The sequence below is a fragment of the Kitasatospora sp. NPDC093102 genome (assembly GCF_040683915.1).
Taxonomy (GTDB): domain Bacteria; phylum Actinomycetota; class Actinomycetes; order Streptomycetales; family Streptomycetaceae; genus Kitasatospora.
On record NZ_JBFBFA010000009.1, the window covers coordinates 115,344 to 230,686 of the forward strand.

At 73.1% G+C, this 115,343-nt stretch carries 63 protein-coding genes and 1 pseudogene (2 of these 64 cut by a window edge); 51 read left to right on the forward strand and 13 right to left on the reverse strand.

From position 1 onward, the window contains the following. The 3 genes in view from AB0O11_RS15615 to AB0O11_RS15625 are tightly spaced (each overlapping or abutting the next) and all read right to left on the reverse strand, a layout consistent with a single transcriptional unit that may run on beyond the window. A protein-coding gene (locus tag AB0O11_RS15615) for a DUF6339 family protein (protein WP_363386280.1) crosses the window boundary here: on the reverse strand, positions 1-825 show its 5' portion. 78 nt of this gene lie to the left of the window's left edge; only the first 825 of its 903 coding nucleotides appear in the window; the start codon lies at positions 823-825; the stop codon falls past the left edge of the window. Further along, the gene (locus AB0O11_RS15620; RefSeq protein ID WP_363386282.1) at positions 822-1,826 is read right to left on the reverse strand and encodes a hypothetical protein; all 1,005 of its coding nucleotides are present in this window, start codon (positions 1,824-1,826) and stop codon (positions 822-824) included. The genes AB0O11_RS15615 and AB0O11_RS15620 overlap by 4 nt, the downstream gene beginning before the upstream one ends. Beyond that, positions 1,823-3,967, reverse strand: a complete 2,145-nt coding sequence (locus AB0O11_RS15625; RefSeq protein ID WP_363386284.1) for a helix-turn-helix transcriptional regulator — start codon at positions 3,965-3,967, stop codon at positions 1,823-1,825. The genes AB0O11_RS15620 and AB0O11_RS15625 overlap by 4 nt, the downstream gene beginning before the upstream one ends. A 499-nt stretch (positions 3,968-4,466) precedes the next feature. Between AB0O11_RS15625 and AB0O11_RS15630 the strand changes: the two genes are divergently transcribed. The 5 genes from AB0O11_RS15630 to AB0O11_RS15650 all read left to right on the forward strand — a co-directional run bounded on the left by AB0O11_RS15630 (position 4,467) and on the right by AB0O11_RS15650 (position 16,550). Next, the gene (locus tag AB0O11_RS15630) at positions 4,467-4,676 is read left to right on the forward strand and encodes a hypothetical protein (protein ID WP_363386286.1); all 210 of its coding nucleotides are present in this window, start codon (positions 4,467-4,469) and stop codon (positions 4,674-4,676) included. Between the two features lie 63 nt (positions 4,677-4,739). Next, positions 4,740-9,506: a DEAD/DEAH box helicase family protein gene (locus AB0O11_RS15635; protein ID WP_363386288.1), complete on the forward strand. Its 4,767-nt coding sequence runs from the start codon at positions 4,740-4,742 to the stop codon at positions 9,504-9,506. Then, positions 9,503-11,419 carry a UvrD-helicase domain-containing protein gene (locus AB0O11_RS15640; protein WP_363386290.1) on the forward strand — a complete coding sequence of 639 codons (1,917 nt, stop codon included), beginning with the start codon at positions 9,503-9,505 and terminating at the stop codon, positions 11,417-11,419. Before AB0O11_RS15635 ends, AB0O11_RS15640 begins: the two co-directional genes overlap by 4 nt. Then, entirely contained in the window at positions 11,416-14,688 is a 3,273-nt protein-coding gene (locus AB0O11_RS15645) for a helicase-related protein (RefSeq protein WP_363386292.1), read from the forward strand. The genes AB0O11_RS15640 and AB0O11_RS15645 overlap by 4 nt, the downstream gene beginning before the upstream one ends. After that, on the forward strand, positions 14,685-16,550 hold the full coding sequence (locus AB0O11_RS15650) for a DUF1998 domain-containing protein (RefSeq protein ID WP_363386294.1): 1,866 nt from the start codon (positions 14,685-14,687) through the stop codon (positions 16,548-16,550). Before AB0O11_RS15645 ends, AB0O11_RS15650 begins: the two co-directional genes overlap by 4 nt. An 80-nt stretch (positions 16,551-16,630) precedes the next feature. Here AB0O11_RS15650 and AB0O11_RS15655 read toward each other — a convergent pair whose 3' ends face one another. Next, positions 16,631-17,644 carry a DNA cytosine methyltransferase gene (locus AB0O11_RS15655; protein WP_363386296.1) on the reverse strand — a complete coding sequence of 338 codons (1,014 nt, stop codon included), beginning with the start codon at positions 17,642-17,644 and terminating at the stop codon, positions 16,631-16,633. A gap of 162 nt (positions 17,645-17,806) precedes the next feature. Next, positions 17,807-18,790 carry a helix-turn-helix transcriptional regulator gene (locus tag AB0O11_RS15660; RefSeq protein WP_363386298.1) on the reverse strand — a complete coding sequence of 328 codons (984 nt, stop codon included), beginning with the start codon at positions 18,788-18,790 and terminating at the stop codon, positions 17,807-17,809. A gap of 336 nt (positions 18,791-19,126) precedes the next feature. Here AB0O11_RS15660 and AB0O11_RS15665 point away from each other — a divergent pair, with 336 nt between their 5' ends. The 26 genes from AB0O11_RS15665 (at position 19,127) to AB0O11_RS15790 (ending at position 67,233) form a co-directional block, all read left to right on the forward strand. Next, positions 19,127-20,428 (forward strand): IS256 family transposase, encoded by a 1,302-nt coding sequence (locus AB0O11_RS15665; RefSeq protein WP_363386300.1) that lies wholly within the window; start codon positions 19,127-19,129, stop codon positions 20,426-20,428. A 185-nt stretch (positions 20,429-20,613) separates the two neighbouring features. After that, positions 20,614-20,772: a hypothetical protein gene (locus tag AB0O11_RS15670; protein WP_363386302.1), complete on the forward strand. Its 159-nt coding sequence runs from the start codon at positions 20,614-20,616 to the stop codon at positions 20,770-20,772. A gap of 69 nt (positions 20,773-20,841) precedes the next feature. Further along, on the forward strand, positions 20,842-21,054 hold the full coding sequence (locus AB0O11_RS15675; RefSeq protein ID WP_224276228.1) for an MbtH family protein: 213 nt from the start codon (positions 20,842-20,844) through the stop codon (positions 21,052-21,054). 597 nt (positions 21,055-21,651) lie between these two features. Beyond that, positions 21,652-31,515, forward strand: a complete 9,864-nt coding sequence (locus AB0O11_RS15680; protein ID WP_363386304.1) for an amino acid adenylation domain-containing protein — start codon at positions 21,652-21,654, stop codon at positions 31,513-31,515. Between the two features lie 127 nt (positions 31,516-31,642). Beyond that, complete coding sequence (locus AB0O11_RS15685) at positions 31,643-38,740, forward strand: amino acid adenylation domain-containing protein (protein WP_363386306.1); 7,098 nt, start codon at positions 31,643-31,645, stop codon at positions 38,738-38,740. A gap of 112 nt (positions 38,741-38,852) precedes the next feature. Continuing rightward, positions 38,853-39,899 (forward strand): class I SAM-dependent methyltransferase, encoded by a 1,047-nt coding sequence (locus AB0O11_RS15690; protein WP_363386308.1) that lies wholly within the window; start codon positions 38,853-38,855, stop codon positions 39,897-39,899. Next, positions 39,899-40,930: an aminotransferase class I/II-fold pyridoxal phosphate-dependent enzyme gene (locus AB0O11_RS15695; protein WP_363386310.1), complete on the forward strand. Its 1,032-nt coding sequence runs from the start codon at positions 39,899-39,901 to the stop codon at positions 40,928-40,930. The genes AB0O11_RS15690 and AB0O11_RS15695 overlap by 1 nt, the downstream gene beginning before the upstream one ends. 128 nt (positions 40,931-41,058) lie before the next feature. Next, on the forward strand, positions 41,059-42,342 hold the full coding sequence (locus AB0O11_RS15700; RefSeq protein WP_363386312.1) for an MFS transporter: 1,284 nt from the start codon (positions 41,059-41,061) through the stop codon (positions 42,340-42,342). A 132-nt stretch (positions 42,343-42,474) separates the two neighbouring features. Continuing rightward, a complete protein-coding gene (gene hppD / locus AB0O11_RS15705; protein ID WP_363386314.1) occupies positions 42,475-43,548 on the forward strand; it encodes a 4-hydroxyphenylpyruvate dioxygenase in 1,074 nt (357 codons plus the stop codon). Continuing rightward, positions 43,545-44,696, forward strand: a complete 1,152-nt coding sequence (locus AB0O11_RS15710; RefSeq protein ID WP_363386316.1) for an alpha-hydroxy acid oxidase — start codon at positions 43,545-43,547, stop codon at positions 44,694-44,696. Before hppD ends, AB0O11_RS15710 begins: the two co-directional genes overlap by 4 nt. Continuing rightward, a complete protein-coding gene (locus tag AB0O11_RS15715) occupies positions 44,693-45,991 on the forward strand; it encodes a PLP-dependent aminotransferase family protein (protein WP_363386318.1) in 1,299 nt (432 codons plus the stop codon). The genes AB0O11_RS15710 and AB0O11_RS15715 overlap by 4 nt, the downstream gene beginning before the upstream one ends. A gap of 134 nt (positions 45,992-46,125) precedes the next feature. Then, complete coding sequence (locus AB0O11_RS15720; protein WP_363386320.1) at positions 46,126-47,184, forward strand: methyltransferase; 1,059 nt, start codon at positions 46,126-46,128, stop codon at positions 47,182-47,184. A gap of 205 nt (positions 47,185-47,389) precedes the next feature. After that, complete coding sequence (locus AB0O11_RS15725; RefSeq protein WP_363386322.1) at positions 47,390-49,987, forward strand: lantibiotic dehydratase; 2,598 nt, start codon at positions 47,390-47,392, stop codon at positions 49,985-49,987. A gap of 46 nt (positions 49,988-50,033) precedes the next feature. Beyond that, complete coding sequence (locus AB0O11_RS15730; protein ID WP_363386324.1) at positions 50,034-51,392, forward strand: radical SAM protein; 1,359 nt, start codon at positions 50,034-50,036, stop codon at positions 51,390-51,392. A 1-nt stretch (position 51,393) separates the two neighbouring features. Next, a complete protein-coding gene (locus AB0O11_RS15735; protein WP_363386326.1) occupies positions 51,394-52,488 on the forward strand; it encodes an arginase family protein in 1,095 nt (364 codons plus the stop codon). Then, entirely contained in the window at positions 52,485-53,537 is a 1,053-nt protein-coding gene (locus tag AB0O11_RS15740; protein WP_363386328.1) for a hypothetical protein, read from the forward strand. The genes AB0O11_RS15735 and AB0O11_RS15740 overlap by 4 nt, the downstream gene beginning before the upstream one ends. Further along, entirely contained in the window at positions 53,537-54,481 is a 945-nt protein-coding gene (locus tag AB0O11_RS15745) for a PHP domain-containing protein (RefSeq protein WP_363386330.1), read from the forward strand. The genes AB0O11_RS15740 and AB0O11_RS15745 overlap by 1 nt, the downstream gene beginning before the upstream one ends. Continuing rightward, positions 54,478-57,129 carry a lantibiotic dehydratase gene (locus AB0O11_RS15750; protein ID WP_363386332.1) on the forward strand — a complete coding sequence of 884 codons (2,652 nt, stop codon included), beginning with the start codon at positions 54,478-54,480 and terminating at the stop codon, positions 57,127-57,129. Before AB0O11_RS15745 ends, AB0O11_RS15750 begins: the two co-directional genes overlap by 4 nt. Continuing rightward, positions 57,126-58,376, forward strand: coding sequence for an MFS transporter (locus AB0O11_RS15755; RefSeq protein ID WP_363386334.1), 1,251 nt, complete (start codon positions 57,126-57,128; stop codon positions 58,374-58,376). Before AB0O11_RS15750 ends, AB0O11_RS15755 begins: the two co-directional genes overlap by 4 nt. Then, on the forward strand, positions 58,373-59,281 hold the full coding sequence (locus AB0O11_RS15760) for an aminoglycoside phosphotransferase family protein (RefSeq protein ID WP_363386336.1): 909 nt from the start codon (positions 58,373-58,375) through the stop codon (positions 59,279-59,281). Before AB0O11_RS15755 ends, AB0O11_RS15760 begins: the two co-directional genes overlap by 4 nt. Before the next feature lie 295 nt (positions 59,282-59,576). Further along, positions 59,577-61,847, forward strand: coding sequence for a protein kinase (locus tag AB0O11_RS15765; RefSeq protein ID WP_363386338.1), 2,271 nt, complete (start codon positions 59,577-59,579; stop codon positions 61,845-61,847). After that, positions 61,844-63,130: a hypothetical protein gene (locus AB0O11_RS15770; RefSeq protein WP_363386340.1), complete on the forward strand. Its 1,287-nt coding sequence runs from the start codon at positions 61,844-61,846 to the stop codon at positions 63,128-63,130. The genes AB0O11_RS15765 and AB0O11_RS15770 overlap by 4 nt, the downstream gene beginning before the upstream one ends. Before the next feature lie 59 nt (positions 63,131-63,189). Continuing rightward, complete coding sequence (locus AB0O11_RS15775) at positions 63,190-65,085, forward strand: AAA family ATPase (RefSeq protein WP_363386342.1); 1,896 nt, start codon at positions 63,190-63,192, stop codon at positions 65,083-65,085. Beyond that, a complete protein-coding gene (locus AB0O11_RS15780; RefSeq protein ID WP_363386344.1) occupies positions 65,082-65,762 on the forward strand; it encodes a 4Fe-4S single cluster domain-containing protein in 681 nt (226 codons plus the stop codon). The genes AB0O11_RS15775 and AB0O11_RS15780 overlap by 4 nt, the downstream gene beginning before the upstream one ends. Then, positions 65,750-66,475, forward strand: a complete 726-nt coding sequence (locus tag AB0O11_RS15785; RefSeq protein ID WP_363386346.1) for an FHA domain-containing protein — start codon at positions 65,750-65,752, stop codon at positions 66,473-66,475. Before AB0O11_RS15780 ends, AB0O11_RS15785 begins: the two co-directional genes overlap by 13 nt. Next, positions 66,472-67,233 (forward strand): protein phosphatase 2C domain-containing protein, encoded by a 762-nt coding sequence (locus AB0O11_RS15790; protein WP_363386348.1) that lies wholly within the window; start codon positions 66,472-66,474, stop codon positions 67,231-67,233. The genes AB0O11_RS15785 and AB0O11_RS15790 overlap by 4 nt, the downstream gene beginning before the upstream one ends. Before the next feature lie 82 nt (positions 67,234-67,315). Here the strand turns inward: AB0O11_RS15790 and AB0O11_RS15795 are convergent, their stop codons facing one another. Next, positions 67,316-68,896, reverse strand: coding sequence for a glycosyltransferase family 39 protein (locus tag AB0O11_RS15795; protein ID WP_363386350.1), 1,581 nt, complete (start codon positions 68,894-68,896; stop codon positions 67,316-67,318). 257 nt (positions 68,897-69,153) lie between these two features. On the opposite strand from AB0O11_RS15795, the gene AB0O11_RS15800 reads away from it, so the two are divergent. The 3 genes from AB0O11_RS15800 (at position 69,154) to AB0O11_RS15810 (ending at position 73,029) form a co-directional block, all read left to right on the forward strand. Then, the gene (locus AB0O11_RS15800) at positions 69,154-70,404 is read left to right on the forward strand and encodes an MFS transporter (RefSeq protein WP_363386352.1); all 1,251 of its coding nucleotides are present in this window, start codon (positions 69,154-69,156) and stop codon (positions 70,402-70,404) included. A 23-nt stretch (positions 70,405-70,427) separates the two neighbouring features. Further along, a complete protein-coding gene (gene gntD, locus AB0O11_RS15805; RefSeq protein WP_363386354.1) occupies positions 70,428-71,456 on the forward strand; it encodes a guanitoxin biosynthesis L-enduracididine beta-hydroxylase GntD in 1,029 nt (342 codons plus the stop codon). Between the two features lie 763 nt (positions 71,457-72,219). Further along, a complete protein-coding gene (locus AB0O11_RS15810) occupies positions 72,220-73,029 on the forward strand; it encodes a winged helix-turn-helix domain-containing protein (protein WP_363386356.1) in 810 nt (269 codons plus the stop codon). On the opposite strand, the gene AB0O11_RS15815 is transcribed toward AB0O11_RS15810, so the two are convergent. Then, positions 73,019-73,660, reverse strand: a complete 642-nt coding sequence (locus AB0O11_RS15815) for an ABC transporter ATP-binding protein (protein WP_363386358.1) — start codon at positions 73,658-73,660, stop codon at positions 73,019-73,021. The two genes, AB0O11_RS15810 and AB0O11_RS15815, sit on opposite strands and share 11 nt — an antisense overlap. Positions 73,661-73,945: 285 nt before the next feature. On the opposite strand from AB0O11_RS15815, the gene AB0O11_RS15820 reads away from it, so the two are divergent. Both AB0O11_RS15820 and AB0O11_RS15825 read left to right on the forward strand, forming a co-directional pair. Further along, complete coding sequence (locus tag AB0O11_RS15820; RefSeq protein ID WP_363386360.1) at positions 73,946-75,007, forward strand: histidine kinase; 1,062 nt, start codon at positions 73,946-73,948, stop codon at positions 75,005-75,007. Further along, on the forward strand, positions 74,998-75,639 hold the full coding sequence (locus tag AB0O11_RS15825) for a response regulator transcription factor (protein WP_363386362.1): 642 nt from the start codon (positions 74,998-75,000) through the stop codon (positions 75,637-75,639). Before AB0O11_RS15820 ends, AB0O11_RS15825 begins: the two co-directional genes overlap by 10 nt. Positions 75,640-75,709: 70 nt before the next feature. On the opposite strand, the gene AB0O11_RS15830 is transcribed toward AB0O11_RS15825, so the two are convergent. The 5 genes from AB0O11_RS15830 to AB0O11_RS15850 all read right to left on the reverse strand — a co-directional run bounded on the left by AB0O11_RS15830 (position 75,710) and on the right by AB0O11_RS15850 (position 94,523). Beyond that, entirely contained in the window at positions 75,710-76,972 is a 1,263-nt protein-coding gene (locus AB0O11_RS15830; RefSeq protein ID WP_363386364.1) for a serine hydrolase domain-containing protein, read from the reverse strand. Next, positions 76,969-86,094, reverse strand: a complete 9,126-nt coding sequence (locus AB0O11_RS15835) for an amino acid adenylation domain-containing protein (protein WP_363386366.1) — start codon at positions 86,092-86,094, stop codon at positions 76,969-76,971. The genes AB0O11_RS15830 and AB0O11_RS15835 overlap by 4 nt, the downstream gene beginning before the upstream one ends. A 17-nt stretch (positions 86,095-86,111) precedes the next feature. Further along, entirely contained in the window at positions 86,112-91,013 is a 4,902-nt protein-coding gene (locus AB0O11_RS15840) for an amino acid adenylation domain-containing protein (protein ID WP_363386368.1), read from the reverse strand. Between the two features lie 190 nt (positions 91,014-91,203). Next, positions 91,204-93,795 (reverse strand): FtsX-like permease family protein, encoded by a 2,592-nt coding sequence (locus tag AB0O11_RS15845; protein WP_363386370.1) that lies wholly within the window; start codon positions 93,793-93,795, stop codon positions 91,204-91,206. After that, positions 93,789-94,523: an ABC transporter ATP-binding protein gene (locus tag AB0O11_RS15850; protein WP_363386372.1), complete on the reverse strand. Its 735-nt coding sequence runs from the start codon at positions 94,521-94,523 to the stop codon at positions 93,789-93,791. Before AB0O11_RS15850 ends, AB0O11_RS15845 begins: the two co-directional genes overlap by 7 nt. An 881-nt stretch (positions 94,524-95,404) precedes the next feature. Between AB0O11_RS15850 and AB0O11_RS15855 the strand changes: the two genes are divergently transcribed. The 8 genes from AB0O11_RS15855 to AB0O11_RS15890 all read left to right on the forward strand — a co-directional run bounded on the left by AB0O11_RS15855 (position 95,405) and on the right by AB0O11_RS15890 (position 102,681). Continuing rightward, positions 95,405-96,397, forward strand: a complete 993-nt coding sequence (locus AB0O11_RS15855) for a methyltransferase (RefSeq protein WP_363386374.1) — start codon at positions 95,405-95,407, stop codon at positions 96,395-96,397. Next, on the forward strand, positions 96,394-97,569 hold the full coding sequence (locus tag AB0O11_RS15860; RefSeq protein ID WP_363386376.1) for a tryptophan 2,3-dioxygenase family protein: 1,176 nt from the start codon (positions 96,394-96,396) through the stop codon (positions 97,567-97,569). The genes AB0O11_RS15855 and AB0O11_RS15860 overlap by 4 nt, the downstream gene beginning before the upstream one ends. A 105-nt stretch (positions 97,570-97,674) precedes the next feature. Then, a complete protein-coding gene (gene mppP, locus AB0O11_RS15865; RefSeq protein WP_363386378.1) occupies positions 97,675-98,826 on the forward strand; it encodes an enduracididine biosynthesis enzyme MppP in 1,152 nt (383 codons plus the stop codon). After that, the gene (locus AB0O11_RS15870; protein ID WP_363386379.1) at positions 98,826-100,004 is read left to right on the forward strand and encodes an aminotransferase class I/II-fold pyridoxal phosphate-dependent enzyme; all 1,179 of its coding nucleotides are present in this window, start codon (positions 98,826-98,828) and stop codon (positions 100,002-100,004) included. Before mppP ends, AB0O11_RS15870 begins: the two co-directional genes overlap by 1 nt. Continuing rightward, positions 100,001-100,798, forward strand: coding sequence for an enduracididine biosynthesis enzyme MppR (mppR, locus tag AB0O11_RS15875; RefSeq protein ID WP_363386381.1), 798 nt, complete (start codon positions 100,001-100,003; stop codon positions 100,796-100,798). The genes AB0O11_RS15870 and mppR overlap by 4 nt, the downstream gene beginning before the upstream one ends. A 25-nt stretch (positions 100,799-100,823) precedes the next feature. Continuing rightward, entirely contained in the window at positions 100,824-101,036 is a 213-nt protein-coding gene (locus AB0O11_RS15880) for an MbtH family protein (RefSeq protein WP_224273746.1), read from the forward strand. After that, on the forward strand, positions 101,036-101,917 hold the full coding sequence (locus AB0O11_RS15885; protein WP_363386383.1) for an alpha/beta hydrolase: 882 nt from the start codon (positions 101,036-101,038) through the stop codon (positions 101,915-101,917). Before AB0O11_RS15880 ends, AB0O11_RS15885 begins: the two co-directional genes overlap by 1 nt. Positions 101,918-101,943: 26 nt before the next feature. Continuing rightward, a complete protein-coding gene (locus AB0O11_RS15890) occupies positions 101,944-102,681 on the forward strand; it encodes a polyprenol monophosphomannose synthase (RefSeq protein ID WP_363386384.1) in 738 nt (245 codons plus the stop codon). A gap of 667 nt (positions 102,682-103,348) precedes the next feature. Here AB0O11_RS15890 and AB0O11_RS15895 read toward each other — a convergent pair. After that, a pseudogene (locus AB0O11_RS15895) lies at positions 103,349-103,468 on the reverse strand (YdeI/OmpD-associated family protein); the annotation flags it as partial. Between the two features lie 225 nt (positions 103,469-103,693). Between AB0O11_RS15895 and AB0O11_RS15900 the strand changes: the two are divergent. The 7 genes from AB0O11_RS15900 to AB0O11_RS15930 form a co-directional block, all read left to right on the forward strand. Then, complete coding sequence (locus tag AB0O11_RS15900) at positions 103,694-105,568, forward strand: BTAD domain-containing putative transcriptional regulator (protein WP_363386386.1); 1,875 nt, start codon at positions 103,694-103,696, stop codon at positions 105,566-105,568. A 68-nt stretch (positions 105,569-105,636) separates the two neighbouring features. Continuing rightward, positions 105,637-106,374, forward strand: coding sequence for an ABC transporter ATP-binding protein (locus tag AB0O11_RS15905; RefSeq protein ID WP_363386388.1), 738 nt, complete (start codon positions 105,637-105,639; stop codon positions 106,372-106,374). Continuing rightward, positions 106,368-108,281, forward strand: coding sequence for an ABC transporter permease (locus AB0O11_RS15910; protein ID WP_363386390.1), 1,914 nt, complete (start codon positions 106,368-106,370; stop codon positions 108,279-108,281). Before AB0O11_RS15905 ends, AB0O11_RS15910 begins: the two co-directional genes overlap by 7 nt. Before the next feature lie 335 nt (positions 108,282-108,616). Further along, positions 108,617-111,607, forward strand: coding sequence for a BTAD domain-containing putative transcriptional regulator (locus tag AB0O11_RS15915; protein WP_363386392.1), 2,991 nt, complete (start codon positions 108,617-108,619; stop codon positions 111,605-111,607). A 269-nt stretch (positions 111,608-111,876) separates the two neighbouring features. Beyond that, positions 111,877-113,484 carry a tryptophan halogenase family protein gene (locus tag AB0O11_RS15920; protein WP_363386394.1) on the forward strand — a complete coding sequence of 536 codons (1,608 nt, stop codon included), beginning with the start codon at positions 111,877-111,879 and terminating at the stop codon, positions 113,482-113,484. A 290-nt stretch (positions 113,485-113,774) separates the two neighbouring features. Further along, positions 113,775-114,011 (forward strand): ferredoxin, encoded by a 237-nt coding sequence (locus AB0O11_RS15925; protein ID WP_363386396.1) that lies wholly within the window; start codon positions 113,775-113,777, stop codon positions 114,009-114,011. Beyond that, positions 114,001-115,343, forward strand: partial view of an FAD-dependent oxidoreductase gene (locus AB0O11_RS15930; RefSeq protein WP_363386398.1) — the 5' portion only. 52 nt of this gene lie beyond the right edge of the window; the window shows 1,343 of its 1,395 coding nt (coding positions 1-1,343); it begins with the start codon at positions 114,001-114,003; its stop codon lies off the right edge, out of view. The genes AB0O11_RS15925 and AB0O11_RS15930 overlap by 11 nt, the downstream gene beginning before the upstream one ends.

The window sequence follows — 115,343 nt, forward strand, 5'->3', positions numbered from 1 at the left end:
CACCAACGTGCTCACGGACAGCTCCGGCGCGCGCTCTTCCTCGGGGCCCGTCGGAAGCGCGTTCCGTGACACCTGCCGGGCGGTCTCGGCCTCGTCGATCCAGTCGAGCAGCGGCCGGGACTCGCGCTCGGCATCGGGGGCGATCACGTCGTACATCAGTGTCGCCGCGGAGGCGTTGACGGCCCCGGCCAGGGCATTCGCCTCGCGCCCGCCGGTGACCGTGCCCTTCGCGACCAGCCGGGCGATCGCCTGGGCAGTCGGCCGGTGGTTGATCACGGACATCCGCAACGCCGTGTTGAGGATGTCCTGGTTGCCGCAGGCCGCGACCACCGGGGCGTAGTCCGGACCGTCGCGGAAGAGCTCGGCCGCCCACCACAGGCGGGAGAAGGCCTGCTTGTGGTACGGCCCGCGGAAGCGGTCGGCTGCCACCTTGGCCGGCTTGCCGTCCTTGGGTTCGGCCAGATGCCGCCAGACCACGTAGTCCGGGGCCACGCCGAGGGCCAGGTAGTTCCAGAAGCCGGGGTCGGCCGCTTCGCGGCGGGTGAGTCGGAGCGCGGCGTGGAGTCGGGGTGCCAGCCAGGCGTCCGCTTGGGTGGCCTTGAGCCCGTTGGCCCGGCAGTAGGCCATGGCGTCCTCGACCAGGTCCCGGACGGGACGCAGCTCACCGCGCCGCTCGGCGTGCGGCAGCGGTTCGGTGACCAGGTTGAGCTTGATGCTCGGCACGTTCTCGCGACCGGTGAGCAGGCCCTCGGTGACGAAGTCCGTCGCCTCGGCGCCGGGCAGCAGAGCGAGCCGCTCCGGGAGGTGATCGGGCCGGTCGGTCATGCGTCGTCCCCCTGCGTGAGGCGTTCCAGGTCGTGGATGGTGGTGGAGAGCGTCCGGGGAACGCCGGCCCGCCGGGAGGCGGCGTAGTGGATCCGGGATTGGAGTTCCCCCCACCCGGCGGCGGACGCTCCGGTGCGAGCCGTGTGGACCGCCCGCAGGGCGGCCTCCGGCTCACGGTCGGCGTACACGTCCGGAAGCATCTCCCGGAGCACCTCGCCCTGCCAGCCGTGCGGGAACACCGGGGTGCCGTCCTCCTCGACCTCCAGGTCGCCGACGGCGGAGTGGAAGACGGCCGTCCAGACCTCGGAGCACATCTGGGCGAGGAGGAGTTCCCGCACGGTCTTCTCCGGGCCACTGCCACCGTCGACGCCGATCAGGTCGCCGAGCCCGTCGAAATCCGAGTTGACCCGTACCGCCGGGATCCGGCCGGTGGTATCGACCAGCCAGGGCGAGTCCTTGTACCGCTGGAGTCGGCTCGCTCCGGACCCGAACTTGACCATCTTGACGTCCAGTTCACGGGCGAGCGAGGGGACGACCTCGATCACGTCGACGAACCACTCCAGATCGGAGGTGGCGATCACCCGGCCGGGCACAGCGTCGACGGTGGCCACCACGTGCACGGCGAGGGAGGCGCGGTCGAGGAGGTCGCAGCGGTGCAGATACAGCTCCGCCGTCCGCTCCCGGCCGTCCTCGGAGATCGCGGAGAACTCCACCGCCGTACGGGTGTTGGTGGCGCGCTCGGTGAGGACGGCAACGACCTTGACGTTCTGCCAGGGCCCCGACGGGTCCAGCGCCTTGGCCGGGAGGCCGGCGGAGAGGCGCAGCCGGGCCTCGGTCCAGTCGGGGCGCTCCTCGTCCGGTCCGAGGGCGACGACGCGCTCGACGGTGGAGAGGTACTTGGTCTCCACGTCCTCCCAGGGCTCGCCCTCGGCCTTGAGTTGGGCACTGTCGACGCGCCAGGACACATTCCCGGTGAGCCGCCGGTAGGGGTAGACTTTCACGCCTGCTCCCCCTTTCCGCTGCGAAGTTCGACGACGAGTCCGGTGAGTTGGGCCCGGACCGGGTGGCGGGAGACGTCCGTGACGCCCCGGAAGACGGCCTTGCGGCTGCCCGGGGACAGCTGCAGGGCCCCGTCCACGACTTCACAACCGCTGACGGCGACGAGGTCCTTCCACGGCGCCGCGGGCCTCGGACCGGATCGCACGTCGAACTTGGCGACCGGCGCGACCGGACGGTCGGTGTCCACGCCGGACGGCACCCGGAGGTCCACAGTGACCGACCAGGCTCCCGTCTCGTCGATCAGCGCGTCCACGTTGTCCAGCTCCGGCAACGCCGAGGCCGCCGTCTGACGCGCCCGCTTCGTGGCGCCGCCGACCTTGAGCCGGCCGGCGATCTTGGCTTCTCCGTCGTTGCGACGCTTGACCTTGGGCACGGCGACGAGGTCGCGCACGGCGTTGTTCACCGCGGTGGTCAGAGCGCTGATGCGCCAGTGAGCGGAGGGCGAGTAGGAGAGACGCAGTTCCTCCGTCTGCCCCCACTTGTTGTGCTCCGGCGGCTCGGAGGCGCGGAGGAACTCTTCGGCGGCCTCGGCGCCGAGGGCGTCCGGGCCCGCCGCACGGCCGGCGAGGAGGACAGCTTGGAAAGGGCTGGTGCCGATCGGCAGGCTGGGAACGGCACTGTCCCTGACGGTCATGCGGTTGCCCCGCATGGAAACCACCCGGCTGAAGCGGCTGTCGGCGTCAGCGGCGTCGGTGACCAGGACCACCGCCTCGTGGGGCACGCTACCGCGCGCCGGGCCGCCGTGGAGCGGCACGTCGAGTTTCACGGTGGCCCGAGCGACCTGGCCGCGGTCGGTCAGGCGGTCGACGGTGGTCCCCTCCAGGAACGCCCGCAGGGCTCGGGTACGGGAGGGCTGAGCGACGGCCGGATCCACGTGCTCCTCGTCAATGAGCACTTTGCCGTTGCTGTACGTCCGGACGGACGCCTCCAGGTGCGGCTTGTGGTCGCCGCCCCCGGTCATCGCGGCCCAGAAGTTGTTGCCGAGCGCAGCAACAAGCCGGGCGTGCATGCGACGGACGACGTCTTCCCCCTTCTCGTTGTCCTCCGTCTCGTCCTCGGGCTCGTCGGCGGGCGCCAGGCTCGCGACATCGTGGGCGCCGACGATGAGGAAGGAGGTGCCGGGAGCACCGCTTTCCCGGGTGAGGTAGAGCTTCTCGACGGTCTCCTCGTCGGCCCACCAGGAACGGGCCACGTCCGCAGACCGGGTGGTCGGGTCTGGACGCCCGAACCATGCCGGCCCGGCGAACTCCTTGCCGTCGACCTCACGCCACGGGAGATCCAATCGGCCGATGAGGCGCCGTTCGGTGCGACCCTCGTGCGGCTCCGAGAGGGTGGAGTTGATCAGTACGAGCCCGAGTTGACTGGTGGCCCACAGGGTGGCCTTGCCCAGCCCGTAGGAACCGCCGGCCCCGAGATCCCGCTTGTGGCTGTCGAGTTGACGACGGACGACTGCGGCAAAAAGGCCATCTTCGTAGTCGCCACCCGTCAGACCGGTGGCGTTGTAGTCGTCGATCCTGAGCAGCACCAAGCGCTTGCCCTGGTACATGTCGCGCAGTCCGGCTGCGATCGTGCGCGAGACCTTGCCCTGCTGGCCGTCAGCGGTCAGCGCATCGTAGTGCGGGAGCAGGTGCTCCCAGTCGACGGCCTCGCGGAACCGGGCAACGGCCTCGCCGGAGAGGTAGTGCAGCGTATAACGTACCCGTACGGGCTCCGCGGGGTCGAGGCGGGCGTCCAGGCTGTTCTGGGTGGCCTCGCGAGCGAGCACCGATACGTCGGCCTCGAAGGCGAATGCGGCGGCATTGCCGTATTCGCGGCCGCCGTCGGCGTGGGCCGGCCGGTGGTACCAGGAGACGGGCAACCCGAGCTGGGCGTCGGAGCTGCGGGTGTGGATGGTCTCCAGGTCGGTGTTGAGCAGGGCGGCGATCTCCCGGATGGTCTCGTCCCTGGGGACGGAACGGCCGACGATCCAGGCCGAGACGGCCGCCCGGGTCTTGCCCAGCTCCTGCGCCAGTTCGGTCTGTGTCTTCCCGGCGTTCTTGAGCTGGCGCGCCAGCCAGGGGCCGAAGTCCTCAGCCGCCTTCACGTCCCACCTGCTTCCGCATGGCTTGTTTCACGAGGTGAGAGGCACGCTACCGCATCACTGTTGACAGCGACACCCCCTTGTCAACTGACACTTGACAGGTGTCCAGTCCGGCGAGGGCAGACGTCGAACGCGATCGAAAAAGGGCATCCGACCACTCCTTCCATTTGCCCAAATTCCCCCGAAAACCCCGAAGAAATCCCTTCGATTCGAGGCCCGCCAGCCTCTCGCAGGCCTCTTGAACGCCGACCGAATCCATGGCAGAGTGGTCGCCACTTCCCCGGCGGACGCCGTAGAAGTGGCCCCGACCTGGGCCCGATTTGCCTTGTTTTCCCTGGGGGGAATTCATCACGGCCGCCTCCGGAATCAATTGTGGATTCCGCGGATTCTTGCGCGACCCGTTCCCCTCCTGCACCACTTCGCACCATTTCATCGTGTAAGTCCACGAATAGCGAAAGCGCAGGTTACCCCGGTGTCCCCGCAGAACTCCCCGCTCCACCGCATGCGTTCGATCGTCTCCACGTACGACCGGATCGCCCACGAGGCCCCGCAGGACCTGGGTGCCTACCTCTACCCGTACGGCATTGACCACGACATGGTCGCCACTTACCGGAATGCCATCCGCGACGCCGACGCCCGCACCCGCCGCCCGCGCCGGAACCCGGACAACTGTCAGCGAATCGTCAGGTTCACCATCCGCCACGGTCGCTGACGGCACGCCGCACATCCCGCACCGCTCTCACCCCCTCCCTCCGCACCCGAAGTGGAACCATCCGTGGCCGACCCGCAGTCCCCCGTGATCCGCACCGTCGTCGAGCAGTCCCTCCGCGTCCTGGAGACCTACGCCGTCGACCCGGGCCTGATCCCCGAACACGCCAACGGCGAACGCCGCATCACCCAGGGCGGGTACGGCGACCGGCAGCTCTTCGAGCTCGTCCAGAACGCGGCCGACGAGCTGCGCGACGAGCCCGGCGGCCGGATCCACGTCGTCCTCACCGGCACCCACCTGTACTGCGCCAACCAGGGCAACCCGGTGACACCCGAGGGCGCGGAGACCATCCTGCGCATGAGCATGTCCCGCAAGCGCGGTGGGCAGATCGGCCGCTTCGGTGTGGGGGTGAAGTCGGTCCTGGTGGTGACCGACGCGCCCGAATTCTTCAGCCGCGAGGGAAGTTTCGGCTTCGACCGGGCCTGGTCGTACGAGTCGATCCGGAACGTGCCCGGGGTGCGCGAGCGGCTCGGCGAGGAGTTCGAGGCGCCCGTGCTGCGCATGGCCCGCGAGCTGGACATGGCGGCCGAGCGCCTCAAGGACCAGGTGCTGGACGAACTGCTGGCGTGGGCCACCACGGTGGTCCGCCTCCCGCTGCTGCCCGGCGCCGCCGACCGGCTGGGCAAGGACATGCACGGCCACCAGGGCGCGGCCGGTCACGACACCCGCGAGGAATTCCCGTCCGGTTTCCACCTGTTCTCCCCGCACGTGGGCCACGTGGTCCTGGAGGACCGCCGGCCCCGCCCGATCACGCGCCGGGCGCTGCGTTCCGAGCGGGCCGGCAGCCTGCACACAATCCAGGAGGAGCGGGTCGGCAAGCCGCCGGCGACTTCGCAGTGGCGGGTCTTCACCCGCACCCACGAGCCCACCGAGGTCGCCCGGCGCGACGCCGGCGAGCTGCACGACCGACTGACCGTCGACCTGGCCTGGGCGGTACCGGCCTACAGCGCGGACGAGCGGACCGGGCTGCTCGGCGCCGCCGACGCCCGGGGACGCGGACGGTTCTGGTCGTTCTTCCCGACCAAGTACGAGATGACCCTCAGCGGCATCCTGAACGGGGCGTGGAAGACCAACGAGGACAGGCAGAACTTGCTGGACTCCTCGCCGTTCAACGTCGAGATGATCCGGACCGCCGCCGGCCTGGTGGTCGACTCGCTGCCCGAACTCGCGCCGGCGGAGGACCCCGGCGCGTACCTCCCGCTGCTGCCGGGCCGTTCCAAGGGCGTGGAGACGATCAGTTGGGCCGACCGGCTGCTCACCGAGCAGATCTGGGCCGCCGCCGCGGTGCGTCCGTCGCTGCCCGACCAGGACGGTGTCCTGCGCGTCCCCGGCGGCCTGAACATCCACCCGGACCTGGGGAAGGACAGCACCGCGGTCAACCGCTGGCTGCGGTCCTGGCACGCGTACCCCGGGCGCCCGCGCGACTGGGTGCACCCCTCGATCGAGGCCACCGACCTACGGACGGGCAAGGTCCAGCACATCCTGGCCGCGGCCCGCCGGCAGCGGGCCTCGATCGTCGAGTGGCTGGAGGCGCTGGTCTCCGACGGCACGGCGGAGGCTTCGGCGGCCGCCATCCGGATTGTCGCCGACATGATCGGTTCGAACGCCGGCTGCGCCGCGGAGGCCCGCACGGCCAGGATCGTGCTCACCGAGGAGGACGGCCTGGTCGCCCCGCGGGGAAGCGAGGTGTACCGCCGCACCGAGGAGGACGGCCTGCGGGAATCGCTGGTCTACGTGGATCGCGCCCTGTCCGACGACCCGTCGCTGCACTCCGCCCTCACCGCCCTCGGCATCCAGGAAGCCGACGTCCGGGGGCGCTTCGTGAGCGTTCTCGACCAGGGCTTCGGCTCGTACGGCCCGCAGGAGTGGAACCGGTTCTGGGAGCTCTTCCACCGGGCGGGCGCCGCTGTGGTGGGCCACGAGGTGACCAAGCGGGTGGACTCCCCGCTGGAGACGCTGATGGTGCGGACTGCGGACGGCCGCTTCCACGCCATGCGCAACTGCATGCTGCCCGGTGTCGTCGTCACCGCGGAGAGCGACCCCGCGATCGCGGTGGACATGCGCTTCCACTCCGACGACGTGGGATTCTTCCGCGAGTTGGGCCTGCGGGACCGCCCGACCGGCAAGCACAGGCCCGAGGAGGAGGCCTGGTTCGAGGAGTATCGGGTGGCCGTGCACGCGGCGTACTGCCGCACGCTGGACGACCGGGCGAGTCGACCGACCCTGGCCAGGATCAGGATCGAAGGCTCGCCCGTCGGTGGGCCGCTGCACCTGCTGCCCCGTCTCTCGGAGCCGGCACGCGCGGCCTTCCTCCGGGCGCTACCGGAAGACGCACTGGTCGAGCACTGGACCCGGCAGATCGGGGCTCAGGTCGACTCCCGCCGATCGGTGTCGTCCCCCATCCGGTGGATGCTCTCCCGACACGGCTTGGTCGAGACCTCCCAGGGTCTCAAGTCCCTCAAGGAAGCCGTGGGGCCACAGCTCGACGCCTATCGTGACGTGCTTCCGGTGGCGTCGATCAGCGGGGAGAAGGCCCGCAAGCTGGGGCTCGCCGACAGCGTCGAAAAGGTCCGTCCGAAGCAGTGGGAGCAGCTCCTGGAGAAGCTCCAGGAGAGCGAGGACGACGCCTTCGTCGGGTCCACCTACGCCCTGCTGACCCGCTTGGAGATCTCCTTCCCCGAGGACTCCCTGACCCGGTGCCGGGTCGGCGACGCCTGGGACACCCGGGCGGACAGCGAGATCGCCGTCGCAGCGAACCCGGAGGAGTACCGCTCCTTGCAGGCCGAGCGGGTGCCCGCGCTGCTGATGCCGAACCAGGAGTCCGCGGACCTCATGGTCGAACAGTGGGGCATGTTGCGCCACGACGACGTCATCACCCGGGAGACCCGACACGAGTCGAACGTGGAACCCGTTCCGCTGGTCGAGGAGTTCCCGACGCTGCGACAGAAGATGGGCGCCGCGGTCGGCACGTACTCGCTGCTGCGCTGCTCCACGTTGGAGGAGGTCCTGCGCACCCCGAGCGGCCCGAAGCCGAAGTCCCTGGAGAGCGCCCGCCAGGGCAACGTGATCAAGGTCCTGGACTCGCTGGACCGGCTGGGCACGCTCCGGGCGGTGGACCGTGAGTTGGGTCTGCGGATGGGAGAGGCCGGCTGCCGGGCACTCCTGGAGGCCCAGGCCCGCCAGGAGCAGGACGAGAAGGTGCGGTCCGCGCTCAAGGCGATCCGCGAGGCCGCGGACGTGACGACCAAGCTGGAACTGCTGATCGGCCCGGAGGCCCTGCGCGACCGGCTCCCCTCCGGGCTCATGGATGCCGAGCGCCAGGAACCGGACGGGCAGGAGCCCACCGGCCGCCGGATCGCACAGATGGCGTTCAACGCGCACGGAGACGCCGTGCTCAAGACCCACGCGCGCGACATCCAGGAGCGCTTCCCGAGCGCCCCGTCCTCCTACAGCGGGGGGCCGGCGGCGGTCTCCTTCGTCGCCGAACTCGGCCTGCCCGCGCCCTTCGCCGGCCACCGGGCCCCCACCCTCGAACAGAGCCTGACCGTGGAGGGCCCCCGGGACTTCCCGCGCCTGCACGACTACCAGGAGCGCCTCGCCCTCAACATCTTCGAGATGCTGGACCGACTGGCCCCGCAGCGGGCCATGCTCTCGCTGCCCACCGGCGCCGGCAAGACGCGCGTCACCGCCGAGGCCGTCATCCGCTGGGTCAAGCAGGCAGGCACGCTCAGGGGCCCGATCCTGTGGATCGCCCAGACCGAGGAGCTCTGTGAGCAGGCCGTGCAGAGCTGGCAGTTCGTCTGGAGCAAGGCCGGCGCGCAGGAGCGGCTGACGATCAACCGACTGTGGACCTCGAACGAGGCCGCCCCGGTCACGGACGGTCCGCAGCTCGTGGTGGCCACCGACGCCAAGCTGCGGGTGTGCCTCGACACCGACCGCTACGCCTGGTTGCGCGAGGCCGCCCTGGTGGTGGTGGACGAGGCCCACGTGGCGACCAGCCCGAGCTACACCGAGATCCTGAGCCTGCTCGGACTGACCCAGCACCGGACCGATCGGCACCTGCTCGGTCTCACCGCCACCCCGTTCCGCGGCCACAACGAGGAGGAGACCCGCCGGCTGGTCAACAGGTTCGGCGCACGTCGGCTGGACGAGGGGGTCTTCCCCTCCGACGACGCCTACGGTCACCTCCAGGAGATCGGCGTGCTGGCACGCGTCGAGCACAAGGAGCTGACCGGCGGCACCATCTTGCTGTCCCGCCAGGAGCGTGAGAGCGCCGAGCAGTTCAGCCTGCTGTCCAAGGCCGCCGAGCAGCGACTGGCGGAGGACCACGACCGCAGCCGCCGCATCGTCGAAGAGGTCGCGGCGATGGACGAGAACTGGCCCGTGCTGGTGTTCGCCACCTCCGTGGAGCACGCCAAGCTCCTGGCGGCCATGCTGATGGACCAGGAGATCTCCGCGTCCTCGGTGGACGCCACCACCTCCGACGCCGACCGTCGGGCCCGCATCCGGGACTTCCGCGACGGTCGGGTGCGGGTACTGACCAACTACGGCGTGCTCACCCAGGGCTTCGACGCCCCGGCCACCCGCGCGGTGGTCGTCGCCCGCCCCGTCTACAGCCCGAACGTGTACCAGCAGATGATCGGACGAGGCCTGCGCGGCCCGCGCAACGGCGGCAAGTCCACCTGCCTCATCCTCAACGTCCGCGACAACATCCGGAACTTCGACACCGCCCTCGCCTTCACGCAGTTCGAGCACCTGTGGAGCAACCGATGACCATCCAGCCCGAGGACGGCCCCGTCCTCACCGCCGAACAGCAGGCCGTCGTGGACCGGCCGTGGGACACCCGGCTGCTGGTCACCGCGGGGGCGGGAACGGGCAAAACCCACACCCTGGTGCGCCGTATGGACGCGCTCGTCGGACACGTCGACCCGGACGAGGCGCTGGAGGCCTCCGAGTTGCTGGTCCTCAGCTTCTCCCGCGCCGCCGTCCGGGAACTGCGTGACCGGATCGCCCGGCACGGGGAGCACGCGCGGAGGGTGCGGGTACAGACCTTCGACTCCTGGGCCTACTCCCTGCTGCTCCAGGCGTACCCGGACGAGGGGTGGTCCGCGCTCTCCTTCGACGAGCGGATCCCTGCGGCCACCGACGCGATCGAGAAGGGCGCACTGGAGTCCCTGGAGGCCGGTCCGCCGACGCACGTGATCATCGACGAGGTGCAGGACCTGGTGGGCGCCCGCCGGGAGATGGTGGAGTCGTTGCTCGACCGGCTCCAGGACTCCAGCGGGTTCACCCTGGTCGGCGACTCCGCCCAGGCGATCTACGACTTCCAGATCGAGGACCCGGAGGAGTACGCCGATCGCGCCGACCTCTTCCTCCGGTGGGTGCGGATCTCCTACGCCGACGATCTGGAGGAGCTGCGGCTGACCCGGAACTTCCGGGCCGTCACCCCCGAGGCACGCACCGCGCTCCCGCTCGGCCTCGCCGTCCAGGCCGTCGGCAGCGCCCCCGAGGGCGCGGACGCGGCCGCCGAGCGCCTTCACGGGGAGCTGCGCGAGCTGCTGCTCGACCTGCCCGACCTGGGCTCGTTCACCGACTCGTTCACGCTGGACACCCTGCGATCTTTCCCTGGTACCTGCGCGATCCTGTGCCGCGACAACCGGCAGGCGCTGGTCGTCTCGGAGTTGCTGCACGCCCAGGGGATCCGGCACGCCCTGCGTCGCCCGCTCCGGGACCGGCCGGTGCCGTACTGGGTCGCCGAGGTACTGCGCCGGACCACGGCCGCCACCCTGACCGAGGAACGACTGCGCAACCTGCTCACCGCGGTCCCGCTGCCCGAGGACACCGACCTCGACCGGGTGTGGCGATCCCTGCGGTCGGCGGCACGCGGCACCGGCCGGGGCACGCTCGACGTGGTGCGGCTGCGCCGCCTGGTGGCGGAGCGCCGGTTCCCGGACGAGCTGGCCGATCCGGAACCGGCCCGGCTCGTGGTGTCCACAGTGCACCGCTCCAAGGGCCTGGAGTTCGACCGGGTGATCGTGCTCAATCCACCGACCGTCGCCGAGCTGCGTCGGCGCACCGAGGAACCCGACGTGCCCGCCGAGGCCAGGGCCCTCTACGTGGCGATGACCCGGGCTCGGGAGGATCTGTACCGGGTCGCCCCGCCCGACACGGTGACGGTGCTCAGGCACAAGCCGACCGGACGGCTGTACCGGGGAGTCCCGAACCAGCGTCTGCAGTGGCGGCGCGACGGCATCGAAGCCCGGGCCGGGGACGTGGACGCCCTGGAACCGGCCGACGCCCAGGTCGACGCCCCCGGCGCCCAGGCGTACCTGCTGGAGCGGGTGCGGCCGGGGGACGCGGTGACGTTCCGGCTGCGCGACGCCCTCCCCATGGGCCCCGAGCAAGGCCCTCGGTACGCCCTGCTGCACGAGGGACGGGAGATCGGCGACGCCTCCGAGGCCTTCCGGAGCCAGTTGCACTCCGTTCTGAAGGTCGGCCCGAAGTGGGAGATCCGCTGGCCCCAGGAGATCTCCGGTCTGCGGATCGACTGCCTGGAGTCGGTGGCGGGCAGTCCGGCTGCCGGGGCCAACGCGGGCCTCGGTGACCACGGGGTGTGGATCGCCCCTCACATCAGCGGAATCGGACGGTTCCGGCACACCGCCGGAACCGAGGAGGAGCAGGAATGACCATCCACGCAGGGCGGCACGCCGAGCACTACCGGGTCCGTGAGGACCTGGTGTCCCGGCTCCGCCGGGAGCTGCTGGGCCCCGATGTCGACGCCTCCCCCGAGGACCGCGCCGAGGTCCTGGACCAGGACGCCCCGATCACTCGCTACCCCGTCGGGGTGCTCTACCCGCGACCGGCGAACGCCGAGGCCGGTGCTCGGCTCCTGGAGGACGTGGCCGAGCACGAGGGCCTGGACGAGGAAGCCGTGACCAGGGCGGACAGCCTCGACGAATCCGGGACGGCGGCCGAGCGCCCGGGCTCCGGCGACCGCCGCCCGGCGAGCGTCGGCCTGACCTTCGCGGTCGACCTCGCAGTCTGCCAGGAGATCGTGGTCTCGGCCCGCGCCGCCGTGTACGAGCCCGAGGACGCCGAGGGACTCAAGGTCTCGGCCCGCCGCAGCGAGGCCCGGACCACGTCCGACCAGAGGGAACGCTGGCGGCGCCTGGAGCTGGACCTGCCGGACACCACGGTCGCCGTCCGCCACCCGGGCCGCGGCGCCTCCCGCGACCTGGTCGACGGCACGGCGCGGCTGGAGGTGCATGTGCGCCGCCCGTCTCCGGAGACCGGCACGGTCACCGTCACGGTCACCCTGGTCAACATCCAGAAGGTGGGCGAACGGGAACTACAGGACGCCTTCGCCCTCTTCCAGACCGGGCTGACAGTCCGTGCCGCCAACGGGTCGAGCGCCTTCGTGGAGCGCCCGACCGCCCTGTCCGCAGTCGATGCCGAGCTGGAGACCAGCCGACTGCTGCACCGGCACGCCCCCACCTTCGCCGCCGGGCACGGGTGCGCGGCGGTCTGGGACTGGACCCCGCCTCCGGTCGGCCTCACCGACGTGGTGCGGGCGGGCGTGGCCGAGGTACGCACGGACTTCGTGCCCACCCACGAGGTGCTGCTCACCGACTCCAATCCGACGATCGACGCCGACACCCTCACCATGCTCGGCCTTGCCGAGGCCGGCGACCGCGAGGTGATCGCCGCCCTGGAGGGTCTGGCCGCGGGCTACGCGCGGTGGATCGAGCGGAAGCGGGACGAGGCCTCCGCGCTCGTGGGCACCTCGTACGAGCAGGCCGCGGCCAATCAGGTCAGCGCCTGCGGCGAAGCCCTGGAGCGGATCCGCGGGGGCATCGCACTGCTGCGCGACAAGCCCGACCTGATGTGGGCGTTCCGGCTGGCCAACCGGGCGATGGCGACCCAGCGGGCCAGGGCCGCCTGGGTCAAGGAGGGCCGGTTCGGTGAGCCGGACCCGGCCTCCGCGTGCTGGCGTCCGTTCCAGATCGCCTTCATCCTGCTGTGCCTGGCCGGGGTGGACGACCCCGAGCACCCCGACCGGGGCGTGGCCGACCTCCTGTGGTTCCCCACCGGTGGTGGCAAGACCGAGGCGTACCTGGGTCTGATCGCGCTGACCACGTTCCTGCGCCGCAAGCGCCGCGGGTCGGCCGGCGGCGGCGTCACCGTCCTGATGCGTTACACGCTACGCCTCCTGACCCTGCAGCAGTTCGAGCGTGCCGCGATCCTGATCTGCGCGATGGAGCGGATGCGCCGGGAGAACCAGGAGGAGCTCGGCCACGAGGAGATCTCCATCGGCATGTGGGTGGGCAGGTCCGCCACGCCGAACAGATTGGACGTGGCCTCCCGACAGCTCGACGCCGCCCGAGCGGGGCGGGTGCTCCAGACGGAGAACCCCGTCCAGTTGCACGCCTGCCCATGGTGCGGAACCGCGCTCGACGCCCACCACTACGCGGTGGACGAGGAGGCCGAGCGGATGGACGTGCGCTGCCCCGGCGCGGACTGCGAGTTCTCCGACGGGCTGCCCGTGCACCTGGTCGACCAGGCCGTGTACGCGGCCAGGCCCACCCTGGTGATCGCCACCGTCGACAAGTTCGCCTCGATGCCGTGGCGCGAGCAGACGGCCGCCCTCTTCAATCGCGACCGCCAGGACGCCACCCCTCCGCCGGAGTTGATCGTCCAGGACGAACTCCATCTGATCTCCGGGCCGTTGGGCACCCTGACCGGCCTGTACGAGACGGCCGTCGACGTCCTGGCCGACCGCCCCAAGGTGATCGCCTCCACCGCGACCATCCGCCGCGCCGCCGACCAGGGCAGGGCGCTGTTCTCCCGCGAGGTCCGGCAGTTCCCGCCCGCCGGCCTGGATGCTCGCGATTCCTGGTTCGCCGTGGAGACCCCCGCGAGCGAGAAGGCGTCCCGCCGCTACGTGGGCCTGTTCGCCCCGGGCACCAGCCAGTCCACCCTGCTGATCCGCACCTACGCCACTCTGCTCCACCGGGCGATGCGAGCCGACACCCCGGAGGAGGTGCGTGACGCCTACTGGACACTGGTCGGCTACTTCAACAGCCTGCGGCTGCTGTCCGCCGCGGAACTCCAGGTCCACGACGACGTCGTGGCCTACCTGGAGCACCTCGCCGAGCGCGACGGCTGCGAGCCGCGCTCCGTCGGCAACAACTCCGAGCTGACCAGCCGGGTGGACGCCAGCGACATCCCGGCACGCCTGAAGCAGATCGAGCGCAGGCTCACGGACGGTGACCCAGCGGACGTCGTGGACGTGCTCCTCGCCACGAACATGATCGCCGTCGGTGTGGACGTGGACCGGCTCGGCCTGATGGCCGTCATGGGCCAGCCGCAGACCACCGCCGAGTACATCCAGGCCACCAGCCGGGTGGGCCGCGCGCACCCCGGTCTGGTCGCGGTGATGCTCAACGCTGCACGATCCCGCGACCGTTCGCACTACGAGAACTTCCAGCACTTCCACTCCGCGCTCTACCGCGAGGTCGAGTCGACCTCGGTCACGCCCTTCTCCGCCCGTGCCCGCGACCGGGGCCTGCACGCGGTGATCGTCGCCCTGGCCCGCATCGCGATCCCCGCGGCCCGCAGGGACGAGGACGCGGGGAGGATCAACCTCTTCCGGGACGAGCTGCGGGAGACGATCCGTCCGCTGATCCTCGAACGGGTCGGGAGCGTCTCGCCGAAGGAGACCGCCGCCAAGGAGGTCGCCCACGTCGCCGCGGCCTTCGACGAGTTCGTGGACTGGTGGCACGCCGAGGCCGAGGCACACAACGGTCTGTACTACGAACCCAAGCGCGGACGCTCCGTCCCCTCGCTGCTCAAGCCCTACGACGACGCCCTGGAGGACGTCGAGGCGTGGGAGACCCTGTGGTCCCTGCGCGACGTCGACGCCGAGTCCGCCCTGTTCATGGAGGCATCCCGATGACCCCGCCCCCGTCCCGTCGCCGGCGCGGCGCCGCCGGTTCCGGCGCACCGGCCCGTAACCTGCCCCGCCGTGGGGCGGTCCGCCGGGCCCAGGCCATCACCACCTACGGCGTGGGGTCGCTGGTCGCCGTCGACCAGGAGTCCTTCATCGTCGCAGGCATCGACGGCGCCGCCGAACAGTGGCCCCTCGACGAGGCACCGGTGATCCGCGAGCCCCGCCTCGCCCGGGTGTTGGGCGTGCGGCACTTCCGCCTCCCGCCGGCCTCCGGCGACAACAGCCGGGACGGCATCCGGGTGCGCCGGTTCCCGCTCTGGCACCACTGCCCCGAGTGTCACGCGCTCGACCACGTGGGGAAGTTCAATCCCCCGCCCGGCCGCAACGAGTGCGGTGAGTGCGCCGAACCGCTGGTCCCCTCCCGTTTCGTGGTCGCCTGCGAGGACGGGCACATCTCCGACTTCCCCTACCGGGACTGGCTGCACCGACGGAAGCGCGGGGAAGGCACGACCGTCGGCTGCGACGGCCGGATGAGCCTCCGGTCGTCGGGCCGCACCTCCTCGCTCCGCTCCGTGGTGCTCTCCTGTTCCTGCGGGGTTCCCGAGGTGTCCATGGAGGGTTCCTTCCGGGCCGGCGCCCTCCAGGAACTGAACATCGGCTGCAGGGGCGAACGGCCGTGGCTGAAGGACGCCCCCAAGGATCCCTGTTCCCTGACGCCCCGAACCCTCCAGCGCGGTTCCTCCTCCGTCTGGCAGCCGGTGCTCCGCTCGGCCCTGTCGATCCCGCCATGGAGCGACACCCGGGTGAACGCCCTGGACAAGCACTGGGACAAGCTCCGCGGCTGCACCAGCCTCGTCGAGATGGAGATCCACCTCAAGCACATCTTCGACGGGATGCCTTCCCCCGTCAGTGCCCAGGAGGCCGTGGACCTGGTCGCCGCGATGGAGGCGGAGGACCACTCCGGAGAGGACGCTCCCGATCGCGACCAGGAGCAGCGCTACCGGGCCCTGCGTGACCTGGAGTACCAGCGTCTGTGTGCCGGCAACCCCGAGGAGTCCGGCTCGCACACCGAGCAGTTCGTCTGCGAGGCGCCCATCGGCGACGGGAAACCCCTGACCCGCCTCGGCCTGGTCGCCCCGATGTTGGTGAAGAAGCTCCGCGAAGTCCGCGCACTCAAGGCCTTCACGCGGGTCATCGACCCCGAGAGCTCCTCCGAGGGTCACGAAGCACCACTGTCCCTCGCCCCCACCGATTGGCTCCCCGCCATGGAGGTACACGGCGAGGGGGTGTTCCTCCGGTTCGACGAGGAGAAGGTGGACGCCTGGGCCGAACACCCCGCCGTCGCGGCCCGCGTGGCCACGATCCGGCAGCACCACCAGCGGGTCCTGACCCAGCGGGCATCCGACCCGACGAGGGTCCCGCTCTCCCCCGCCGACCCGCGCATGACCCTGCTGCACACCTTCGCACACGTGATGATCAACGAGTGGAGCCTGGATTCGGGCTACCCCGCCGCGTCGCTGCGCGAACGGATCTACGCGGGCGACGAGATGGCCGGGGTGTTGATCTACACGGCCACCAGTGACTCGGCCGGGAGTCTCGGTGGGCTGGTCGCCCAGGGTGAGATCGACCGGCTCGCCCAGGCCGTGCGCTCGGCCGTGTGCCGTGCCGAGTGGTGCTCCGCCGATCCGCTCTGCATCGAGACCGAGGTGTCCGGAACGGGCGGCACCAACCTGGCCGCCTGCCACGCCTGTGTGATGCTCCCGGAGACCAGTTGCGAGCACAACAACGGCCTGCTGGACCGGGCCTTGCTCGTCGGCACCCCGGAGGATCCGTCGATCGGTTTCCTCTCGCATCTGCTCACCCGCTGAGGGCCGGGCGGTGACACCGGGGCAGGACGACGCACACCGTGCCGTCCTGCCCCGGTGTCACCGAGTCCGCGCTGCTCGGGTCACCGGCGACTCCACGGCGCGGACACGGGCTGCCCCAACGCGGCCCGAATCGCCAGCCCGAGGGCCCGCCCCACCGGAGGCGGCGTCGCGTGGCCCACCTGACGGTAGCGGGCGGTCTTTCGGCCGGCGAAGGACCAGTCGGCGGGGAACCCCTGCAATCGTGCCGCCTGTTCCACGGTCAACGCCACCAGGCCCGTCGCATCGGGTGCGGGATCCCAGGGATGATCCGGCCCGGGGACCGCGTCGGCGACGGTACCGCCGTTCACGCGCATGCGGGCCCAGGAACGCTTCGACCCACTGGGCCCGAGGTCCGCCCCGCCCCGGTTCCAGGAACCCCCGACCAGGGTCGGCGCGACCCGGGTGGCCTGTGCCGCCCATGCGGCGGCGTGCGGCCAACCGCCCTCGGCCATCGAGGCCGCCAGTGCCTCGCCTACCGTGAGCGGCGGTTCGGCACCGCCGGCCGGAGGGACGAAGTCACGGATGGCGTCCCCCTTCAAGGCCACCAGGACCCCCTGCTTGCGGTCCTGGGGCACACCGTGTTCCATCGCGTTGACGACGAACCAGCGGTGCCGGTACCCGAGGTGTTCGAGCTCGGTCTCGACCTCCGAACGGATGGATTCGTACGCGGGCTTGGAGGCCAACTCGGAGAGGTTCTCGATGAGCAGGGCACGCGGCTGCACGCCGTGCAGGAGCATGACCGTCGCATCGAGCAGTCGGAGTTCCTCCGCGCTGTCCTCGCGCCTCACCGCGGCGCTCGCCTTCACCCGGGGCAGACCGGCTGCCAGGAGGTCCACGTCGTAGCACTCCGGGTGCTCCTCCGGAACGAAGTCGAGGAGGTCTGCTTCGAGGACGTGCCAATCGGGGCGGTTCAGCCGCAGCGTCTCGCACGCCACCGGACGGTGGTCCAGGAGCAACACGGGGTCGAAACCCGCCTGTTCGAGACCGAGCACGAGGCCACCCGCGCCGGCGCACACGGCGAGGCAGGTCAGACGGTCGAGATGGGACGTTTCCATGATCACCATTTGTGCTCGTCGGAAAACTCGGCAACGGCCGGGCCTTGAACACCGATGGCCGCATCCCCCCGATGGGAGTCGGCGGTCAGAATACGCACGGCACGATGTCCGGGCCACGCTGCTGTCACGCTCGGGCCGACGGGCCCCGGAGCACCGGGGCCGTCAGAGTTCGTCGAGGGGTTCGTCGAGGACGCCCTGGCGGGCGATGATGTAGCCGAGGTGGCCGCGGCTGCGGCTGCCGAGGAGTTCGCTGGCCTTCTGGATGTGGCTGGAGACGGTGCGGGTGCTCATGCCGAGGCGGGAGGCGATGGCCTCGTCGGTGTAGCCGTTGACCATCAGGCGCAGGACGTTCTGGCGGGTGCGGGCGGTCAGCAGCCGGGGGCGGTGGTGGCCCTGCTGGTAGGTGACGGGCTCGGCGCGTTCCCACATCAGCTCGAAGATCTTGAGCAGGTACTCGACCAGCGGCGGGAACTGGATGAGCATCGCCGCGGCCTCGCGGTCGGCGCCGGCCGGGATGAAGGCGGTGGAGCGGTCGCAGATGATCACCCGGTCGAAGACCTCGTTCAGGGTGCGCACCTGGGCGCCCTGGGCGGTGACCTGCTCGATGTAGGCCAGCGTCGGGCCGTGCGAGCGCACGGTGTGCTGGTAGAGGGTGCGTTGGCGCACGCCGCGGCCGGCCAGGGCGAGGTCGCGCGGGAGCGCGCCGGCCAGTTGCTCGGGGGCGCGGCCGCCGCCCGGCTGGGCGGTGAGCAGTTCCTCGGAGCAGTCGGCGACGGCCTTCTCCAGCGCGGGGTTGATCTCCTCGCCGGCCAGCAGCCGGATCGGCAGCTTGGCCCGCCGCATGACGTCCCGGTAGGCGTGCTCGGCGGCGGTGAAGGAGGTGTGCAGCTCGGCCAGCCGCTCCTGGTGGGCCAGCACGGCGAGTTCGAGCGGCCGGGCCAGACCGGTGGCGGCGATGTCCGGCGGGACGGGGGCCAGCCGCTCACCGGAGCCGGGCAGCGGGCGCAGCAGGCCCATCGCGAGCAGGCACTCCGGGGCCTCGCCCGTCGCCTCCCCCTCGGCCAGTGCCGTCCGGTAGAACTCGATGCCCCGGTCACAGAGCTGCGGCGTTCCCTTTTCCGCGCAGTTGTCCTGGGTTGGGCACATCTGGGCATCCTTCTGGCTTCGGCATTGCGGTTTCACGAATGCTCATACCGGCTACCGCCAGGCATCCGAACCGGCAAGATGGAAGTGACTGCCTTTCGGAAGCCGCCCCCCAGGCTCCGACAGCCGTGAGTGTACGCCCAATGGGCGCGGAAATCATCGGCTGACGGTAGTCGGACGTGCACGCAAGTGGGGGAGCCGGCGGTGACGGTCACGACAACGACGCACCCGGCAGCGGTGACCGGGGGGTTGCCGGCGCATCTCACCTGGCGTCCCGTCGGGACGTCCGGAGCGGGCGTTCGGTGAATGGAACGGCCTACAGACGGAAGGCACCCCCAGTTGCGAGCTGATTCCGACCCGGCGGCACCGTCCGCCGCCCTCGCCGGCCTGGTGGACCAGCGCCTGGTACGACAGCTGGCGGAGGCCGCCGCCGCGCAGGTCGGCTCCGGCGCGGTACGGCTGCTGGGCGACGGCGGGATCCTCCAGGCCTTCGCCAAGCAGCTGATCGAGGGCGCCCTGGAGCTCGAACTCCAGGAGCACCTGAGCGCTTCCGGCTCCGGCTCCGGTTCCGGCACCAACGGCCGTAACGGCGCCCGGGCCAGACGGCTGCTCACCGAGATCGGCCCGGTCGAGGTGCGGGTGCCCCGGGACCGTGAGGGCAGCTTCACCCCCAAGGCCGTCCTCCCCCGGGCCCGTCGGCTGCCCGGGCTCGACCGGCTGGTGATCTCGCTGACCGCGCGCGGTCTCAGCTCGGGCGAGCTGGTGGCGCACCTGGCCGAGGTGTACGGCGTGGAGCTCAGCCGGGAGACCGTCTCGGCCATCACCGACCAGGTGCTCGACGAGCTCGCCGAGCGGCGCGGGCGGCAGCTCGACCCGGTCTACCCGGTGGTCTTCGTCGACTCGGTCCGCAGCGGCCGTTCGGGCGGGCCGCTGGTGCACCTGGTGCTCGGGGTCTCCGTCGAGGGACGGCGCGAGGTGCTGGGCCTGTGGCCGGCCGCGGACGGGGAGCAGTGGCCGCAGGTGCTGGCCGGGCTCGCCGAGCGCGGGGTGCGGGAGGTCTGGGTGCTGGTCGGCGGCACCGGTGCGGCGCTGGCCGAGGCGGCGGCCGAGCAGTGGCCGCACACGGTGGTGCACGGCTCGGTGGCGCATCTGCTGCACGCGGCGCTGCGGCACGCACCGGGCGAGGACTGGGGCGCGCTCTCCCGGGCGCTGCGCGAGACCTGTACGGCGCCCACCGAGGCCGCGGCGCTGGAGCGGCTGTCCCGGGCCGAGCGGGAGTGGGGGCCGAGCCACCGTGAGGTGTTCCGGGTGTGGCGGTCGGCCTGGCCGCTGCTGGCCCCCGGCTTCCGCTTCGGCCCCGAGGCGCGGCGGCTGTTGACGGGCGGGGGCGCGCTGGAGCGGTTGCACGCCCGGCTGCGCCGGATCGAGCAGGCCGCGGGCCGGGTGCAGGACGAGCGGGCCGCACTCAAGCGCGCCTATCTGGCGACGCTCGCCCTGGAGTCGCCGGCCGGGGCGGGCCGGTCATGGGTCGAGGACTGGCCCGCCGTCCGGGAGGAGCTGCGCCGGGGCTCGTTCCGGCGCAGCGCAGTGCCCGCCTCCTCGCTGCGATGTCCCCCGCGCCTGAGGAGTTCCCACCACTGATCTGACAGCGCCAGGCGCGACTTGGATCATGTCTGTCTGCTTTTGACACGATCTGCCCAGGCTTCCGGTTCCCGCATTGCGTGTTCACGATCACAGCCAGAGCTTCCACGCACGTTTGGGCCTTCGGCAGGATGCATTTCAGAGCGAAGAGGGCAGACCGCCCTCCTCAGGAAGAGGATTTCGCGATGCCAAGCCTTGCCGTTCGCGTCCACAAGACGCTCGGGATTCTCGCCGTTCTGCTGGCCGCCCTGGTGGTCCTCCAACTCCATGCCCAGCCGCACTTGTCCACGGTTTCCAGCACCGCCCGCAACGCGCCCCTCGAAGACTCCGGCTGGGGTCCGTGAGCCGCGGCCCCGGTTGCTCCCCGCTCCTCCCCCTCCTCGCATTGCTCTGAGAACAGAGAGGAACCGACAATGGCGAACCCCTTCGAGGATGCCGAGGCCAGCTACCTCGTCCTGGTGAACGACGAGGGCCAGCACTCGCTGTGGCCGGCCTTCAGCCCGGTGCCCGCCGGCTGGCAGCAGGTGTTCGGTGCCGCCGGGCGGCAGGACTGCCTCGACTACGTCGAGCAGAACTGGCAGGACCTGCGGCCGAAGAGCCTGATCGCCCACCTGGCCGAGAGCTGACCGCCGCCACCGCACCCCGACCGTCGGACCGCTGACACCACCGCTTCCCCGCCGGCGTCCGCACCGGAAGGCCCCACCCGGGCCACGCCGCCTCGGCACCGGACCGACCCGCGGCACGGAACGCAGCAGCACCCAACCGACGCAGCACGGCAGCACCGAACCGACGCGGCAGCGGCGATCCGCCGCCCGCCCGGCCGCCGCTCACCCGGCCGCTCCCCGGTCGTCGGCACACCGCACCGCGGAGCCCGCCGACACCGCCTCACCACCCCATCGCAGCACCCCACCGCCGCGCGGCCGCATCGTCACGCCGTCGGCGCAGTCCCGTGTCCGCCATCTACGCGCGTGCATCGAACGGCACCGGCGCGCCACCACCCCCCGCACCGCCGCACCGCACCCGTGCGCCGCACGGCCGTGACACGAAGCACACCGCAGCGCCACCGCACCGCAGCGCCACCGCACCGCAGCGCAGCGCAGCGCCACCGCACCGCGAGACGACCGCAACATCGCTCCGCCGACCGCCGGGCTGACCGCCCCGAGGTCAACCCAGCAAGCCGCTCCCGCCACCGCGGGAGCCAGCCGCACGAGGGAGAGAGTCACATGTCCGGGGTCCAGCAGACGCGCAGAGCCGAGCAGCGGCCGGAAGCGGCCGAGGTCCTGTGCCGACTGTTCGCGGAGGTGCTCGGCCGGGAGTCGGTCGACCCCGCGGCGGGCTTCTACGACCTGGGCGGCGACCGGCCCGCCGCCGAGCGGCTGCTGGCCCGCGTGCACGCCGAGTTCGGCGTCCGCCTGGAGCTGCCCGTCCTGTCCGACGCCCCCACCCCGGCAGCGCTGGCCGCCCGGCTGGCCGACGGGGCCCCGGCCCGCCCCGACACCCGTCCGACCCTCACCGAGCTGGTCGACGCCCAGGTCGCCCGCACCCCGGACGCCCCCGCGCTGTACGCCGAGGGCACCACCCTCACGTACGCCGAGCTGGACGCCCGCGCCAACCGGCTGGCCCGGGTGCTGGCCGCCCGCGGCGTGGGCACCGAGGACGTCGTGGCACTGGCCCTGCCGAAGTCCCCCGAGGCGATCACCGCGATCCTCGCCGTCGCCAAGACCGGGGCCGCCTGGCTGCCCGCCGACCCGGCCTACCCGGCCGAGCGCCTGCGCCACATGCTGACCGACTCCCGCGCCGCCCTGGTGCTCACCACCGCCGAGGCCGCCGGGCAGCTGCCCGGGACCGACGCCCCCCGGCTGCTGCTCGACTCCGCCGAGCACCGGGCCGAGCTGGCCGCGCAGTCCGGGGACCGGTTCACCGCCGCCGAGCGGGTCCGGCCGGTGAGCGCCCTGAACACCGCGTACGTCATCTACACCTCCGGCTCCACCGGCGTGCCCAAGGGGGTGGCCGTCACCCACACCGGGCTGCCCAGCATGGTCGGCACCCAGGTCGCCGCCACCGGGGTCGGCCCCGGCAGCCGGGTGCTCCAGGCCTCCTCGCTCAGCTTCGACGTCTCGGTCTCCGACCTCTCCGTGGCGCTCACCACCGGCGCCGCCCTGGTGCTGCCGCGCGAGCAGAGCCAGCTGGTCGGCGAAGCGCTGGCCGCCCTGATCGACCGGTACGGCGTCACCCACGCCGACGTCGCCACCGCGATGATCTCCACCCTGCCCGACCTGCCGATGCCCTCGCTGCGCACCCTGATCGGCGGCGGCGAGGCGGTCTCCCGTGAGCTGGCCGCCCGCTGCGGCCGCGGCCGGCTGATGCTCAACAGCTACGGGCCGACCGAGGCCACCGTCATCGTCAGCATGAGCGGGCCGCTCACCGGCGCGGAGCAGCCCCCGATCGGCCGCCCCTGCCAGGACGTGCGCATCCACGTGCTGGACGAGCGGCTGCGCCCGGTCGAGCCGGGCACCGTGGGCGAGCTGTACCTCGCCGGCCCGCACCTGGCCCGCGGCTACCTGAACCGCCCGGGCCTGACCGCCGAGCGCTTCGTGGCCGACCCGTACGGCGCCCCCGGCGAGCGGATGTACCGCACCGGCGACCTCGGCAGCTACCGCCCGGACGGCCAGCTGGACTTCCTCGGCCGGGCCGACGACCAGGTGAAGATCCGCGGCTTCCGGGTGGAGCTCGGCGAGATCGAGCAGAGCCTCTCCGCCCACCCCGAGGTGCGCCAGGCCGTGGTGCTGGTCCGCGAGGACCGCCCGGGCGAGCGCCGCCTGGTCGGCTACACCGTCGGCTCCGCCGACCCGGCCGAGCTGCGGGCGTACTGCGCCGAGCGGCTGCCCGACCACATGGTGCCCACCGTCGTGGTGCTCGACCGGCTGCCACTCACGCCCAACGGCAAGGTGGACAAGCGCGCCCTGCCGGCGCCGGTGTTCGGCGCCGGCGAGGAGGACGGCCGGGCCCCCGTCGGGGAGCTGGAGCACACCCTGGTCCGGCTGTTCGGCGAGGTGCTGGGCCTGCCCCGGGTGGGCGTCACGGACTCCTTCTTCGAGCTCGGCGGCGACTCCATCGTGGCCATCCAGCTGGTCTCCCGGGCCCGGCACGCGGGCCTCCAGCTCACCCCGCGCGAGGTGTTCCTCGCCCCGACCGTCGAGGCGCTGGCGCAGATCGCCCGTCCGCTGGAGGGTCCGGTCGTCGTCGAGCCCGCCGGGGCCGGTCTCGGCGAGGTGCCCCCGACGCCCATCGTGCACTGGCTGGCCGTGCAGCACGGCACGGTCGAGAGCTTCTACCAGTCCACCCTGCTCACCCTGCCCGCCGGCACGACGCAGGAGCACCTGACCACCGCCGTCCAGGCCCTGCTCGACCACCACGACCTGCTCCGCGCCCGCACCTCCCCGCTCGCCGAGCGCCCCTGGACGCTGCACGTGCCCGAGCCCGGCACCGTCCCCGCCGACGGCGTGCTGTGCCGGGTCGAGGGCCGGGCCACCGCGGAGGCGCTGCGCGCCGAGACCGGGGCCGCCCGCGAGCGCCTGTCGCCCGAGGACGGCCGGATGGTCCAGGCCGTGCGCTTCGACGCCGGGCCCGAACTGCCCTCGCAGCTGCTGCTGGTGATCCACCACCTGGTGGTGGACGGCGTCACCTGGCGCATCGTCGAGGAGGACCTGCTCGGCGCGCTCGCCGCGCTCCGCGAGGACCGCGCCGTCGAGCTCGCGCCGGTGCCGACCTCCTTCCGCCGCTGGGCCCAGCGGCTCACCGCCGAGGCGCAGACCGACCGCCGGGCCGCCGAACTCCCGTTCTGGGAGGCCGCGTTGGCCACCCCGGACCCGCTGCTCGGCGACCGTCCGCTGGACCCGGCGCAGGACACCTACGCCACCGAGGGCCAGCTGCGGCTGGTGCTGCCCGCCGAGACCACCCGGGCACTGCTCACCAGGGTCACCGCCGCCTACCACGCCCAGGTCAACGACGTGCTGCTGACCGGGCTGGCGCTGGCCCTCGGCCACTGGCGCGGCCAGGAGACCACCGGGCCCGACGGCGCCGTGCTGGTCACCGTGGAGGGCCACGGCCGCGAGGAGATCGTCGACGGCGTCGACCTGCACCGCACCGCCGGCTGGTTCACCTCCGTCTACCCCGTCCGGCTCGCCCCCGGGGCGCTGCCCTGGTCCGAGGTCACCGCGGCCGGCGCCGGACTCGGCCGGGCCCTCGGCCGGGTGAAGGAGCAGCTGCGCGCCGTCCCGGACAACGGCATCGGCTTCGGCCTGCTGCGCCACCTCAACCCGGACACCGCCGCCGTCCTCGACGGCTACGCCGACCCGCAGATCGAGTTCAACTACCTGGGCCGCTTCGCGCCCGAGGGCGTCACCGCCGAGGACGTGCTCGCCGGGACCGAGGCGATGACCGAGGGCGCCGCGACCGGCCTCGCGCTCGGCCGGGTGCTCGGCCTGGACGCCACCACCGTGGACACCCCGCAGGGCCCGCTGCTGGTCGCCCAGTGGTCCTACGCCACCGGGCTGCTCTCCGAGGAGCGGGTGCGTGCCTTCGCCGAGGCCTGGTTCGCCGCGCTGGGCGCGCTCGCCGAGCACGCCGAGCGGCCGGACGCGGGCGGGCACACCCCCTCCGACTTCCCGCTGGTCGCCGTCACCCAGGACGAGCTGGACGGGCTCGCCGCCCACCACGCCCCCGCCCGCCTGGTGGACGTCTGGCCCACCTCGCCGCTCCAGCAGGGCATGGCCTTCCACTCGGCGTACGACGCCGACGGCGCGGACGTCTACACCTCGGTCGTGACCTTCGACGTCACCGGCCCGGTGGACGCCGACCGGCTGCGCGCCGCCGCCGAGGCGCTGCTGACCCGCCAGCCGAACCTCAGGGCCGCCTTCCACCAGCGGCACGACGGCCCGCCGGTGCAGGTCGTCCCGGACGGTGTCGACCTGCCCTTCACCGTCGTCGACCTGACCTCCCACGCCGACCCGCGGGCGGAGGCCGCGCGGATCGCCGCCGCCGAGTACGGCCGCCGCTTCGACCTCGACCGCCCGCCGCTGCTGCGCTACACCCTGCTCCGGCTCGCCACCGAGCGCCACCAGCTGATCGCCTCCGCGCACCACATCCTGCTGGACGGCTGGTCCACCCCGCTGTTCGCCGAGGAACTGTGGGACCTGTACTTCGAGCAGCCGATGGCCCCGGCGGCCCCGTACCGCGAGTACCTGCGCTGGATCACCCGGCGCGACGGCGCGGCCGCCCGCGCCGCCTGGGCCCAGGCCCTGGCCGGCGCCGACGAGCCCACCCTGCTCGCCCCCGGCCGCTCCGCCGCCACCCCGCAGCTGCCGCTGCGCCTGCACACCGGGCTCACCCCGGAGACCACCGAGGCGCTCGCCCGCACCGCCCGCCGCTACGGCGTCACCCTCAACACCCTGGTCCAGGCGGCCTGGGGCGTGCTGCTGGCCCGGCTCACCGGACGCGAGGACGTGCTGTTCGGCACCACCGTCTCCGGCCGGCCGCACGACCTGCCGGGCGTGGAGCGGATGATGGGCCTGCTCATCAACACCGTGCCGGTGCGGGTGCGCCTGGACCAGGCGGAGAGCTGGGGCCAGCTGCTGCTGCGCCTGCAACGCGAGCAGTCCGCGCTGCTGGACCACCAGCACCTCAGCCTCACCGAGATCCAGCAACTCGCCGGGATGGGCAGCCTGTTCGACACCGTCACGGTGTACGGCAACTACCCGGACCCGTCCGCCCTGGACGACGCCGACCCGAGCGGCGCCACCCACGTCACCCTGGTCGAGGACGTCGACAGCGCCCACTACCCGCTGGTGCTGGCCCTCACCCCCGGCGACGGCCTCCAGCTGCGGCTGGACCACCAGCCGGACGCCTTCACCGCCGACGAGGCCCGCGCTCTGCTGGACCGCTTCCTGGCCCTGCTCGACCGGATCGTCGCCGACCCGGCCGAACTCGTCGGCACCGTCGAGGTGTTGACCGCGGCCGAGCGCACCGAGCTGGTCACCGAGTGGAGCGGCACCAGCACCCCGCTGCCGGAGGGCTCGCTGCCCGAGCTGTTCGAGGCGCGGGTCGCCGCGACCCCGGACGCGGTCGCGCTCACCGCCGACGACGCCGAGCTGACCTACGCCCAGCTCAACGCCCGGGCCAACGGCCTGGCGCTGCGGCTGGTCGAGGCCGGGGTCGCCCGGGAGACGCCGGTCGCGCTGATGATCGACCGCTCGGCCGCCCAGGTGGTGGCGATCCTGGCCGTGCTCAAGGCCGGCGGCCTCTACGTGCCGCTGGACGACGCCCAGCCGACGGACCGGCTGCGGACCGTCCTCGCGGACGCCGGGGCCGGGCTGGTGCTGGCCGACGCCGCGCACCGCGAGCACCCCGCGCTGGACGGGCTGACGGTGCTCGCCCCGCAGGCCGAGGAGCACCCCGAGAACCTCGGACTGCCGCAGCGCGCCGACCAGTTGGTGTACGTGATGCACACCTCCGGCTCGACCGGCGTGCCCAAGGGCATCGCCATCACCCACCGCGGGGTGGTGGACCTCGCGCTCGGCGGCCAGTTCACCGGCGGCGGCCACGAGCGGCTGCCGGTGCACGCGCCCTCCGCCTTCGACGCCTCCACCTACGAGATCTGGACCCCGCTGCTCGCCGGCGGCCAGCTGGTGATCGCCCCGGCCGGCCGGCTCGGCATCGCCGAGCTGGCGGCGGTGATCGGCCACGAGCGGACCACCTCCGCCTGGATCAGCGTCGGCCTCTTCAACGTGCTGGCCGCCGAGGCCCCGGAGACCTTCACCGGGCTGCACGAGGTGTGGACGGGCGGGGACATCGCCTCGCCGGTCGCCATGCGGCGGGTGCTGGACAGCTGCCCCGGGCTGCGGCTGATCAACGTCTACGGGCCCACCGAGACGACCACCTTCGCGACGCACTTCCCGATGACCTCGGCCGCCGAGGTGCCGAACATCGTGCCGATCGGCCGCCCGCTGCCCAACAACCGGCTGTACGTGCTGGACTCCGGGCTGCGCCCGGTGCCGGCCGGCGTGCCCGGCGAGCTGTACATCGGCGGCTCCGGCCTGGCCCGCGGCTACGTCCGCCGTCCCGGCCTGACCTCCGAGCGCTTCGTGGCCTGCCCGTTCGGCGAGCCCGGCGGCCGGATGTACCGCACCGGCGACGTGGTGCGCTGGACCCCCACCGGCGAACTGGAGTTCGTCGGTCGAGCGGACGACCAGGTCAAGCTGCGCGGCTTCCGGATCGAACTCGGCGAGGTGGAGGCGGCGTTCACCGCCCACCCGGCGGTCGGCCAGGTCTGCGTGGCGGTCCGCCAGGACCAGCCGGGCGACAAGCGCCTGGTCGCGTACGTCACCGGCGAGGTGCGGGCCGACGAGCTGCGCGGCTTCGTCACCGACCGGCTGCCCGGCTACATGCTGCCGGCCGCCGTCGTCGTCCTCGACGAGCTGCCGGTGAACCCCAACGGCAAGGTGGACCGCAAGGCCCTGCCCGCGCCCGACTACAACGGCGCCGACGGCGGGCGCGAGCCTCGCAACGCCACCGAGCGGGCCCTGAGCGAGCTGTTCGCCGAGGTCCTCGGGCTCACCCGGATCAGCATCGACGACAACTTCTTCGACCGCGGCGGGCACTCGCTGCTGGCCACCAAGCTGGTCAGCCGCATCCGCGCCGGCCTCGGCGCCGAGCTGCCGATCCGCACGCTCTTCGACAACCCGACGGTGGCCCTGCTGGCCGCCGCACTGCCCGGCTCCGCGGCGGCCCGCCCGGCCCTGCGGCCGGCCCTGCGGCCGATGGGGGACCCCCCGGCCGAAGGCCGGGGGGGCGTGCCGCTCTCCTCCGCCCAGCAGCGCCTGTGGTTCATCGAGCAGTTCGAGGGCCCGAGCGCGCTCTACAACACCCCCGTCGCGGTCCGGCTCACCGGCGCCGTCGACGTCCCCGCCCTGGAGCAGGCCGTCCGGGACGTGGTGCGGCGGCACGAGGTGCTGCGCACCGTCTTCCCGACCACCGACGGACAGCCGCACCAGGTGGTCACGGAGGCCGGCGAGGCGTCCCTGCGCCAGGTGCGGGTGGCCGACGAGGCGCAGCTGCGGACCGCGCTGGTCGCGGCCGGCGAGGAGGTCTTCGACCTCGCCCACGACCTGCCGGTGCGCGCCACCCTGCTGTCGCTGCCGCACGACGAGCACGTCCTGCTGGTCCTGATGCACCACATCGCCAGCGACGGCTGGTCGGTCGCCCCGCTCTTCCGCGACCTCGCCGAGGCGTACCAGGCCCGCCGCACCGGCACCGCGCCCACCCGGGCGCCACTGCCGGTGCAGTACGCCGACTACACCCTCTGGCAGCGCGAACTGCTCGGCACCGACGAGCAGCCCAGCGCCCTGCTGGACGGGCAACTCGCCTACTGGCAGCAGGCCCTGGCCGATGCCCCGGAGGAGCTGGCGCTGCCCTACGACCGTCCGCGCCCGGCCGCACCGGGGCACCGGGGCGGTCTGGTGGAGGTCACCGTCGATGCCGAACTGCACGGCAGGCTCGGCGAGTTGGCGGCGGCGCAGAACGCCAGCCTGTTCATGGCGCTCCAGGCCGCGGTCGCCGCCCTCTACACCCGCCTCGGCGCCGGCACCGACCTGCCCCTCGGCACCCCCGTCGCCGGCCGCACCGACGAGGCCCTCGACGACCTGGTCGGCTTCTTCGTCAACACCCTGCTGCTGCGCACCGACACCAGCGGCGACCCCACCTTCCGGGAGCTGCTCGACCGGGTCCGGCGCACCGACCTGGACGCCTACGACCACCAGGACATCCCATTCGAACGCCTGGTCGAACACCTCAACCCGACCCGCACCCCCGCCCGCCACCCGCTCTTCCAGACCCTGGTGGCGCTGGAGAGCCGGGTCACGGTGCCGGCCTCGTTCGGCGACCTGGGCTGCGCGGAGCACCCCTTCGAGCTGGACGTGGCCAAGTTCGACCTGTCCTTCCGCTTCACCGAGCAGGGCCCGCAGGCGGGCCTGACGGTGGCGGTCGAGTACGCGGTCGACCTCTTCGACCACGCCACCGTGGCCGCCCTCGGCGAGCGCCTGCTGCGGGTGCTGCACGCCGCCGTGGCCACCCCGGACGCGCCGATCGGCGGCATCGAGATCCTCGGCCCGGCCGAGCGCGAGCAGCTGCTCACCGGCTGGAACGACACCGCCGCGCCCGTCCCGGACGCGACCCTGCCGGAGCTGTTCGAGGCACAGGCCGCCGCCACCCCCGACGCGCCGGCCGTGGTCTCCGAGGACGGCACCCTCAGCTACGCCGAACTGGACTCCCGGGCCGAGCACCTGGCGGCCCACCTGGCCGCCGCCGGGGTCGGCCCCGAGACGCCGGTGGTCCTGCTGATGGACCGCTGCGCCGACCTGCTGACGGCGATCCTCGCGGTCGCCAAGGCGGGCGGCAGCTACGTCCCGCTGGACGACCGGCACCCGGCCGAGCGGCTGCGCCGGATCACCGCGGAGACGGCCGCGGCGCTCGTCCTGGTCGACCCGGCGCACCGCGACCACCCGCTGGCCACCGACGCCCCCTGCCCCGTCCTGCCGCTCACCGGGGGCTGGTTCGACGGGCCGCGCGAGCGGCGCGCCCACCCGGCCGCGCCCCACCCGGAGCAGCTCGCGTACGTGATGTTCACCTCCGGCTCCACCGGGGAGCCCAAGGGCATCGCGATCAGCCACCGGGACGTGGTGCAGCTCGCCACCGACCCGTGCTGGCGGCACGACGAGGGCCTGCGGGTGCTGTTCCACGCACCGCACGCCTTCGACGCCTCGACCTACGAGATCTGGGTGCCGCTGCTCTCCGGCGGCCAGGTGGTCGTCGCACCGCAGGGCGACCTGGACGCGGCCGCCATCCGCGAGCTGGTCCGGGTCCACGCGCTCACCCACGTGCACGTCACCGCGGGCCTGTTCCGGGTCATCGCGGAGGAGGACCCGGGCATCTTCGCCGGCGTGCGCGAGGTGCTGACCGGCGGTGACGTGGTCTCCGCCCCGGCCGTGCGCCGGGTGCTGGAGGCCGTCCCGGGCATCGCGGTGCGGGCCCTGTACGGGCCGACCGAGACCACCCTGTGCGCCACCCACTACCCGATGCCCGACGCCACGGCGGTGCCGAGCACGGTGCCGATCGGGCGCCCGCTGGCCAACACCCGGCTGTACGTGCTGGACGCCGGACTGCAGCCGGTGCCGGCCGGCGTGGCGGGCGAACTGTACATCGCCGGGGCCGGCCTGGCCCGCGGCTACATCGGCCGCCCGGCACTCAGCGCCGAGCGCTTCGTCGCCTGTCCCTTCGACGAGGGCGGGCGAGGAGGAAGGATGTACCGCACCGGCGACCTCGCCCGCTGGACGGCATGGGGGTCCCCCCGGCCGGTGGGGGCACCTCCCAGCCGCCAGGCTGGGGGCGCTGGGGGAGGCGTGCTGGAGTTCCTCGGCCGGGCCGACGACCAGGTGAAGATCCGCGGCTTCCGGATCGAACTCGGCGAGGTGGAGGCCGCGTTCACCGCCCACGAGAGCGTCGGCCAGGCGCTCGCGGTGGTCCGCGAGGACCAGCCCGGCGACAAGCGCCTGGTGGTGTACGCCACCGGCAAGGCCACCGACGGCGAACTGCGCGCCTTCGTCGCGGACCGCCTCGCCGGCTACATGCTCCCGGCCGCCGTGGTCGTCCTGGACAGCCTGCCGGTCACGGCCAACGGCAAGGTCGACCGCCGCGCCCTGCCCGCGCCCGAGTACGCCGGGGCGGCCGAGGGCCGCGCCCCGCGCACCGAGCGCGAGCGGGAGCTCTGCGCCCTGTTCGCCGAGGTGCTGGGCGTGCCGACGGTCAGCATCGACGACCGGTTCTTCGACCTCGGCGGCCACTCCCTGCTCGCCACCCGGCTGGTCAGCCGCATCCGCGCCACCCTCGGCGCGGAGCTGCCGATCCGCACGCTGTTCGACGCACCCACGGTCGCCGCCCTCGCCGCCGTCCTGCCCGGGGGCGACGAGGCGCCCGCCCCGAAGAAGGCCCGCCCGGCCCTGCGGCCGATGCGCCGCCCCGGCGCCCAGGCCTGACGGGACGCGGGCCCGCCCACCGGTCCCACCGGTGGCGCGGCCCGCCCCCGCCGCACCACCGCCGCCCCTTGCCTGTCACAGCAGCCACCAGCCACAGCAGCCGTACGTCGCCAGTCGGAGGCAGACCTTGATCCCGTTGTCGTTCGCCCAGCAGCGACTCTGGTTCATCGAACAGTTCGAGGGCCCGAGCGCCCTCTACAACACTCCGTTCGCCCTGCGGCTGACCGGCGAGCTCGACGCCGCCGCCCTCGAAGGCGCGCTCGGGGACGTGGTGGACCGGCACGAGGTGCTGCGCACCGTCTTCCCCACCACCGACGGCCAGCCCCACCAGCACATCCTCACCGAGGGGCGCCCGCCGCTGCACCGGGTGCCGGTGGCCGACGAGGCCGAGCTGCACGCACTGATGCGCGAGGCCGCCGGGCAGGTCTTCGACCTGAGCTCCGACCTGCCCGTCCGGGCCTGGCTGTACGCCCTGCCGGCGAAGGACGAGCACGTCCTGCTGCTGCTCACCCACCACATCGCCAGCGACGGCTGGTCGGTCGCCCCACTCTTCCGCGACCTCGCCGAGGCCTACCGCGCCCGGCTGGCCGGCACCGAGCCGCAGTGGGAACCGCTGCCGGTGCAGTACGCCGACTACACCCTCTGGCAGCGCGAACTGCTCGGCGAGGAGGACGACCCGGAGAGCGTCGTCTCCCTGCAACTCGCCCACTGGCAGCAGGCGTTGTCCGGAATGCCGGAGGAGCTGGCGCTCCCCTACGACCGTCCGCGACCGGCCGCGGCGAGCCGCCGCGGCGGCGCCGCCGACTTCGAGATCGACGCCGAACTGCACTCCGCACTCACCGAGTTGGCCTCCAGCCGGCACGCCAGCCTGTTCATGGCACTGCAGGCCGCGGTCGCCGCCCTCTACACCCGCCTCGGCGCCGGCACCGACCTGCCGCTCGGCACCCCCGTCGCCGGCCGCACCGACGAGGCCCTCGACGACCTGGTCGGCTTCTTCGTCAACACCCTGCTGCTGCGCACCGACACCAGCGGCGACCCCACCTTCCGGGAGCTGCTCGACCGGGTCCGGCGCACCGACCTGGACGCCTACGACCACCAGGACATCCCCTTCGAACGCCTGGTCGAACACCTCAACCCGACCCGCACCCCCGCCCGCCACCCGCTCTTCCAGACCGTCGTCACCCTGAACGCGGAGCGGGACGGCGACCTCGCCTTCGGCGCCGCGGTGGGCACCCCGGTCGAGGTCGGCGAGGCCCAGGCCCAGTTCGACCTCAACTTCAACTTCGTCGAGCGGCTCGCGGCCGACGGCACCTGCCTGGGCGTCCGCGCCGCCGTCGACTACGCGGCCGACCTCTTCGACCACGCCACCGCCGTCTCCCTCGCCGAACGGCTGGTGCGCGTCCTGCGCGCCGCCGTGGCCACCCCGGACGCGCCGATCGGCGGCATCGAGATCCTCGACCCGGCCGAGCGCGAGCAGCTGCTCACCGGCTGGAACGGGCCGGCCGCGCCGGTCGCCGAGCAGAGCCTGCCCCGGCTGTTCGAGGCCCAGGCCGCCGCCACCCCCGAGGCCCTCGCCCTGGTCTCCGGTACCGAGCGGCTCGACTACGCCGAACTGAACGACCGCGCCAACCGGCTCGCCGCCCTGCTGCTGGAGCGCGGCCTGACCACCGAACAGCCGGTCGCGGTGCTGATGGAGCGCTCCGCCGGGCTGCTCACCGCCGTCCTCGCGATCGCCAAGGCGGGCGGCACCTACGTCCCGCTGGACGACCGCTACCCGCTGGACCGGCTCCAGCACATCCTCGCCGACACCCGCACCGGCCTGCTGCTCGTCGACCCGGCCCACCAGGGCCACCCGGTGCTCGCCACCGAGGACTTCGCCACCGTCGAGGTCACCGGGGCGCTGCTCGCCGAGGCCCCCGCGGCGGGCAACCCGGCCGTGCCGGTCCTGCCGGGCCAGCTGGTCTACGTGATGTACACCTCGGGCTCGACCGGGGTACCCAAGGGCGTCGCCGTCACCCACCGCAACGTGGTGGACCTGCTGGGCAACCCGCACTTCCGGGCCGGCCACCACGAGCGCGTGCTGCTGCACTCGCCCACCGCCTTCGACGCCTCCACCACCGAGATCTGGGCGCCGCTGGTCACCGGCGGGGCGATCGTGCTCGCCGAACCCGGCGAGCTGGACATCCGCCGCCTCGCCGAGACCATCACCACCCACCGGGTGACCCTCGTCCAGGCTCCGTCCGGCCTGCTGCGGCTGATGGCCGACGAGAACCCGGCCGCCTTCCGGCACGTCCGGCAGGTGTGGACCGGCGGCGACGTCGTCCCGCCGGAGTCCGTCCGCCGGCTCCACCGGGCCTGCCCGGACACCTCCGTGGTCGCGGTGTACGCGCCCACCGAGACCACCGCCATCAAGACCACCTTCACCATGAGCCCGGGCGAGCCCGTCCCCGCCGTGGTGCCGATCGGCCGCCCGCTGGCCAACACCCGGCCGTACGTGCTGGACACCGCGCTGCACCCGGTGCCGGCCGGTGTGGCCGGCGAGCTGTACATCGCCGGGGCCGGCCTGGCCCGCGGCTACGTCGGCCGCCCCGGCCTGACCTCCGAGCGCTTCGTGGCCTGCCCGTTCGGCGAGCCCGGCAGCCGGATGTACCGCACCGGCGACCTGGTCCGCTGGACGGCATGGGGGTCCCCCCGGCCGGAGGCTGGGGGAGGCGTGCTGGAGTTCCTCGGCCGGGCCGACGACCAGGTGAAGATCCGCGGCTTCCGGATCGAACTCGGCGAGGTGGAGGGCGCGTTCACCGCCCTGCCCGCCGTCGGCCAGGCCTTCGCCGTGGTCCGCGAGGACCAGCCCGGCGACAAGCGCCTGGTGGTGTACGCCACCGGCCGGGGCACTCCCGCCGAGCTGCGTGCCGCCGTCGCCGACAGCCTGCCCAGCTACATGCTCCCGGCCGCCGTGGTCGTCCTCGACGCCCTCCCGGTGACCGCCAACGGCAAGGTGGACCGCCGCGCCCTGCCCGCCCCCGACTACACCGGGGCGACCGAGGGCCGTGCCCCGCGCACCGACACCGAGCGCGCGCTCTGCGAACTCTTCACCGACGTCCTCGGGTTGGACCGGATCGGGATCGACGACAGCTTCTTCGACCTGGGCGGCCACTCGCTGCTCGCCACCAAGCTGGTCAGCCGCATCCGCACCGCGCTCGGCACCGAACTGCCCGTCCGGGCGCTGTTCGACGCCCCCAGCGTGGCCGCACTGGCCGCCGCACTGCCCACCCCGGGCGCCGCCCGTCCGGCCCTGCGGCCGGTCGAGCGGCCCGAGCGCGTCCCGCTCTCCCCCGCGCAGCAACGCCTGTGGTTCATCGACCAGTTCGAGGGTCCGAGCGCGCTCTACAACACCCCGTGCGCGGTCCGGCTCACCGGCCGGGTCGACGCCGGCGCCCTCCAGGCGGCCCTGGCGGACGTGCTCGACCGCCACGAGGTGCTGCGCACCGTCTACCCGACCACCGACGGACAGCCGCACCAGCTGCTCCTGGAGAACCCCGAACTCCCGCTGCGCACCGCGCCGGTGGCCACCGAGGAGGAGCTCCGGACGGCCCTGGCCGAGGCCGGGTCGGAGGTCTTCGACCTCGCCCGCGACCTGCCGGTGCGCGCCACCCTGCTCTCGCTGCCGCACGACGAGCACGTCCTGCTGGTCCTGATGCACCACATCGCCACCGACGGCTGGTCCGTGGTCCCGCTGCTGCGCGACCTCGCCGAGGCCTACGAGGCCCGCCGCGCCGGCACCGCCCCCGACTGGCGGCCGCTGCCGGTGCAGTACGCCGACTACACCCTCTGGCAGCACGAACTGCTCGGCACCGACGAGCAGCCCAGCGCCCTGCTGACCGACCAACTCGCCTACTGGCAGCGCACCCTGGCCGACCTCCCGGAGGAGCTGACGCTCCCCTTCGACCGCCACCGCACCGCCGCCCCGAGCCGCCGCGGCGCCGCGGTGGAACTCCGGATGGACGCCGGACTCCACGCCTCCCTGGTCGAGTTGGCGCAGCAGAGCCGGTCCAGCGTGTTCATGGTGATGCAGGCCGCACTGGCCACCACGCTGGGCCGGATCGGCGCGGGCACCGACCTGCCGATCGGCACCGTGGTGGCCGGCCGCACCGACGAGGCGCTGGAGGACCTGGTCGGCTTCTTCGTCAACACCCTGGTGCTGCGCACCGACACGTCCGGCGACCCGAGCTTCCGGGAGCTCGTGGAGCGCGTCCGGGTCGCCACCCTGGACGCCTTCGAGCACCAGGACGTGCCCTTCGAGCGGCTGGTCGAGCTGCTCAACCCGGTGCGCTCGACCGCCCGCCACCCGCTCTGCCAGGTGATGCTGACCTCCGGCGGCGACGCCGGGGAGATCAGCCTCGGCGGCCTGCCCGGCCGGGTCGAGCAACTGGACTCGGACCTCGCCAAGTTCGACCTGACCTTCGCCTTCAGCGAGAGCTTCGACGCGGCCGGGGCGCCCGCCGGACTGGGCCTGACGGTGGAGTACGCCGTCGACCTGTTCGACCGGGCCACCGCCGAGGCGACGGCCGCCCGCTTCGAGCGCGCCCTGCGCGCGGTGCTGGCCGATCCGGACCAGCGGGTGGGCCGGGTCGAGGTGCTGGCGCCCCAGGAGCGGGAGCAGCTGCTCACCGGCTGGAACGACACCCGGGAGGACCTCCCGCTCGGCACCTTCCCGGCGCTCTTCGAGGCGCAGGCCGCCGCCCGCCCGGACGCCGTCGCACTCTCCTTCGACGCCGTGCAGGTCACCTACCGCGAGCTGAACGAGCGCGCCAACCGCTTCGCCCGGCTGCTGATCGAGCACGGTGCGGGCCCCGAGCGGTTCGTCGCGATCGCCCTGGAACGCTCGATCGACCTGATCGTCGCCCAGCTCGCCGTGCTCAAGGCCGGCGCGGTCTTCCAGCCGCTGGACCCGCGCTACCCGGCCGACCGGATCGCCTACATGCTGGACGACGCCGAGCCCGCGCTGGTCCTCACCAGCAAGGCGCTGGCCGACGGCCTGCTCGCCGACAGCACCGTCCCGCGGCTGCTGATCGAGGACCTGGACGCCTCCGGCCACCCGGCGCACGACCTCACCGACACCGCGATCACCCCGCACTCGGCCGCGTACGTCATCTACACCTCGGGCTCCACCGGCCGCCCCAAGGGCGTGGTGGTGACCCACACCGGCCTCGCCGCCATGGTGGAGGGCCAGCGCCGGGGCCTGGCCGTCACCCCGGACAGCCGGGTGCTGCTGTTCGCCTCGCCGTCCTTCGACGCGGCCGTCTGGGAGCTGGGCATGGCGCTGCTCACGGGCGCCCGGGCCGTCCTCGGCGACGCCGACCGGCTGCTGCCCGGCCCCGCGCTGACCGAGCTGATCGCCGAACAGGGCGTCACCCACCTGACCCTGCCGCCGACCGCGCTGGCCGTCCTCGCCCCGGACGCGCTGCCGCGGGGCGCCACCCTGGTGGTGGCCGGCGAGGCCTGCCCGCCCGACCTGGTCGAGCACTGGTCGGCGCGGCTGCGGATGGTCAACGCCTACGGCCCGACCGAGTCCACCGTCTGCGCCAGCATGAGCAGTCCGCTCAGCGGCCGGACCGCCCCGCCGATGGGCCGGCCCGTGCCGGACACCCGGCTGTACGTCCTGGACGCCGCGCTCCAGCCCGTCCCGGCCGGGGTCGAGGGCGAGCTGTACATCGCGGGCGCCGGCCTGGCCCGCGGCTACCTCAACCGGCCGGGCCAGAGCGCCGAGCGCTTCGTCGCCGACCCGTACGGCGCCCCCGGCAGCCGGATGTACCGCTCGGGCGACCTGGTCCGGCGCCAGGCCGACGGCACCCTGGAGTACCTCGGCCGCACCGACCACCAGGTCAAGGTCCGCGGCTTCCGGATCGAGCCCGGTGAGATCGAGGCCGTGCTCGCCCGGCACCCGTCCCTGGCCCAGGCGTTCGTACTGGTCCGGGAGGACCGCCCGGGCGACCGCCGGCTGGTCGGCTACGCCGTCGCCCACCCGGGCCGGACGGTCGACCAGGCCGTGCTGCGGGCCCACGTCGGCGCGTCCCTGCCGGACTACATGGTGCCCTCGGCGATCGTCGCCCTGGACGCCCTGCCGCTGACCGCCAACGGCAAGGTCGACCGCAAGGCCCTGCCGGCCCCCGACACCACCTGGCTCGGCTCCGGGCGGGCGCCCGCGACGCCCCGGGAGGAGCTGCTCTGCGGTCTGTTCGCCGACCTGCTCGGGCTGGAGAAGGTCGGGGTGGACGACAACTTCTTCGAGCTGGGCGGGCACTCGCTGCTGGCCAGCCGGCTGGTCGCGGACCTGCGCGAACTGGTCGGCGAGGGCGAGCAGCTCGGCGTCCGCGCGGTGTTCGAGGCACCGACCGTCGCCCGGCTGGCCGAGCGGCTCGACCAGGGCCCGGCCGCCGAGAGCTTCCCCGTCCTGCTGCCGATCCGCACCCGCGGCTCGCGCCCGCCGCTGTTCTGCGTCCACCCGGCCGCCGGCATCAGCTGGGTCTACACCGGCCTGCTGCGCCACCTCGACGCCGAGCAGCCGATCTACGGCCTCCAGGCCCCCGGCCTGGCCGATCCGGCCGCGCAGCCGGCGTCCGTCGCGGAGCTGGCCCGGACCTACCTGGCACGGATCCGCGCCGTCCGCCCCGAGGGCCCGTACGCCCTGCTCGGCTGGTCCTTCGGCGGGGCCGTCGCCCACGCGATCGCCGCGCTGCTGCGCGAACAGGGCGAGGAGGTCCGGCTGCTGGCCCTGCTGGACGCCTACCCGGGCACCGGCGAGCCGGGGCCCGAGCAGTGGCGGGACGACCCGGCGCAGCTCGCGGTGATCCTCGACTCGCTCGGCCACCCGGCCGGGGAGATCACCGCCTGGCCGGCGGACGAGGACGGCTACGCCGCACTCGTCCGGGACGGCGAGGGCCCGCTCGCCGGTCTCAGCGGCGCCGGGGTGGCCCGGGTGGTCTCGGTCTTCCAGGCCAACGCCGAGCTGTCCCACACGCTCCCGCTGCCCGGCTACGACGGCGACGCAGTGTTCTTCACCGCCGCCAAGGAGCGGCCGGCCGACGCCCCCGACCCGGAGAGCTGGCGCCCGCACCTGGGCGGTCGGCTCGACGTCCACGAGGTGCCGAGCACCCACGGCGCGATGACGAGCTCCGAAGCGCTCGCCGTCATCGGCCCGGTGCTCGCCGCCCGCCTGACTCCCTGACCCGTCCGCCCTGCCGACCCACCGACTCGACACCCCTACCGACCGCAGGCGACCGACCTGCGCACACCACGCGGACCACACCCGGTCCGCCCACGGAGAAACGGACACCACCATGACCACTGCGGCCATCCCCGACACCTGGCGTGGCATCACCCCGTCGCCGATCACCTCGACCGACGCCTACAACGGCTTCATCGCCGCCAACGTGATCTTCGCGCTGGACCGGATCGGCCTGCTGGAGACGATCGGGCGCGGCGAGCCGCTCTCGGCCGCCGAGGCCACCGCCCGGGCCGGCGACACCGCCCGCACCGAGGCCGTGCTGCGCGCCGCCGCCGACTACGGCTACCTCAAGGCCGACGGCGACGCCTACCTGCCCACCGAGGCGGGCCTGGAGATCGCCGCCGCGCGCGGCTACTTCACCTGGGCCGTCGGCGGCTACCACGACGTGTTCGGCCGCGCCGGCCACCTGAGCGCCGGCACCCACCGCTACAACGAGGACGTCTTCCGCGACGAGGCGATGGTCGCCCTCGGCTCCGCCCAGTGCGACCAGTCGCTGTTCGCCGCGCAGCTGACCGACGTCCTCGACGGCATCGACTTCCGCACCATCGCCGATCTGGGCTCCGGCACCTCCGCCCGGGTGCGCCGCGTGGTCTCGCAGCGCGAGGGCAGCCGGGGCCTGGGCATCGACATCAGCCGTCCGGCCACCGACATCGCCCGCCGCGACATCGCCGAGGCCGGCATGCAGGACCGGGTCACCGCCGTCCGCGCGGACGTGCTGGGCCTGCTCGGCACCCAGATCGACAACGACGCCGAGGCCGCCGAGGTGGCCGAGGTCGACACCGTGATGAGCTTCTTCCTGCTGCACGACCTGCTGGCCGACCCGGCCACCCGCTCCTCGATCTTCACCCGGATGCGGGAGGCCTTCCCGAAGGCCCGCACCTTCGTCCTCGGCGACACCATGCTGCGCGACCCGGGCACCTCCGACGGCGCCCAGCCGGTCTTCTCGGTCGGCTTCGAGCTGGCGCACGCGATGATGGGCGTCCCGCTGCACACCAAGGCGACCTACGAGCAGCTCTTCACCGAGGCCGGCCTGCGGATCGACCGCGTCGAGGCGCTGGCCACCCCGCACTCCTGGCTCTACGTCCTCCAGGCCGACTGATGGCCGCCCCGTCGACCGCCAGATACCTGCTGGCGCAGAACGAGCACCCGTACCCTCCGCTGCCGTCGGTGCTGGCCGCGCTGGCCGAGGCCGGTGCCGATCTGCACCGCTACCCGGACTTCCGCCCGGAGCGGATCGCCGGGATCGTCGCCGCCTGGCAGGGCGTCCCGGCCGGCCAGGTCGTGGTCGGCCACGGCTCGGCGGGCGTGGCACTGGACCTCTTCCACACGGTGGTCGAGCCCGGCGACAACGTGGTGCACTCGGAGCCCTGCTTCGATGCGTACCCGCTGTTCTGCGAGATCGCCCGGGCCGAGGCCCGCCCGGTCCCGCTCGGCCCCGACGCCCGGCACGACCTGGCCGCGATGGCCGAGCGGATGGACGGGCGCACCCGGATCGTCGTGCTGTGCAACCCGCACAACCCGACCGGCACGGTCTACTCCTGGGCCGAACTGACGGAGTTCTTCCGCCGGGTGCCGTCCACCGCGCTGATCCTGCTCGACGAGGCGTACGTCGACTTCGCCCAGGACTGGCAGGCCCCGGACGTACCGGCCCGGATCGCCGAGTGGCCGAACCTGGTGGTGCTGCGCACCCTGTCCAAGTCGCACGGCATCGCCGCGCTGCGGATCGGCTACGCACTGGCGGAGGAGTCCGTGGCCCAGCGGGTGCGGGACCACCAGGTGCCGTACGCGGTGAACCGGCTCCAGGAGGCAGGCCTGCTCGCCGCCGTCGCCGCCGGGGACGAGATGGCGCGGCGGATCGCCGAGATCACCGCGGAGCGGGAACGCACCCGGGCCGAACTGCTGCGGCTCGGCTGGACGGTGGCGCCCAGCGTCACCAACTTCCTGTGGGTCGACGCCCCCGGCGACCAGCTCCCGCTGCGCGCGGAGCTGGAGCGCCTGGGCGTGGCCGTCCGCTACTACCCCGGCCAGGGCATCCGGGTCGCCATCGGCGAGAAGGACGCCAACGACGCGCTGATCGAGGGCTTCGCCGCCGTCGCACCGCTCGCCCCGGCCCACCCCGTCGCACCCTGACCGCCCGGCGCCCTGAGCACCCGGCGCCCTGAGCACCCCGCGTGCGTCAGGGCACACTCCGGGCACCCTGCACCCCCCGCACACCCCCGCACACCCCGAAGCGCCGTCGGCGCAGCGAAGGAACCGCCATGCACCCGCTGTTGGCCCGCCCGGAGTTCCGGCGCTACCTCGCCGGGCAGACCCTGTCCGTCCTCGGTGACAGCGCCCTCTCCATCGCCCTCGGCATCTGGGCCAAGGTGCTGACCGGCAGCAACTCCGCCGCCGGTCTGGTGCTGTTCTGCTTCTCCGCGCCACTGCTGCTGCTGCCGCTCGGCGGCCTGCTCGCCGACCGGGTCCGCCGCAAGCCGCTGCTGGTCGGGGTCAACCTGGCGGTGGCGGTGTCGCTGCTGCCGCTGCTGCTGGTCGACGGCCGGGACACGGTCTGGATCATCTACTGCACCGCCACGGTCTGCGGCCTGGCCGGGGCCGTCCTGGCCCCGGCGCAGAGCGCGCTGCTGCGCAGCATCCTGACGGAGCGTCAGGACTTCGGTGCGGCGGCCGGGCTGACCCAGAGCGCCCGGGCCGGCACCACCCTGGTGGCGCCGCTGCTCGGCTCGGGCCTCTACGGCTGGTTCGGCGGGCACGTGGTGGCCGTGGCCGACCTCGGCGTGCTGCTGCTGGCCGCACTGAGCTTCCTCACCCTGCGGGTGGAGGAGGTCAAGCCGGAGCCTTCGGGCCTACGGTGGCGCACCGAGGTGCTGGCGGGCTTCGTCCACCTGCGCGGTTCGGTCGGGCTACGGCCGCTGGTGGTGGCCACCGCCTCCGCCGGCTTCGTGCTGAGCCTGCTCCAGCCGGTGCTGTTCGCGCTGACCCAGCACGGGCTGCACCGCTCGCCGCAGTTCCTCGGCGTGCTGGAGACCACCGAGGCCGTCGGCGCGCTGGGCGGCTCGGTCGTCGGCGGTCTGCTGATCGGCCGGCTCGGGCCGCGCCGGACGGTCATGGCGGGGTCGGCGGTGTTCGGCCTCGGAACGGTCCTGCTGCTCACCCCGTCGCTGTACGTGGTCTCGGCCGGCCTGGTGATCGCGGGCGCGGGCATCCCGGCCGCCCTGGTCGGGCTCGCCACCGCCGCCCAGGCCTCCACCCCGCCGCAGCTGATGGGGCGTGCCCAGGCCGCCGTCAACCTCTCGCTCACCGCGCCGCAGGCACTGGCCGTCGGCGTCGGCTCCGGCCTGGTGGCCGCCCTGGACTTCCGGGTGGTGCTGGGCGTGATGGTGGTCGGCGCGCTGCTCTCGGCCACCCACCTGATCGGCAAGCCGGAGGCCCCGACGGAGCCCCCGGAGACCGAGCCCGAGAACGAGGGCGAGGGCGACGGCGACGGCGACGGCGAGGGCCCGGCCGAGCCTGAGGACACCAAGGACCTCCAGTCCACCTGACCGGCGCCGGTACGCCCGCACCACCCCGAACATCCGCACCACCCCGCACGTCCGCTCACCTGATCACCCCTCAGCACCTCCCGTCCTCCTCACGAGAGAGCTCTTGCGATGACCGACCGTTCCTCTCCCGCCGTGACCCCGATCCCCGTCGAGCTGGACCACGTCGAGTTCTACGTGGCCGACCTGGGCACCGAGACCGCCAAGCTGACCACGGAGTACGGCTTCGAGCTGCTCGTCCCGCCGACCGAGCGCGGCGAGGCCGCCGAGCGCTGCCTCTCCGCGCTGGTCGGCCAGGCCGGCATCCGGCTGCTGATCACCCAGCCGCTGGCCGCCGGACACCCGGCCACCGACTACCTGGAGCGCCACGGCGACGGCGTGGGCGCCCTCGGCCTGCGGGTACCGGACGCCGTCGACGCGTACCGCACGCTGACCGCCCGCGGCGCCGCCGCCCTGCGCGAGCCGCAGGCCGAGGACGGCTGCGTCACCGCGGTCGTCGACGCCTTCGGCGACGTGGTGCACACCCTGATCGAGCGCGGCCCCGAGGCCACGGCCGGCCGCATCCCCGGCCTGCCGGACCCGGCCCCGCTGACCGGCGAGGGCGAGGTCGGCCTGCGCTCCGTCGACCACTTCGCGGTCCTGGTCCCGTTCGGCGAACTGCGCAAGACCGAGCACCGCTACCACGAGGTCTTCGGCTTCCGGACGATCTTCGAGGAGCGGGTCGAGGTCGGCGCGCTCGGCATGGACTCGGCCGTCGTGCAGAGCGCCGACCGCAGCGTCACGCTCACCCTGATCGAGCCGCTCACCGCGGACGCGAGCGGCCAGATCGCCTCCTTCCTGGCCGGCCACGACGGCGCCGGCGTGCAGCACGTCGCCTTCGCCGCCGAGGACGCGGTGCACTCCGTCTCCACCATGGCCGAGCGCGGCGTGCCGTTCCTGCGCACCCCGCAGACCTACTACGACGCGCTGCCCGCCCGCCTGACGCCGCTGCGGCACTCCTTCGAGCAGCTGCGCGAGCTGAACCTGCTGGTCGACCAGGACCACGACGGCCAGCTGTTCCAGATCTTCACCCGCTCCCAGCACCCGCGGAACACCTACTTCTTCGAGGTGATCGAGCGCATCCGGGCCCGCAACTTCGGCAGCAACAACATCCGCGCCCTCTACGAGGCCGTGGAGCTCCAGCGCAACGCCAGCGAAGTGGCCGGATGAGCGCGTCCGTCCGCAGCGAACCCCGGACCGGCCCGGCCGACGGGCGCCCGGCACTCTGCGTCGCGGAGTACGCCGACCGGGCCCGGGCCGTGCTCGCGCCCGAGGTCTGGGAGTGGCTGGAGGGCGGCGCGGAGCGCGAGCTGACCCTCGCCGCCAACCGGACCGCCTTCGACCGGGTGGCCCTGGTGCCGCGGGTGCTGGCCGACGTCAGCACCCGGGACACCGCCGCCACCCTGGTACGCAGCCGGGCCGCCCTGCCGGTGGCGGTGGCACCCGTCGCCTACCACCGGCTGTTCCACCCCGAGGGCGAGCTGGCCTCGGCCCGTGCCTCGGCCGCCGCGGGCGTGCCGTTCACCGTCGGCACGCTCAGCAGCGTCGGCTTCGAGGAGCTGGCGAAGACCGGCGCCACGCTCTGGTTCCAGCTGTACTGGCTGCGCGACCGCGGCCGGCTGCTCGACCTGGTCAGGGCGGCCGAGGAGGCCGGCAGCGAGGCCCTGGTGGTCACCGCCGACGTGCCGTACATGGGCCGCCGGCTGCGCGACGCCAGGAACGCCTTCGCGCTGCCCGCGGACGTCCGCGCGGCGCTGCTGGAGGGCGGCGCCGCCGGTCGGGCGCACGAATCCACCACCGCCGTCTCGGCGGTGGCCGCGCACACCGCCGAGCTGCTCTCCCCCGGCGTCACCTGGGCCGACCTGGAGTGGCTGCGCGGGCAGACCGAGCTGCCGCTGGTGGTCAAGGGCGTGCTCGACCCGGCCGACGCGCAGCGGGCCGCCGGGATCGGCGCCGCGGCCGTGGTGGTCTCCAACCACGGCGGCCGCCAGCTCGACCGGGCCGTTCCCGCGGTGACGGTCCTGCCCGCCGTCGCCGAGGCGCTGGCCGGCCGGGACTGCCAGGTGCTGATGGACAGCGGGGTGCGCGGCGGCTCGGACGTGCTCACCGCGCTGGCCCTCGGCGCCTCCGGGGTACTGCTCGGACGTCCGCTGATCTGGGGCCTGGCGGCCGGCGGCGAGGCGGGCTGCACCGAGGTCCTCGACCTGCTCGCCGCCGAGCTGCGGCACGCGCTCGGCCTCGCGGGCTGCGCCGACCTGCGGGCCGCCGCCGAGCTGCGCACCACCACCCTGCCCTGCCCCACCTGGAGCACCCCGTGACCACCGTCGCCGCACCGCACGACCTGCTCCTCGCAGGCCTGCACACCTCCCTCGCCGACCCGGCGATGACCTCGATGAACCTGCTCAACGAGATCTCCATCCGCTACCCGCAGGCGGTCTCCTTCGCGGCCGGCCGCCCGGCCGAGCAGTTCTTCGAGCCGGACGCCGTCCACCGCCACCTGGACCGCTACCTCGACCACCTGCGCACCGAGCGCGGGCTGACCGAGGAGGCGGCCCGCCGGCAGGTGCTCCAGTACGGGCGGACCAAGGGGATCATCCACGACCTGATCGCCACCCACCTCTCGACGGACGAGGGCATCGAGGTGCCCGCCGAGTCGATCGTGGTGACGGTGGGCTGCCAGGAGGCGATGTTCCTGGTGCTGCGGGCGCTGCGCCGCGGCCCCGAGGACGTGGTGCTGGCCGTCTCCCCCACCTACGTGGGGCTGACCGGCGCGGCGCTGCTGGCCGACCTGCCGGTGCGCGCGGTGGCCGACGGCCCGGACGGCGTGGACCTCGCCGACCTGCGCCGCCGGCTGGCCGCCGCCCGGGCCGAGGGGCTGCGCCCGCGGGCGCTCTACCTGGTGCCGGACGTGGCCAACCCGAGCGGGGCCAGCCTGCCGCTGGAACTGCGCCGGGAGCTGCTGGAACTGGCGGCCGAGGAGGACTTCCTGCTGCTGGAGGACAACCCGTACTGCGTCTTCGCCGGCGAGGAACGGCTGCCCTCGCTCAAGGCGCTGGACACCGCGCGGCGGGTGGTCCACCTCGGCTCCTTCGCCAAGACGGCCCTGCCGGGTGCCCGGGTCGGGTACGTGGTGGCGGACCAGCTGGTGGCGGACGGGCGGGGCGCCGAAGTGCTGTTCGCCGACCTGCTCGGCATGATCAAGAGCATGACCACGGTGAACACCTCACCGATCGCCCAGGCCGTGATCGGCGGCGCGCTGCTGGAGCACGACTACAGCCTGCGGGCCGCCAACACCGAGGTGGCCGCGCTCTACCGGCGCAACCTCTCGCTGGTGCTGGAGGGTCTGGCCCGGCGCTTCCCGCCCGGCAGCGGGGTGACCTGGAACGAGCCGCGCGGCGGGTTCTTCCTGGTGCTCACGGTGCCGTGCGTGGTGGACGACGCGCTGCTCGAACGCTCGGCCTCGGAGTACGGGGTGATCTGGACGCCGATGTCGCACTTCTACCCGGGAGCGGGCGGCGAGCACCAGCTGCGGCTCTCCGTCAGCCAGGTCGACCCGGCCACCCTCGACCGGGGGCTGGACGGGCTGGCCGCGCTGCTCGCCGCGCAGTCCTGACCCGCCCGGAAGGGGCGTCCCACCCGGGGCGCCCCTTCCGGCATGCGTCCACTCCGAGGTGACGGTGCGCTTCGGCCCCGCTACGCCGGGGCAGCATCCCGGCGCAAGCACCGCAGACCCACCGAGGAGGACGCATGCCGCACGACGAGAACCAGCCCGCCGGCGACCGGTCGGCGACGGCCGCGGAGGAGGGCCTGCGCCGCTCGGCCGCCTTCCTCATCGACGAGGCGCTCGGCTTCGTCTTCCCCGCGGCCCTGCGCGCGGCCGCCGACACCGGGGTGGCCGACGCCCTCGCGGACGGCCCGGCCACCCCCGCCGAACTCGCCGCCGCCACCGGCACGGACGCCCGCAACCTGTACCGGGTGCTGCGCCTGCTCGCCACCCGGAACGTGGTGGCCGAGGACGAGCACGGCCGCTTCACGCTGACCGAGACCGGGCAGGCGCTGCGCAGCGACGTCCCGTACTCCGCGCGCAACGCGGTGCGGATGCTCACCGACCGCACCTTCTGGCTGCCGGCGGAGCGGATGGCCCACTGTCTCACCGAGGGCAGCACGGCCTTCGACTCCGTCTTCGGCATCCCGTTCTTCGACCACTTCGCCCGGGACGAGGAGACCGCCGCCGTCTTCCACGTCGGCATGGCGGCGATGTCCGACCCGGAGAACGCGGTCATCGCGGCCGCCTACGACTTCCCGCGGACCGGCACGGTGGTGGACGTCGGCGGTGGCCACGGCGGCCTGCTGCTGGAGGTGCTGCGCCGCAACCCCGGCCTGGAGGGCGTGCTCCACGACCGCGCCCACGTCCTGGCCGGCCACCGGCTGGACGGCGACAAGGAGATCGCGGGCCGCTGGAGCACGGCGGAGGGCGACTTCTTCGCCGCCGTGCCCGCCGGTGACGTCCACCTCCTCAAGCGGATCACCCACGACTGGGACGACGACCAGTGCGTCACCCTGCTGAGCCACTGCCGGCGCGTCCTGCGCCCCGGCGGCCGGATCCTGGTCCTGGACGCCGTGGTCCCCCGGGACAACGCTCCCCACCAGGCCAAGACCCTGGACCTGATGATGATGGCCTCGCTCACCGGCCGCGAGCGCACCGAGGCGGACTTCGCGGAGCTGCTCGGCCGGGCCGGCCTGCGCCTGTCCAGGATCCTGCCCACCTCGACGGTGCTCTCGGTGGTCGAAGCCGTTTCCGCCTGACGTCACGTCACGTTCACGTCGATTCAGGTTTATTGCAGCCATCCCAACGTCCTGGCCCTGCCGCACCACCTCGGGTTTTCGACTGATGAACAGTCAATCTTGGCCGAAATCAGGCTCGTTGACCCCATCGTTATTGAAAGACCCCTCGACAGGTTGTTATGGTCACGAACTGTCGTGACCAAGTCAGCCATGTGAGGGGACGATCATGGACGAGTCGAGGCAGCGCCCGGACGGCCGACGGCCTGCGGGTGGCGGCGACCTCACCCCGGAGGCCCGGGCCGAGGACGGCACCGGGTGGTCGCTCGTCCCGGTCGCGATGCTGCGCCACGCCGGCTACCCGCTCTCCCTGCTGGACCGCGTCGTCGACCCGGCGACCGCCCGGGCCGCCGACGCGGTGCTCGCCCTGCGTGACGAAGCCGTCGAGCTGGGGCGGCAGTTGAAGGCCGCCCTGCGCGCGGAGCAGGCCGGCACCCGGGGCGACCTCGCCTCCGGGGTCGGTATGCTCCGCCCCTTCCCTCCCGCCGACCTCGCCCGGCTGGAAGCCGAACTCGGCCCGGCCGCCCTGGACTCGGCCAAGCGCTACCAGGACGCGGCGCAGACCCTGGACGGCCACTGGGCGGCCTTCGAGCAGGAGCACGGAGCGGCCCTCGCCCGCGCCCGCCGGGCCGTCGTGGACCTGTTCCGCGAGCCCTCCCTCCAGCAGGTCCTGCTGCTGTCGAACGACGCCCGGTTCGAGGAGTTCACCGCCTGGATCGCCGCCGGCGGCGCCGGGTCGGACGGACACGTCAAGCGGATGACCGACCTGCTCGCCATGTACCTCCAGCGGGTCACCACCAAGAACGAGACCCACTCGCACTTCGGCCCCCTCGCCGTCGCCCGGACGGCACCGGAGGCCACCACCGCCGGCGTCACCTGGTCCACCGGCCCGCTGCGCCGGACCGCCCTGCTCAGCCACTGGGCGGGCGAGGCGATGGCCGAGGTCTTCAGTGCCCGGCCGGAGACCTTCGAGACGGTGCGCCCCCGCCGGCGCCCGCTCGCCTTCGCCGACGGCCCCCTGGTCCGGCTGTACGCGTTCGAGACCACCACCGGCATGCCGGACGGCTGGCGCTTCGTCGCGGTGAAGTCCGACACCTTCGACGCGCACCGCTCCTGGCTCTGGGATCGCTGCGACGGCGAGCGCACGGTGGCGCAGCTGCGTGCCGCCTGGGCCGAGCGCCCGGACCGCCCGGCCGACCGGACCTTCGACCGGGTGCTGGCCGAACTCGTCGACCAGGACTGGCTGATCGGGCGCTGGGAGATCCCGATCGGGTCCACCGACGTGCTGCGCTCGCTCGCCGGGCACCTGGCCGAGGACTCCCCCGACCTCGCCGTGGTGCGCCGCTTCGAGGACGGGCTGCGCCGCTTCGCCGAGGGCCCGGTGGCGCAGCGCGCGGCCCTGCTCGCCGAGCTCAAGGAGACCTTCGAGGAGGTCACCGGGTCTGCGGCCAACCGCTCCGAGGGCCGGCACTACGCCGACCGCAGCATCCTCTACGAGGAGGCGTACAGCCCGGTCGGGGACGTCGTCCTCGGCCCGGACGTCACCGGGCTGATCGGCCGCGAGCTGTCCGTGGTCTACGACCTGACGCTGCTCGTCCCCCGGCTGCGCATCCGCCGCGAACTGGCGATCCTGCACGGCTGGATGGCGCGGCGCTTCGGCCTCGGCACGCCCGTACCGCTGCCGGACTTCTACGCCGCCTTCTTCGCCGACAAGCCGCAGCTCGCCGTGGAGTGCGAGGAGGTCGACCGGGAGATCACGGCGCTCGACCGGGAGGTCGTCGCCCTGCTGCTGGACGGCGCCGAGGACGGCCGGCACGAGAGCGTCGTCGACCGGGCCCGGCTGGAGGAACTGCTCGCCCGCCACCCGGACACCCCGCCCGCGCTGTGCAACCCGGACGTCATGCTCGCCGCGCCGGACGCGGCCGCGATCGGACGCGGCGACTTCCTCGCCGTCGTGGGCGACTGCCACGCCGTGCGCGAGGCGCTCACCCACTCCAGCTTCGCCCCGATGCTCCAGGCCGAGGCGCCCGAACTCCTCGACGAGGTCCACGCCCGGTACCGGGGGCTGCTAGACGAGGACGAGGTGCTGGTCGACCTCTCCCGCTCGCACCCCGACAAGACCGGCGCCCAACTCACCTACCCCTGCCCGGACCTGGAGGTGTACGGGCTCTCCCCGAAGGCCCGAGGCGACGTCCTCCAGCCGGGCCGGCTGTACCTGGTGGCCACCGCCGACCGGGTGGAGCTGCGCGCCCACGGCCTGGCCGGCCGGCTGAAGCTGCTCGCCCCGCTGGCGGGCGGCCCCAGCATCCGCCAGGACCCGCTCTCCCCGTTCGCCTTCCCCCGGCACTTCGGCGGCGTCGGCATCCGCGACCGGGACCGCGACCACGTGCCCCGCATCCGCTGCGGCCGGATCGTGCTGCACCGGGAGCGCTGGCGCATCCCCGCCGAGGCCCTGCGCGGCTGGAGCCCCGGCGTCCACCGGTCCAAGGGCGACGCCCCCGAGTTCGCCGCCGCCCGCCGGCTGCGCCGCGAGCTCGGTCTGCCGCGCCACGGCTTCCTGAAGATCCCCGGCGAGCCGAAACCGGTCTACGTCGACTGGGACTCGCCCCTCATCGTCCGGCAGGTCTTCCGGCTCGCCCGGAAGACGGCCAGCCCCCTGGAGTTCAGCGAAATGCTCCCCGCCCCGGAGCACCTCTGGCTCGACATCGACGGAGAACGTCACACCAGCGAGCTGCGCTGTGCGGTCTTCTCGCATCGTCCCCACTGAGTGCTCCACGTCGAGGCCCACGCCCTCACCGACCGAAGGCACCGCCATGACCAAGAGCTGCATCGTCCAGTTGCCCTTCCCCTCCAGCCACGACCCCGACCCGAACCTCGCGCGCTACTACGACGACTACGACCGGCGCTTCCGGGCCCTGCTGCCCGAGTACTTCATCCCGTCCGACGGCCTGTGGGAGATGCCTCTGTGGGTCGCCCACCTGACCGCCCTGCTGAACACCGCGGGCCTCGACTCCGTCTTCCGCGACCTGTCCAGGACCCCGGCCGAACCGGAGGACTGCGCCGAGCCGCTGCTGGAGGCGACCGCCGCCGGCGACCTGGTCCTGATGTCCCCGCTCGCCCAGAACCTCCGCCTCGCGCTGGAGGTGGCCAAGCGGCTGGAGCACGCCGGCCGGCGTGTCGTCCTCGGCGGGAACATGGCCCCGCTCGCCCCGGACGGTGCGGTGCACGCCGTGCACCGCGGCCAGCTCGACGCCACCTTCGTGCGCCGGCTCGTCGAACTCGCCGCCGGGTCCGGCGGCAGCCTGGAGAAACCCCTGCTGCCCGGCCTGGTGTCCGACCGGATCACCTGGGCGCCGGACTACCGCCACCTCGGCGGCTACCAGGGCCGGGTGCCGCTGCTGCGGCTCAACGCCAGTCACGGCTGCCTGTACCAGTGCTCGTTCTGCGGCGACGCCTGGAGCAAGCAGCTGACCCTGGTCGCCAAGGACGCGCTCGCCCAGGAGGTGGACGAGCTGACCACCCGGTTCCCGGACACCCGGCTCTTCTACATCGGCGACAAGACCTTCGGCCAGTCCCGCGAGGCGGTCGGCAACCTGCTGGACGTCTTCCGCGACCGCCCCGGCTACCGGTTCATCGTGCAGACCCACGTGATGCAGGTGAAGGAGTGGATCGTCGAGGCCATGCTCGAACTCGGCGTCGTCGCCGTGGAGCTCGGCTTCGAGTCGGCCGACTCGCAGATGCTGAAGCGGCTCAACAAGCTCTCCCGCGGCCTGGACGACTACACTTCGAAGATCCGTCAACTCAGCGACGCGGGGCTGAAGATCGTCCTCAACATGATGGGCGGCCTCGACGAGGAGACGGAGGCCGCGCACGGCCAGACCGTCACCTGGATGCGGGAGAACGAATCGGCGCTGTGGCTCTTCAACCTCTACAACTTCGTCCCGTACCCGCTCACCCCGGACTTCCCCAGGCTGCGCGAGCGCATCTTCAACTGGGACTTCGCCGACTGGCGGGAGGACGCCCCGGTCGTCTACCGGCCCCGGCACCTGTCCCCCGAGGACAGCTGGGACCTGTTCCAGGAGAAGATCGCAGCCGCGCACGACATCATCCGCGATCCGCTGCCCGTCGCCGCACCCGCCGCGCCCCTCGCACCCGCCGCGCAGGAGAACTGACATGACCGAGCTCCCCGACTTCGAAGCGCTCCGGAACAGCGTCAAACCCGAGGACTTCGAGCAGGACCCGCTGCCGGGCTGGGCCGGCGTCGGCACCCTCTTCGGCGCCCCCACCACCACCGCCGACCAGGTGGACGTCGGCGAGCGGGGCTGGGTGGTGTCCGGCGTGCCCTTCGACGCCACCGCCAGCTCCCGGCCCGGCGCCGCGGAGGGGCCGCGGGCGATCCGCCAGGCGAGCCTGGTCTTCTCCAGCTACCTCACCAGCCTCGGCCAGTGGCGGATGCTGGACACCCGTACCGGGCAGACCTTCCGCTACCACGCGCCCCGCGTCGCCGACGCCGGCGACCTGCACATCTACCCGACGGACACGGTGAAGACCTTCCAGGCCGTCGCCGCCGAGAGCCGCCGCCTGAGCCAGAACGCCCCGCACCTGGTCTTCCTCAACGGCGACCACTCCTGCACCTTCCCCACCTTCGCCGGCTTCCGCGCCGGGCGGCTCGACCGCGGCGCCGGCCGGGTGGGGTTCATCAACATCGACCACCACTTCGACTTCGGCAACTGGAGCACCCTGCACGGGCCGCTCTACCACGGCTCCAACTCCCGCCGGATCAGCGAGATCCCGCAGATGCGCCCGGAAGACATCGCCTTCGTCGGCGTGGGGGACGTGACCAAGTACGACCAGTTCCGCGGCCTGCTCGACAGCGGCTTCCACGTCGTGCCCGGCTCCCAGATCACCCGGGACGGCGCCGCCACGGCCCTGCGCCCGGTGATCGAGGAGCTCGGCTCGCGCTGCGACACGGTCTACGTCTCCCTCGACATCGACGTGCTCGACAGCGCCGCGGCGACCGGCACCGGGCACGTCACCATGGGCGGCATCACCATCGGCGACCTCCTCGACGTCTACGAGGAGCTGCGGACGCTGCCCGTCGGCGCCGTCGACATCGCCGAGATCGCGCCCCGCTACGACCCGTCCGGCGGCACCGCGCAGATCGCCGCCCGGCTGCTCTTCGAGTTCCTCTTCCGCACCGAGGGAGCCCCGGCCGAACTCGCGCCCTGGGCCCCCACCACCCCCTCCGCACCCCTGGAGCACCGGTGAGATTCACGCCCCACGAAGCGCAGTTCGACTGCACCCCGCTGGTCTCCGGGGCCCCGGCCGAGCGCGAGCAGGCGCTGGACGCCCTCGCCGCCGAGGCCGTCGGGGTCATCCACCGGGTCGGCTACGCGGTCTTCCGGATCGGCCGGCTGCGGCTGGGCGTCGAGGACAGCCGCCGGCTGTCCACCGGCATCGTCGAGCGCGTGCGCACCGCGCTGATCGCCCGCGGCGCCCCCGCGCGGATGCGCCTGGAGGTCGACAAGGCGCAGCAGACCTACGTGCCCGAGGGCTACACCACCCGGACCCTGCTGCCCCACCACGACGGCCAGCACTGCTCGTACCTGACGCCCAGCCTCCAGGACGCCCCCGACTGGGACCCGTCCCGGCGCACCTACGGCGACTCCGGGTACACCACCACCCCCGCGCACAAGATGTACCAGGGCATCTTCCTGCCCGAGGTCGGCGAGGGCCTGAGCGTCACCACGTACTACGACTGGCTCGGCGTGATCGACGACGTACTGGAGCGGCGCGGCATCGACCGGGGGGACGACACCACGGCCGCCGCGGCCCGCTGGCTCGGCGACAACCTGCGCCGCGGCCTGGAGCGCCAGCCGGAGCACGGCTGCGCCTACCCCTCGGTGGGCGCCATGCTCGGGCTGGAGGAGCCGCTCTGGCACGGCCTGTCCTTCCACCACAGCGAGGCGGTGCTGACCAAGGAGGAGCGCCGGCGCTTCCCCACCGCCGTGCCGCTGGCCGACACCTGTGCGTGCGGCGAGTGCCGGGGCGAGGCGGCCCGGCTGTTCTGCCACCAGGTGCTCATGGCCACCGGCCTGACCTGGGCGCAGTTCCGCCGCCGCTGGGAGGTGCTCGCCCCGGGCGAGCACTGCGACCTGCTGCTCGGCCACAACCTGACCATGCTGCACGGCGGCCTGGCCGGCGGCGCCGGGCGGATCATCGAGCCGCTCTGCCTGGTCGTGGACGACCCGTCCGGCCCCGAGTACGAGCGCTGGCTGGCCGCCTCCTGGCGGCGCACCCTGCCCGGAGCCCGCTGATGCGGGGGGCGCCCGCCACCCTGGCCACCCCGGTCGACCTGCACCTGCACACCCGGCACTCGGACGGGGACGAGGCGCCGGCCGAACTGGCCCGGCAGTGCGTCGAGGCCGGCCTGCGGGTGGCCGCCGTGACGGACCACAACACCGTCGCGGGCGTCGCCGCCTTCGAGCGGGCCGCCGGCGGGCGCCTCACCGTGGTACCGGCCTGCGAGATCACCACCACCTGGAGCGGCGAGGAGACCCACTGCCTGGCCTACTTCGTCGACCCCGGCGACGAACGGTTCCGGCAGCGGATCGGGCGCGTCCACGACGCCGAACTGGCCTGGTGGCACACCTGGACCGACCGGGCGCACGCCCTCGGCGTGCCGCTCGACCGGGCCCACGTCGAGCGGCGCATCGGCGGCGACCGGGTGGCCTACGTCAACGACTACCTGGCCCTGCTGCTGGAGGCGGCCCGGGACGACCCGCGGTTCGCCCCGTACCACGAGGGCGCCGACCGGTTCGCCCGCTTCATCGCCGACTGGTGCCGGCCCGGCCGGCCGCTGCACGTCGAACACCCGGTCAACCCCGAGCTGGTGGACGTGCTGTCCTGGATCGAGCAGGCGGGCGGGGTCGCCGTCCTCGCCCACCCCGGCCCGCTCACCGCCGGCCTGGACGCCCCGCGGTGCGCGGCGCTGCTGGAGCCGCTGCGCGCGGCCGGCCTGGCCGGGCTGGAGGTGTGGACCAGCTGGCACACCCCGGCCGACAGCGCCCGGCTCGCCGAGGCGGCCGAGCGGCTCGGCCTGGTCGCCACCGCCGGGTCCGACTACCACGGGGTGCGGGTCAAGCCCTGGGCGCCACGCCCCGGCCTGCTGCCCGCGCTCCCCGCCGATCCGCTCGCCGTCCTGGACGCCCTGCACGACCGCCGTCCTCCCGTCCCCGCGACTTCCCAGGTGAGGCTGTGACCACCGTCAACGACCCCCGGACCACCACCACCGCGCCCGGTGTGCGCGTCGCCTGGCAGCTCGCGCCGGTCGTCGTGCTCCGCCAGGCCGGCTTCCCGATGGAGCTGCTCGCGCCCCTGGCGGACCCGGCCGCCGCCGAAGAGGCCCGCGAACTCGTCGCCCACGGACGGCAACTGAAGGCGCTGGCCGACGAGTTCAAGGCCACCCTGCGCCGGCACCCGGTGCCCGGCGCCGCCAGGCTGTCCTCCCCCGCCGGCTTCCTGCTGCCCGTCCCCGAACCCGACCTGGCCGCCGCGGCCGCCGCCGTCCCCGCCGAGGCGGCCACCACCCTGCGCGCCTACCAGGAGGCCGCCCGGCGGTTCGCCGAGGAGCAGTCGCGGTTCGCCGCCCGGCACCAGGAGCGCCTCGACCGGGCCGGGGCCGCCGTGGTCGCGGCCTTCGGCGACGAACGCCTGCGGCAGGTCCTGCTGCTCTCCAACGACTCCGCCTACCCCACCTTCGCCGCCTGGCTCGACGGCTTCGACGGCTCGACCGGCCGGCGCACCCGCAAGATGACCGACCTGCTCACCATGTACCTCCAGCGGGTCACCACCAAGAACGAGACCCACTCGCACTTCGGCCCCTTCACCCCCGGCCGGGTCGGCACCGCCCCCGGCATCACCTGGTCCGGCGAGCGGGAGCTGGAACGGCGGGCGCTGTTCAGCCACTGGGCCGCCGAGAAGCTCGCCCAGAGCGCCGCCGCCGTCCCCGGCCTGCTCGACCACGCCCGGCCCCGGCGCCGCCCGCTGTCCTTCCTGCGCGACGGCCGGATCGACCTGTACGCCTTCACCACCCGCGACGGGCTGGACACCGACTGGGACTTCCGGCACCTCGGCGGCCGGCCGGTGGAACCGTACGAGGCCTGGCTGTGGCAGCAATGCGACGGCGAACGCACCCTGCGCGAACTGCGGCAGGCCTGGCAGGACGAGCTGCGCTGCCCCGTCCCCTTCGACCGGGTCCTCGCCGAACTCGCCGACCGCGAATGGGTGGTCGTCGAGTTCGAGATCCCGATCGGCGACCACCGGCCGCTGGCCGCCCTGCGCGAGCAACTGCTCGCCGCCCCCGCCGAACTGGCCGCCCCGCTGCTCACCGCGATCGACGGCTTCGAAGCGGACCTGACCCGCTTCGCCCGGCTGCCGCTGCCCGAGCGCGCCGCCGCGCTCGCCGACAGCAAGGCCCGGTTCGAGCAGCTGACCGGAGGCCCCGCGAACCGCAACAGCGGCCTGCACTACGCCGACCGCAGCATCCTGTTCGAGGAGGCCCGCGGCCGCCCGGCCGACCTGACCGTCGGTCCGGACCTCGCCCGCTTCATCACGGACGAGCTGTCCATCGTGTACGAGACCGTGCTGGCCGGCCCGCGCCTGCGGATGCGGCGCGAACTGGTCATCCTCACCCGGTGGGTGGCCGAGCGGTTCGGCCCCGGCGTCGAGATCCCGCTGGACGTGCTCTACGCCGAGTTCTTCCGCGACCGGGAGGCCATCGCCCGGGAGTGCCTCGCGGTCGAGGCCGAACTCGCCGAACTGGACCGGGCGATCGGCGCGGCCCTGCTCGGCGAGGCCGCGACGGACCCGGACCGCTCCGAGGTCGTGGTGGACCGGGAGCGGATGGCGGCCGTCCTCGCCGGCCGGCCGAGCAGCCCGCCGGCCCTCTGCGACCCGGACATCCTGTTCGCCGCGAAGAGCCGGGAGGACCTGGCCGAGGGCCGGTTCACCGCCGTCATCGGCGACTGCCACGCGGTGCGGGAGGTCATCACCCACACCAGCTTCGGCCCGCTGATCCAGGAGCACACCCCCGAGCTGCTCTCCGAGGTGTACCGCGGCTACCAGTCCCTGCTCGCGGACGACGAGGTGCTCGCCAACCTGTCCCGCGGCCACCCCGACAAGTCCTCCACCCAACTCGTCTACCCCTGCCACGACCTGGAGGTCTACGGCCGCTCCGCGCAGTCCCGCGACCGGGTGCTGCAACCCTCCCGGCTGTACCTGGTGCTGCGCGGCGACCGGCTGGAGCTGCGCGCCCACGGCGTCGAGGGCCGGCTGCGCCTGATGGCGCCCCCGGCCGGCGGCCCGAGCATCCGGCAGGACCCGCTCTCCCCGTTCGCCTTCCCCCGCCACTTCGGCGGCGCCGGACTGGACGCCCCCGACCTGGCCCACATCCCGCGCATCCGCTGCGGCCGCGTCGTGCTGCAGCGCGAGACCTGGCGCATCCCCGCCGAGCGGCTGCGCGACACCACCGCCCTCGGACGGCAGAAGGGCCGGGACGACGCCGCCCAGTTCGTCGCCGCCTGCCGGCTGCGCGCCGAACACCGGCTGCCCCGGCACGTCTTCGTCAAGGTCCCCGGCGAGCCGAAGCCGGTCTACGTCGACTGGGAGTCGCCGCTGCTGGTGCGGCAGCTCGGCCGGCTGGCCGCCAAGGCCGAGGGCACCCTGGAGATCTCCGAGATGCTGCCCGCCCCCGACCAACGCTGGCTGGACGTGGACGGCCACCGGTACACCAGCGAACTGCGGTGCGCCGTCTTCTCGGCAGGGCAGGACGGTTCGGCGTGGCAGGGCGGTTCGGCAGGGCAGGGCGGTTCGGCGGGGCAGGTCCCCGCCGCGGAGCCGCGCGGGTGAGCACCGACACCACCGTCCGCCCCGTCTCCGGCTACCACCGGGTCATCGGCGCCGCGGCCTCCTCCGCGGTCGGCGACGGCATGCGCTTCGCCGCCCTGCCGCTGCTGTCCACCGCGGTGCTGCACGACGCCTTCCAGGTGTCCGCGGTCACCGCGGCGACCACCGTGCCCTGGCTGCTGTTCGCCCTGCCCGCCGGGGCGTACGCCGACCGCTTCGAGCGGCGCCTGCTGATGGTCCTCGCCGACCTGCTGCGCGCCGTGGTGCTGGTCCTCACCGTCGTGCTGCTCGCCGCCGACCGGCTGACCTTCTGGCCGCTGCTCACCGCCGCGTTCCTGCTGGGCGTCGGCGAGGTGCTGTTCGACTGCGCGTCCTTCGCGCTGCTGCCGAGCGTCGTCCCCAAGGAGCGGCTGGAGTCGGCGAACGGCCGGCTCTTCGCCGTCCAGACGGTCGGCCGCGACCTGCTCGGGCAGGTCGTCGGCGGCGTGCTGTTCACGGTGGGCCGGGCCGTTCCGCTGCTGCTCGACGCGGTCTCCTTCCTGGTCTCCGCGGCGCTGCTGCGCGCAGTGCGCGGGCCCGCACCCGAGCCCGGGACCGCGCCGCCCGCCGAAAAGCCCCGGCTGTCGGCCGACATCCGCGAGGGCGTCGCGCTGGTGCTGCGCGACCCGCTGCTGCGCACCCTGACCGTCTCCGCCGGCGTCATCAACGCCGTCTACCTGGGCCAGATCGCCGTCTTCGTCATCCTGGTGCGCGACGTGCTGGAACTCCCGGACTCCGCCTACGGGGCCCTGCTGGCCGCCGGGGCGATCGGCGGCGTGGTCGGCGGCATGGTCGCGAGCCGGCTGACCACGGCGATCGGCCGGGTGCCCGCGCTGGTCGGCAACCTGGCCCTGATGGGCGTCGCGGGCCTCGCCGTGGGGGCGACCGACCGGGTGTGGGTGGTGTCCGTCGCCTACTGCCTCACCGGTTTCGCCCTGATGGTCTGGAACGTCGTCGCCGTCTCACTGCGCCAGACGATCATCCCGGACCGGATGCTCGGCCGGGCCACCGGCGTCTACCGGCTGTTCGCCTGGGGCGCGATGCCCCTCGGCGCGCTGGTCTTCGGCCGGGTGAGCACCTCGGCCGGGCCGCGCGCCGCCTTCGCCCTCGGCGGCGTGGTCACCCTGCTGACCTGCCTGCCGATCGCCTACGCCCTGCTGAGGGACAGCAGGGTGACCGACCGTCGCAAGACTCCCGAGGATGCACCATGAGTGAGCGTTTCGCCGTACTGGACCGGCTGGCCGAGCAGTGGGGCCTGAGCGGTCTCGAACTCGTCGGCAAGGGGCTGGAGTTCACCGTCTTCCGGGCCCGGGGACGGGACGGCGGACCAGTCGCCGTACGGCTCGCGCACCGGCGGTTCGACTCCAACGCCAACGACCCGCACGTGGACACCCGCGCCCTGCTCGTCCAGGAGTACGCCATCACCCGGCACCTGGCCGAACACGGCCTGCCGGTGGCCCGGGCCCGGGAGCTGGTGCTCGCCGACGACCCCGGCTCCCCCGACGTGCTGCTCTCCGACTACGTCCCCGACGACGGCTCCCCGCTCGACTCCCACGCCCTCGGGCAACTCCTCGCCCGGCTGCACCAGGTGGCGCCGCCACGGCTGCACCTCGTCGCCGCCGAGGGCGGCAGCACGATCGACGCCCTCACCACCCGGATAGCCCGCCGCTGGGCCGAACTCGCCCGCCGCGTCGACGACTGGCCCGAGCCCCCGGCCGCCGACCTCCTCACCCGCCACCTGGCCGGTCTCACCGAGTCCAGCCTCCTCCACCTCGACGTCCGCAGCTCCAACATCCGCCGCCACCAGGGCCGTACCACCGCCCTCCTGGACTGGTCGAACGCCCTGCTCGGCTCCCCCGCCCTGGAGTTCGGCCGCCTCGCCGAATACGCCCGCTACCCCGAGAACGACCTCGACCTCACCGCCCTGCGCGCCGGCTACGCGACCGTCGCCCCCGTCCCCGCCGAGGACGATCCCTGCCTGCTCGCCTGCCGCCTGGACGCCGCACTGATGCTCGCCCTGGTCTTCCTCTCCGAGGCCCCCGACCCCACCCGCGCCCCCACCGCCGCCGCCCACGCCCGCGACCTGGCCCTGCGCCTCACCACCACCCGCCCCTGACCGTCCGCCCCACCCCCGGCAGGGACCGGCGCCACCCGGCACCGGTCCCTGTCCGCATCGACGGCCGCCCTCGCCGCCCTGATCGCCCGGCCCGCCCACAACGCCGTTCACCGGCCCGGCCGGTCCGACCGGCGACACCGCCACCAGACCCGGTCCCGGACCGGCCGCGACCGGCAACAAGCCACTCAGGAACGAGGGATCATGAACGTCGGCTGGAGTACCATGAGCGCGACCCAGCCAGATAGGTTTCCGCCGCGGGGGTGACGGTGTGGAAGAGTCGGCTATGCCACCTGATGTGACGCGTCGTGACGATGCCGGCTCCGGTGGCGGGGTGCTCGATGCCGCCGTGACGCGTCGTGACGATGCCGGTGGTTCCGCGGCTCTGCTGAGACTGCCGTCGGCACTGGCCGAACGGTTCGTGGTGGTCGGGGAGTTGCCGCACCAGGGGCGTGAGGCGGACGTGCTGCTGGTCCGCGACGCGGCGGGGGGTGAGTTCGTCGCGAAGGTGTACCGCAGCGGGGTGCGGGTCATGCCCGAGGTCTGGGAGCGCCTGCGGGGGCTGGACACCAGCCGGGTGGTGCGGGTGGTCGAGACGGGCTTCTCGGACGGGCGCGACTTCGAGGTGTCGGAGTACCTCCCCTGCGGGTCGCTGGCGGACCTGGCCGGGGTGGGGACCATGCTGGCGCCGGCTGCCCTGTCCGGGGTCGTTTCCCAGTTGACGGAAGCGGTGGCGCATCTGCACGGTGCGGGGATCGTGCACGGCGACCTGAAGCCGTCGAACGTGCTCTTACGCCGGCGCGAGCCGCTGGAGTTGGCACTGGCGGACTTCGGCGTGAGCAAGTCCCTGGACGTGACGTCCCGGTTCACGCAGCGCGTGTTCGGGACGCTGGCGTACTCGGCGCCGGAGTACCTGTTCGGCGCGGAGGTGTCCGGTTCGCAGGACTGGTGGGCGGTCGGGATGATCGCCCGCCAACTGGCCACCGGCCGTGCGCCGTTCGACGGCCTGTCGGAGCCGGCGGTCCGGCATCACCTGGCGACTCGGCCGGTCGACGTGTCGGATGTGGCGGACGAGCGGGTACGGCTGCTGTGCAGCGGGCTGCTGGTCAGGGATCCGGGCCGCCGGTGGGGCGCTTCCGAGGTGCGCAGGTGGCTCGACGGCGGCACCCCGGAGGTGGCGGAGGAGTCACCCTCTGCGGGCACCGAGCCGGCGAGCGCCACCGGCCGCAGCCCCCTGCAGTTCAACGGTGTGAAGTACACCGAGAAGGCGGCGCTGGCCCGGGCCCTGGCGGCGGACTGGGAGACCGCCGCACGCCGGTTCTTCGTGTCCATGGGGGAACGGGACGACCCCAGCCAGGGCTGGCGCCAACTGCGCAACTGGCTGGCGCAGTTCGACGATCCCGAGCACGACGGCGCCGAGGAGCTCGTGGACCTGATCGACGTCCACCTCCCGGGAACCGACGTGCCGGACGCGAAAGTGCTGCGGCTGCTGCACTGGCTCGATCCGACGATGCCGCCCGTCTACCGCGGCACGCGCATGCTTCCCGAGGACCTGCTCACGCTCGCCGAACAGGCCTTGTCCCCCCAGGACGACGACGGACGCCGGACCGCGCGGGGGCTCGTCGACGAGTTGTACACCCGCGACCTGCTCGCCGTCCTCGCGACCTTCGGCGGAGGCGGCCACCGGCTCGCCGACGTGAACCGTCGTTGGCGCGACCTGAATGCCCGGTGGGACGGACTGCGGGAGTCGACCGCCCTGCCCCCCAGGATCCGGAGGGAACTCGCGGACTCCGAGATCCGCGTGGAGGCGCTGGCCGTCGCGGTGTCCCCGGAATGGGCCCGGGCACTACGACAGCGGGTCGAATCCTCCGCGGCGTCCGTACCGGGCAGGATCGGCTGGTTCGACGCGCTGCTGGCCGACGGCGGGGACCCTGTTCGTCACCTGGCGGCCATGCGCACGCTGACGACCGCCGTCGCCGAAGGCCGCCGGCTGGAGGAGGCACTGCGCGCCAACGAGGCCGCGGCGACGGCCCAGCGGCGCGAGTGGCAGGAATCCGAGGAACGCCGGCAGTCCGGCACCGGAGAGGCGATTCTGCGCGCCCTCGGCGGAGTGGCCCTGCTGTTCGCCCTGCCGGTCGGTGTGCCGCTGGTCCTGGGAACCCTGGTCGGCGAGGAGGAGTTCCTGACCCGGTTCATCCCTGCCGCGACGGTGACCTGCGGGGTTCCGCTCGTCTGCGAGCTGGTGCTGGCAGCGAAGCTCGGACAGGTCTACCACCCGCGGTGGTCCCTTCAGTCCCGGCTCGCCGACTTCGGCCGTCGCCTGTCCGGCGGGCGGGAGGCACTGGCGACGCAACTGCGGCCGATGCGGAAGAGGACGATCGCCTTCGGCGGGGGCTGCGTCCTCTACCTGGTGCTCGGCACCGTGATCTGGGTGATCGTCACACTGGAGATCTGGTCACCGATCACCCTGGTGGTCGCGGCGGGGTACGGATTCTGGTCGTTCCTCCGGTACCGGGAGTGGCGCACGGCGCACGAGGCGCAGCAGACGCAGGTTCTGGGGGAGCGATGAGCGGGCCCAAGTGCACGACGTACCGGGTCGACGAGGCCCTCACTGCGGCGGCGTTGCGCGCGGCCGCGGAGGACGCCGCGGTGCGCGAGGCCACGCGACGCCGTGAGGAGGCCGTCCGCCAGGCGGCCCTCCGGGCCGCGGCCGCCCGGGACGCCGCCGTGCGCGCGGTGAAGTCGCGCAACGCGCGGATCGCGGCTCTCGCCGTGTCCCTCGAAGGCTTCGAGGAGCAGTACGGTGCCGCCGTCGGCGTGCGCCCCCCCGAACCACTCCGCATCGACGCGCAGGCCACGTCCCAGCTGGAGGCCTGGTGCGCCGAGGCCGACCGCGCGCTGGCCGCCGCGGAGCGGGAACTGCGGGAACAGGCCGCCCGTGCCCTCGCGGCGAGCCTGTTCGCCGACGTGGCCGGGTACACCACCGGGCGCCGTCCGGTCGTCGCCGCCGAGTTGTTCGCGGACCTCCCGGAGCCTTCCGGCGCCGTCGTCTCCGAGTCCTCGGACGAAGCCGCGCGCGAGGACGTCGAACGGACCCTGACCCGGGTCCTGTCGCGTCTCCTTCCGGACTGCGCCGAGGGCGACCGGGCGGACGCCCGGCTGGCCGCGTCGAGGGTGGCCGAGGCGGCCACCCTCGACGAAGCCCGCACCTGGCTGACCGAGACGAGGCTCCGGGTCCAACGTGCCAATGCGGCCGCGGAGGCCAGGCGACGCGATGCCGACGAGGCGATCGGGTTCCTCCACGACCTCGAGAACGCCCGGGTGGCGGACGTGGACCCGGTGCGGGCTCTGCTCGCGGACGTCGCGGCCGGCCGCCGCGCCCTCGACGGGCCACTGCGCCGGCGGGTGGCCGGTTGCCGGGCCGCGGCCGAGGCGGAAGCCGAGCAGCGGTACGTGGTCAACACGGTGACGGACGCCCTCACCGACCTCGGCTACCAGGTCAGCCAGGGATTCGAGACGCTCACCGTCTCCAACGGCGCCCTGCGCCTGTCACGGAGCGAGTGGCCCGAGCACGCGGTCAACCTGGTCGTCGACCAGCAGGACGGTCAGCTGCGCACCGCGGTGGTGCGCACGGCTGCCGGAAGCGGTGACGACGACGCGCACATCGACGTCGAGCGCGAAGAACAGTGGTGTCAGGACTTCCATGAACTGCGTGGCCGCCTCGCACGGGCGGGGCTGAGCACGGACGTTCAGGTCGCCGTCCCGCCCGGGGAGGTTCCGGTGCCCTTGGCCGTCTCCCCGGTCGCTTCGAGCACGCGGGCCCGGCCCGGGTACCGGGAGCGCGAGCGGTGATCCGCCCGAGGGACTGACAGGGTCCGGACCGCAAGCCGGCAACACGTGGAGGGGGATCCTTGTCCGCCGAGGACACGCACGCACCTGATGGTGTCCCGCCGACGGCGGGGCCGCCGTTCGTCCGGGAATTCGAGGCGACGCTGCCCGTCCACTCACAGTTCGTGCTGTGGGGGAACCGCCATGACAGCTTCCTCGTCCGGGAGTCCGGCAGCGCACGGCCCCGTCTGCTGTCCTTGCCGGACCTGCTCTGGGAGACGCTCCGTGCGAGCGGCTACGCGTGCCTGCTCGTCCACGACCCCGTGGACGGTCTCCGGGTGCACCTGCCGGCCGGTGCCACCGCCGAGGAGGCCGATCAGGCCGAGGCGGCCGCGTCCCGGCTGCTTCCCCGGCGTCCACGGCCGGGAGCGCTTCCCTCGCTGGAGACCCTGCGCACTCTGATGGCCGAGCTGGCCCGTCCCGCGCAGCCGATCCGGGCGGCGCTCGCGATCGACGACGCCTCCCGCATCGCGCGCAGCGCGACGGAGCTGGAGCCGAACGAGCGGGACTTCTTCAGGTTCTGTGCCAGGCTCTCCCGGACCGCGGTTCCGGTGGGTGCGCAGAGCGGCCGTACGACCCCGCTGTACAACCCGGTGATCTGGCTGGCGGACCGTGAGGGCGATCTGCCGGCCTGGCTCACCTCGGCCAACGACCAGATCCGGTCCATCGGGCTCCCGGTTCCGGACCTGGGCGACCGGCAGGCCACCGCGCGCCTGCTGATGAAGCTCTTCGGTGTCACGGACCTCGACTCGGACCCGCGGGCGACCGAGGCGTGCGACGCGTTCGCGGCGCAGACGGACGGGCTCACTCTGCAGGCGATGATCGAGGTCACGCGGCTGGCCCGGGACCGCGGCCTGACGATGACGGAGCTTCCGGACGCGATCCGCATCTACAAGCTCGGCGTCATGGACAATCCCTGGAAACGGGAGTACCTCCGCAGGCGGATCACGGACGGCCAGCATTCGATCCCGCAGCGCGTCGTCGGGCAGCCCCAGGCCGTCACCAAGACCCTCGACATCCTGAAGCGGGCGGCCCTCGGGCTGTCCGGCGCGCAGCAGTCCAGGTCCTCGGCCCGGCCGCGTGGCGTGCTGTTCTTCGCCGGTCCCACGGGCGTGGGCAAGACGGAACTGGCCAAGGCCATCTCGTCGTTGATCTTCGCGGACGAGTCCGCCTACCTGCGGTTCGACATGAGCGAGTTCTCCGCGGAGCACGCCGGGGACCGGCTGATCGGGGCGCCGCCGGGGTACGTCGGATTCGAGGCGGGCGGCGAACTGACCAACGCGGTGCGCCAACAGCCCTTCAGGGTGATCCTCTTCGACGAGATCGAGAAGGCCCACCCGCGGATCCTGGACAAGTTCCTGCAGATCCTGGAGGACGGCCGGCTGACGGACGGGCGCGGCTCGACGGTGCACTTCTCGGAGTCCGTCCTCGTGTTCACCTCCAACCTCGGCATGACCGTGGAGGACGGCGGCGGGCGGCTCGTGCCCCACGTCCACCCCGACATGCCGTACGAGGAGATCGAGGAGCGCATGAAAGCGGCGATCAACGACCACTTCACCCGGGTCCTCGGCCGGCCGGAGCTGCTCAACCGCTTCGGGGACAACATCGTGGTGTTCAACTTCATCGACCGTGAGGCGGCCGCCCGGATCTTCGGCCTCCAGCTCGACAACATCGTCTCCAGGGTCCACGAGGAGCAGGGTGTCGTCCTGGAGGTGGACCCGGAGGTCCGGGCCGCACTGCGGAAGTGCTGCACCGACAACCCGCACATGGGGGGCCGGGGCATCGGCATGGCCCTGGAATCGCAGTTCGTCAATCCCCTCGCCCGGGCCCTGTTCGACCGCGACTCGGCAGCGGGTGCGCACGTCCGGGTGACGGGCCTGCGGCGCGAGGGCGACATCGTCTCCGTGGAGCTGGCATGACGGCCTCCCCCGCCGGCCCCGGAGCCGGCCCCGTCAGGCTGATGCTGAACAAGGCGCACTACCCGGTGACCTCGCTGGGCCCCGGGACCCGGGCGGGCATCTGGACGCAGGGCTGCACGATCGGCTGTGCCGGGTGCGTTTCCGAGGACACCTGGACGGCCGATCCCGGCACCTTGGTGGACCTCGCGGCACTCCAGGACTGGCTTTCCGGCCTGCCCGATCCGCTCGACGGGATCACGGTCTCGGGGGGAGAGCCGTTCCAGCAGCCCGAAGCGCTCGCCGCGCTCCTGGAGTGGGTCGGCGCCTGGCGCCGCGAGCGGCCCGCGCCCCTGGACGTGCTCGTCTACAGCGGGTACTCCCTCGCCCGGCTGCGGAGGGAGCACTCCGCGCTCCTCGACCACTGCGACGCGGTGCTCACCGGTCCGTACGTCGAACGCCTCAACAGCCCCGGACTGCGCTGGAGGGGTTCGAGCAACCAGCGGCTGACCGCGCTGACCGGTCTCGGGCGCGAGCGGTACGGGGAAAGCGGCTCCGTCGACTCACTGCCCATGCAGGTCGAGGTGGCCGACGGCCGCATCTGGTTCATCGGCGTTCCCCGCCGGGGCGACATGGACCGTCTGAGCGCCCGGCTCCGATCGGCCGGCATCAGCATGGAAGAGGTGTCATGGCGCAGCTGATCTGTTCGTCCTGTGGCCTGGCGGCGGAGGACGGCGATCTGATCTGCCGGGGATGCTCGGGAAACCTCAGCCGTCCCGTCGTCGCCCGGTACCCGCTGCCCGGGCCGCCCGTGCCCCCGCCCCCGTCCGTACCGCCGTTCGTGCCCCCGTCCGTGCCCGCGGCCGGGGCGGGGACCTCGGGGACGGCGGGCGAGGACGAAGGCGACCCGGCCGGGGAGGAGCAGCCCCGGGTCTGCCCGCACTGCGGAGCTCCGGTTCCGGTGCCGACCAACCAGGTGTGCGTGGTCTGCCAGCGGATGCTGGGCGAGGTGCGCCCGTCCCGTCCCGCCGGCGCCGGCGAGCGGGCCGGGGACGTGCACGCAACCCGCCGCGACACTCCCACCGTCGTCCTGCGGATCCGGTTCGGTGCGGTGGAGCGCACCGTGACGCCGGGCAGCACCCTGCTCCTCGGCCGCGCTCCGGCCGCCCACACCACGCGCGGCCTGCTGGAACGCTACGACAACGTGTCCCGTCAGCACGCGACCGTCGGTCTGGAACCGGACGGCACCGCGTGGGTACGGGACGAGCACTCCACCAACGGCACCTTCGTGAACAGCAGCCCGGTCAGCGCCGGTGCGCGGACACCCCTGCGGGACGGCGACGTGCTGAGGCTGGCCGCGGACTGCACGCTCGGGATCAGCGTCGACCGGCCGGGTGAGGGGGACGGGCGATGACCGGGCCCCGGGACGTGGTCGAGGTGACCGTCACCGCGATGACCCACCGCGGCGCCGTCCGCGACGGCAACGAGGACGCGTTCGTCATCGGGTCGCTGACCGCGGCCGGTGTGGACACCGTCGACCCCGTCGTGGTGCGACTGCTGGTCGAGGAGCCGACCGTGGTCGCGGTCGCCGACGGGCTCGGTGGCCACGACGCCGGCGAGATCGCCGCGGCCCTCACCGTCCGCAGGCTGGCGGAGCGCGCCCGGAGCACCGGCGTCGGCGAGCTGCTCCGGGAGATCAACGCGGAGCTGTACGAGCTGGCCGAAACGGACCCGGCGTGTGCCGGTGCCGGAACCACGGCCGTGGGGCTGTGGCTGACCCCCGGCCGGGTGTTCTGGTTCAACGTCGGCGACTCCCGCCTCTACCGCGAGGACGGCGGCTACCTGGGACAGGTGTCGGTGGACGACTCGCCCGTGCCGGACCGGGACGAGCCGGGACGAGCGGCCACCCCTACGAACCTCGTCCTCCAGACCCTCGGCGGTGCCGCGTCCTTCGAGCCCGTCCACCCGCACACCGGCACCGAGCGGTACGTCCCGGGCAGCCGGTGGCTGCTCTGCAGCGACGGGCTGTCGGACCTGGTGGACGTGGCCGAGATGGAAGTGATCCTCGCCGGGAACCCCGACGACGACGTCCGGGCGGTGAAGGCCCTCTGGGTCGCCGCCATGAACGCCGGCGGCCGGGACAACATCACCGCCCTGTTGGTGCGCTGCTGAGACCCGAGCGCGCGGGCGCCCGGCCGGCCGCTGCTCCGGAAGGAGCGGCAGCCGGCCGGCCCGTACGTCACCCGTACCCGGGTCAGTCGCAGCCCTTGGTGCTGTTGGCCGTGATCGCCTCGGCCGTGTAGGGGCACTGGAAGCCGATCCAGCGCAGCTTCTCCCACAGCTGCGACCAGGGCTTCAGCGGGCCACGGCACACCATGAACTTCTGGTCGTTGTCGGACACCGGCAGGTCGTTCTTGTACTGGCCGCGCTCCTCGCACGACTGGAAGAGCTCGCCGAACGCCTTCGGGTCGGCGCCGATGGTGATCACGGTCGTCTTGTCGTCGCCGGGCCGCCCGAAGTCGGCGTACGAGTTGTGGCCGCTGTACGCCTTCGGCAGGCCGTACTTCGGCCCCCACTTGTCGATCGCGCCGGCTTGGCCGTAGTGGTTGCCGTAGACGACGGTGCGCGCCTGCTCGTCCGCCGGCAGCGAGTGGTAGATGTCGCTCACCTGCCGGGTCATCTCGGGCCAGCCGACCTGGTCGAACTGGACGATGGCCAGCTCCTTGAGGACCGGGTTGTCCGCGTACGTGTCGACCGGGAGCGTCGGCAGCACCAGGACCGCGCACATCGTCCCGTTGAGCGCGGTCAGCCCGCCGATCACCCAGATTCGCTTGCCGCTGCGCATCCACCGGTCGGCGACCACGGCCCCCGCGGCGAGGAGAACGTACTGCAGCGAGGTCGTGTAGGCGCCCTGCCCGCCGATGATCAGCAGCACGACGCACATCAGCGGGTACGACCAGCCGACGAACCGGTAGGCGCGCCACTCGGGACGGCGCAGCAGCGCGACCAGCCCGGCGATCCACACCGGGTTCAGGAAGAGGCCGATGAGAAGGAGCTGCGTCGGGAGGAAGGTGCTGCGGGACAGGGAGTCCAGCGCCTTGGACAGCGCGGCGCTCATCTCCAGCTGCGGCATGCCGTGCGTCACCTGCCAGATCAGCACCGGCGAGGCGATGACCGCGGCCACGCCGACCGCGGCCGGGAAGCGCCAGGTCCGGAACACCCATCGCGGTCCGAACACCAGCAGACCGGCCCCGAGGCAGAGGAGCAGGAGAACCAGCAGGTACTTCGCGGTCAGGCCGACGCCGACCACGACGCCGATCGCCCACCACAGGCGGGTGTCGCGGGTGCGCACCATCCGGATCAGCAGCCAGGACGCCGTGATCCAGGACAGCTCGTCCCAGTTGTTCGTGCCCATGATGTGGCCGGTGAACATGACCAGGCCCGACGCGAACGCCATGAACGCCGCGAGCTTCTGCGCCCGGGTGCCGCCGCCCAGCTCACGGGCGATCAGCGGGGCGAGCAGCACGGCCACGGAGGCCATGAGCGCCGGCAGCACGCGGAAGCCGAAGAGGTTGTCCCCGAACACCGCGATCTCGACCTTGCCGACGAGCGCGACGAGCGGCGGCTGGTCGATGTAGCCCCACGCGAGATGGCTGCTCGCCACCCGGGTGTAGAGCTCGTCGATGTGGTAGCCGTGCCGGGTGGCCAGCGCCAGCAGGCACACCGTCATCGCGGCGGCGGCCAGTGACACCGGCCGCCAGGGCACGGGGGTCAACCCCTCCGGCGGCTTGGACGCCTCTTGTTCCGGGGAAGCGGTCGCTGTCGCGAAAGTCATAAGGGACTCCATGCCGTCGTGGCTCGCTGCCGTGCCGGATGCAGGGCACGACTCAGCCCTTAAATATCGAGGCGCGCACCTCGGTCCTCAACGAACTTGAACCGTGCCGACATTGCGCAGGCCGGACCGTGGCCCGTGCCCGGGGCGGGGGTGCGGCTGGCCTCGGAATTTCATCCACGGGTCAACTTCATGGCGAGAGCCCCCCTCCGCCGGAACACTCGGTGACGTCAACTGCCGTCTCACAGGGAAGCCACGGCATGACCACACCCCTGCCACGCAACCGGAACTACCGCATCCTCTGGTCCGGCATGTTCCTGTCCGAGATGGCCGCCGAGATCGCGTACATCGCGTTCCCGCTCCTCCTGCTCGCCCACGGAGGCTCAGCGGCCGCCGTCTCCGGCGTCGCCGCCGTGCTCGCCGGCGCCCGTACGCTGGTCAGCCTGCCCGCCGGGGCGCTGGCCGACCGCGTGAACCGCAAGCGGGTGATGGTGGTGGCCCAGGGCGTCCGTACGGTGGCGATGCTCAGCATCGCCGTCGCCGTCCTGCTGGGCGACTGCCCGTTGTGGCAGGTCCTGCTCGTGGCGGTCGTCGAGGGCGCGGCCGCCGGCATCTTCGTACCGGCCGAGAACGCGGCCCTGCCCCAGGTCGTGCCGGAGGACCAGCTGCCGCAGGCGCTGGCGCGCAACGCGGCCCGGCCGTTCGCCGCGCTGCTGATCGGTCCGGCGCTGGCCGGCTTCACGTTCGGGCTGCACGAGGTGCTGCCGTTCACGCTGAACACGTCGGCGCTCGCGGTGTCGTTCCTGGCACTGGCGGCGCTGCACCTGCCGCACCGCACCGCCGGGCCCTCGGCCGGCGAAGGGGCCGCGGCTGGCGCCCCGCCGCGGCCCGACGGGTTCGGGACGTTGCTGCGCATGCGGACCATCCGGGCGACGATGGCCTGGATCGTCGGCGTGAACCTCGCGTTCCACACCCTCGTCGTGCTCGTCCTCATCGTGTCGGGCGAGGACCACGTCGCACCCGGGCAGATGGGCCTGATGATGACGTGCTTCGGCGCGGGCGGCCTGGTCGGCGCCCTGGTCGCGGACCGTCTGCACGCGGCGGCGCTGTCGCCGGCGGCTCTGGTCATCGGCTCGACCTGGGTCTTCGCCGCCGTCGCCGCCGTCATGGCGTACGCACCGCGCGGCGTGCCGCTCGGCATCCTGCTGGGCGTGGCCGCGATGGCCATGCCGGTCGCGAACACGACCGTGATCACCTGCCAGCTGTCGGCCGTTCCCGACGGCATGCGCGGACGCCTGTCCGGCCTGGTCGGTCTCGGCTCCGAACTGGCCGCCACGGCCGGCCCCGTCGTCGCCGGCGTGCTGTCCGCCGGCACCCGGGACGGCGCCGTGAGCATCCTCGGCGCGGCCGCGCTGCTGGTGGTCGTCGCCACCGGCGCCACCCTGAACCCGACCCTGCGCCGCCTCGCACTGCCCCGTCCGTCGGCCGCACAACAGCCGGCGCACTCCTGACCACCGACAACGGAGGAAAGAAGATGCAGAAACTGCAGTTGCGCGACGAGGACATCGTCGCGATCGAGAAGGTCGCTGCGGAGGTCGCGGAGCGCTTCTCGTCCATCGAGGATCCCGCCCTGCACCGGGCCGCCCAGGTCTACGCGCACGAGTTGCCGCGCGAACTGCGGACGGCGCTGGTCGACTTCAAGCTGACCGAGCCGTCGGGTGTGCTGGTCGTGTCCGGGCTGCCGGTCGAGGACGCGGAACTCGGGCCCACCCCGCCGGACTGGCGCGACAAGGCCGCGCCCGACGCGACGCTGCGCTTCGACATCCCGTTCCTGCTGATCAGCTGCCTGCTCGGTGAGCCGATCGGCTGGGCCACCCAGCAGGACGGGCGGATCATGCACGACATCTTCCCGATCCGTGCCCACGAACACGGCCAGATCGGCTGGGGAAGCGCGGAGACGCTCGCCTGGCACACCGAGGACGCCTTCCACCCCCTGCGCACCGACTACCTGGCCCTCATGTGCCTGCGCAACCCCGACGCGGTGGAGACCACCTTCGCCGACATCGCCGACGTGCAGCTCGACGACGAGACGCGCGCGGCCCTGGCGGAGAAGCGCTTCAAGATCCTGCCGGACGACTCGCACCGTCCGCAGAACCAGGTCGCGGGCGGCCAGGAGGATCCCGAAGTGGCCGAGCTCAGGAGGCTCAGCGCCGAGCGGGTGGAGAGCGCCCTGCAGTCCCCCGAGCCGGTCGCGGTTCTCTTCGGCTCGCCGAAGGATCCGTACGTCCGGCTGGACCCGTATTACATGCAGGGTGTGCAGGGGGATTCCGAGCAGCCGGTACTGGACAGGATCGGGAAAGCCCTGGACGACGCGATGGGCGGAGTGGCCCTGACTCCCGGCGATATCGTTTTCATTGACAACTATCGCGTGGTTCACGGCCGTAAGCCGTTCCAGGCGCGATTCGACGGAACCGACCGCTGGCTGCGCCGGCTGAATATCACCCGTGATCTGCGGAAGTCCCGGCACACGCGGTTGTCGGCGGCGTCGCGGGTCATCTACTGATGATCGTTCCCGGGTGATCGCGAGGAGCGCGTGGAGCAGCTCGGCAATCCGGGCGCTGACCGACCCGGCGGGAGGGGAACGGCCCTCGCCGCCCTCGAACGCCGGCCCGCCGCTCGACAGGATCCGCATCGCCCCGGGGCCGTCGGCGGCGAACTCGCCCGGGGCACCGTCCGGTTCGAGTGCGGGGCGCACCACGCCGGGCCGGCCGCGGATCGCCCGGCGGACCGGCTCGGTGACGGCGCCTCCGACGGAGACGGGCGTACGGCGGCCCGGGCACCTCACACCGGCCGCGTGGCAGGGCCGGGTCGACGATCGGCCTCGCGGCCGTCGGCGAGCCTCACCAGCAGGTCCACCGCGATCGACCCCGGGACGTGTCCGGTGCCACCCGGCCGCAGCCCGCACGGTGCAGAGGAGATCGAGCACGGCTCGACGGGAGGTCGAACGCGGCTCGACAAGTGATCAAGGACCCCACGTAGCCACCGTCACCCGGTCCGGGCAAAGTCGAAAGATTTCGATCTTGCCATTGCTGGCGGCACCCCCTTAGGCTTCTGCGTGCCATAAGCGCATCAAGTGTGACACGGGGGTGCCAGTGTTGCGCATTCATGTAACCAGCGAAGACATTCAGCGTTTAAGAATGGTTCACACGTTAGGACCGATGTCCGAAGCGGTGTTCGCACTTCACCGTTTCGGACGCGACCGGGCTCGCGGCGGTGTCGGTTGGCACAAGTTCGTACGCGAGCGACTTGGCGACGACCTGCCCGCCGTGGACAAGGTCGTCTCCGAGTACCGAGTGGTTCCCGATCTCCTGTGGCTGCTCGAGCGGGACGGGCCCGACGCGGATTCGGTGCCGTCGGCCGTGCGCGCCAGGGCTCGCAGCCTCGCCCAGGTGGTCGTCCTGTTCTGCTGCGCGGGCATCCTGCCGTACTGGTCGCGGATGCAGGCCCGGCTGGAGATCGAGCGCGACGTGCGCGGGCGGATGGCCATCACGAACGGCATCGAGTTCCTGCTCGCGGGCCTTCACCCCAAGGTGACCTGGGAGTCCTCGGAGCTGCGCATCGCGTCCGACCTCGACCTCGACATCGAACTCGACGGGCGCGGCCTGATCCTGAGCCCCTCGCTCTTCCTTCCGCCCAAGACCTGCGTGCTCGTACGCTCCGAGCGGCAGTCCAGCGTGCCCGCGCTCGTCTTCTCCGTGCCGCTGGATCTCAACGACCTGGAGTCGACTCCCGAGGACTCGGAGGTCGAGGGCGACCGGGCGCTGGCCGCCCTCGTCGGAGCCACCCGTGCGGCCGCCCTGCGCGCGCTGTCCGAGAGCGGCACCACCGGCGATCTGTCCGACCGGCTCGGCATCTCCCTCTCCGGCGCCAGCAAGCAGGCCACCGTGCTGCGCGAGGCGGGTCTGATCACGACCTTGCGCAACCGCACCACCGCCATGCACACACTCACTCCGCTCGGACTGGCGCTCCTGCAAGGGGAGTTGCCCACCGAGCTCACCGGCTTGCCGGGCATCCCGGGCAACCCGCCGGCGGGTGAGCTGCGGGGTGGTCCGGGGCTCCGCAGCGTCAGGGCATGACCTGCGTCTCGACCACGCGACCCTCGACGAGCAGCACCACCGCGTCGGCCCGTTCCAGCGAGGCCAGGTTCGCGGCCGAGGCCACGACGCAGAGCCCCTGCCGGTCCACCAGGTCGCGCAGCAGGTCCAGGACCGCCTCCGCGGTGGAGGACGGAAGCCCGCTGGTGAGGTCGTCGGCGAGCAGCACGTCGGGGGCGTCGGCGACCGCGACCGCGACCGCGGCGGCGCGTTGCCGATGGCCCGTCAGGTCGAGTACGGGAGTGTCCCGCTCTTCCCACAGGTCCAGCCGGTGCAGTGCCTCACGCAGCGGTTCGGCCGCTGCGGCCGGCAGCCGGTCGAGCACCGAGGCGAGCGTGCCGGTCGTCGCCAGCTGCTCCGTCACCGGCCGCAGCCCGATGTGCGAGAGCCGGAGTCCCTCGGCCAGGCGGACCTCGCCCGCCGCCACCGGATCCAGCCCCGCGGCGCACCGCAGGATGCTGGTCTTGCCCGCGGCGGCCGGCCCGGCCAACGCCGTCCAGGTGCCGGCCTCGCACGCGAAGCTCACGTTCTCGATCACATATCCGGACTCGATGCCGCCGGCTCCGATCGTGCCGACATGGCACAGCTGCAGAGCCGGACGATGGTCAGTCATGTCGATGCTCTTTCAATGTTCGGGAGGTAAGTTGTGCAACCGGTCCGCCATCCCCGTTCCACTCCGGCGGAGGTGGGCCGATTTTATCCATCTCCGCTTCCGGATACTCGTCATGAGCGGCATGTTATGGGTTCCGGCGCTGGAGATCCCATACCCCCTGCCGCCGGGAAAGAACTACAGCCTGCTGTAATGCGCGCGGCGGCCCGGTGTGCTCCGGTGATCCGTGCCTGGACGTCGCTGCTGCGGGCCACAATCTATCTGCTCGGGGAATTCGGCACCGCAGCCATGAGCCTCCTGTCTTTCCTGCTGCTCTGTCACCCGAGTTTGCGTCAGGCGTGGGCCGACTGGCACCGGCAGCGAGCCGGTCGCCTGCTGGGCCGCCCGGTCCGTGCGCAGAGCATCGCCCTGCCCCGTCATCTGTACTGGCTCGCCCTGCACGTCACGTTCGGCCTCGCCTGCGGGCTCACCGCGGTCCTCTGCGTCGGCAACGCACTGCTGATCCTGGTGTCGCTGCCGCTGTCGTGGGCGTTTCCGCTGACGGACGACTCGGAACCGGTGCTGGACCTCCCGCTGGTCGGCTGGCACGAAGCGCTCTCCGGTCCGTCGGCGGGGACCGTCCTGCTCGCCGTCGGCTGCCTGGCGCTGCCGACACTCGCCACGGGGCACGCCCGTCTGACCCTCGCCGTGCTCGCGTCGTCGCGCACCCAGCGACTCGCCGATCGCGTGGCCACGCTCACCCGCACCCGCACCGACGCGCTCGAGGCGCACGGCGCCGAGCTGCGGCGGATCGAGCGCGACCTGCACGACGGCACCCAGGCACGGCTGGTGGCCGTGGCGATGCGGCTCGCGGTGGCCCGGCAGTGCCTCGACCGTGACCCGGCCACCGTCGCCCGGATGCTGGCCGAGGCGACCGACGTCAACGAGGAGGCGATGGTCGAGCTTCGCGAGGTGCTCCGCGGCATCTACCCGCCCATCCTCGCCGACCGCGGGCTGCGGGGGGCCCTGCGCACCGTCGCCGCCCGGGCCGGCGTGCCGGTCTCGCTCGACATCGGCGAGCTGCGCCGGATCCCGGCGGCCATCGAGGCGGTCGCCTACTTCGTGGCCACCGAAGCGCTGACGAACGTGGCCAAGCACAGCCGGGCCACCGAGGCGGGGCTGCGGGTGTGTCGCGTCAAGGACGTGCTGACGGTCGTCGTCACCGACAACGGCGTGGGCGGCGCGCGGGAGAACGGCGGCAGCGGACTGGCCGGTCTCCGTGGCCGCGCGCAGGCCCTCGACGGCTGCGTCACGGTCGTCAGTCCGGAGGGCGGCCCCACCACGATCACCGTGGAGCTGCCGTGCGGATAGTCATCGCGGAGGACAACGTCCTGCTCGCCACCGGCATGGAGCTGCTGCTGGCCAGTTCCGGCTACGAGGTGGCCGAGGTCGCCGCCGACGCCGAGGGATTCCTGGCCGCGGTGGACCGGCACCGCCCGGCCGTCACCATCGTCGACGTGCGGCTGCCGCCGCGGTTCCGCGACGAGGGGATCCGGGCCGCGATCGAGGCCCGGCGCCTCCATCCCGGCCTGCCGGTCCTGGTCCTGTCCCAGTACGTGGAGGAGACGTACGCGTCCGAGCTGCTCTCCAGCTACGGTGGCGGCGTCGGCTATCTGCTCAAGGACCGCATCAGCCGGATCGACGAGTTCCTGGCGGCGCTCGACCGGGTGGCCGCCGGCGGCACGGCGCTCGACCCCGACGTGGTGACCCAGCTGCTCGCCAGGCGGACGCAGCCGCTGTCCACGCTCACCCGACGGGAGCGGGAGGTCCTGGCGCTCATGGCGGAGGGGCACGACAACGCCACGCTGGCCAGGAAGCTGTGCATCACCGACAACGCCGTGCACAAGCACATCGGCAACATCTTCGCGAAGTTCGAGCTCACCGAGACCGATGCCGGCCATCGGCGGGTCCGGGCCGTGCTGACCTACCTGGAGGCGTCCTGACGGCTTCGCACCCGTGAACGACGAAGCGGCGGGCCCGTTCGAGGAACGGGCCCGCCGCTTTCGGCATGCGCTACTTCTGCCGGACGCAGAGCCTCCCGGTGATCTGCACCCGGTCGACGTCACCGGTCACCGGGTCGCGCAGGAACCGCCCGAGGTACGGCATCGCCGCGCGCGCACCGCCGTCCGAGGGCGTGCGGAAGGAGAGGTCCTCGGCGACGAGGAGCCGGACCGCCTCCGCCCCGGCGATCGAGAGCAGGAGGTCGCCGCCGTCGGCCTCGACCCGGCACGACCAGTCGCCGTTCGCGTAGTCCCCCGCGCACTGCGCCGGCGCCGGCACGGGCTCGGCACCGCGCGTGTCCCGGGGATGGTCGCCGACCTCCAGGCCGGTCTCGCCCAGCCGCCCGAGCAGCGACTCCCACAGCCGCGCGCCGGTGCTGCCGTTGGCGGTCAGCGCCACCACGGTCCCCGTCGCCGGGTTCAAGCGCAGGTGGCTCCACGCGCCGTCGCCGGTGCCGTCGTGGCCGAACCAGCCCCCGTACCGCGACCATCCCGCGCCCCAGCCGTCCGCCAGCCCGTAGGCGTCCACGGCGAGCCCCTCCGTGACGTCCTCGCGCATCGACCGCGCCGTCGCGTCGTCCAGCAGGCCCGCGCCCGGGCCGAGGCCCAGGTGCGCGGCGCCGAACACCGCGAGGTCGCGGGCGGAGACGCACAGGCCGGCGGCCGGATCCTCCAGCGGCGGTACGGACTGCTCCCGGATGGGCCGGGGCGGGGCGTCCGGGCGTACGAGATGACCCACGGCGGTCGGCGCCGCGGTGTCGCACCCCAGTGGGCGCAGCAGCATCGACTGCACCGCCTCCGCCCAGTCCAGGCCGGTGATCTCCTCGACCAGGCGGCCGGCGATCAGGTAGCCCGGGTTGGAGTAGGAGAAGACCGTGCCCGGCTCGTGCACGGCCAGCTCGGACGCGTGCCGGGCGAGCCACCGGGCGCGGGTGGTTCCGGGTGGCAGCTCGGCGGTGTTGGCCGCCAGGCCCGCGGTGTGGCTGAGCACCTGCCGCAGCGTGAACTCCGGGCCCGCGCGCAGCTCGCCCAGCTGCTCCGACAGGGGCTCGTCCAGGTCCGCGTCGCCGTCGGCGACCAGCAGGGCCGCGAGCGTCGCGGTGAACGCCTTGGTGAGCGATCCGAGCGGGAACGCCGTCGCGACCGTCACCGCCCTTCCCGATCCGGCCTCCTCCTCACCGGTCTCCGCGGTGCGCAGGAGGCCGTCGCGCCAGATCGCCACCTGGGCGCCGGGCACGCCGTGCCGGAGCGCGAGTTCCGCCGGCAGCTCGTTCATCGGGCATCCTCCGTCCCGAGGGCCGGCTCGCACAGGCGGGCGATCGAGCGCAGCGCCGCCACGAGTTCGGAGCCGACCCGCTCGATCGTCTCGGGCTCGTGCAGGTTGACCGAGTAGTAGAGGTCGAAGCCGAGCCGGCCGCCCTCGACCGCGCCGACCACCTCCAGCGCCTGCTCGACCCGCTCGCGGTCGTCCTGTTCCTGACCGATCGGGTCGTGGAAGGCGTGGAACAGCGAGCGGTCGGCCGTCTGGGTGATGTCCTCGGTCTGGCTGTGGTAGTTGAACGACACCGCGGGGGGCGTGTGCTCCGCGGACAGCGTGCCGGACCCGGCGAGGTGGCGCAGCGCGCCGTAGCCGATGCCGTTGCCGGGGACGGCGCGCAGGCAGCGGCGCACCGACCGCACGACGGCGGGCCAGTCGGCCTCGTCGCCGGTCCGTCCGGGCACCTCCAGCGCGACGGGGTACGAGCTGGTGAACCACCCGACCGTGCGGGACAGGTCGATGTCGTCGAAGATCTCCTCGCGTCCGTGGCCCTCCATCTCGATCACCAGTCGGTCGTCGCCGGACCAGCGGCACATCGTCCAGGCGAGCGCGGAGAGCAGCACGTCGCTGACCCGGGCCCGGAACCTGCCCGGTGCCACGTGCAGCAGCGCCGCGGTCTCGTCCTGCTCCAGCCGCACCGGCAGGATCCGCCGCGACGACACCACGTTCGGTCCGGGGCCGTCGGTCGGCAGCGGCGCCGCCTCGGGCACCGCGTCCCAGTGCGCGGTCTGGTCGGCGAAGCCGCCGTCGGCCGCGTACGCCGCGAAGCGGGTGGCCCACTGCCGGAACGAGGAGGTCTTGGCGCCGAGGTCGATCGGCTCGCCGTCGAGCGCCTGCCGGTACGCGAGGTCCAGGTCGTGGTTGATGACCCGCCACGACACCGCGTCGATCACGAGGTGGTGCACGGTCAGGTGCAGGTGCGCCCGCCGGTCCGCGCCGAGGTCGAACAGGACCGCCCGCAGCAGCGGCCCTTCGGTCAGGTCGAAGCCCGTGTCGGCCGCCGAGGCGAGCCGGTCCATGGCCGGGAGCAGCTCCTCGTCGGGCAGCCCCGAGAGGTCGTGGCGCTCGAACAGCTCGCCGGTCTCGGCCGCGAGGTTCCACTGCGACCAGTGGCCCTGTTCGTCGAGCTCGTACCGCATCCGCAGCGCGTCGTGGTGCGCGACGACCGCCTCGATCGCGGCGCGCAGCGCCGTCTCGTCGGTGTCCGCCGCGAGCTCGACGTGGATCGACTGGACGAGGTGCTGCGGGGCGGCCGTGTTGCGCGCGAAGAACGCGTGCTGGATCGGGGTGAGCGGCACCTCGCCGGTCTCGGCCTCCTGGGTGGCGGCGACCTGGCGGTCGTGGCCGGCTGCGGCGACGAGCTGCTCGACGGTCGGGTGCCGGAACAGGTCGCTGGAGGAGACCTGCAGTCCCGCCCGGCGGCTCTTGAACACGACCTGGATGCTGAGGATCGAGTCGCCGCCGAGGTCGAAGAAGTCGTCGGTGACCCCGACCTGCTCCACGCCGAGCGTCTCGGCCCAGATCTCGGCCATCGTGCGCTCGTCGGGGGTGCGGGGCTCCACCGTGGCCCGGCCGGCCGCGGTGGTCGTGGGCTCCGGCAGGGCGCGCCGGTCGACCTTGCCGTGCGCGGTGAGCGGCATCTGCTCCAGCCGGACGATCGCGGCCGGGACCATGTACTCGGGCAGGCGGGCGGCGAGGTACGCGATCAGTTCGGCCGGGTCCTGCTCGGAGACCACGTACCCGACGAGACGCCGGCGGCCCGGCTGGTCCTCGCGGACGATGACGGTCGCCCTTGCCACGTCCGGGTGGCGGGTGAGCGCCTGCTCGATCTCGCCGAGCTCGATGCGGTAGCCGCGCAGCTTCACCTGGTCGTCGGTACGGCCGACGAACTCGAGCGTGCCGTCGGGCCGCCAGCGCATCAGGTCGCCGGTGCGGTACATCCGGGAACCGGGCGCCCCGAAGGGGTCCGCCAGGAAGCGTTCGGCGGTCAGCCCGGGGCGGCCCCGGTAGCCGCGGCACACGCCGTCCCCGGCGAGGTACGCCTCCCCGGCCACGCCCACCGGCACCGCCTGGAGGTCCCGGTCGAGCAGGTAGACCCGGGCGTCCGCGGTCGGCCGGCCGACCGGGACGGTCCCTCCGTAGCGCCCGTCACGCTCGACCGGGAAGCAGGTCGAGGTCACCGAGCACTCGGTGGGCCCGTACTCGTTGACGATCCGCAGGTCGGGCAGCCGGTCGAGGACGCGGGCGCAGTGCGGTGCGGACAGCGCCTCACCGCCGACCACGACCGTGCGCACCCCGGCGAGGATTCCCGGGTCGGTGTCGGCGACGGCGTGGAAGAAGCCCGCCGCGAACGAGATGGCATCCACCTCGTTGTCGCGCAGGAACTTGTCGAGCTCGTCGACCGAGCGGAAGTCGCCGGGCCGCACGGCCAGGCACGCGCCGCTCAGCAGCGCCTGCCACAGCTCGTTCTGCGCGGCGTCGAACGAGATCGAGTGGTGCTGGGCGATCGTCGCGGCGTCGCCGAAGGTGTGCTCGCCCGCGGCGCGCACCAGACGGACGAGGCCGCGGTGGGTGACCATGCTGGCCTTGGGCGCGCCGGTCGAGCCCGAGGTGTAGACGAGCACGGCGAGGCTGTCCGGGACGGTGCGCGAGGGCAGCGGCGCGGCGACGGGCTCCGGCCGCAGCTCGTCGACCAGCAGGATCTCGGCGTCGGTCGGCGGCAGGCCGGGCGCGAGCGCGGCGCTGGTCAGCATCACCGGCACGCCCGAGTCGCGGAAGAGATAGGTGAGGCGCTCGGACGGGTACCCGGGGTCGAGCGGCACGTACGCACCGCCCGCCTTGAGGACGCCGAGCATGGCGGTGATCATCTCGGCACCACCCGGCAGGCAGATGCCCACCGGCACCTCCGGACCGACACCCCGGCCGACGAGATCGTGGGCGAGCCGGTCGGAGCAGGCGTCCAGCTCGGCGTAAGTGAGCCGGGTGTCGCTGGCGACGACCGCGAGCCGGTCGGGGTGCTCGCGCGCGACCTCCGTGAAGAGCTCGTGCAGGCACCGCTCGGGGTAGCCGGACGGGGTTCCGTTGAACTCCTCGATCAGCCGGTCGAGTTCGGCGCCGCGGACCATCGGCAGGTCGCGCAGTGTGGCGTCGGGCGCCGCCACCATCGCGTCGAGCATGCCGAGCAGGTGATCGGCGAAGCGGCCCGCGGTGGCGTCGTCGAACAGGCGCGGGTCGTAGCCGAGCCGCATGTGGAGTCCGTCCACCAGGTGCGCCACGCAGGTGAGCGGGAAGTTCGACGTCTCCAGGCCCGCCAGCGACCGGACCCCCAGCCCGTGGCGCTCGGCGGCGTTCTCGTCGTACGGGAAGTTCTCGAAGACCACGCAGCTGTCGAAGAGGTCGGTGCCCGCCGGGATCGCGGCCCAGTTCCGGACCTGGGCGAGCGAGACGTACTCGAACTGGCGGCCGTCGACCTGCTGCTCCTGGATCTCGCGCAGCCAGGTGCGCAGGTCGCTGTCGGGCGAGACGGTCAGCCGGGCGGGCAGCGTGTTGATGAACAGGCCGACCATCTCGTCCGAGCCCGGCAGGTCGGCGGGCCGGCCGCCCACCGTGGTGCCGAAGCAGACCTGCCGGTCGCCGCTGTACCGGGACAGCAGCAGGGCCCAGGCGCCCTGGATCAGGGTGTTGACGGTGACCCGGGTCTCCCGGGCGAAGCTCTCCAGCCGCCCGGTCTCCTCCGCCGTGAGCACGAGGTCGAGGTGGCCGGTGTCGCGGGACTGGTGCGAGCGCAGCGGCGGCCGGTCGTACGGCAGCACGGTGGGCGCGGAGAACCCTTCGAGCAGGCCGGTCCAGTACGCCTGCGCCGCGACGGTGTCCTGCTCGCCGAGCCAGCGCACGTACTCGCGGAACGGACGGCGCGGGCGCGGCGGATCGACCTCGCGTCCGCTGAGCGCGGCGTGCTCCACGAAGACCTCGTTGAGCACGTCGGCGAAGCTCCAGCCGTCGAGGAGCAGGTGGTGCGACGAGCAGCGCAGGTGGACGCTGGACGCGGAGAGCCGGGCCAGGTGCAGTCGCAGCAGCGGCGGCCGCGACAGGTCGAGCGGCTCGCCCGGAGCCTCGGCCAGCAGGCGGATGCGCTCCTGCTGCTGTGCCTCGGTCAGCTCCGACCAGTCCTCGATGACGACGGGCACGCGCACGTCCCGGTGGACCACCTGGAGGGGGCGTCCGCCCTCGGCGTCGGCGATCGCCGTACGCAGCACGGGTGTGCGGTCGACGACCCGTTGCCACGCCTCGGCCAGCACGGCGGGGTCGGTGACCCCGTCGAGGACCAGCCCGAGGTGGGTGAAGTAGATGTCGTCCTCGTGCGCGTCGAGCGAGTGGAACAGCAGGCCGCTCTGCATCGGCGTGAGCGGGTAGACGTCCTCGACCGTGCGGCCGTCCCCGGCGATCCGGTCGACGCCGGCCTGGTCGAGCCCGGCGAGCGGGAAGTCGGACGGGGTGCAGCCGCCGGCCTGGGCGCAGTGCGCCACGATGCCGGCGAGCGCGGTGGTGAACCGCGCCGCGAGGCCGGCGATCGTCGCCTCGTCGTGCAGCGCGGCCGAGTACTCCCAGGAGAACTCGAGCCGGCCGTCACGGACCATCCCGGTGATCTCCAGGCGGTTCGGACGGGCCAGGTCGGCGCTGCGGTCCGGTACCGGGCTGGGCTGCCAGCCGCGCAGCAGGCCGTCGCCGGTGGCCACGTCGAAGTGGCCGTGGTAGTTGAAGCCGACCTGGCAGCGGCCGCCGCCCAGCCCGGCGCCCTCGGTCAGGTAGCGCAGGGCGCCGTACCCGATGCCGGCCTCGGGGACCGCGCGCAGGGTCTCCTTGACGGCCTTGAGCCGGGTGCCCCAGTCCTCGCCCGGCACGGGCAGCACCACCGGGAAGAGCGTGGTGAACCAGCCGGCCGTGCGGGACAGGTCGACGTCGTCGAAGAGGTTCTCGCGGCCGTGGCCCTCCAGCTCGACCGCGACGGCCTCGCCGCCGGACCAGTCGGCCAGCACCGCCGCGAGCGCGGTCAGCAGCACGTCGTTGACCTGGGTGCGGTACGCCGCCGGCACGTCCCGCAGCAGCGCGCGGGTCAGCTCGGCATCGAGACCGGCCTCGACCGTTCGGGCGTGCGCGAGCGTGTCCGGTGCCGTGCGGTCGGCCGGCAGGGGCGGGCATGCGGCGGACGCGGCCTCGATGGCCTGCCAGTACGGCCGCTCGCCGTCGAAGCGGCCGGATCCGGCCGCCTCGGTCAGCCGCATCGACCATTCCCGGAAGCCGGTGGACTTCTCCGGCAGGCCGACTCGCAGGCCCTGCGCCGCCTGCTCGTAGGCGAGTTCCAGGTCGGAGAGCAGCACGCGCCAGGTGACCCCGTCGACGACGAGGTGGTGCACCGTGACGAACAGCCGGTCGGGCTCGGGTGCACCGGAGAAGTGCACCGCGCCGAGCAGGGGCCCGGAGTCGAGCCGGAAGCCCGTCTGGGCCGCCGTGACCGCCTCGTGGACGGCCCGCTCGCGGGCGGGGGCGTCGAGGCCGGACAGGTCGACCGTGCGGAACGGCTCGCCCGTCTCGGCGATCGCGCAGTGCTGCCGCCAGGCGCCGTCGGTACGGACGGCGCGCAGCCGCAGCGCGTCGTGGTGGTCGAGCAGCGCCGTCACCGCCGTGCGCAGGGCGGCCGGGTCGGTGCCGGGCGCGAGCTCGACGAACATCGACTGGTTGAAGTGGGCGGCGCCCTCGGGGTACTGCTCGAAGTACCAGCGCTGCACCGGGGTGAGCGGCACGTCCCCGACCGCGGTGGCGGCCGCCTGCGGCGCCGGCTGGTCAGCTGTCCGGACGACGGCGGCCAGGTCGGCGACGGTCTGGTGCAGGAAGATCTGCTTGGCGGTCAGGCGCAGGCCGGCCCGCCGTGCCTTCGACACGACCTGCAGCCCGACGATGGAGTCGCCGCCGAGCTCGAAGAAGTTGTCGCTGACCCCGACCGTGCCGGGCTGGAGGCCCAGCACCTCGGCCCAGATCGCGGCGAGCGCGGCCTCGGTGTCGTTGCGCGGCGGTACGTGGTTCCCGGCGGCGTGGTCGGTGGTCGCCGGCGCCGGCAGCGCCTTGCGGTCGAGTGTGCCGCTCGGTGTCATCGGAAGCTCGTCGAGGACGACGAGTGCGGAGGGTACGGCCGGGTCGGGCACGATCCCGGCGAGGAACGCGCGCAGCTCGGTGAGGGTGGGCGCGGTACCGTCCGTGACCAGGTAGCCGACGAGCCGGTCACGGCCGCCCGTGTCGGGTCGCACCGCGGCGGCCGCGGCCGCGATGCCGGGGTGGCGCAGCAGGGCGGCCTCGACCTCGCCGAGCTCCACCCGGAAGCCACGGACCTTGACCTGGTCGTCCGCACGGCCGAGGTACTCCAGGTTGCCGTCGGGCCGCCATCGCCCGACGTCGCCGGTGCGGTAGAGCCGTCCGTCGGTGAACGGGTCGTCGAGGAAGCGCTGCGCGGTGAGCTCGGGCCGGTTCCAGTACCCCTGTGCCACCCCGTCACCGCCGATGCAGATCTCGCCGGGCACGCCGACGGGAACGGGACGCAGCCGGGCGTCGAGCACGTAGGTGCGGGTGTTGCCCAGCGGCCGGCCGATCGGCACGACAGCCGTGTCGCCCAGCGCGTCGGGCCGCAGCCGGTACGTCGTGGAGTCCACGGTGGTCTCCGTGGCGCCGTAGTTGTTCGTGACGACGGCGTCGGGCGGGAGCAGCTCCAGGGTCGCGGCCGCGTCGCCGGCCAGCCACGCCTCCGAACCGACCGCGAGGACGCGCAGCGAGTCCGCCCGGTGGCCGGCCCAGGACAGCTCCTGGGCGACCGCCTTGGCCAGCGACGGGGTGGTCACCAGCAGCTGCGGGCGGACCTCGGTGATCAGCGCGGCCAGTGCGGGCGGGTCGGTGATCACCTCTGCCGGGCAGATCACCATCTCGCCGCCGTACATCGCGGACATCAGGAAGTCACCGAGGAACAGGTCCACGGCGAGGCTGGACACCGACAGGCTGCGGCCCCGCAGCCCGGTCAGGTCGTAGCGGGCGTCCCAGGCGCGCATCATGTGTTCGGCGTTGCGGTGGCTGACCATCACGCCCTTGGGGCGACCGGTCGAGCCGGAGGTGTAGACGACGTACGCGAGGTCGTCCGGCCCGACGGCCGTGGTGGGCGCCGTGGCGGGGTGGCGGGCGATCGCGTCCTGGTCGGTGTCCAGGCGGATCGTGGTCCAGTCGCCGTCGCCCACCGCCGCCGAGTCGGTGATCAGCACCGGGGCGGCGGCGTCGCCGAGCATCATGGCCAGCCGCTGCGCGGGGTGCTCGGGGTCGAGCGGCACGAACGCGCCACCGGCCTTGAGCACGGCCAGCAGCGCGACCATCGCGTCCACACCGCGGTCGAGGCAGACGCCGGTCAGCACGCCCGGGCGGACGCCGGCCGCGACCAGGTGGTGCGCGAGCCGGTTGGCCCGCGCGGCCAGCTCGGCGAAGGTGAGCCGCTCGCTGCTGTCGCTCACCGCGACGCCGTCGGGCGTCCGGGCCGCCTGCTCGTCGAAGATCCGGTGCAGGGTCCGCGCGGCCGGTGCCGCGATGGCCGGTCCCTGCCAGTCTGCGGTGAGCGTGTGCAGCTCGTCGGCCGGCAGCATGGACAGACCGGCGAGCGGCGCCTCGGGCTCGTCGGTCACCGCGCGCAGCAGGGTGACGAGGTGGCCGCCGAGCCGCTCGACGGTCGCCCGGTCGAACAGGTCGGTGCTGTACTCCAGGTAGCAGACGAGCGAGGAGGCGTCCTCGTAGAAGTCGAGCGTGAGGTCCAGCTTCGCGACGTCGACCGGCGGCTGGATCTCGGTGACGTCCAGCCCCTGGAAGGCCGGCAGCGTGTCGGCCAGGTTCTGCAGGTTGACCATCACCTGCACCAGCGGCGGCCGGGACGGGTCCCGGTCGGGCCGCAGCGTGTCGACGAGCCGCTGGAAGGGGACCTCGTCGTGGGCGAAGGCGTCGAGCAGGCCGGTGCGCACCCGGCCGAGCAGCTCCGTGAACGACAGCGACTCCTCCACCTGGGAGCGCAGCACCACGGTGTTGATGAAGGTGCCGATCAGGTTCTCCAGCTCGGGCCGCTGCCGGCCCAGGGTGACCGTGCCGACCGCCACGTCGGGTTCGTCGCAGTACCGGGCCAACAGCACCTTCGTGGCCGTGACCAGGGCCATGAACAGCGTCGCGTCACGCCCACGACTCAGCTCCCGCAGCCGGTTCAGCACCTCGGCGGGGATCTCCACCGGCAGGGTCGCGCCCGCGGGCGTACGGACGGGCGGCCTCGGCCGGTCGGTGGGCAGGTCGGCCGTGCGCATTCCCGCGAGCCGGTCGCGCCAGTAGCCGAGCTGCTCGTCGAGCGTGGCGGACCGCTCGCGCTCCCAGACGGCAAAGTCGGCGTACTGCACGGGCAGGGGCGGCAGGGACGCCGCGACGCCGCCGACCGCCTCGTCGTAGGCGGCGGCCAGCTCGCCGAGCAGCCGCCCGGTCGACCAGCCGTCGCAGATGATGTGGTGCGTGCCCAGCACGAGCACGTGGTCGTCGGCGTCCACGCGCAGCAGGGTGGCCCGCAGCAGCGGTCCGCGGCGCAGGTCGAAGGGGGTGTTCAGCTCCGTGGAGAGGAAGCGCTCGACCGTCGGCATGGCGTCGGGCCCTGACACGTCGACGATCGGCAGCGGCCGGCCGGCGTGCTCGTGCACGACCTGGACGCCGCGGCCGTCGACCGCGTCGAACGTGGTGCGCAGCATCTCGTGCCGGCGCACGACCTGGTCGAGCGCGGCGCCGAGCGCAGCGGCGTCGAGCTCGCCGCGCAGCCGCAGCGCGCGCAGCGAGTTGTACTCGGCGCTGTCCGGTTCCAACTCGGCGGAGAACCAGAGCCGCTCCTGCGCCGACGACATCGGCAGCAGGCCGTCACGGGGGGCGGCGGGGATCGGCAGCTCCGCGGGCGCGGACTGGCCGGCGAGGCGGCGCAGCAGCTCCGCCCGCAGGTGCTCCGGTACGGACGCGAGCATCTCGTCGTGCTGGGTCATCTGCATTCCTTCCTAGGTCAGATCCGGCCGGGCGCTTCGGCGCCGGAGGCGGCAATCAGGCTCGCGATGATCCGCTGCTGGACGACCGCGGCGAGGTCTCTCACGTGGCGGTGCTCGAACAGATCCCGCGGGGAGAGCGGCACGTCGAACGCGGTGCGCATGCGGACGGCCAGACGGATCGCGTTGATCGAGTCGCCGCCGAGGTCGAAGAAGCTGTCGTGCGCTCCCACCCGGGACACGTCCAGCACCTCGCCCCAGATCCGGCAGACGGCCTCCTCGGTCGGGTTGGCCGGCGCCACGTACGAGTCCTCGTCCGGACGGAGCCCTGCCGCGGGCAGCGCCGCCCGGTCGAGCTTGCCGTTGCGGTTGATCGGCAGCACCGCCAGCGACACCACGGCGGCCGGAACCATGTAGGCGGGCACGTGCTGGGCGACGTGTGCGCGCAGCTCGTCCGCGGTCGGCTCGCCGGAGCGCGGCACGACGTACGCGACGAGCCGCTTGCCGGCCCCGTCGGCCTGGACGACGACCGCGGCCTCGGCCACCGCCTCGTGCCGCAGCAGCACGTTCTCGACCTCCCGCGGCTCCACCCGGAAGCCGCGGATCTTGACCTGGTCGTCCGCCCGGCCGGCGAACTCCAGCGTGCCGTCCGGGTTCCAGCGGACCAGGTCGCCGGTGCGGTACAGCCGGGCGCCCGGCGCGCCGAACGGGTCGGCCACGAAGCGCTCCGCGGTGAGGTCCGGCCGCCCGATGTATCCGCGGCCCACGCCGGCGCCGCCGAGGTAGAGCTCTCCCGTGACGCCGGGCGGCACGGGGCGCAGCCGGTCGTCGAGGACGTGGACGCTGGTGTTGGGGATCGGCCTGCCGATCGGGACGTTGTCGTACCGGACGCCGGGCTCGACGGCGAACAGCGTCGCGGCGACCGCGCATTCGCTGGGACCGTAGCCGTTGAGCAGGCGGCGGCCGGGCGACCACGCGGTGGCGAGGTCCGGGGTGAGGACCTCGCCGCCGCACAGGATGGACTCCAGGTTCGGCAGCGCTGCCGGGTCGAGCACCGGCAGGACGGTCGGCGGCCCGGTGACCGCGGTGACGTCGGCCTCGCGCAGCTGCTCGATCAGTTCGGCGCCGCTGTAGGTTCCGGCGGTCACGGGAGCGACCAGCGTGGCGCCGCCCGCGAGCGTGCTCAACAGGACGAGCGAGGCGGCGTCGAAGCTCATCGGGGAGAGCTGGTAGATCCGGCTGCCGGGGCGCACGTGCAGGGGGACGACCGCCTCGATGGTGTTGACCATGGACCGGTGCTCGACCATGGTGCCCTTGGGCTTCCCGGTCGAGCCCGAGGTGTAGACGGTGAACACGAGGTCGCGGGGGCTGCCGTGGTCGGGCGGGGCGGTCGCCGGCCGGGCGGCGATGGCGGGCCAGTCCTCGTCGAGCAGGACGAGCGGGGTCGTCGTGCCCGCGAAGACGTCGACGTGGCGGGTGTGGGTGAGCACGACCGCCGGGCGCGCCTCCTGGAGGATCGCGGCGGCGCGCTGGGCGGGGTAGTCGGGGTCGATCGGCACGTACGCGCCGCCGGCCTTGAGCGTGCCGAGGACGCCGACGACCAGGTCGGGGCCGCGCTCGACGGACACCCCGACGAGCACGTCCGGCCCGACGCCGAGGCCGACCAGGTGGTGGGCGAGCCGGTTGGAGCGCTCCTCGACTTCCGCGTAGGTGAGCCGGTGGTCGCCCCGCTCGATCGCGACGGTGTCCGGCCACCGGGCGGCGCGCTCGCTGATGAGCTGGTGCATGCGCCGCTCGATGGAGTACTCGGAGGGAGCGGCCACGCCCCACTCGCCGAGGACGAGTTCCCGCTCGGCGGCGGTCAGCGCGGTCACGTCGCCGACGCTCGGCGCGGACCCGTCGGCCAGCTTGTCCAGCACCGTGATCAGTCGCGCGGCGACCCGCTCCACGGTGTCCGGCTCGAAGATCGTCTCGTCGTAGAGCAGCCGCATGACCAGCGACTCGCCGGGGAACACGCTCAGCGCCAGCGGATAGCCCGTGGCGAACTCGACGTCGAACGCGCGGACCACCGACCGGTCGAACGGGTAGTTCTGGAAGACCACGGCCGTGTCGAACAGCGCGGTCCCGGGCGCCACGTCGGCGAAGGACTGCACGCGGGTCAGCGGGGCGTACGCGAACTCGCGCGCCGCGGCCTGCTCGCGCTGCAACTCCGCGAGCCACGGCAGGGTCTGCTCGTCGTCACCGACCCGGACCCGGACGGGCTGACTGTTGATCATCATGCCGACCATCGACTCGATCCCGGGCAGCTCCGCCGGGCGCACCGCCATGCTCGTGCCGAAGCAGACGTCGGTCTCGCCGCTCAGGCGCGCCAGCAGGATCGCCCACGCCCCCTGGACCAGGGTGTTGGGGGTCAGCCCGGTGCGCCGCGCGCACGCGGAGAGCCGCGCGGCCGTCTGCGCCGGAACCGTCACCTGCACCGATCGCCCGGCCGTGGGCCGGTGGCCCTCCGGCGGCTGCCGGTCGCCGGGCACGGACACCGGACTCGTGAAGCCGGCCATCCGGCCGCGCCAGTAGTCGTCGGCGGCGGTCAGGTCCTGGTCCGCGAGCCAGCGGACGAAGTCCTCGAACGGCGGCCGCGGCCGCACCGGCTCGCCGCGGTACCCGTCGAGCACGTCCTGCAGCAGCTCCGCGGCGCTCCACCCGTCGGTGAGCACGTGGTGCATCGTCCAGACCAGCTCGACGGAGTCCGGGCCGAGCCGCACGATCGTGACCCGGCTCAGCGGTGCCCGGGTGAGGTCGACGCCGGCGGCGCGGTCGGCGTCGAGCAGCTCCCGCAGCCGCACGGGGTGCTCCGCCTCCGGCAAGGCGCTCCAGTCGAGGTGGGTCACCGGCAGCGTGACCTCGTCCCGGACGACCTGCACGGGCTCCTCGACCTCGGCCCAGCGCAGCTCGGTGCGGAGCACCGCGTGGCGTTCCGTGGCCTCCTGCCAGACCCGGCCGAGGCGGTCGGGGTCGGTGACGTCGCCGAGCCGGACGACGAGCTGGAGCAGGTGCAGCGACGGGTCGTCGAGCATGAGGGTCTCGAAGAGCATGCCGCTCTGCATGGAGGTCAACGGGTAGCTGCCCGTACGCGGCGACCCGTGCCGTGCCGCCGGGGCTTCGTCGAGCCGCGTCGCCGCGCCGGCCAGCGCCTCGACGGTCGGGTGGGCGAAGACGTCGGTCGTGCTCAGCACGAGGCCCTTGGCCCGCGCCCGCGCGACGATCTTCATGGTCAGCACGGAGTCGCCCCCGAGGGCGAAGAAGTCGTCCCGCGCGCCGACCCGTTCGACGCCGAGCGTCTCGGCCCAGATCGCGGCGAGCTCACGCTCGGTGTCCGTGCGCGGCTCGCGGTACTCCTGGTCGTCGGCCGGGGGCTCGGGCAGCGCGGATCGGTCCACCTTGCCGTTCGCGTTGATCGGCAGCCGGTCCATCCAGACGACGCGCGCGGGCACCATGTAGCCCGGCAGGCGTTCGGCCAGCCGGTCGAGCAGCTCACGCTCCGCGCGGGGGTCCGGCCCCGCCGCGTACGCGACGATGCTGCGCGTCGGGCCGCTCTCCCGCACCACCGCGATGGCGTCGGTGACGCCGGGGCAGTCGCGCAACGCGGCCTCGATCTCACCCAGTTCGATCCGGAACCCGCGGATCTTGACCTGGTGGTCGGTACGGCCGAGGAACTCGATGAGCCCGTCCTCGGTCAGGCGCACCCGGTCGCCGGTGCGGTAGAGGCGGCCGCCGGGTGCGAACGGGTGGGCGACGAAGCGCTCGGCGGTCAGCGCGGGGCGTCCGAGGTAGCCGCGGCCCGTACCGTCGCCGCCCAGGTACAGCTCGCCGACACCGCCCGGGCCGACGACCCCCAGCCGCTCGTCGAGCACGTACGCCTCGGTGTCGTCCAGGGCCGTGCCGATCACCGCCGCCCGGGTGCGCACGTCGTCCGGCGTCATCCGGTGCGTGATGGCGAACACCGTGCACTCGGTCGGGCCGTACCCGTTGACGATCACGGTGTCCGGGCAGGCGCGCTGCACCCGCTCCATGGCGGCCGCCGACGGGGCTTCGCCGCCGGCCCACACCTCGCGCAGCCCCGCGAAACAGCCGGGTTGCTCCTCGGCGAAGAGCCGGAACAGCGCCGCGGTCAGGAAGACCGCGTCGAAGCCGTGCTCGGCGACGAGCCCGGCCAGCCCCGGCGCGGTCAGCTCCGCGGGCGCGATGACGACGCGGCCTCCGTTGAGCAGCGGCACCCAGATCTCGAACGTGGAGGCGTCGAACGCGAGCGGCGCGTTGAACAGCGTGCTCCGGCCGAAAGCGGCGCGGACGTGGGGTTCCCGGGCCAGCGCCGTGATGTTGCGGTGGGTGATGGACACGCCCTTGGGCCGGCCGGTCGAGCCCGAGGTGTGAATGACGTAGGCGAGCTGTTCCCCGTCGACGCTCACCCGCGGGGCGTCGGGGCGCCGACCCGTGTCCGCGCCGTCCACGACGAGCACGGCGGGCCCGGCGGTCGCCGCCCGGCCGGCGGTCGACCGGTCGGCGATCAGCACGACCGCGCCGGTCTCGGCGAGCAGCCCGCGGACCCGGTCGTCGGGGTAGCTCTCGTGCATCGGCACGTAGACGCCGCCCGCCTTGAGCACGGCGAGCATGGCGACGACGGTCTCCGGCGAGTGGCCCGAGCGGCCCATCAGCATGCCGACCCGCGACTCGGCGGTCACCCCGGCGGTGACGAGGAGGTGGGCCAGGTGGTTGGCGCACTCGTCCAGCTCGCCGTACGTGAGGGTCCTGTCGGCATCGACGACCGCGGGCGCGTCGGGATCCCGCCGGGCGTGCGCGGCGACGACGTGGTGGACCGTCCGGCCCTCCGGGTCGGCGGGTGCGTTGTCAAAACCGTGGGACATGCTCGGCCCTCCACTAGAGACACGCGTGGCGCGCGGATCAGTCGACGGTCGAGCTTGGCCTGCGGAGGGGTACCGGCTCCACGTTCTTGAGCGGTGAGGAAACTGCCCGCTCGGTGGGGCCCGGTGGGGATGCGCGAAACAGGTGAGGCGTGGCCGAAGCCACGCCTCACCTGCTACCAGCGGTCGTACGTCACTCGGGCCGCGAGATCGCCTCCACGGCCGGCGGACGCAGGGCGAGCCGGGCCGGCAGCATCACGGCGGGCCAGGCGATCGCCACGGCCGCGATCACGATGCCGAGGTACATCAGCGGCGGGATGGAGGGGAACACGGAGTGCCGGATCGCGTAGCTCATCCCGATCAGCGACGGCAGCGCCGCGATCGTGCCGACGGCGATCGCGCACAGCGCGATGATGCCCGCCTCCTGGCGCATCATCGACCGGACCTGGCTGGTACGGGTGCCGACGAGGCGCAGCAGGGCGAACTCGCCCCGCCGCGAGATCGTCGCCATGACCAGCGTGTTGACGACGGCGATGGCGAGGTAGCCGAGCAGGACGGCGTTGAGCATGAGGCTGACCCCGCTGGCGCCCGCATCGGTCGGTGCGACGGTGACCGCCTCGGCGTCGCGCACGCTCAGCGTCGGATACGGCTTCAGCGCCGCGCTCAGGTCCGCCTTCGGGTCGGCGTTCACCATCAGCCACTGGTCGAGGTGGTCGGTGGTGTGCGCGATGACCACGTCGTGGGGCAGCGTGATGTCGCCGAAGCCGAGCCCGTTCTCGTAGACCGCGACCACCTTGGCCTTCTCGACGGTGCCGTCGCCGAGGTGCATCTCGACGGTGCCGCCCACGTCGGCGCCGACCGTGCCGGAGACGATGCGGCTGAGCGCGACCGTGTTGCCGGTGAGACCGCTGAGGTCGCCGCGCAGCACGTCCAGCTTCATGGTGTCCGGTACGGCCGCGGGGTCGACGCCCTGCGCCGAGCTGATCCGGTACTGGATGCCGTCGCCATCGGGCCAGGTGAGGATCGTCGAGGTCCGGGCGACCGGGCCGACCGTGCGGACGCCGGGGACCTTTCGGAGCTCGTCGACCAGGCCGGGTGAGATCCCCGCGCTGTCGGAGGTCACCACGTGGTCGGCGATCACACCGTCGACCAGCTGGTCCTGCGCGGTCGCGGCGAGCGTCGTGGCGCCGAAGAGCTGGGCGGACGCCATGGTCACACCCATGATCAGCGGGGTGGTGGCGGCGCTGAGCCGGCGGGCCCGGGCCCGGGAGTTGGCGATCGCGAGGAACCGGGTGACGCCGCCCGGGCGGCGGCCGAGCAGCGCCGCGATGCCGCCGAACAGCTTCGGTCCGAGCAGGCCGACGGCGATCACCAGGAGCAGCGCGGAGCTGGCGGCGCCTTCGATGGCCGACTCGCCGGGCAGCACGATCGGCAGCACGACCGCGACGGCCAGGCCGCCGGGCACGAGCAGCAGGCCGAGCGTGAGCCGGACCCAGCCGAGCTTCTTCGACTCCACGGCCACGTCGCCGAGCGCCTCGACGGCACTGACCTTCGCGGCCCGCCGGGCCGCGAGCCAGCCGCCGACCCGGGCCGCGAGGACGCAGACCAGCACGGCGAACAGCACCGGCAACGGCGTGATCTCCAGGGAGAATCCGGCCGGCAGCACGCCGGCCGACGTGAACACGGAGTGCAGCAGCAGGGCGAGCAGGATGCCGGGGAGGGCGCCGAGCACGGCGCCGATCCCGCCGACGAGCACGGCCTCGCCGCCGATCATCCGCAGCACCTGCCGCGGGGTGGCACCGACGGCGCGCAAAAGGGCCAGCTCGCGGCGGCGCTGCTGCACCTGCAGGGCCAGCGTGCCGGAGACCACGATGACCACGAGCATGATCATGGTGGCGCCGAAGGCGCTGGCCACCTCGATGACGAAGGACCGCGACTGCCCGACGTCGAGCGTCTCGACATCGCTGCGGTCGTCGCCGGTGTAGGTCTCCACCCCGGGCACGGCCTTCTTGATCCGGTCGGCGAGGTCGCCCGCGTCGGTCCCGTTCGCGGCCAGCACGCCGACGGCGTCGATCTTGCCGGGCAGGTCGTAGAGCCGCGCCGCCTGGTCGTCGGTGAAGAAGACCGCGGACTGCCGGTCGAACGAGACCCCGGGCTCGGCGACGCCGCTGACGTGGTACGACTCCGGCTTCGACCCGGCCACCAGCGTGACCGTGTCCCCGGCGCCGACGCCGGCCCGGTTGGCGAGGTCGCTGTCGAGCACGACGTCGTCGGCCGCTTGCGGCTGGGAGCCCGAGCGCAGCGTGAACGGTGCCAGCACCGAGGCGGACCAGCCGTGCCCGTACACGGGCGGGCCGTCGAGGACGGAGTCCTTCTTCAGGACGGTCATCCGGACGCTGGTGTCCGCGACCGCGGATTCGACGCCCTTGACCGCGGCGACCTTGGCGACCGTGTCGGCGGGCAGCCGGACCCGCTCGGAGAGCCGCGGGTCCGAATCGCCGTCGACGGGCATGGCCTGGTAGCCGCCGACGACGACGGCCGCCTTGTGGTACCGCTCGGCCGGGACTCCCGAGCTGAGACCGGTCTCCAGCAGCGCGCCGCAGGCGGTGATCACGGCGGAGCCGACCGCGACGGCGATCAGCACCGCCGCGAAGCCGCCCTTGCGGCCGCGGATCGTGCTCCAGGCCAGCGAGAGGTTCTCGCGCGAGAGCGTCTTGACCTTCTTCTTGGCCTTGACGCCCGCCGGCGGATCAGCCGCCTTGGCCCCGTTCTTCCGGCTCACCACTCACCCAGCCTGGTCATCCGGTCGGCCACCTGGTCCGGCGTCGGCCGGACGAGTTCGCCGGCCAGCCGGCCGTCGGCCAGGAAGGTCACCGAGTCCGCGTGCGAGGCGGCGACCGGGTCGTGGGTCACCATCACCACGGTCTGGCCGGTCCGGTCGACGACCCCCCGCAGCAGTTGCAGGACCTGCTTGCCGGTGCGCGTGTCGAGCGCGCCCGTCGGCTCGTCGGCGAAGATCACGTCGGGTTCCGTGATGAGGGCGCGGGCGATGGCCACCCGCTGCCGCTGACCGCCGGAGAGCTGCCCCGGGTAGCGGTCTCCCATGTCGGCGAGCCCGACGTTCGCCAGCTCGGCGCTCACCCGGTCCATCGGAACCGGTTCGCCGGCCAGCCGGAACGGCAGGCCCACGTTGTCGGCGATGGTGAGCGAGTCGAGCAGGTTGTACGCCTGGAAGACGAACCCGACCCGTTCCCGCCGGATCTCGGTGAGCTGCTCCTCGTCCAGGCCGGCCAGACGGGTGTCCCCGAGGGTCACGCCGCCCTTCGTGGGTTGGTCGAGACCCGCCGAACAGTGCAGGAACGTGCTCTTACCCGAGCCCGAGGGACCCATGATCGCGACGAATGTCCCGCGCCGCACACCTATCGTCACGTCGTCCAAGGCGGTGACCACATTGCGACCGGAACCGTAGGTCTTCGTCACGGATTCCAACAAGAGAGCATATCCGCTACTCACTTCACACCCTTCCCCCTTTTGCGGGAACCGTACCGTCCGACACACTCGTCGATCAACCCGACTCTGGCGGAAAAACGATTTTTAGCCGCGCTCCGACGGAGCTCGAATAACGGCTCCCACCTGCACTTCCCCTTTCGGGACGGGCTCCCCCCGGTCGGCCGCACGGCCGGATCTCGACGCCCGGTATGAATCGAACGTTCGGCGCCCGTTCACGGCACCGACCCCGCCGCGTCGGCGACACCCGCGCGGCCCGGGCCGCCGTGCAGGAGCGGTCCGGCCACAAACCGCCGAGGCCCGGGGCGCCACCCGCGGCCCGCACGGGGGCGACGGAGGCGCGAACCCGGTCCTGGAACATCCGCGGGCCCGCCTCCACACGACGTCCACACACCCATCTGCGGCTGATGCCCCGTCACCGCGCAGGTCCGCCAGGTGATCTGCGCCCGCGCCGCCGGGTCGTCCGGCACGGCCGACTCGCACGGCCGGCCCGACGGCACCCGCCCGCCGCCACCGACCGATCCCTGCCCACCCACGACCGGGGAACCCGCAGGCCCCCACCCGGGCGCCGGGCCCCAGCCGTACCCGCTGGGCGACCGGCAGCCGACGGATCGTGAACCACGACCCGGGGCGCGGGACCCGGAAAGCGGCTCCGAACTGCGGGTTTCACTCTGCGGTCAACAAGATGGCCGGTCCGTCGCGCACGCCGAAATACTTCTCGACGTCCCGGGGGCTTTCCAGCGCACCGGGCAATGGGCCTGCCACGGCCCGGAAATATCGGCGGCCGCGTCGAGAATTTCCGCACCGACAGCGCTTGACAATCCCCCCTGCATCGATGGGCAGCGAAAACAATGATTCCTGCGGATCTGGAACACGCCGTCTACGGAATGTACGCCACCCACGCTCTGCACGTCGCGGACCGGCACGGTGTCTTCGCGCACCTGACCCGGCACGGCGGCGACAGCGCCGGGAAGATCGCGGCCGCCCTGGCCGTCGACGAGGACACCCTCGAACGGCTCCTGCTGGTGCTGTCCTCCTTCGGCGTCCTCGACGCCGACGGCGGGCACTACGCACTCGCGGCGGACGTCCGGCCCTACGTCGACCGCGACGACCCCCGCTACCTGATGGGATTCGTCGACCACCTGATCGGCGACACCGCCGACCAGTTCGGACGGCTGAACGGCTACCTGCACAAGGGCAAGGCCGAGACCGACCGGGACACGCCGGCCCCGTTCGAGTCCATCTACCGTGACGACGAGTCGGTGGGCCGCTTCCTGAAGGCGATGTGGGGCCTCAGCCACCACGTCTCGCACGAGCTCGCCGCCCTGGCCGACCTGGGCGACTCCCGGCAGCTGATCGACGTCGGCGGAGCGAGCGGGCCCTTCTCGGTGGCCGCCCTGCAGGCCTTCCCACAACTGCGCTCGACCGTGTTCGACCTTCCCCAGGTCGGCCCGCACCTGGCCGCACGGGCCACCGAGCACGGGCTCGGCGACCGGCTGGACTTCGCGGCCGGCGACTTCTTCCACGACCCGCTGCCGGCGGGCGACTGCTTCGCCTTCGGCTACATCCTGTCCGACTGGGACGACGAGACCTGCGTGACGCTGCTGCGCAAGGCGCACGACGCGTGCCTGCCCGGCGGCCGGGTCCTGATCATGGAGCGGCTCTTCGACGACGACCGCGGCGGCCCGCTCGCCACGGCCGTCATGAACCTCTCCATGCACGTCGAGACCGAGGGCCGGCACCGTACCGCGGCCGAGTACCTGGACCTGCTGCGTCAGGCCGGCTTCACGGACGGCACGGTCCGGCGCTCCAGCGGCGACAAGCACCTGGTCATCGGCCTGCGCGCCGGGAGAGAGACCGAGAGAGCGACCGAGAGATGAGCTCCTCCAGAGCCCTCGCCCCGGCCCGCTCCCGGGAACTGCCCGCAGCCTGCGCCGAGCTGGCCGGCTGGCTGCACGCCACGCCCCTCGCCGAGCTGCCCGACGAGGAGATCCTCCGGCTGTCCGAGCGCCACGACGAGGCCGTGGCCGGGCCGGTCACCGACGAGAACGAGATCCTGCGGCTGCTGACCCGGCCGTTCAGCCGGCGCCTCGACATCCCCGAGTACTACCGCTACACCGGGCTGCACGTGGCCGGCTGGTACTTCGCCCGGCGGGAGGACGCGTACGAGGCGGGCCTGATGCTGCTGCACGTGCTCGTGACCGACCTGATCGCGCTGGAGGTGCGTGAGGCCGGGCTGCACGAGACCACGGTCGAGGAGGGCGCGGAGCGCGTGCGCCGCCTGGAGGCCGTGCTCGACCACCTGGACCGGTCCCCCGTCGGCCCGGACCGCACCATGGCGAGCACCGAGCTGGTCCGGCTCGCCGACCACGACGACACGCTGGTCCACGACCTGACGGTGGTCAACCGCTGTTCGGGGTTCCGCCGGTCGGACAAGCACGACGAGCACATCTTCATGCGCGCCGTGCAGGCCTGCGAGATCGGCTTCTTCCTCATCCGCTGGACCGCACGCCGCGCGACCGAGGCCGTCGGCCGCGACCGCGACGAGTACGTCCTGCGGATGGGCCAGCTCACCTGGGCGGCCGAGCTGCTGAACGTGGTCTTCCACGCACTGCGGACACTGACCCCGGAGCTCTTCATGGGCTTCCGGGACGCGACCGGGAGCGCCAGCGCGGTCCAGTCGCTCAACTACCACCTGATGGAGCTGGTGGTGTACGGCTACGACGAACGGAAGATCGACACCTACCGGCGCTTCGAACACCTGGCCCCGATCAACGACCCGCTGCTCCGCGAGTTCACGTCCCTGCGGGACGCCGCGGGCGGCGCCCACGACCCCGACGTGCGCGAGGCGTTCGCCGCGAGCGAAGCGCCGCTGCACGTCTGGCGCGGCCGGCACTACGGATTCGGCCGCCGCTACCTGCCGGACACCCCCGGGTCCGGCGGCACCGAGGGTGCCGGCTACCTCAAACGCTTCGTCGGAAAGTCCGGATTGCCTTCCGGTGACCTTGTCGACGATGTCGAGCAATTGCTCACCCGGTTCGCCTTCTGCTGACAGAGGGTCAATTCGATTCCTATCCCGGCGCCCGTGCGCCGGTGAGTCCCGGCAACCGCCGTGGCTCCAAGCACACTTCGCCACACACTCATATGAGAGGTGCTTGTGAACAGAATTCCGTCGACGGTCTCCGCGGAGAACCTGACCCAATTCGAGACGCTCGCCCTGAACAGCTCGATGAACCTCGCCGACGGGCACGCCCGGCAGCAGCTCACGCCTGCGCAGGCCAAGGTCATCGCCGAGCTGCCGGAACTGTGGGCCGAGGCCGTCCTGCGCCCGGTGGCCGAGATCGAGCAGGAGACCGCCGACTCGTTCTTCGGCATGCTCGGCCAGCACAGCCACCCGTTCGCCGCCGGGCGGACGCTGCCGTGCTACTCCTCCTCGCTGGCGATGGAGATCCTGGCCCGCTCGCTGGTCACCACGTCCGACGCGGTGGCGCTGCTCCACCCCACGTTCGACAACATCCCCGACATCCTGCGCGGGGTCGGCCTTCGGCTGATCCCGGTCGAGGAGGAGCAGGCCCACGACGACGACCTGCCGGCGGAGCTGCTCCAGCAGGTCGGCTGCGTCTTCATCACCACGCCGAACAACCCCACCGGCCGGGTGATGACCGCGGAGCGCCTGACCAGGCTCGCCGAGCAGTGCGCCGAGCACAACGTGGTGCTGGCCCTGGACACCTCGTTCCGCGGCTTCGACCCCGCCGCGCAGTTCGACCACTACGCCATCCTCGACGCGAGCGGCTGCCGCTGGGTGGTCATCGAGGACACCGGCAAGCTCTGGCCCACGCTCGAACTCAAGATCGGCTGGCTGGTCCGCTCGGAGAACGTGGACCTGCCGATCGAGAAGATCCACTCGGACATCCTGCTCGGCACCTCGCCGCTGATCATGCTCATGGTGAAGCGGTTCGCGGACGACGGGGCGGACGGCGGCCTCGCCGACCTTCAGCGCACGATCGCCGAGAACCGGGCCCTGGTGCGCGCCGAGCTCGCGGACGTGCCCGACATCAGCTTCATCGACGAGGATGCCCGCACCAGCGTGGAGCGCGTGCACGTCGGCTCGCGGCTGGCACTGGACGTCTGGTCGGCGGTCAGCTCGCAGAACCTCTACGTGCTGCCCTGCCAGAAGTTCCACTGGGCGCGGCCGGAGGAGGGCGACCGGATGCTGCGCATCGCGCTGTCCCGGAACCCGTCCACCCTGCTCGCGGGCGCCCGGGTGCTGCGCGCCGCCCTGCTCGACACCCCGGGGCTGCAGGGCTGATGGTTCCACCGAACACGACGGTCTCGCCGCTCCCGCACGCCCGTTGGTGGCGTGCGGGGGTGGTGCAGGCCGTCTCCCCGCCCGGCGTCATCGACCTGGGGCCCGGCTACCTCGAACCGAGCCTGCTGCCGGTCGACGAGGTGCTTCCGCTCTACGCGGAGGCCCTCACCGAGTTCGGCCCCGCGGCGCTCAGTTACGGCGCCAACGCCGGGGCCGAGCCGCTGCGCGCCCTGGTGGCCGCCCGGCACGGCTGCACGGCCGACGAGGTCATGGTCACCGCCGGCACCTCGCAGGCACTGACCCTGCTGTGCACCGTCCTGGGCCGGCCCGGCCGGTCCGTCGTGGTCGAGCGTACGTCCTACGACCTGGGCCGGAGCATCATGACCGACCATGGTCTGCGCCTGCACGAGGTGGACGCCGACGGTGAGGGCGTACGGCCACAGGCGCTGGACCGGACCCTGTCCCAGGGCGACGACGTGGCGTTCGTCTACCTGACGCCGACCTTCCACAACCCGACCGGCACGGTCGCGGGCACATCGCGGCGCCGACAGCTGCTCGCGGTCGCCGCCCGGCACGGCGTGCCCATCGTGGAGGACGACGCGTACACGGAACTGAGCCTGGACCGCACCGCCCCGCCGCCCTCGCTCGCCGCACTGGCCGGCCGACGGGGCGTGATCCGGCTCGGGTCGTTCGCCAAGACACTCGGGCCGGGCCTCCGACTGGGCTGGCTGGAGGCCGAACCGGACCTGGTCGAGACGCTGACCAGCCGCGGACAGCTGGTCAGCGGCGGATCACTCAACCACCTGACCTCGCTGGCCGTGGCCATGCTGATGGGGGACGGCCGCTACGACCGGCGCCTGGCGTGGCTGCGGGACCAGCTCCGGCTGCGGCGCGAGACGCTCGTGGCCGCCCTGCGGGCCGGCCTCGGCGAGTCGGTGACCATCGACCGTCCGGCCGGCGGCTTCTTCGTCTGGCTGACCTTCGACCCGCGGCGCAGCGAGGCGTCGTTGCTCGCCGCCGCCGACCGGGCGGGCGTCGCGGTGGCACCGGGCTCCCGCTACGGCAGCACGCCCGGCACACACGTGCGGCTCGCCTACAGCTTCAACCCGCCCGACCGTCTGGCGGAGGCGGCCGCGCGGCTCGCCGCCGCCTGGAGAAACGAGGAAACCCTTCGATGACCAGTTCCGTCGTCAGCAGCCTGCGCGGCTACAGCCTTCCGCTGTCCCCGTCCGGCACCTCGGCCACGCTGACTCCTCCGCCGTGGCACTTCTCCGGCGAGGTCGTCATGGTCGACTACCGCGTGGATCCGGAGGCGGCGGCGCGGTTCCTCCCGCCCGAGCTCGACCTCGGCGCCGATCCGGGGCAGGCCGCCGCGGTCTTCGCGCACTGGCAGTGGTGCTCGGAGCCGGGCACCGAGCTGGCCGAACCGGGTGCCAGCCAGTTCAGCGAGTTCCTGATCCTGCTCGGCTGCGAGTACCGCGGCCGCCGCCTGGCCCGGTGCCCGTACGCCTGGGTCGACCAGCCCGTGCCGCTGCTGCGCGGCTGGGTGCAGGGAATGCCGAAGCAGTTCGGCGAGGTGCACCAGACCCGGCCGATGCGCGTCGGCAAGGCGGGCCCCCTGGGCTCCGCCGCGGGCACGTACCACGGCACCGCCTCGACGGGCGGCCGCCGGATCGCCCAGGCCTCGGTGAGCGTGACCGCCCCGGCCGCCGAGCCGCCGGCGCTGCACACCGTGCCGCTGGTGCACAGCCGGGTCCAGCCGCAGTGGATCGACGGTGAGGAGCCCGACCTCGGGCTGGTGACCTCGACCGTCACCGGGGTCGAGTTCTCGGAGGTGTGGTCGGGCGACGCGACCCTGGAGATCTTCGACGCGCTCGACGAGGACTTCGCCTCGCTGCGGCCGGTCGAGGTCGGGCGCGGCCACGTCTTCGGATACGCCGAGACGCTCGTCTCCGGCCAGGCGCTCGCCTGAAACCCGTCCCCCGAAGGAGCACACGATGACAAATCCGTTCGAGGACCCTGACACGGCCTACAAGGTGCTGGTCAACGACGAGGGTCAGCATTCGCTCTGGCCCGCGTTCGCCGCCGTTCCCGAGGGGTGGTCGGTCGCGCTGGCCGACGCGGACCGCGGGACCTGCCTCGCGTACGTCGAGGAGCACTGGACCGACATGCGCCCGAAGAGCCTGGCCGACCGCATGGCCGCACGCTGATGGGCGTCGCGACCGTCCGCGGGGCACGGCTGCACTACGACGACCTCGCACCCGGCGGCCGGGAAGGCGCGGAGCCGGTCGTCCTGGTCATGGGCGCGGGCGGTCGCGGCCGGGCGTGGCACCTGCACCAGGTACCGGCGCTCACCGAGGCCGGCTATCGGGTGATCACGTACGACTCCCGGGGCGTGCCCCCCAGCGACCCCGGCACGGCGGGCTTCACGGTCGGCGACCTCGCGGCCGACCTGGCGGGGCTCATCGAGCACCTGGACGCCGGGCCGTGCCGCCTGGTGGGGACCTCGCTCGGCGCGCACGTGGTGCAGGAGCTGCTGCTGACCCGGCCCGACCTGGCCACCGCCGCCGTCCTGATGGCCACCCGCGGCCGCGACGACGAGCTGCGCGCGGCCGCCGACCGGGCCGAGCTGGAGCTGCTGGACTCCGGCATCACGCTGCCGCGCGGGTACCACGCGGCCGTGCAGGCGATGCAGAACCTGTCCCCGCACACGCTCGACGACGACCTCGAGGTGTCCAACTGGCTGCCGGTGTTCGAGCAGTCGCTGTCCGCCGGCCCCGGACTGCGCCATCAGCTCGCCATCAAGCCGGACCCCGGTCGCCTCGCGGCCTACGCCGCGATCACCACGCCGTGTCTGGTCATCGGCTTCGCCGACGACCTGATCACGCCCCCGCACCTGGTCGCCGAGGTGGCACGTGCCATCCCCGGCGCCGCCCACCGGCTGGTCCACCGCGCGGGTCACTACGGCTACCTGGAGCAGCCGGAGGAGGTGAACCGGCAGATCCTCGAATTCTTCCGGAGCGTTCCGGCCCGCCCTCTCGCGCGAACGAACCGTGCGGCGGGCCACGAGCGCCCGGTGACCGGCCCCTGAACCGTTTCCCGACCGAGGAGCTGCCGATGGCCGTCGCATCCCCGAAGACCGTCGTCGTCGTGCCGACCTACAACGAGCGGGACAACCTGCCGGTACTGGCCGGTCTGCTCGCGGACCTGCCGGTGCCGAACCTGCACCTGCTCGTGGTCGACGACAACTCACCCGACGGCACCGGCGAGGTCGCCGACAAACTCGCCGCCGACGCGCCGGACACCGTCGGCGTGCTGCACCGCGTCGCCAAGGACGGACTCGGCCGCGCCTACGTGGCCGGAATGACCCGTGCGCTGGACGAGGGCGCCGACATCGTGATCCAGATGGACGCCGACCTCTCGCACCCCGCCCCGGCGATCCCGGCCATGGTCGATGCGCTGCTGACGAAGGACGCCGCCGCCGTGATCGGCTCGCGTTACGTGGCCGGCGGCTCGACCGCCTCCGACTGGCCCTGGTCGCGCAGGGCCCTGTCGGCCTGGGCCAACATCTACGTCAACGCGATCCTGGGGTTGCGTCTGAAGGACGCCACCGCCGGATTCAAGGCATGGCGGGCCGAGACCCTGCGCGCGATCGACCTGAACTCCGTGCACAGCAACGGGTATTCCTTCCAGGTCGAGATGAACCACCGCGCGGTCACGCGGGGTTTCACCATCCTCGAAGTGCCGATCCGCTTCGAGGAACGCGAGCAGGGCGTGTCGAAGATGAGCCTGGGAGTTCAGCTCGAATCCGCCCTCGCCCCGTGGAAGCTGCGCTTCGGGGGCAAGCGCCGTTGAGACCCACGGCCGGCCCGCGGGCCCGGTGTCCGCGTCGGCAGGACCAGCAGCCGAGACCTCGGGGGCTCGGCTGCTGTGTTGCTCGACGACAGGACCCCGAACCTGCGACCCCTTGACCCCCAGCGGGGTCGAAAGGGAGCGACGGTCCGTCCACTCAGTCCAGAAGCCGCAGGTCAGGGCCTGTCACATCCGGCCTCGTGCTCTGTGCGGTCCCGTGACACCCAGTCCGTGAGAGACGCGCGAGAGGCCGGAGAGTCGCAGTGAGTTCCCTCGCTGCGGCTCACCCCCATTCTGGGACGGGTTCCCCCTCCTCGCCAGTGCACCGGGTCCGCCGAGGGCGGTAGCCCTGGGAAGCACTCACCTCCTCACCTCATCGGGAAACTGCCGAGCGGCCGTCCCGCCCGGCGACCCCGCCCGACCACCGGGAACGTGCGGAAGGCCGCCCCCGCATCACTGCGGAAACGGCCTATGACCTGCGAAAACGCGGCCCGGACGACGGGATTCGCACCTCCGGCCCCGCGCCTCCCCATGCTCCCGGGCGCCGCTGCCGCGAGAGCCCGGCACCGCGCCCTGGGGCAGGGCGCGGTGCCGGGCAGACAGGGGGTGAGAGGGTCAGGGGCGAATGGCGGAGGCGAGGAGCACCGGGACCATGACACCGGCTCCGTCGGGGGTGGATCTTCTCGCCCTCGGCCAGCATCGCGACGAACTTCTCGATCCGCGCCCGGCGCGTCTCGGGCTTCTTGGCGTCACCCACCCGGTACAGCACCGCGTAGCGGTTCTTGCTGTCGGCGCGACGCTCCGGCACTTCCGTTCGAACTCCGTTGTCGGCGCCAAAGTATGACGGCGGCAAGAACCTCGACGCCGTCCGGCTCCCGGGGCCGCCGGCAGAGGCGTCCGGCATCCTGCGCACCCGGGAACGATGACGGCCGACGACGGCGAAATCGGATCGAAAGCGGGACGACACCCACCCCCGGCAGGATAGGCGTACAGACACCAGCCAACGGGGGGAACCATGGAGTTCAGCCTGCTCGGTCCCGTCGAAGCCAGACGCAACGGCAAGCCCATCGGGCTGTCCGGGACCAAGATGCGGACGCTGCTCGCGGCGTTGCTGATCGCCCGCGGAAGGGTGGTTCCGGACGCCCGGCTGAGTTGGCTGCTGTGGGGCGCCTACCCGCCCACCACGATGAACGCGCAGATCTACACCTACGTCTCCCGGTTGCGCAAACTCCTCGAACCCGAGGTCGCCATCGTCCGGCGGGCGCCCGGCTACGCCATCGAGACCGGCGACAGCCTCATCGACGCCGTCGAGTTCGAGCGGCTGGAACGTGAGAGCCGCGCCGCGCTCCAGGCGCACCGCTACGAGGAGGCGGGGGCCCTGCTGGACCGGGCGCTCGGCCTGTGGCGCGGTCCGGCGCTGGCCAACACCACGGACCTCCTGGTCGAGCAGGAGGAATCACACTGGGAGGAGGTCAGGGCGGCCGCGCTGGAGAACCGCGTGGAGGCCGGCCTCGCACTGGGCCATCACCAGCACCTCACCGCCGAACTCGTCCGTCTCGTCGGCGACTTCCCCCTGCGGGAGCGGATGCGCGCGCAGCTGATGACCGCGCTCTGCAGGTCCGGCCGCCAGGCGGACGCCCTGCGCGTCTTCCACGAGGGCCGCCATGTCCTGGCCGACGAGCTCGGGGTCGACCCGGGTGCCGAACTCACCGGGACCTACCAGGCCGTGCTCAACGGTTCGCTCGACACCGCCCCGGCCGAGTCGGTCACCCGCGCCCCTCGGGAGCCCGCCCCCACAGGGCCGGTGGCGCCGTCGACACTGCCTGCGGACACCGCCACGTTCGTCGGACGGCAGCGGGAACTGGCCTCGTTACAGGCGCTGTTGACCCCCGGAAGCCTGGTCCGGCGCGGCCTGATCACCGGCATGGGCGGAGTCGGCAAGACGGCCCTCGCCCTGCGCGCCGCGCACACCAGCAGGTATCACTTCCCCGACGGGCAGCTGTACGTGGACCTCGCGGACGAGAACGGCACCGCCCGGGATCCGCGTGAGGTCCTGGTGCGGCTGCTGCGCGCCCTCGGTGAGGAGACGGCGGCGGGCGACCGGGCGTACGGCGACAGCACGTACGGCGGGGGGACGCCCCCCGTGGCGCTCCGGCCCGGTCTCGACGAGCTGGTGCGCCGCTACCGCGCCCGTACCGCCGGACGGAAGCTGCTGGTCGTGCTGGACAACGTGTCCGGCACGGAGCAGCTCGCCGCGCTCCTCCCCGGCGGTGAGGAGCCCGCGGTCCTCGTGATCGGTCACGCGCACCTCGCCGCCGCCATCGGCCCGCACACCACCGTCGTCGAACCGCTCGGCGACGACGACAGCCTGGCCCTGCTGGCCGCCGCCGTGGGTGTCGGGCGGGTCGCCGAGGACCTGGCGGCCGCCCGGCAGATCGTCGCGTACTGCGGCGGCGTCCCGCTCGCCCTGCGGACGGCGGGCGCCCGGCTCGCCGCCCGCCCCCACTGGTCGCCGGCACTGCTGGCCGGCCTGCTCGCCGCCCCGGCGAACCGGCTGCGCGAACTGCGCTTCGGCGGCCTGGACATGTCCCGCTCCCTGCGCTCCTGGCTGCGGCTGGCCGGCGTGGCGGAGGACGACCTGCGCCTGTGCTCCGCGCTGGGCGAGCGCTCCTTCTCGGCCGCGACCGCCGCCGCCGTACTGGAACTTCCCGTCGTCCTGGCCGAGGACCTGCTGGAGCAGCTGGCCGACGCCTCGCTCATGGATCCCGCGGAACCGTCCGGAGGGACGAACGGGGTTCCGCAGTACCGGCTCCACCGGCTCGTGCTCTGCTACGCACGCTCCCTGCCCGCCCGGATCCCCGTCGACACCGCTCTGCCGGTGGCGAGTTGAACCGCTTCCCACCGCCCCCGTCCATTCTCGGCCCATCGCCGCCTCACACCACGAAAGACAAGAGGATCATGAGCAACGACGCAGTAGTGCTGACGTCGGTGACGAAGACCTACCGAGCGGGCGACCACACGGTCAGAGCACTCGACGGAGTCTCGCTCGCCCTGCCGGCCGGGAGTTTCACTGCGATCATGGGTCCCTCGGGATCGGGGAAATCGACCCTCCTGCAGTGCGCGGCGGGCCTCGACCGGCCCGACGACGGCTCCATCGCCCTCGGCGGCACCGAGCTGACCGGCATGTCCGAGAGCGAGCTGACGCTGCTCCGGCGCAACCGGATCGGCTTCGTCTTCCAGCAGTTCAACCTGATGTCGATGCTGACCGCCGAACAGAACGTGGCGCTTCCGCTGCGACTGGCCGGCCGCAAGCCCGCGCGCGGCGCGGTGCAGGAGGCACTGGGCCGGGTCGGCCTCGCCGACCGCGCCCGCCACCGGCCCTCCGAGCTGTCCGGCGGCCAGCAGCAGCGTGTCGCCCTGGCCCGCGCCCTGATCACCCGGCCCGAGGTGCTGTTCGGCGACGAGCCGACCGGCGCCCTGGACTCCTCCACCGGCCGTGAGGTCCTCGCCCTGCTGCGCGGTCTGGTCGACAACGACGGCCAGACCGTCGTCATGGTGACGCACGACCCGCAGGCCGCCTCCCAGGCGGACCGGGTGGTGTTCCTCGTCGACGGCCGGGTCAGCGGTGAGCTGCTGCGGCCCGCCGCCCACGAAATCGCCGCGCGGATGACCGAGCTCGAGGAGATCTCGTGCTGAGTGTCGCCCTGGCCACGGTGCGGGCCCGCTGGGCCCACTTCGTGGGTGTCTTCCTCGCCGTCGCACTCGGCGTCGGCCTGACCGCCTCGATGGGGCTCGCGCTGGCAGCCACCCTCGACGCGCCGCAGGAGCTCAAGGACCGTGACGCGGACGCCGTGTTCACGGTCAACGCCATGCTCGGCACCGCCTCGGCCGTCACCACCTTCACCTCCGTCTTCGTCGTGGCGTCGGCGTTCGCCTTCGCGGTGGCCCAGCGCCAGCGCGAGTTCGGTCTGCTCCGCATCGCCGGGGCGACCCCCCGCCAACTGCGGGTCGCCGTCCTCGTCGAGGCGGCCCTGGTGGCCGTCCCCGCGGCGCTGGCCGGGATGCTGATCGGCAGCGTGGGCGGCCCCGCCCTGGTCGACTGGATGGCCCGGGAGCGGCTCGCGCCCGCGTGGCTCACGGCGGGCGACCAGGTGTGGCCCTACGCCGTGGCCTTCGCGATCGGGCTCGTGGTCGCTCTCACCGGCGCGTTCGCCGCGTCGGGCCGGGCGGCCCGCACCAGCGCCATCGAGGTGCTGCGGGAGGCGGCCGTCGACAAGCGGGTGATGACGGTCGGACGGTGGGTGTTCGGCGGACTGCTGCTGGCCGGCGGGCTGGTCCTGTTCGTCCAGCAGCTGGTGTCCGACCCGTCGAGCCTGCTCAAGCGCAAGACGTACACCACCGAGCCGATGCTGCTCATCGGCGCGTTCGCCCTGCTGGCCCCGCTGGCCGCCGGACCGCTGGTACGGCTCGTCACCCGGCCGCTGGCGTCCACCCGGGGCGCGGTCGGCACCCTGGTGCGCGAGAGCGCGACCGCCGGTGTCCGGCGGACCTCCGCGATCGCCGCCCCGGTGCTCGTCAGCGTCGCCCTGGCCGGGTCCCTGCTCGGCTCGACGGACACCGTCGGCGCGGGCAAGGCGGACGAGATCCGCAACCGTACGGTCGCGGACTTCGTCGTCACCCCGGCGTCCGGGGGGACGCTGGACGACGCCGCCGTCCGGGCGGCCGCGGTGCCGGGCAGCCGTACGGCGGTCACGGCGCCCACCACGGTCGAGTACCTCTACGAGGGACTGGTGCGGGTGCCCGAGCCCGGCCGGGTCGTCGATCCGGCGGTCTTCGCCGAGCTGTCGAACCTCCCGCTGATCGCCGGGTCGGTGAAGGACCTGAACGACCGGTCGATCGTCGTCAACGACGAATGGCCGGTCACCGAGGTCGGCAAGCCGGTCGACGTCTGGCGGGCGGACGGTGCCAAGGTGACGCTGACCGTCGCCGCCGTGCTGCGCAGGGGCACGGGCAGCAACGGCGTGTACGTGACCGCCGCCAACGCCCCCGGCGCCCGTCCCGACCGGGTCGAGGTCCGGGTGGACCGGGGCGCGGACCGGGTGCAGGTCGGGGCCGCCCTGGCCGCGGCCGTGCGGCCGCACGGCGCCGTGTCGGCCACGGCCGAGGAGTGGATCGCGGACTCGCAGCCGGAGACCAAGCGGGAGAGCCGGCTGGCCGTCTTCGTGGTGCTGGGGCTGGCCCTGATCTACTCCCTGATCGCCCTGGCCGGGACGGCGGTCGCGGCCACCGGTGACCGGCGCCGTGATCTGGCGACGCTGCGGCTGACCGGGGCCACCGGCGGCCAGGTGCTGTACGTGGTGGCCGTCGAGGCGGCCGTCGTGGTGGTGGCGGGCGCGCTCCTGGGCCTGGTCGTGACCACGCTCAACGTGATGGGCACCTGGTCCGCGCTGTCCGCACTGGTCGGGTCCGGGGCCCCGCTGGCACTGCCGTGGGCGGCGATGGCCGCGGTGACGGCGGCCTGTGCCGCGGTCACCGTCCCCGCCTCGGTCCTGGCGGCGGCGGCCGCGCTGCGCGGCCGCCCCGCACCGGGCGGGGCCGACTGACCGACGGTCCGGCCGCGCACACCCGCTCCGCACGGGTTCGGTACCCGCCCGGACGTCCCCCCGCGCTCCAGGAACACCCGCGCCTCGTCGGCGCCGAAGACGTCCGGGCGGTTCCCGAACCGCAGCTCCAGGCAGCCCTCGACCGGTACGGGATCAGCCGCAGCGGGTAGCACGTCGCGTCGTGCACCGCGAGCCCTGCGCGCAGTGGCTCCCGGTCGACCGCGGCGCCGAAACCGGAGGGGACCGTTCACTGGCTCTACCAACTGGTAAGGGATGAGAATGGCGAGTCTGCCGGGGGGAAGCGGCACGGATCGGGCAGTGGGGGAAGAGCGAGCATGCGCGAGATTGTCTTCAGCCTGTTGGGCCCACTGGACGTACGAGTCGACCACAGATCGATCCAGGTGGGCGGCGGGCGTCGACGCACGGTACTCACCATGCTGCTGCTGTCGCCCGGCCGTGTCGTCTCCGTGGACTCCCTCATCGACGCCGTCTGGCCCGCCGGCGCACCCACCACCGCCCGCAACCAGATCGCCATCTGCGTCGCCGGCCTGCGCAAGCTGTTCAAGGACGTCACCGACCCCGCGCACCTCATCGCGACCTCGCACCCGGGATACGTCCTCAACCCGCAGGGCCACCGGATCGACGCCGTCGTCTTCGAGGACACCGTCCGCCAGGCCCGCGAACTCGCCCGCGGCGGCAGGACCGCCGAGTCCTGCGACGCGTACGCCGAGGCGCTCTCGCTGTGGCGCGGCCGCGCTCTGGAAGGCGTCACCGGACCCCGCGTCGAGGGGGAGGCCGCCCAGCTGGAGGAGCTGCGCCTCAACGTCCACGAGGAGTACGCCGGCCTGCGGCTCCAGCTCGGCCGCCACCGCACCCTGATCCCGGAACTCGCCGCGCTGGTCATGGAGAACCCGCTGCGGGAACAGGTCCGCGCCCATCTGATGCTCGCCCAGTACCGGTCCGGACGCCGCGCCGAGGCGCTCGCCCTGTTCCGCGAGGGCCGCCGGCTCCTCATCGACGAACTCGGTATCGGGCCCGGCCCGATCCTGACCGGGCTGCACGAACTCGTCCTGAACGACTCGCCCGAACTCACCCAGCCACCCGTCAACCCCGCCCCCGCGCCGGTCGCCGACGTCGTCGCCCAACTGCCCACCGCCTCCGCCTCCTTCACCGGACGTGTCAAGGAACTCAGCGCCCTCGACCGGATGCTCGACGAGCGCCTGGGCCAGTCCCCCCTCGCCATCGCCGCCATCAGCGGCATCGCGGGCGTCGGCAAGACCGCCCTCGCCGTCCAGTGGGCCAACCAGATCGCCGGCCGCTTCCCCGACGGCCAGCTCTTCACCGACCTGCGCGGCTACGACGAGATGGACGCGCCGGTCTCCCCCGCCACCGCCCTCGACCGCTTCCTGCGCAGCCTCGGCGTCCCCGCGCCCCGGATCCCCGCCGACCCCGGCGACCAGGCCGCCCTCTACCGCAGCGTGCTGGGCGGCAAACGCGTCCTGATCGTCCTCGACAACGCCCGCTCCTTCCGCCAGGTCCAGCCCCTGCTCCCCGGAAACGGCCGCTGCTGCGTCATCATCACCGGCCGCGAGCTCATGGACGAACTGATCGGCGACTACGCCGTCCTGTCCCTCGGCCTCAACGCGATGGCCCCGCAGGAGGCCACCGCCCTGCTCGCCGAGGTCGCCGGTGCCGACCGCATCGTCGCCGACCCCAGCGCCACCGAACGCCTCGGCGTCCTGTGTGACCGGCTGCCGCTCGCCCTGCGCATCGCCGGCGCCCGCCTCGCCGCGAAACCCCACTGGTCGGTACGGAACCTGGTCACCCGGCTGGAGAACCAGCGCCGTCGGCTGGACGAGCTCAGCCCCGGCGAAGGCGGCGTACGCGCCGGCTTCCGGCTCAGCTACCGCGACCTGTCCCCCCAGGCGCGCGAGCTCTACCGCCGGCTCGGACTCCTCAGCGTGCCCGACTTCGCCTCCTGGGTCGGGGCCGCCCTCGTCGACACCGACGCCGTCGACGCGGAAGACCTCATCGAGCAGCTCGTCGACACCCAGCTCCTCGAGGTCGCCCCCTCCTCGGGCCCCGCCATCCGCTACCGATTCCAGGACCTGCTCCGGCTGTTCGCCTGGGAACGCGCCCAGGAGGAGGAGAGCGAGGAGAACCGCACGGCCGCACTGGAACGGGCCTACGGAGGCTGGCTCGCGCTCGCGGACGCCGCCCGCACCCGCACCTACGGGGGCGACCACACCGTCTCCTACGGCCGGGTCACCCCCTACCCGCTCGCCGCCGAGCTCACCGACGAACTCCTCGCCAACCCCATGGACTGGCTCGAGTCCGAACGCACCGCCCTGCGCGACGTCATCAAGCAGGCCGCGGCCGGGGACCACACCGCCGCCTACGCCTGGGGCCTGACGGTCAACAGCACCACCCTCTTCGAGGCCCACAACTACCTCGACGACTGGAGCACCTGCGCCGACCACGCCCTCGCCGCGGCCGTCCGCACCGGCGACACCCTCGGCGAGGCCACGATGCTCCGCTCCCAGGCCACCCTGGCGATCTACCAGCGCCACTACGAGGAGGCCGAACCCCTGCTCGCCCGGGCCCTCGCCCTCTTCAACGCGTGCGGCGAGATCCACGGGCGTGCCGTGACCCTGCGCAACCTGGCCCTGTGCGCCCGCTTCTCCGGTGACCTCGACGGCGCCATGCGGGACGCCCGCGAGGCCCTGGAGGGGTTCCGGCGAGCGGGCGACATCGCCGGTGAGTCCCACGCCCTGGGGCTGCTCGCCCAGCTGGAGCTGGAACGGGGCAATCCGGCCGAGGGAATAGCGCTGTGCACGGACGCCATCGCCATGAGCCGCAAGGCCGGCAGCGTCCGCGGCGAGACCCAGAACACCTACCGGCTGGCCGAGGCCCTGCTGCGCCGGGGCGACCCGGCCGCGGCGGAGGAGACCTGCGTCAAGGTCCTCACCCTCACCCGGCAGGACGGCGACCGGCTCGGCGAGGCCCACGCGCTGCGCGGCATCGGCGAGGCCCGCTGGCGCCAGGGCGCGTGGGAGAGCGCGCAGAGCGCGCTCCTCCAGGCCCTCGAAGTGGCCGACGAGGTGTCCGACCGGTTCCTCCGAGCCCGTATCGAGGCCGACCTCGGCTGCGCGCTCGCGGTGCGCGGCACGCCCGAGGCGGCCCTGCGTCTGGAGGCCGCGCGGGCCGTGTTCGAGGAACTGCGTGCCCCCGTCTGGCAGGAACAGATGGCGAAGGTCCTGAAGAACGTGACCGCAGCCGGCGGACCCGTGTCCCCGCAGGACCTCATCGACGTCCTGGAAGGCTGATGCGGGACGATCAGGTCCAGGGCACCTCGGAGTCGCCGACCACGCCCGGGACCGACACCCCGGGGCCCGGAGCGGTCCACGGAACCTCGTCCTGGACCCCGTCCTGGACCCCGTACTGAACCGCCGACGCCGCGGGAACGACGCCCGCGGCTGCCTGCCCTGCCCGGCAACTCCGGCACCCCGGGCACGCCGCATCAAGAAGTCTGCAAGGCCCTCGGACCACCCTGGAACCGGCCTCGGAACCACTTGTCCATGCGAGGGACACACTCATGCCGCGAAGCTACGCCGACCGCCGCATCAGGAGCATCGTCGTCCTCGGTGGCGACACAGCGGGCTGGATGACTGCCGCCTACCTCGGCAAGGCGCTGCAGGGCACAGTCGACATCACGGTCCTCGAAGACTCGGCCACCGCGCGCGTGGCGCTGGGCGTGGCCACCGTTCCCAGCCTCCAGCGCATGTTCTTCGACTTCCTCGGCATCAACGAGGAACAGTGGATGCGCGAGTGCGACGCGAGCTTCCAGATGGCGGTCCGCTTCGTCAACTGGCGCACCGCCGGCCCCGGTGCCGCCGGGGCCCGCTCCCTGCCCGACCGTGCGCCGGACCACTTCTACCACCCGTTCGGTCTGCTGCCCGACTACGACCAGACGCCGCTGTCCCACTACTGGTTCAAGCGCGCCTACGAGGGCGACACCATCGAGCCCTTCGACTACGCCTGCTTCCGCGAACCCCCTCTGATGGACGCCAAGAAGGCCCCGCGCTGGCTCGACGGCCGCACCGCCACCCGCTACGCCTGGCACCTCGACACCGGTCTGTTCACGGCCTTCCTGCGCCGCTTCGCGACCACCGAACTGGGCGTCACCCGGATCACCGCCGAGCTCGCCTCCGTCGCCCGGCGCTCCGACGGCTTCGTCACGGCCCTGCACACCGCGAACGGCTCGGTGCTGGCGGCGGACCTCTTCGTCGACTGCTCCGGCTCCCGCAGCCTGCTCCTCGACGAGGCCATGGCGGAGCCCTTCCGCTCCGCGGCCGGCCATCTGCTGTGCGACAGCGTGGTCACCGCCGACGTCCCGCACGACGACGACGTCCACGGCGTGGAGCCGTACACCTCCGCCATCGCCATGGAGGCCGGCTGGACCTGGAAGATCCCGATGCCGGGCCGGTTCAGCACCGGATACGTCCATTCCAGCCGCCACACCACCCGCGAGCGGGCCGCCGCCGAACTCCTCGCCCTGTGGGACCTGGACCCGGCCACGACCGAGCTCACCCACACCCGCCTGCGCGTCGGCCGCAGCGAACGCGCCTGGGTGAAGAACGTCGTCGGCATCGGGGAGTCCGCCTGCTTCCTGGAGCCCCTGGAGCCCACCAGCCTCCACTTCATCACCACGGCGCTGCACCGGCTCACCTGGCACTTCCCGGACCGTTCCTACGCCCCCGCCCTCATCGACCGGTTCAACGGGGAGTTCCGGACGATGTTCGACGACACCCTGGACTTCGTCCAGGCGCACTTCCACCACGCCCCGCGCGAGGACACCCCGTTCTGGCGGGCCGGCAAGCTGCTCCCCCTGCCGCAGAGCGTCCAGGACAAGGTGGACGCCTACCGCGCGGGCCTCCCCCTCGACAGCCCCTGCACGGACGAGTCCGTGTACTACGGCCTCGAACCGTCCCCCGGCTCCCCGTGGACGAACGGCAGCTACTACTGCATCCTGGCCGGCCTGGGCGTCCTCCCCGACGTCCCGCTCCCCGCCCTCGCCCACCGTCCCGCCTCGGTCGCCGGCGCCGAATCCCTCTTCGTCGCGGTCAAGCGCCAGCAGCGCACCCTCCTGGAGACCCTGCCCACCACCCGCGCCTACCTCCGCCACCTCCACGCCCCCCGCTGAGGGGGCACCGCGGCGGCGATCCCGTACCGGCACGCCGACCGGCCGCCCGACGGCCCGGCTCACGCTCCCGGCCCGTCCGCGGGTTCTCTCCCGGACCTGTGGCGCAGCAGCCGGGGAGCTCGCACCCCCTCACCTCATTGGCCCGGTGGACATGCGCCGCTCCCGAGGGGTCTCCCATGGTGGACCGGGGGCGGCTCGTGTCCGAGGGGAGCCTCTCGGGGTCCGAAGAAGCCCGGGGCAGCCCGAGCAGGCCCGCCGCCGTCCGAAGAACCCGAGGAAGCGGAGACCTGATGAGGCTTGTCGTTGATCTCAACCGGTGCCAGGGGTACGCGCAGTGCGCCTTCCTGGCACCGGACGTGTTCACCATGCACGGTGACGAGGCGCTGATGTTCGACCCGCAGCCCGACGACCGGCAGTGGCAGGCCGTCCTGCGGGCGGCCGAGGCCTGCCCGGTCAGGGCCATCACCGTGGAGCGCCCGGACGGCGTACCGGCGGGGGAGAAGGCGGGTGCCTCCGGTGTCGTCTGACGGTTCTCTGGAGAGGCTCAGGCGTGAGGGCCGCATCGTCATCGTGGGCGCCTCCCTGGCGGGCCTGCGGGCCGCCGAGACGCTCCGCGAGGAGGGCTTCACCGGCACCCTGACGATGGTCGGCGACGAGCCCCACGAGCCGTACGACCGGCCCCCGTTGTCCAAGCAGGTCCTGCTCGGCAGGGTGCCCGCCGGCCACACGGCACTGCCCCGCCGCCGGCCCGTGGACGCGCAGTGGCGGCTCGGGGTGGCGGCCACCGGGCTGGACCTGGCGGCCAACCGGGTGCGCCTCGCGGATGGCAGCGAGCTGGACTACGACCGGCTGCTGATCACCACCGGCGTCCGCGCCCGCCCCTGGCCGCACGAGCTGGAGGCCGAACTCGACGGCGTCTTCGTCCTGCGCACCAGCGACGACGCCGCGCAGCTGCACCACCGGCTGAGCGCCGGCCCCCACCGGGTGCTGGTCATCGGGGCCGGGTTCACCGGCTCCGAGATCGCCTCCGCCTGCCGCGAGCGGGGCCTGGACGTCACCGTCGCGGAACGCGGGGCGGCTCCGCTGGTCGGTGCGCTCGGCGGGGTCGTCGGCGAGGTGGCCGCCGCCATGCAGCGGGAGGCCGGTGTCGACCTGCGCTGCGGCATCACCGTGACCGGCCTGGAAGGCGACTCCGCCGGACGCCTACGGCGTGCGCACCTGTCGGACGGCAGCACGGTCGAGGCCGAGGTGGCGGTCGTCTGCCTGGGCGCGACCCGTAACACCGAGTGGCTCGCCGGCTCCGGTCTCGGGGCCGGCCCGCGCGGGATCGCCTGCGACGCCGGCTGCCGGGCCTTCGACGTACGGGGCATCGTCACCGACGACGTCTTCGTCGCCGGGGACGTCGCCCGTTCCCCGCACGCGCTCTTCGGCTACCAGTTCCTCTCCCTGGAGCACTGGGGCAATGCGGTCGCGGGCGCCGAAACCGCCGCCCACAACATGATCAGCGCCAGCGCGGACCGCCGCCCGCACGTCTGGACACCGTCCTTCTGGTCGGCCCAGTTCGGGGTCAACATCAAGTCCGTCGGTGTGCCGCCGATGGCCGACGAGATCATCGTCACCCAGGGCTCCCTCTCCGAGCGCCGCTTCACCGCGGCCTACGGCCACCAGGGCCGCGTCATCGCCGCCGTCACCTTCGACCAGGCGAAGTGGCTGGACTTCTACCAGCGGCAGATCGAACAGGCCGCGCCGTTCCCGCCGGAGTTCACCACCGTCGACCGACGGCCCGAGGGGATGCACCCGGTACCGGCCGGGTTCCCCGACCCCTCGCTGCCCAGCCACGGCCCCACCGTCACCCTCAG

Coding starts and splice junctions, on each gene's coding strand:
- AB0O11_RS15630 (WP_363386286.1), top strand. CDS start 4,467: ATGCGTTCGATCGTCTCCACGTACGACCGGATCGCCCACGAGGCCCCG.
- AB0O11_RS15640 (WP_363386290.1), top strand. CDS start 9,503: ATGACCATCCAGCCCGAGGACGGCCCCGTCCTCACCGCCGAACAGCAG.
- AB0O11_RS15645 (WP_363386292.1), top strand. CDS start 11,416: ATGACCATCCACGCAGGGCGGCACGCCGAGCACTACCGGGTCCGTGAG.
- AB0O11_RS15650 (WP_363386294.1), top strand. CDS start 14,685: ATGACCCCGCCCCCGTCCCGTCGCCGGCGCGGCGCCGCCGGTTCCGGC.
- AB0O11_RS15655 (WP_363386296.1), bottom strand. CDS start 17,644: ATGGAAACGTCCCATCTCGACCGTCTGACCTGCCTCGCCGTGTGCGCC.
- AB0O11_RS15660 (WP_363386298.1), bottom strand. CDS start 18,790: ATGTGCCCAACCCAGGACAACTGCGCGGAAAAGGGAACGCCGCAGCTC.
- AB0O11_RS15670 (WP_363386302.1), top strand. CDS start 20,614: ATGCCAAGCCTTGCCGTTCGCGTCCACAAGACGCTCGGGATTCTCGCC.
- AB0O11_RS15675 (WP_224276228.1), top strand. CDS start 20,842: ATGGCGAACCCCTTCGAGGATGCCGAGGCCAGCTACCTCGTCCTGGTG.
- AB0O11_RS15680 (WP_363386304.1), top strand. CDS start 21,652: ATGTCCGGGGTCCAGCAGACGCGCAGAGCCGAGCAGCGGCCGGAAGCG.
- AB0O11_RS15690 (WP_363386308.1), top strand. CDS start 38,853: ATGACCACTGCGGCCATCCCCGACACCTGGCGTGGCATCACCCCGTCG.
- AB0O11_RS15695 (WP_363386310.1), top strand. CDS start 39,899: ATGGCCGCCCCGTCGACCGCCAGATACCTGCTGGCGCAGAACGAGCAC.
- AB0O11_RS15700 (WP_363386312.1), top strand. CDS start 41,059: ATGCACCCGCTGTTGGCCCGCCCGGAGTTCCGGCGCTACCTCGCCGGG.
- AB0O11_RS15710 (WP_363386316.1), top strand. CDS start 43,545: ATGAGCGCGTCCGTCCGCAGCGAACCCCGGACCGGCCCGGCCGACGGG.
- AB0O11_RS15720 (WP_363386320.1), top strand. CDS start 46,126: ATGCCGCACGACGAGAACCAGCCCGCCGGCGACCGGTCGGCGACGGCC.
- AB0O11_RS15725 (WP_363386322.1), top strand. CDS start 47,390: ATGGACGAGTCGAGGCAGCGCCCGGACGGCCGACGGCCTGCGGGTGGC.
- AB0O11_RS15730 (WP_363386324.1), top strand. CDS start 50,034: ATGACCAAGAGCTGCATCGTCCAGTTGCCCTTCCCCTCCAGCCACGAC.
- AB0O11_RS15735 (WP_363386326.1), top strand. CDS start 51,394: ATGACCGAGCTCCCCGACTTCGAAGCGCTCCGGAACAGCGTCAAACCC.
- AB0O11_RS15745 (WP_363386330.1), top strand. CDS start 53,537: ATGCGGGGGGCGCCCGCCACCCTGGCCACCCCGGTCGACCTGCACCTG.
- AB0O11_RS15760 (WP_363386336.1), top strand. CDS start 58,373: ATGAGTGAGCGTTTCGCCGTACTGGACCGGCTGGCCGAGCAGTGGGGC.
- AB0O11_RS15770 (WP_363386340.1), top strand. CDS start 61,844: ATGAGCGGGCCCAAGTGCACGACGTACCGGGTCGACGAGGCCCTCACT.
- AB0O11_RS15780 (WP_363386344.1), top strand. CDS start 65,082: ATGACGGCCTCCCCCGCCGGCCCCGGAGCCGGCCCCGTCAGGCTGATG.
- AB0O11_RS15785 (WP_363386346.1), top strand. CDS start 65,750: ATGGCGCAGCTGATCTGTTCGTCCTGTGGCCTGGCGGCGGAGGACGGC.
- AB0O11_RS15790 (WP_363386348.1), top strand. CDS start 66,472: ATGACCGGGCCCCGGGACGTGGTCGAGGTGACCGTCACCGCGATGACC.
- AB0O11_RS15795 (WP_363386350.1), bottom strand. CDS start 68,896: ATGACTTTCGCGACAGCGACCGCTTCCCCGGAACAAGAGGCGTCCAAG.
- AB0O11_RS15800 (WP_363386352.1), top strand. CDS start 69,154: ATGACCACACCCCTGCCACGCAACCGGAACTACCGCATCCTCTGGTCC.
- gntD (WP_363386354.1), top strand. CDS start 70,428: ATGCAGAAACTGCAGTTGCGCGACGAGGACATCGTCGCGATCGAGAAG.
- AB0O11_RS15815 (WP_363386358.1), bottom strand. CDS start 73,660: ATGACTGACCATCGTCCGGCTCTGCAGCTGTGCCATGTCGGCACGATC.
- AB0O11_RS15820 (WP_363386360.1), top strand. CDS start 73,946: ATGAGCCTCCTGTCTTTCCTGCTGCTCTGTCACCCGAGTTTGCGTCAG.
- AB0O11_RS15830 (WP_363386364.1), bottom strand. CDS start 76,972: ATGAACGAGCTGCCGGCGGAACTCGCGCTCCGGCACGGCGTGCCCGGC.
- AB0O11_RS15835 (WP_363386366.1), bottom strand. CDS start 86,094: ATGACCCAGCACGACGAGATGCTCGCGTCCGTACCGGAGCACCTGCGG.
- AB0O11_RS15840 (WP_363386368.1), bottom strand. CDS start 91,013: ATGTCCCACGGTTTTGACAACGCACCCGCCGACCCGGAGGGCCGGACG.
- AB0O11_RS15855 (WP_363386374.1), top strand. CDS start 95,405: ATGTACGCCACCCACGCTCTGCACGTCGCGGACCGGCACGGTGTCTTC.
- AB0O11_RS15860 (WP_363386376.1), top strand. CDS start 96,394: ATGAGCTCCTCCAGAGCCCTCGCCCCGGCCCGCTCCCGGGAACTGCCC.
- AB0O11_RS15870 (WP_363386379.1), top strand. CDS start 98,826: ATGGTTCCACCGAACACGACGGTCTCGCCGCTCCCGCACGCCCGTTGG.
- mppR (WP_363386381.1), top strand. CDS start 100,001: ATGACCAGTTCCGTCGTCAGCAGCCTGCGCGGCTACAGCCTTCCGCTG.
- AB0O11_RS15880 (WP_224273746.1), top strand. CDS start 100,824: ATGACAAATCCGTTCGAGGACCCTGACACGGCCTACAAGGTGCTGGTC.
- AB0O11_RS15885 (WP_363386383.1), top strand. CDS start 101,036: ATGGGCGTCGCGACCGTCCGCGGGGCACGGCTGCACTACGACGACCTC.
- AB0O11_RS15890 (WP_363386384.1), top strand. CDS start 101,944: ATGGCCGTCGCATCCCCGAAGACCGTCGTCGTCGTGCCGACCTACAAC.
- AB0O11_RS15900 (WP_363386386.1), top strand. CDS start 103,694: ATGGAGTTCAGCCTGCTCGGTCCCGTCGAAGCCAGACGCAACGGCAAG.
- AB0O11_RS15905 (WP_363386388.1), top strand. CDS start 105,637: ATGAGCAACGACGCAGTAGTGCTGACGTCGGTGACGAAGACCTACCGA.
- AB0O11_RS15915 (WP_363386392.1), top strand. CDS start 108,617: ATGCGCGAGATTGTCTTCAGCCTGTTGGGCCCACTGGACGTACGAGTC.
- AB0O11_RS15920 (WP_363386394.1), top strand. CDS start 111,877: ATGCCGCGAAGCTACGCCGACCGCCGCATCAGGAGCATCGTCGTCCTC.
- AB0O11_RS15925 (WP_363386396.1), top strand. CDS start 113,775: ATGAGGCTTGTCGTTGATCTCAACCGGTGCCAGGGGTACGCGCAGTGC.